This is a genomic window from Virgisporangium aliadipatigenens (assembly GCF_016863615.1).
Classification (GTDB): domain Bacteria; phylum Actinomycetota; class Actinomycetes; order Mycobacteriales; family Micromonosporaceae; genus Virgisporangium; species Virgisporangium aliadipatigenens.
The window spans coordinates 56,229-167,593 of sequence record NZ_BOPF01000012.1 but is presented as its reverse complement, the minus strand read 5'-3'; the positions used below and the strand labels follow the sequence as shown (position 1 = coordinate 167,593).

General features: G+C 72.1%; 113 protein-coding genes and 1 pseudogene (2 of these 114 cut by a window edge). 48 read left to right on the top strand and 66 right to left on the bottom strand.

Annotated features, from left to right (window positions below):
* On the bottom strand, positions 1-645 hold the 5' portion of the coding sequence (locus Val02_RS18105; protein WP_203900265.1) for a siderophore-interacting protein. 69 nt of this gene lie to the left of the window's left edge; only the first 645 of its 714 coding nucleotides appear in the window; its start codon is at positions 643-645; its stop codon lies beyond the left edge, outside the window.
* Positions 646-701: 56 nt separating this feature from the next.
* Here Val02_RS18105 and Val02_RS18100 point away from each other — a divergent pair, with 56 nt between their 5' ends.
* From Val02_RS18100 to Val02_RS18065, 8 genes are all read left to right on the top strand, one after another.
* A complete protein-coding gene (locus tag Val02_RS18100; protein WP_373317910.1) occupies positions 702-2,201 on the top strand; it encodes a pyridoxal phosphate-dependent decarboxylase family protein in 1,500 nt (499 codons plus the stop codon).
* Complete coding sequence (locus Val02_RS18095; protein ID WP_203900264.1) at positions 2,188-3,516, top strand: lysine N(6)-hydroxylase/L-ornithine N(5)-oxygenase family protein; 1,329 nt, start codon at positions 2,188-2,190, stop codon at positions 3,514-3,516. Before Val02_RS18100 ends, Val02_RS18095 begins: the two co-directional genes overlap by 14 nt.
* Positions 3,513-4,040 carry a GNAT family N-acetyltransferase gene (locus tag Val02_RS18090; RefSeq protein ID WP_203900263.1) on the top strand — a complete coding sequence of 176 codons (528 nt, stop codon included), beginning with the start codon at positions 3,513-3,515 and terminating at the stop codon, positions 4,038-4,040. Before Val02_RS18095 ends, Val02_RS18090 begins: the two co-directional genes overlap by 4 nt.
* Entirely contained in the window at positions 4,037-5,785 is a 1,749-nt protein-coding gene (locus tag Val02_RS18085) for an IucA/IucC family protein (protein ID WP_203900262.1), read from the top strand. The genes Val02_RS18090 and Val02_RS18085 overlap by 4 nt, the downstream gene beginning before the upstream one ends.
* Before the next feature lie 115 nt (positions 5,786-5,900).
* Positions 5,901-8,381 (top strand): GNAT family N-acetyltransferase, encoded by a 2,481-nt coding sequence (locus Val02_RS18080; protein ID WP_203900261.1) that lies wholly within the window; start codon positions 5,901-5,903, stop codon positions 8,379-8,381.
* A gap of 142 nt (positions 8,382-8,523) precedes the next feature.
* Positions 8,524-9,765, top strand: a complete 1,242-nt coding sequence (locus Val02_RS18075) for a cytochrome P450 (protein ID WP_203900260.1) — start codon at positions 8,524-8,526, stop codon at positions 9,763-9,765.
* Positions 9,765-11,372 carry a hypothetical protein gene (locus Val02_RS18070; protein ID WP_203900259.1) on the top strand — a complete coding sequence of 536 codons (1,608 nt, stop codon included), beginning with the start codon at positions 9,765-9,767 and terminating at the stop codon, positions 11,370-11,372. The genes Val02_RS18075 and Val02_RS18070 overlap by 1 nt, the downstream gene beginning before the upstream one ends.
* A 98-nt stretch (positions 11,373-11,470) precedes the next feature.
* A complete protein-coding gene (locus Val02_RS18065) occupies positions 11,471-12,193 on the top strand; it encodes a HEAT repeat domain-containing protein (protein ID WP_203900258.1) in 723 nt (240 codons plus the stop codon).
* 102 nt (positions 12,194-12,295) lie between these two features.
* Here Val02_RS18065 and Val02_RS18060 read toward each other — a convergent pair whose 3' ends face one another.
* Positions 12,296-12,604, bottom strand: a complete 309-nt coding sequence (locus Val02_RS18060) for a hypothetical protein (protein ID WP_203900257.1) — start codon at positions 12,602-12,604, stop codon at positions 12,296-12,298.
* Here Val02_RS18060 and Val02_RS18055 point away from each other — a divergent pair.
* Together Val02_RS18055 and Val02_RS18050 are read left to right on the top strand one after the other, a co-directional pair.
* Positions 12,582-12,932, top strand: coding sequence for a cellulose binding domain-containing protein (locus Val02_RS18055; protein ID WP_203900256.1), 351 nt, complete (start codon positions 12,582-12,584; stop codon positions 12,930-12,932). The two genes, Val02_RS18060 and Val02_RS18055, sit on opposite strands and share 23 nt — an antisense overlap.
* 64 nt (positions 12,933-12,996) lie before the next feature.
* The gene (locus tag Val02_RS18050; protein ID WP_203900255.1) at positions 12,997-13,827 is read left to right on the top strand and encodes a patatin-like phospholipase family protein; all 831 of its coding nucleotides are present in this window, start codon (positions 12,997-12,999) and stop codon (positions 13,825-13,827) included.
* Positions 13,828-13,884: 57 nt separating this feature from the next.
* Here the strand turns inward: Val02_RS18050 and Val02_RS18045 are convergent, their stop codons facing one another.
* From Val02_RS18045 to Val02_RS18035, 3 genes are read right to left on the bottom strand one after another with little or no spacing between them, the layout of a single operon-like run.
* Positions 13,885-14,655, bottom strand: a complete 771-nt coding sequence (locus Val02_RS18045; protein WP_203900254.1) for an SDR family NAD(P)-dependent oxidoreductase — start codon at positions 14,653-14,655, stop codon at positions 13,885-13,887.
* Positions 14,655-15,071, bottom strand: a complete 417-nt coding sequence (locus Val02_RS18040; protein WP_203900253.1) for an OsmC family protein — start codon at positions 15,069-15,071, stop codon at positions 14,655-14,657. The genes Val02_RS18045 and Val02_RS18040 overlap by 1 nt, the downstream gene beginning before the upstream one ends.
* 9 nt (positions 15,072-15,080) lie before the next feature.
* Complete coding sequence (locus tag Val02_RS18035; RefSeq protein WP_203900252.1) at positions 15,081-16,178, bottom strand: FAD-dependent oxidoreductase; 1,098 nt, start codon at positions 16,176-16,178, stop codon at positions 15,081-15,083.
* A 100-nt stretch (positions 16,179-16,278) separates the two neighbouring features.
* Between Val02_RS18035 and Val02_RS18030 the strand changes: the two genes are divergently transcribed.
* Genes Val02_RS18030 through Val02_RS18020 form a run of 3 tightly spaced genes read left to right on the top strand, consistent with a single transcriptional unit; the run spans position 16,279 to position 17,937 of the window.
* On the top strand, positions 16,279-16,857 hold the full coding sequence (locus Val02_RS18030) for a TetR/AcrR family transcriptional regulator (protein ID WP_203900251.1): 579 nt from the start codon (positions 16,279-16,281) through the stop codon (positions 16,855-16,857).
* Between the two features lie 46 nt (positions 16,858-16,903).
* Entirely contained in the window at positions 16,904-17,422 is a 519-nt protein-coding gene (locus tag Val02_RS18025; RefSeq protein ID WP_203900250.1) for an RNA polymerase sigma factor, read from the top strand.
* Positions 17,419-17,937, top strand: coding sequence for a hypothetical protein (locus tag Val02_RS18020; RefSeq protein ID WP_203900249.1), 519 nt, complete (start codon positions 17,419-17,421; stop codon positions 17,935-17,937). The genes Val02_RS18025 and Val02_RS18020 overlap by 4 nt, the downstream gene beginning before the upstream one ends.
* A 70-nt stretch (positions 17,938-18,007) precedes the next feature.
* On the opposite strand, the gene Val02_RS18015 is transcribed toward Val02_RS18020, so the two are convergent.
* Positions 18,008-18,361 (bottom strand): tetratricopeptide repeat protein, encoded by a 354-nt coding sequence (locus Val02_RS18015; RefSeq protein WP_203900405.1) that lies wholly within the window; start codon positions 18,359-18,361, stop codon positions 18,008-18,010.
* A gap of 209 nt (positions 18,362-18,570) precedes the next feature.
* On the opposite strand from Val02_RS18015, the gene Val02_RS18010 reads away from it, so the two are divergent.
* Complete coding sequence (locus Val02_RS18010; RefSeq protein ID WP_203900248.1) at positions 18,571-19,107, top strand: hypothetical protein; 537 nt, start codon at positions 18,571-18,573, stop codon at positions 19,105-19,107.
* Positions 19,108-19,177: 70 nt separating this feature from the next.
* Here Val02_RS18010 and Val02_RS18005 read toward each other — a convergent pair whose 3' ends face one another.
* From Val02_RS18005 to Val02_RS17995, 3 genes are all read right to left on the bottom strand, one after another.
* Entirely contained in the window at positions 19,178-19,762 is a 585-nt protein-coding gene (locus Val02_RS18005; protein WP_203900247.1) for a CE1759 family FMN reductase, read from the bottom strand.
* A complete protein-coding gene (locus tag Val02_RS18000) occupies positions 19,759-20,811 on the bottom strand; it encodes an LLM class flavin-dependent oxidoreductase (RefSeq protein WP_203900246.1) in 1,053 nt (350 codons plus the stop codon). The genes Val02_RS18005 and Val02_RS18000 overlap by 4 nt, the downstream gene beginning before the upstream one ends.
* A gap of 122 nt (positions 20,812-20,933) precedes the next feature.
* Positions 20,934-21,980: an acyl-CoA dehydrogenase family protein gene (locus Val02_RS17995; RefSeq protein ID WP_203900245.1), complete on the bottom strand. Its 1,047-nt coding sequence runs from the start codon at positions 21,978-21,980 to the stop codon at positions 20,934-20,936.
* Between the two features lie 79 nt (positions 21,981-22,059).
* On the opposite strand from Val02_RS17995, the gene Val02_RS17990 reads away from it, so the two are divergent.
* Positions 22,060-23,034, top strand: a complete 975-nt coding sequence (locus tag Val02_RS17990) for an AraC family transcriptional regulator (protein WP_203900244.1) — start codon at positions 22,060-22,062, stop codon at positions 23,032-23,034.
* Here the strand turns inward: Val02_RS17990 and Val02_RS17985 are convergent.
* Both Val02_RS17985 and Val02_RS17980 read right to left on the bottom strand, forming a co-directional pair.
* Entirely contained in the window at positions 22,951-23,976 is a 1,026-nt protein-coding gene (locus Val02_RS17985; RefSeq protein WP_203900243.1) for an MEDS domain-containing protein, read from the bottom strand. The genes Val02_RS17990 and Val02_RS17985 overlap by 84 nt on opposite strands.
* A 16-nt stretch (positions 23,977-23,992) precedes the next feature.
* A complete protein-coding gene (locus Val02_RS17980) occupies positions 23,993-24,964 on the bottom strand; it encodes an STAS domain-containing protein (RefSeq protein ID WP_239153152.1) in 972 nt (323 codons plus the stop codon).
* A gap of 233 nt (positions 24,965-25,197) precedes the next feature.
* Here Val02_RS17980 and Val02_RS17975 point away from each other — a divergent pair, with 233 nt between their 5' ends.
* Positions 25,198-27,273, top strand: coding sequence for a DNA gyrase/topoisomerase IV subunit B (locus tag Val02_RS17975; protein WP_203900241.1), 2,076 nt, complete (start codon positions 25,198-25,200; stop codon positions 27,271-27,273).
* A gap of 17 nt (positions 27,274-27,290) precedes the next feature.
* Complete coding sequence (locus Val02_RS17970; protein WP_203900240.1) at positions 27,291-29,768, top strand: DNA gyrase/topoisomerase IV subunit A; 2,478 nt, start codon at positions 27,291-27,293, stop codon at positions 29,766-29,768.
* 81 nt (positions 29,769-29,849) lie between these two features.
* On the opposite strand, the gene Val02_RS17965 is transcribed toward Val02_RS17970, so the two are convergent.
* From Val02_RS17965 to Val02_RS17960, 3 genes are read right to left on the bottom strand one after another with little or no spacing between them, the layout of a single operon-like run.
* On the bottom strand, positions 29,850-30,443 hold the full coding sequence (locus Val02_RS17965; RefSeq protein ID WP_203900239.1) for an NAD(P)-dependent oxidoreductase: 594 nt from the start codon (positions 30,441-30,443) through the stop codon (positions 29,850-29,852).
* Positions 30,443-30,565, bottom strand: a complete 123-nt coding sequence (locus Val02_RS48225; RefSeq protein WP_275415584.1) for a hypothetical protein — start codon at positions 30,563-30,565, stop codon at positions 30,443-30,445. Before Val02_RS48225 ends, Val02_RS17965 begins: the two co-directional genes overlap by 1 nt.
* Positions 30,565-31,332 carry an inositol monophosphatase family protein gene (locus tag Val02_RS17960; RefSeq protein ID WP_203900238.1) on the bottom strand — a complete coding sequence of 256 codons (768 nt, stop codon included), beginning with the start codon at positions 31,330-31,332 and terminating at the stop codon, positions 30,565-30,567. Before Val02_RS17960 ends, Val02_RS48225 begins: the two co-directional genes overlap by 1 nt.
* Positions 31,333-31,398: 66 nt before the next feature.
* On the opposite strand from Val02_RS17960, the gene Val02_RS17955 reads away from it, so the two are divergent.
* Genes Val02_RS17955 through Val02_RS17945 form a run of 3 tightly spaced genes read left to right on the top strand, consistent with a single transcriptional unit; the run spans position 31,399 to position 33,535 of the window.
* The gene (locus Val02_RS17955; protein ID WP_203900237.1) at positions 31,399-32,283 is read left to right on the top strand and encodes a LysR family transcriptional regulator; all 885 of its coding nucleotides are present in this window, start codon (positions 31,399-31,401) and stop codon (positions 32,281-32,283) included.
* Complete coding sequence (locus Val02_RS17950; protein ID WP_203900236.1) at positions 32,280-33,152, top strand: LLM class flavin-dependent oxidoreductase; 873 nt, start codon at positions 32,280-32,282, stop codon at positions 33,150-33,152. Before Val02_RS17955 ends, Val02_RS17950 begins: the two co-directional genes overlap by 4 nt.
* The gene (locus Val02_RS17945) at positions 33,041-33,535 is read left to right on the top strand and encodes a LexA family protein (RefSeq protein ID WP_203900404.1); all 495 of its coding nucleotides are present in this window, start codon (positions 33,041-33,043) and stop codon (positions 33,533-33,535) included. Before Val02_RS17950 ends, Val02_RS17945 begins: the two co-directional genes overlap by 112 nt.
* 1 nt (position 33,536) lies before the next feature.
* On the opposite strand, the gene Val02_RS17940 is transcribed toward Val02_RS17945, so the two are convergent.
* Entirely contained in the window at positions 33,537-34,487 is a 951-nt protein-coding gene (locus Val02_RS17940) for an alpha/beta hydrolase (RefSeq protein ID WP_203900235.1), read from the bottom strand.
* 46 nt (positions 34,488-34,533) lie between these two features.
* Positions 34,534-35,475, bottom strand: a complete 942-nt coding sequence (locus tag Val02_RS17935; protein ID WP_203900234.1) for an NADP-dependent oxidoreductase — start codon at positions 35,473-35,475, stop codon at positions 34,534-34,536.
* A 105-nt stretch (positions 35,476-35,580) separates the two neighbouring features.
* Here Val02_RS17935 and Val02_RS17930 point away from each other — a divergent pair, with 105 nt between their 5' ends.
* The gene (locus tag Val02_RS17930; RefSeq protein WP_203900233.1) at positions 35,581-36,087 is read left to right on the top strand and encodes a MarR family winged helix-turn-helix transcriptional regulator; all 507 of its coding nucleotides are present in this window, start codon (positions 35,581-35,583) and stop codon (positions 36,085-36,087) included.
* 61 nt (positions 36,088-36,148) lie between these two features.
* On the top strand, positions 36,149-36,613 hold the full coding sequence (locus tag Val02_RS17925) for a hypothetical protein (protein ID WP_203900232.1): 465 nt from the start codon (positions 36,149-36,151) through the stop codon (positions 36,611-36,613).
* Between the two features lie 29 nt (positions 36,614-36,642).
* Here Val02_RS17925 and Val02_RS17920 read toward each other — a convergent pair whose 3' ends face one another.
* Complete coding sequence (locus Val02_RS17920) at positions 36,643-36,999, bottom strand: VOC family protein (protein WP_203900231.1); 357 nt, start codon at positions 36,997-36,999, stop codon at positions 36,643-36,645.
* 228 nt (positions 37,000-37,227) lie between these two features.
* On the opposite strand from Val02_RS17920, the gene Val02_RS17915 reads away from it, so the two are divergent.
* Positions 37,228-38,466 (top strand): cellulose binding domain-containing protein, encoded by a 1,239-nt coding sequence (locus tag Val02_RS17915; protein ID WP_203900230.1) that lies wholly within the window; start codon positions 37,228-37,230, stop codon positions 38,464-38,466.
* A 72-nt stretch (positions 38,467-38,538) separates the two neighbouring features.
* Here Val02_RS17915 and Val02_RS17910 read toward each other — a convergent pair whose 3' ends face one another.
* The gene (locus Val02_RS17910; RefSeq protein WP_239153121.1) at positions 38,539-39,030 is read right to left on the bottom strand and encodes a MarR family winged helix-turn-helix transcriptional regulator; all 492 of its coding nucleotides are present in this window, start codon (positions 39,028-39,030) and stop codon (positions 38,539-38,541) included.
* Positions 39,031-39,135: 105 nt separating this feature from the next.
* On the opposite strand from Val02_RS17910, the gene Val02_RS17905 reads away from it, so the two are divergent.
* Positions 39,136-39,609, top strand: a complete 474-nt coding sequence (locus Val02_RS17905; protein ID WP_203900228.1) for a cupin domain-containing protein — start codon at positions 39,136-39,138, stop codon at positions 39,607-39,609.
* 170 nt (positions 39,610-39,779) lie between these two features.
* On the opposite strand, the gene Val02_RS17900 is transcribed toward Val02_RS17905, so the two are convergent.
* From Val02_RS17900 to Val02_RS17870, 7 genes are all read right to left on the bottom strand, one after another.
* Positions 39,780-40,628 (bottom strand): hypothetical protein, encoded by an 849-nt coding sequence (locus Val02_RS17900; protein WP_203900227.1) that lies wholly within the window; start codon positions 40,626-40,628, stop codon positions 39,780-39,782.
* Complete coding sequence (locus Val02_RS17895) at positions 40,616-41,533, bottom strand: YegS/Rv2252/BmrU family lipid kinase (RefSeq protein ID WP_203900226.1); 918 nt, start codon at positions 41,531-41,533, stop codon at positions 40,616-40,618. Before Val02_RS17895 ends, Val02_RS17900 begins: the two co-directional genes overlap by 13 nt.
* A 42-nt stretch (positions 41,534-41,575) precedes the next feature.
* Entirely contained in the window at positions 41,576-42,511 is a 936-nt protein-coding gene (tatC, locus tag Val02_RS17890; protein WP_203900403.1) for a twin-arginine translocase subunit TatC, read from the bottom strand.
* A gap of 66 nt (positions 42,512-42,577) precedes the next feature.
* A complete protein-coding gene (gene tatA / locus Val02_RS17885) occupies positions 42,578-42,835 on the bottom strand; it encodes a Sec-independent protein translocase subunit TatA (RefSeq protein WP_203900225.1) in 258 nt (85 codons plus the stop codon).
* Positions 42,836-42,906: 71 nt separating this feature from the next.
* Positions 42,907-43,155 carry a hypothetical protein gene (locus tag Val02_RS17880; protein ID WP_203900224.1) on the bottom strand — a complete coding sequence of 83 codons (249 nt, stop codon included), beginning with the start codon at positions 43,153-43,155 and terminating at the stop codon, positions 42,907-42,909.
* A 26-nt stretch (positions 43,156-43,181) separates the two neighbouring features.
* A complete protein-coding gene (locus tag Val02_RS17875; protein ID WP_203900223.1) occupies positions 43,182-44,123 on the bottom strand; it encodes a helix-turn-helix transcriptional regulator in 942 nt (313 codons plus the stop codon).
* A 91-nt stretch (positions 44,124-44,214) separates the two neighbouring features.
* The gene (locus Val02_RS17870) at positions 44,215-45,225 is read right to left on the bottom strand and encodes a helix-turn-helix transcriptional regulator (RefSeq protein WP_203900222.1); all 1,011 of its coding nucleotides are present in this window, start codon (positions 45,223-45,225) and stop codon (positions 44,215-44,217) included.
* 66 nt (positions 45,226-45,291) lie between these two features.
* On the opposite strand from Val02_RS17870, the gene Val02_RS17865 reads away from it, so the two are divergent.
* The gene (locus tag Val02_RS17865; RefSeq protein ID WP_203900221.1) at positions 45,292-46,341 is read left to right on the top strand and encodes a DUF3866 family protein; all 1,050 of its coding nucleotides are present in this window, start codon (positions 45,292-45,294) and stop codon (positions 46,339-46,341) included.
* Positions 46,342-46,469: 128 nt separating this feature from the next.
* Here Val02_RS17865 and Val02_RS17860 read toward each other — a convergent pair whose 3' ends face one another.
* From Val02_RS17860 to rfbA, 5 genes are read right to left on the bottom strand one after another with little or no spacing between them, the layout of a single operon-like run.
* Entirely contained in the window at positions 46,470-46,625 is a 156-nt protein-coding gene (locus Val02_RS17860) for a hypothetical protein (protein ID WP_203900220.1), read from the bottom strand.
* Positions 46,626-47,984 (bottom strand): Pup--protein ligase, encoded by a 1,359-nt coding sequence (pafA, locus tag Val02_RS17855; protein WP_203900219.1) that lies wholly within the window; start codon positions 47,982-47,984, stop codon positions 46,626-46,628.
* A gap of 38 nt (positions 47,985-48,022) precedes the next feature.
* Positions 48,023-48,637: a dTDP-4-dehydrorhamnose 3,5-epimerase family protein gene (locus Val02_RS17850; RefSeq protein ID WP_203900218.1), complete on the bottom strand. Its 615-nt coding sequence runs from the start codon at positions 48,635-48,637 to the stop codon at positions 48,023-48,025.
* Positions 48,634-49,248: a class I SAM-dependent methyltransferase gene (locus tag Val02_RS17845; protein ID WP_239153119.1), complete on the bottom strand. Its 615-nt coding sequence runs from the start codon at positions 49,246-49,248 to the stop codon at positions 48,634-48,636. Before Val02_RS17845 ends, Val02_RS17850 begins: the two co-directional genes overlap by 4 nt.
* Positions 49,245-50,132, bottom strand: coding sequence for a glucose-1-phosphate thymidylyltransferase RfbA (gene rfbA, locus Val02_RS17840; protein ID WP_203900216.1), 888 nt, complete (start codon positions 50,130-50,132; stop codon positions 49,245-49,247). The genes Val02_RS17845 and rfbA overlap by 4 nt, the downstream gene beginning before the upstream one ends.
* A gap of 125 nt (positions 50,133-50,257) precedes the next feature.
* Here rfbA and rfbB point away from each other — a divergent pair, with 125 nt between their 5' ends.
* From rfbB to Val02_RS17825, 3 genes are read left to right on the top strand one after another with little or no spacing between them, the layout of a single operon-like run.
* Positions 50,258-51,241, top strand: a complete 984-nt coding sequence (gene rfbB / locus Val02_RS17835) for a dTDP-glucose 4,6-dehydratase (RefSeq protein ID WP_203900215.1) — start codon at positions 50,258-50,260, stop codon at positions 51,239-51,241.
* A complete protein-coding gene (gene rfbD / locus Val02_RS17830) occupies positions 51,241-52,098 on the top strand; it encodes a dTDP-4-dehydrorhamnose reductase (RefSeq protein WP_203900214.1) in 858 nt (285 codons plus the stop codon). The genes rfbB and rfbD overlap by 1 nt, the downstream gene beginning before the upstream one ends.
* Before the next feature lie 20 nt (positions 52,099-52,118).
* On the top strand, positions 52,119-52,469 hold the full coding sequence (locus tag Val02_RS17825; protein WP_373317909.1) for a TFIIB-type zinc ribbon-containing protein: 351 nt from the start codon (positions 52,119-52,121) through the stop codon (positions 52,467-52,469).
* 3 nt (positions 52,470-52,472) lie between these two features.
* Here the strand turns inward: Val02_RS17825 and Val02_RS17820 are convergent, their stop codons facing one another.
* The 4 genes from Val02_RS17820 to Val02_RS17805 form a co-directional block, all read right to left on the bottom strand.
* Complete coding sequence (locus tag Val02_RS17820; RefSeq protein ID WP_239153117.1) at positions 52,473-53,738, bottom strand: vanadium-dependent haloperoxidase; 1,266 nt, start codon at positions 53,736-53,738, stop codon at positions 52,473-52,475.
* A gap of 131 nt (positions 53,739-53,869) precedes the next feature.
* Entirely contained in the window at positions 53,870-54,577 is a 708-nt protein-coding gene (locus tag Val02_RS17815) for a glycosyltransferase family 2 protein (protein ID WP_239153115.1), read from the bottom strand.
* Positions 54,574-54,924, bottom strand: a complete 351-nt coding sequence (locus tag Val02_RS17810) for a DUF2304 domain-containing protein (RefSeq protein WP_203900213.1) — start codon at positions 54,922-54,924, stop codon at positions 54,574-54,576. Before Val02_RS17810 ends, Val02_RS17815 begins: the two co-directional genes overlap by 4 nt.
* Entirely contained in the window at positions 54,921-56,402 is a 1,482-nt protein-coding gene (locus Val02_RS17805) for a DUF2142 domain-containing protein (protein ID WP_203900212.1), read from the bottom strand. The genes Val02_RS17810 and Val02_RS17805 overlap by 4 nt, the downstream gene beginning before the upstream one ends.
* Before the next feature lie 51 nt (positions 56,403-56,453).
* On the opposite strand from Val02_RS17805, the gene Val02_RS17800 reads away from it, so the two are divergent.
* From Val02_RS17800 to Val02_RS17790, 3 genes are read left to right on the top strand one after another with little or no spacing between them, the layout of a single operon-like run.
* Positions 56,454-58,103 carry a DUF2142 domain-containing protein gene (locus tag Val02_RS17800; protein WP_203900211.1) on the top strand — a complete coding sequence of 550 codons (1,650 nt, stop codon included), beginning with the start codon at positions 56,454-56,456 and terminating at the stop codon, positions 58,101-58,103.
* Complete coding sequence (locus Val02_RS17795) at positions 58,100-58,501, top strand: GtrA family protein (RefSeq protein WP_203900210.1); 402 nt, start codon at positions 58,100-58,102, stop codon at positions 58,499-58,501. The genes Val02_RS17800 and Val02_RS17795 overlap by 4 nt, the downstream gene beginning before the upstream one ends.
* A 13-nt stretch (positions 58,502-58,514) precedes the next feature.
* Entirely contained in the window at positions 58,515-59,528 is a 1,014-nt protein-coding gene (locus tag Val02_RS17790; RefSeq protein WP_203900209.1) for a glycosyltransferase family 2 protein, read from the top strand.
* 4 nt (positions 59,529-59,532) lie between these two features.
* Here the strand turns inward: Val02_RS17790 and Val02_RS17785 are convergent, their stop codons facing one another.
* The gene (locus tag Val02_RS17785; RefSeq protein WP_203900208.1) at positions 59,533-60,552 is read right to left on the bottom strand and encodes a medium chain dehydrogenase/reductase family protein; all 1,020 of its coding nucleotides are present in this window, start codon (positions 60,550-60,552) and stop codon (positions 59,533-59,535) included.
* An 81-nt stretch (positions 60,553-60,633) separates the two neighbouring features.
* Here Val02_RS17785 and Val02_RS17780 point away from each other — a divergent pair, with 81 nt between their 5' ends.
* Positions 60,634-61,272 (top strand): TetR/AcrR family transcriptional regulator, encoded by a 639-nt coding sequence (locus Val02_RS17780; RefSeq protein WP_239153113.1) that lies wholly within the window; start codon positions 60,634-60,636, stop codon positions 61,270-61,272.
* A gap of 21 nt (positions 61,273-61,293) precedes the next feature.
* On the opposite strand, the gene Val02_RS17775 is transcribed toward Val02_RS17780, so the two are convergent.
* The gene (locus Val02_RS17775) at positions 61,294-62,217 is read right to left on the bottom strand and encodes a LysR family transcriptional regulator (RefSeq protein ID WP_203900206.1); all 924 of its coding nucleotides are present in this window, start codon (positions 62,215-62,217) and stop codon (positions 61,294-61,296) included.
* Positions 62,218-62,246: 29 nt separating this feature from the next.
* Between Val02_RS17775 and Val02_RS17770 the strand changes: the two genes are divergently transcribed.
* Positions 62,247-63,215 carry a threonine ammonia-lyase gene (locus tag Val02_RS17770; RefSeq protein WP_203900205.1) on the top strand — a complete coding sequence of 323 codons (969 nt, stop codon included), beginning with the start codon at positions 62,247-62,249 and terminating at the stop codon, positions 63,213-63,215.
* A gap of 40 nt (positions 63,216-63,255) precedes the next feature.
* Here the strand turns inward: Val02_RS17770 and Val02_RS17765 are convergent, their stop codons facing one another.
* From Val02_RS17765 to Val02_RS17745, 5 genes are all read right to left on the bottom strand, one after another.
* The gene (locus Val02_RS17765; RefSeq protein WP_203900204.1) at positions 63,256-64,470 is read right to left on the bottom strand and encodes a bifunctional diguanylate cyclase/phosphodiesterase; all 1,215 of its coding nucleotides are present in this window, start codon (positions 64,468-64,470) and stop codon (positions 63,256-63,258) included.
* Between the two features lie 317 nt (positions 64,471-64,787).
* Positions 64,788-65,276, bottom strand: coding sequence for an ATP-binding cassette domain-containing protein (locus Val02_RS17760; protein ID WP_203900203.1), 489 nt, complete (start codon positions 65,274-65,276; stop codon positions 64,788-64,790).
* A 117-nt stretch (positions 65,277-65,393) separates the two neighbouring features.
* Complete coding sequence (locus Val02_RS17755; RefSeq protein ID WP_203900202.1) at positions 65,394-68,135, bottom strand: AfsR/SARP family transcriptional regulator; 2,742 nt, start codon at positions 68,133-68,135, stop codon at positions 65,394-65,396.
* Positions 68,136-68,265: 130 nt separating this feature from the next.
* Positions 68,266-69,741, bottom strand: a complete 1,476-nt coding sequence (locus Val02_RS17750; RefSeq protein WP_203900201.1) for a trypsin-like serine protease — start codon at positions 69,739-69,741, stop codon at positions 68,266-68,268.
* A gap of 79 nt (positions 69,742-69,820) precedes the next feature.
* A complete protein-coding gene (locus Val02_RS17745) occupies positions 69,821-70,504 on the bottom strand; it encodes a siderophore-interacting protein (protein ID WP_203900200.1) in 684 nt (227 codons plus the stop codon).
* A gap of 28 nt (positions 70,505-70,532) precedes the next feature.
* On the opposite strand from Val02_RS17745, the gene Val02_RS17740 reads away from it, so the two are divergent.
* Complete coding sequence (locus Val02_RS17740) at positions 70,533-70,934, top strand: MerR family transcriptional regulator (protein WP_203900199.1); 402 nt, start codon at positions 70,533-70,535, stop codon at positions 70,932-70,934.
* Between the two features lie 28 nt (positions 70,935-70,962).
* The gene (locus tag Val02_RS17735) at positions 70,963-71,397 is read left to right on the top strand and encodes an SUKH-3 domain-containing protein (protein WP_203900198.1); all 435 of its coding nucleotides are present in this window, start codon (positions 70,963-70,965) and stop codon (positions 71,395-71,397) included.
* On the opposite strand, the gene Val02_RS17730 is transcribed toward Val02_RS17735, so the two are convergent.
* Both Val02_RS17730 and Val02_RS17725 read right to left on the bottom strand, forming a co-directional pair.
* Positions 71,373-71,891 carry a flavoprotein gene (locus Val02_RS17730; protein WP_203900197.1) on the bottom strand — a complete coding sequence of 173 codons (519 nt, stop codon included), beginning with the start codon at positions 71,889-71,891 and terminating at the stop codon, positions 71,373-71,375. The two genes, Val02_RS17735 and Val02_RS17730, sit on opposite strands and share 25 nt — an antisense overlap.
* Positions 71,888-73,156 carry a helix-turn-helix domain-containing protein gene (locus Val02_RS17725; protein WP_203900196.1) on the bottom strand — a complete coding sequence of 423 codons (1,269 nt, stop codon included), beginning with the start codon at positions 73,154-73,156 and terminating at the stop codon, positions 71,888-71,890. The genes Val02_RS17730 and Val02_RS17725 overlap by 4 nt, the downstream gene beginning before the upstream one ends.
* Positions 73,157-73,285: 129 nt before the next feature.
* Between Val02_RS17725 and Val02_RS17720 the strand changes: the two genes are divergently transcribed.
* Positions 73,286-73,465, top strand: coding sequence for a hypothetical protein (locus Val02_RS17720; RefSeq protein ID WP_203900195.1), 180 nt, complete (start codon positions 73,286-73,288; stop codon positions 73,463-73,465).
* A gap of 42 nt (positions 73,466-73,507) precedes the next feature.
* Here the strand turns inward: Val02_RS17720 and Val02_RS17715 are convergent, their stop codons facing one another.
* Positions 73,508-74,224 carry a methyltransferase domain-containing protein gene (locus Val02_RS17715; protein ID WP_203900194.1) on the bottom strand — a complete coding sequence of 239 codons (717 nt, stop codon included), beginning with the start codon at positions 74,222-74,224 and terminating at the stop codon, positions 73,508-73,510.
* Positions 74,225-74,389: 165 nt separating this feature from the next.
* On the opposite strand from Val02_RS17715, the gene Val02_RS17710 reads away from it, so the two are divergent.
* Entirely contained in the window at positions 74,390-74,923 is a 534-nt protein-coding gene (locus Val02_RS17710; protein ID WP_239153111.1) for a mycothiol transferase, read from the top strand.
* Positions 74,920-75,510, top strand: a complete 591-nt coding sequence (locus tag Val02_RS17705; protein WP_203900193.1) for a GNAT family N-acetyltransferase — start codon at positions 74,920-74,922, stop codon at positions 75,508-75,510. The genes Val02_RS17710 and Val02_RS17705 overlap by 4 nt, the downstream gene beginning before the upstream one ends.
* On the opposite strand, the gene Val02_RS17700 is transcribed toward Val02_RS17705, so the two are convergent.
* From Val02_RS17700 to Val02_RS17675, 6 genes are all read right to left on the bottom strand, one after another.
* Positions 75,507-76,931, bottom strand: coding sequence for a methionine--tRNA ligase (locus Val02_RS17700; protein ID WP_203900192.1), 1,425 nt, complete (start codon positions 76,929-76,931; stop codon positions 75,507-75,509). The genes Val02_RS17705 and Val02_RS17700 overlap by 4 nt on opposite strands.
* Positions 76,932-77,099: 168 nt before the next feature.
* Positions 77,100-79,166: an alpha-galactosidase gene (locus Val02_RS17695; RefSeq protein WP_203900191.1), complete on the bottom strand. Its 2,067-nt coding sequence runs from the start codon at positions 79,164-79,166 to the stop codon at positions 77,100-77,102.
* Between the two features lie 57 nt (positions 79,167-79,223).
* Complete coding sequence (locus tag Val02_RS17690; RefSeq protein ID WP_203900190.1) at positions 79,224-79,676, bottom strand: hypothetical protein; 453 nt, start codon at positions 79,674-79,676, stop codon at positions 79,224-79,226.
* Positions 79,646-79,807 carry a hypothetical protein gene (locus Val02_RS17685; RefSeq protein WP_203900189.1) on the bottom strand — a complete coding sequence of 54 codons (162 nt, stop codon included), beginning with the start codon at positions 79,805-79,807 and terminating at the stop codon, positions 79,646-79,648. Before Val02_RS17685 ends, Val02_RS17690 begins: the two co-directional genes overlap by 31 nt.
* 112 nt (positions 79,808-79,919) lie before the next feature.
* Positions 79,920-80,609, bottom strand: coding sequence for an aspartate/glutamate racemase family protein (locus Val02_RS17680; protein WP_239153109.1), 690 nt, complete (start codon positions 80,607-80,609; stop codon positions 79,920-79,922).
* A gap of 19 nt (positions 80,610-80,628) precedes the next feature.
* The gene (locus Val02_RS17675; protein WP_203900187.1) at positions 80,629-82,158 is read right to left on the bottom strand and encodes an NCS1 family nucleobase:cation symporter-1; all 1,530 of its coding nucleotides are present in this window, start codon (positions 82,156-82,158) and stop codon (positions 80,629-80,631) included.
* A 164-nt stretch (positions 82,159-82,322) separates the two neighbouring features.
* Between Val02_RS17675 and Val02_RS17670 the strand changes: the two genes are divergently transcribed.
* Positions 82,323-82,925, top strand: a complete 603-nt coding sequence (locus tag Val02_RS17670) for a hypothetical protein (protein ID WP_203900186.1) — start codon at positions 82,323-82,325, stop codon at positions 82,923-82,925.
* A gap of 27 nt (positions 82,926-82,952) precedes the next feature.
* On the opposite strand, the gene helR is transcribed toward Val02_RS17670, so the two are convergent.
* From helR to Val02_RS17630, 8 genes are all read right to left on the bottom strand, one after another.
* A complete protein-coding gene (gene helR, locus Val02_RS17665) occupies positions 82,953-85,076 on the bottom strand; it encodes an RNA polymerase recycling motor ATPase HelR (RefSeq protein WP_275415587.1) in 2,124 nt (707 codons plus the stop codon).
* A complete protein-coding gene (locus Val02_RS17660; RefSeq protein WP_203900185.1) occupies positions 85,073-86,278 on the bottom strand; it encodes a glycosyltransferase in 1,206 nt (401 codons plus the stop codon). Before Val02_RS17660 ends, helR begins: the two co-directional genes overlap by 4 nt.
* A 125-nt stretch (positions 86,279-86,403) precedes the next feature.
* Positions 86,404-87,120 carry a GntR family transcriptional regulator gene (locus Val02_RS17655; RefSeq protein ID WP_203900184.1) on the bottom strand — a complete coding sequence of 239 codons (717 nt, stop codon included), beginning with the start codon at positions 87,118-87,120 and terminating at the stop codon, positions 86,404-86,406.
* Between the two features lie 24 nt (positions 87,121-87,144).
* Positions 87,145-87,807 carry an alpha/beta fold hydrolase gene (locus tag Val02_RS17650; protein WP_203900183.1) on the bottom strand — a complete coding sequence of 221 codons (663 nt, stop codon included), beginning with the start codon at positions 87,805-87,807 and terminating at the stop codon, positions 87,145-87,147.
* A gap of 1 nt (position 87,808) precedes the next feature.
* Complete coding sequence (locus Val02_RS17645) at positions 87,809-89,050, bottom strand: glycosyltransferase family 2 protein (RefSeq protein WP_203900182.1); 1,242 nt, start codon at positions 89,048-89,050, stop codon at positions 87,809-87,811.
* 136 nt (positions 89,051-89,186) lie between these two features.
* The gene (locus Val02_RS17640; RefSeq protein ID WP_203900181.1) at positions 89,187-90,575 is read right to left on the bottom strand and encodes a hypothetical protein; all 1,389 of its coding nucleotides are present in this window, start codon (positions 90,573-90,575) and stop codon (positions 89,187-89,189) included.
* Between the two features lie 11 nt (positions 90,576-90,586).
* On the bottom strand, positions 90,587-92,062 hold the full coding sequence (locus Val02_RS17635; RefSeq protein WP_203900180.1) for a hypothetical protein: 1,476 nt from the start codon (positions 92,060-92,062) through the stop codon (positions 90,587-90,589).
* 32 nt (positions 92,063-92,094) lie between these two features.
* Entirely contained in the window at positions 92,095-93,927 is a 1,833-nt protein-coding gene (locus Val02_RS17630; protein ID WP_203900179.1) for a hypothetical protein, read from the bottom strand.
* Between the two features lie 210 nt (positions 93,928-94,137).
* On the opposite strand from Val02_RS17630, the gene Val02_RS17625 reads away from it, so the two are divergent.
* Complete coding sequence (locus Val02_RS17625; protein WP_203900178.1) at positions 94,138-96,102, top strand: hypothetical protein; 1,965 nt, start codon at positions 94,138-94,140, stop codon at positions 96,100-96,102.
* 306 nt (positions 96,103-96,408) lie between these two features.
* On the opposite strand, the pseudogene prcA reads toward Val02_RS17625, so the two are convergent.
* The 4 genes and pseudogenes from prcA to dop all read right to left on the bottom strand — a co-directional run.
* A pseudogene (gene prcA / locus Val02_RS17620) lies at positions 96,409-97,170 on the bottom strand (proteasome subunit alpha); the annotation flags it as partial.
* Between the two features lie 42 nt (positions 97,171-97,212).
* Positions 97,213-98,052 carry a proteasome subunit beta gene (gene prcB / locus Val02_RS17615; protein WP_203900176.1) on the bottom strand — a complete coding sequence of 280 codons (840 nt, stop codon included), beginning with the start codon at positions 98,050-98,052 and terminating at the stop codon, positions 97,213-97,215.
* A gap of 104 nt (positions 98,053-98,156) precedes the next feature.
* Positions 98,157-98,375 (bottom strand): ubiquitin-like protein Pup, encoded by a 219-nt coding sequence (locus Val02_RS17610; protein WP_203900175.1) that lies wholly within the window; start codon positions 98,373-98,375, stop codon positions 98,157-98,159.
* Between the two features lie 76 nt (positions 98,376-98,451).
* Positions 98,452-99,969, bottom strand: coding sequence for a depupylase/deamidase Dop (gene dop, locus Val02_RS17605; protein WP_373317908.1), 1,518 nt, complete (start codon positions 99,967-99,969; stop codon positions 98,452-98,454).
* A gap of 163 nt (positions 99,970-100,132) precedes the next feature.
* On the opposite strand from dop, the gene Val02_RS17600 reads away from it, so the two are divergent.
* A complete protein-coding gene (locus Val02_RS17600) occupies positions 100,133-101,047 on the top strand; it encodes an ABC transporter permease (protein WP_203900174.1) in 915 nt (304 codons plus the stop codon).
* Between the two features lie 6 nt (positions 101,048-101,053).
* A complete protein-coding gene (locus tag Val02_RS17595; RefSeq protein WP_203900173.1) occupies positions 101,054-102,274 on the top strand; it encodes a hypothetical protein in 1,221 nt (406 codons plus the stop codon).
* 28 nt (positions 102,275-102,302) lie between these two features.
* Here the strand turns inward: Val02_RS17595 and arc are convergent, their stop codons facing one another.
* Complete coding sequence (arc, locus tag Val02_RS17590; protein ID WP_203900172.1) at positions 102,303-104,084, bottom strand: proteasome ATPase; 1,782 nt, start codon at positions 104,082-104,084, stop codon at positions 102,303-102,305.
* Positions 104,085-104,225: 141 nt separating this feature from the next.
* On the opposite strand from arc, the gene Val02_RS17585 reads away from it, so the two are divergent.
* Entirely contained in the window at positions 104,226-104,522 is a 297-nt protein-coding gene (locus Val02_RS17585) for a ferredoxin (protein ID WP_203900171.1), read from the top strand.
* Positions 104,523-104,536: 14 nt separating this feature from the next.
* Here the strand turns inward: Val02_RS17585 and Val02_RS17580 are convergent, their stop codons facing one another.
* The 3 genes from Val02_RS17580 to Val02_RS17570 are packed head-to-tail and all read right to left on the bottom strand — an operon-like array spanning position 104,537 to position 107,273.
* Entirely contained in the window at positions 104,537-105,124 is a 588-nt protein-coding gene (locus Val02_RS17580; RefSeq protein ID WP_203900170.1) for a hypothetical protein, read from the bottom strand.
* A complete protein-coding gene (locus tag Val02_RS17575) occupies positions 105,121-106,056 on the bottom strand; it encodes a tRNA (adenine-N1)-methyltransferase (protein ID WP_203900169.1) in 936 nt (311 codons plus the stop codon). Before Val02_RS17575 ends, Val02_RS17580 begins: the two co-directional genes overlap by 4 nt.
* Positions 106,057-106,094: 38 nt before the next feature.
* On the bottom strand, positions 106,095-107,273 hold the full coding sequence (locus tag Val02_RS17570) for a M50 family metallopeptidase (RefSeq protein ID WP_203900168.1): 1,179 nt from the start codon (positions 107,271-107,273) through the stop codon (positions 106,095-106,097).
* Between the two features lie 85 nt (positions 107,274-107,358).
* Between Val02_RS17570 and Val02_RS17565 the strand changes: the two genes are divergently transcribed.
* The 5 genes from Val02_RS17565 to Val02_RS17545 form a co-directional block, all read left to right on the top strand.
* Positions 107,359-108,276 carry a RecB family exonuclease gene (locus Val02_RS17565; protein WP_203900167.1) on the top strand — a complete coding sequence of 306 codons (918 nt, stop codon included), beginning with the start codon at positions 107,359-107,361 and terminating at the stop codon, positions 108,274-108,276.
* 80 nt (positions 108,277-108,356) lie between these two features.
* Complete coding sequence (locus Val02_RS17560; protein ID WP_203900166.1) at positions 108,357-109,568, top strand: sensor histidine kinase; 1,212 nt, start codon at positions 108,357-108,359, stop codon at positions 109,566-109,568.
* Positions 109,565-110,239 carry a response regulator gene (locus tag Val02_RS17555; RefSeq protein ID WP_203900165.1) on the top strand — a complete coding sequence of 225 codons (675 nt, stop codon included), beginning with the start codon at positions 109,565-109,567 and terminating at the stop codon, positions 110,237-110,239. The genes Val02_RS17560 and Val02_RS17555 overlap by 4 nt, the downstream gene beginning before the upstream one ends.
* A 102-nt stretch (positions 110,240-110,341) precedes the next feature.
* Complete coding sequence (locus Val02_RS17550; protein WP_239153108.1) at positions 110,342-111,124, top strand: ABC transporter ATP-binding protein; 783 nt, start codon at positions 110,342-110,344, stop codon at positions 111,122-111,124.
* Positions 111,121-111,365: the 5' portion of an ABC transporter permease gene (locus tag Val02_RS17545; RefSeq protein WP_203900164.1), read on the top strand. Its footprint extends 2,311 nt past the window's final position; only the first 245 of its 2,556 coding nucleotides appear in the window; it begins with the start codon at positions 111,121-111,123; the stop codon falls past the right edge of the window. The genes Val02_RS17550 and Val02_RS17545 overlap by 4 nt, the downstream gene beginning before the upstream one ends.

Here is a 111,365-nt window from a genome sequence, read left to right as displayed (position 1 = left end):
CTTGGCGATCGCCCGGGTGCTGCGCGCCTCCACGCAGGCCCAGTACAACGCGTCCGGCGCCGCGGTGGACAGCGCACCGCAGACGGTGTCCACCAGGTGCTGGCCGCCGTCGCGCCGGGGCACCCAGGTGACGGCGTGGTGCGGCCGGGCGCGCAGCGGCAGGTCCTTCTCGCCGTCGTGCTGGTACTCCAGCCACACCGTCGCCGGCGTCTGCGGGGCGGTGTCGAAGAGGCTGTTGAGCGCGGGCACGGACGCGGCGTCGCCGACGAGGTACAGGTGGGTCGGCGCGGGATCCGGCATGGTGAACCCGGTGCCCTGCAGGGTGGCCTCGATGACGTCGCCGGGCCGGGCGGTGCGGACCCAGCGCGCCGCGCAGCCGTCGTGCATGGCGAACTCGAGCGAGAACTGGCCGGTGGCCGGGTCGGGGTCGACGAGCGTGTAGGCCCGCTGATGGGCCTTGCCGTCGTTGTCGAACCACAGCCGGAGCCACATGGTGGGATGTATGTCACAGGCCCGTAACAACCCGCCACCATCAACGCGTATCCGCAGGTAGTGGTCATTGACGACGGTGTGCTCGAGCACCGTCAGGCGGAAGTCCCGCCCCCCGAAAGCCCTGAGAACAAGGCCCTCCCAGTTTCGTTTCACGCGCCCTCCCACTAGCCTCCACCTTGTTAGGTAAGGCTACCTTTAGTGGAGGCGGCGTGTTTGAGGGGTCCTCGTCCCCGCACCTGTTCGGACGGTCCACGGTGGACGGTTACCTGTCAGGTGTGGGCCAGGCGGCCGCCGCGCTCGGCGAGCGGATCCGTTCCGTGCGTCAGCCGTTCTCCGGCGCGACGCTGCCACAGCTGCAGGCCATGGTCAACGACATCGATCTCGACGCACCCCTGGGCGACACCGCCGCCGCCCTCCGGGAAGTCGCCGACCTGTACCTGGATCACGCGATCTGGTTCCACGAGCCGACCTACGTGGCGCACCTGAACTGCCCCGTGGCGCTCCCCGCGCTCAGCGCCGAGGTGCTGCTCGCGGCGGTCAACTCCTCCGTGGACACGTACGACCAGAGCACCACCGCCACCCTCATCGAACGCCGGCTGATCGACTGGACCGCCGCGCGGATCGGGTTCGGGGCCGGGGCCGACGGGGTCTTCACCAGCGGCGGCACCCAGTCCAACCTGCACGGGCTGCTGCTCGCCCGCGAGGAGGCCATCGACACGGCCACCGACGGGATCGCCGACGCGCGCACCGAGGCCCTGGCGAAGCTGCGGATCCTCGCCACGACCGAGAGCCACTTCAGCGTCGGCAAGTCGGCCGGCCTGCTCGGGCTCGCCGCCGACGCGGTCGTGCCGGTCGCCACCGACGGCACCGGCCGGATGGACCCCGCCGCGCTGGCCCGCGCGATCGACGACGTTCGCGCGTCGGGACTCGTCGCGATGGCCGTCGTCGCCACCGCCGGCACCACCGACCTCGGCTGCATCGACCCGCTGGAGCCGATCGGCGAACTCTGCACGCGCCGCGGCGTCTGGCTGCACGTCGACGCCGCGTACGGCTGCGGGCTGCTCATCTCGCCGACCCGCCGGCACCTCATCGACGGCATCGAACGGGCCGACTCGGTCACGGTCGACTACCACAAGAGCTTCTTCCAGCCGGTGAGCTGCAGCGCGATCGTCGTGCGCCGCGGGGCGACGATGCGCCGCGTCTCCGTGCACGCCGACTACCTCAACCCGAAGACGGCCGCGTTCCCGAACCAGGTCGACAAGAGCCTGCAGACGACGCGCCGGTTCGACGCACTGAAGCTGTGGATGACGTTGCGCAGCATGGGCGCCGACGAACTCGGGCGGATGTTCGACGCCGTCATGGACCTCGCCGTCGAGGCCCATGGGATGCTCGCCGACGATCCCGACTTCGAGGTCGCCGCCGCGCCCACGCTGAGCACGGTGCTGTTCCGGTACCGGCCGGAGTGGCTGGACGCCGCCAGCTGCGACCGGCTCATGCCGATGCTGCGCGGGCGGCTGTTCGCGCGCGGTGCCGCGATCGTCGCCGGGACCACGCTCGGCGGCCACCACTGGCTCAAGTTCACGCTGCTCAATCCGAACACCACCACCGCGCACCTGGCCCTCGTGCTGGACCTCATCCGCGAGGCCGGCATCGAGATCCTGGACGCCGAGTGGGACCACCCGGAGGTGCCGGCCGATGCGAACGTATGACTTCGTCGGCATCGGGGTGGGGCCGTTCAACCTCGGCCTCGCGTGCCTCACCGAGCCGGTCGCCGACCTCGACGGCGTCTTCCTGGAGCAGCGCGACGAGTTCGCGTGGCACCCCGGGCTGATGATCGACGGGGTCACGATCCAGGTGCCGTTCCTGGCCGACCTGGTCACCATGGCCGACCCCACGTCGCGCTTCTCGTTCCTGAACTACCTGAAGCAGACCGGCCGGCTGTACCGGTTCTACATCCGGGAGAGCTTCTACCCGCTGCGCGCGGAGTACGACGCCTACTGCCGCTGGGCCGCGCAGCAGCTGTCCAGCATCCGCTTCGGCACCCGGGTCGAACGGGTCGAGCACGACGCCGCCCGCGACGAGTACGTCGTGCACGCGGTGCGCGCCGGCACACCCGAGACGTACCGCGCCCGGCGGATCGTGCTCGGCATCGGCACGGCGCCGTTCCTGCCGCCGGCGGCGCGGGGCCTCGCCGGCCCGGCCATCCACAGCGCGGACTACCTGTCGCACAAGGAAAACCTCCAGGCGCTCGACTCGGTCACCGTCGTCGGGAGCGGGCAGAGCGCCGCCGAGGTGTATCTCGATCTGTTGAACGACATCGACAGCGCCGGCTACCACCTGAGCTGGATCACCCGTTCCCCCCGGTTCTTCCCGATGGAGTACACGAAGCTCACGCTCGAGATGACCTCGCCGGACTACGTGCGCTACTTCCACGCGCTGCCGGCCGAACGCCGCGACCGGCTCAACCGCGAGCAGCGCAACCTGTACAAGGGCATCAGCGGCGACCTGGTCGACACCATCTACGACACGCTGTACCAGAAGGACCTCGCCGGCCCGGTGCCGACGACGCTGCTGACCAACACCGAGGTCGACTCGGTCACCTGGGATCCGGCGGACCGCCGCTACACGCTGGCGCTGCGCCACGACGAACAGGGCACCACGTCGCGCACCACCGCGCACGGCCTGGTCTTCGCGACCGGCTACCGCCCCCGCACGCCGGACTTCCTGGACCCGGTGCGCGACCGGATCCGCTGGGACGCCGCCGGCCGCTACGACGTGTCCGAGGGCTACGCGGTCGACGTCACCGGCGCCGGCATCTTCGTGCAGAACGCCGAGGAGCACACGCACACGCTCACCGCCCCGGACCTCGGCTGGGGGCCGTACCGCAACTCGGTGATCATCGCCGGGATGCTGGGCCGCGAGGTGTACCCGATCGAACGCTCGATCGCCTTCCAGCACTTCGGTGCGCTGCCGCCGGCCTCGGCGGAGGCGTCCACAGTGGACGACCGGGTGGCGGCGCGATGAGGTTCACCATCGAACCGGTCGACCTCGACCGGCACGACAAGCTGCTGCACGCCTGGATCACGCATCCGCGTTCGGTGTGGTGGGGCATGCCGGACGCCGACGTGGCCGCGGTGCGGGCCGAGTACGCGCGCATCGACGCCGACCCGCACCACCACGCCTGGATCGGCAGCCTCGACGGGTTGCCGGTTTTCCTCACCGAGACCTACGAACCGGCGCACAGCGAACTGGCCGCGCACTACGACGTGCTCCCCGGCGACGTGGGCATGCACGTGCTCGTCGCCCCGCCGGACGGCCCGCCCCGGCACGGGCTCACGTCGGCCGTCATGCGCGCCGTGATGCGCTTCATCTTCGAGGACCCGAAGGCCGAACGGGTCGTCGTCGAGCCGGACATCCGCAACGAGGCCATCGCGCGCAAGAACGCGGAGGTCGGCTTCGTGGTCGACCGCCCCGTACAGCTGCACGACAAGGTCGCCCGACTCTCCTTCTGCACCCGCGCCGACTTCGCCGCAAAGGACCGCCCGTGACACCGCCGGCCCATCTCAGTCCCGACGCCATCGAGGTCGCGCACCGGCACCTGGTGTGCAAGGCGATCGCGGAGTTCACCCACGAGCGACTGATCGCACCGGTCGCCGACGGCGACGGCTACCGGCTCGACACCGACGGCGGGCGGGTGGTGTACCGCTTCCGCGCCGCGCGTTACGCGTTGGAGCACTGGGTGCTGGACCCGGCGTCCGTCGTGCGCGAGGTCGACGGTTCGCCCACGGCCCTGGACGCTCTCGATCTGGTGGTCGAACTCCGTGCGACGCTCGGCATCCCGGAAAAGCTCATCGGAACCTACCTGGAGGAGATCAGCGCCACGCTCGCCGGTTCGGCGTGGAAGCACACGCATCAGCGGCAGTCCACTGTGGACCTGGTGGACGCCGACTTCCAGACGATCGAGGCCGGGATGACCGAGGGGCATCCGCTGTTCGTGGCGAACAACGGTCGGATCGGCTTCGGGCTCGCCGACCACGAGGCGTACGCGCCGGAGGCCGGCCGTCCCGTGCGGCTGGTGTGGCTCGCCGTGCGGCGGGACCTGAGCGACTTCACCGCCGGCGCGGGCGTCGACGAGCACACCCACTACGCCGCCGAACTCGGCACCGACGCGCTCGCCCGCTGGGCCGAGGACCTGCGGGCGCTGGACCTCGACCCGGCCGCGTACCGGTACCTGCCGGTGCACCCGTGGCAGTACGAGCACAAGGTGCTGGTGACGTTCGCGGCCGACGTGGCGCGCCGGGCGATCGTGCCGCTCGGCGAGGGCCCGGACCGCTACCGAGCGCAGCAGTCGATCCGCACGTTCTTCAACCTGGACCACCCCGAACGCCACTACGTGAAGACCGCGCTCTCCATCCAGAACATGGGCTTCATGCGCGGCCTCTCGCCGGCGTACATGCGCGCCACCCCGCCGATCAACGACTGGGTCGCCGACCTCGTGCGCGGCGACAGCACCCTGCGCGAGTGCGGCTTCGACGTGCTGCGCGAACTGGCCTCGGTCGGCTACACCGGCGACGCCTACCATCGCAGCAAGGCCCCGGTGTCGGCGTTCAACCGGATGCTGGCCGCGCTGTGGCGGGAGAGCCCGGTCCCGCGCACGGCCGGCGGGGAACGCCTCGCCACGATGGCGAGCCTGCTGCACCGGGACCGCTCCGGAGCCCACCTGGCGACCGCGCTCATCAGGGCCTCCGGCCTGCCGGCCGACCGCTGGGTCGCCATGTACCTGCGCGCCTACCTGCGCCCGGTGCTGCACTGCCTGCTCGCGCACGACGTGGCGTTCATGCCGCACGGGGAGAACCTCATCCTGGTGCTCTCCGGGCACGTGCCGGTGCGGGCGTTCATGAAGGACATCGGCGAGGAGGTGGTGGCGTTCCACGACCGGCCGCTGCCGGAGTCGGTGGCGCGCATCCGCATGCCGGTCGACGACGACTTCCGGGTGCTCGCCATCTTCACCGACGTGTTCGACGGGTTCCTGCGCTTCCTCGCCGGGATCCTCGACGGCGACGGCGTGCTGCCGGAGGCGGAGTTCTGGCGGCTCGTCGGCGAGTGTGTGCGCGAGCACGGGAACGACCACCCGGAGCTGCGCGACCGGCTGGACTTCTTCCGGCCCACGTTCCGCCACTCGTGCCTCAACCGGTTGCAGCTGCGCAACACCCTGCAGATGGTGGACCTGACGGATCAGGCCGGTTCGCTCATCTACGCCGGCGACATCGACAACCCGCTGGCCAAGCAATGAGCACGTGGCGGGGCGGCGCGGCGCCGCCTGGACCGAGGAGCGCAGGGAGCGCAGCGACCGGAGTGACGAGGGAAGGCGGTGCCTCAGGCGCCGCACCGACACTGTGCGGGGAGCAATGAGCACGGACATCCGGCGGGACGTCAACGGGATCCCGTACCTGTGGGGCGACACCGCCGACGAGCTGGCCTTCGCGCAGGGGCACAACGCGGCGACCGACCGCGCCTGGCAGATCGAGGTCGAACGGTGGCGCTCCGAGGGGGCGCTCGCCGCGCGGCTCGGGGCCGGCGAGGTCGCCTGGGACCGGTTCGCCCGGCGCGCGCGCCTCGACGACACCGCACGCCGCTGCTACGAACGCCTCGACGCCGACACGCGCCGCTGGATCGCGTCCTATGTGGACGGTGTGAACGCGGGACTGCGCGAGGCGGATGCGCCGGAGTTCGCGGCGACCGGCAGCGCACCCGGGACCTGGCGGCCGTGGACGCCGCTCGGCGTCTTCCTGGTGCAGCACATCCTGTTCGGGACGTTCACGCAGAAGCTGTGGCGCGCGCACGTGGGCACCACGCTGGGGACGGAGGCGGTCGCGCTCTTCCACGGCGAGCCGCCGGCCGGCTCGGGCAGCAACGCGTGGGTCGCCGGCGAGCGGCCGTATCTCGCCGGTGACCCGCACCGGGTGCTCGAACTGCCCGGGGTCTACCAGCAGGTCGGCCTGGCCTGTCCAGAGTTCGACGTGGTGGGGTTCGCCTTTCCCGGGGTCCCGGGAGTGCCGCACTTCGGGCACGCCGGCTCGGTGGCGTGGTCCATCACCAACGCGATGGCCGACTACCAGGACCTCTACGTCGAGGAGATCGTCGACGGGCGGGCCCGCGGCGCGTCCGGCTGGGAGCCGGTGACCGTCCACAGTGAACTTATCCAGGTGCGCGACGGCGATCCGGTGCCGGTCGAGATCGTGCAGACCGCGCGCGGGCCGGTCATCGACACCGGTCTCAGCCTGCGCACGCCGTGCCGGGTCGAGGAACGCCTCGGCTTCGAGGCCCTGCTCCCCCTGCTGCGCGCCAGGACGGCCGGCGATGTGCTCGCCGCGCTGGAGCACTGGGTCGAACCGGTCAACAGCGTGCTCGTCGTCGACTCCGCCGGCGCCGCGCACTGGCGGGTGGCCGGCCTGGTCCCGGAACGCGACGACGCCAACCGCCGCACCCCCGTGCCCGCCTGGGCGCAGCGCCACGCGTGGCGGGGATACGCGCCCACGCCCGGCGGTGCGGTCGAGCACATCCGCGTCAACGCCAACGACGCGCGGCCGGGCGACACCGCCGACCTGGGGGTCGACTTCGCCGCCCCGCACCGCGCCCGCCGCATCCGCGAACTCCTGGACGCGGGCGCCGAACCAACCGCCGTGCACACCGACACCCTCCTGGACACCACCGTCCTCAGTGGACTGTTGCGCCGGTTGCCCGCCTCGCCGACCCGCGACCGGCTGCTCGCCTGGGACGGGCAGCTGCGCGCCGACAGTGTCGAGGCGGGCGCGTACGCCTTGTGGCGCAACGCCTTCGCGCGGCGCGTCGCATCCCACTCCGCATTGGTGCCGCTGCGGGCCGCGAAGTCGTTCGACCGGGTCTTCGATCCGTGGCTGCATCCGGGAGTGCGGGTCGGCCTCGCGCTCGACGGCGTCGTCGCCAATGCCCATGTCCTGCCCGCGCTCGCGAAGGACCTGGAGGAGCTCGCCGCGGCCGCCCTCGACGAGGTGACGGAGGCGGGTGAGTGGGGTGCGACGCACGTGTTGGCGCCGGTGCGCACGCCGCACGACGCCCCCGGGCTGCCGCACCCGGTGCCGGTCTCCGGCGACGAGGCCTGCGTCCTGTCGACCACCAGCGTGCCCGGCGTCTCCGACGCCTGCTGGCGCGGCCCGGTGGCCCGCTACGTGTGGCGCCTCGACGGCACGCCCAGCGAGTGGGTGGTGCCCTTCGGCGCCTCCGGCCGTCCCGACGACCCGCACTTCGCCGACCAGACTCCACTGTGGACGGCCGGCGAGCTGCTGCCCGTGGTGCGGCCGTGGACGGTGACGTACGAGGAACGGGTCGCCGGGCTCGGCACCTTCCGCCTCGAACCCCTTGTGTCGCAACTGCATCTGGACCTGGTGTACGGCTGGGTCACGCAGCCGCGCGCGGAGTTCTGGGGCATGACGGAGCACACCCGCGAGTACGTCGGCGAGATCTACGACTACATCGCCGACCTGCCCTCGCACCACGCCTACCTGATGCGGGTCGACGGGCGGCCGGTCGGCATCTTCCAGACGTACGAACCGGAGCACGACCCGGTCGGCGAGGTGTATCCGGTGCGGGACGGCGACTTCGGCATCCACCTGTTCCTCGCGCCGCCGGAGGGCGCACCGGTCGCGGGCTTCACCGGTGCGCTCACCGGCGCGCTGCACCGGTTCGTCTTCGCGGTGCCGTCGCGGCGGCGGATCGTCATCGAGCCGGACGTGCGCAACGAACGCGCGCTGCGCCGGTGGCGCCGCAGCGGCTACGAGTTCGGCGAGCAGGTCGACGTGAACGGCAAACGCGCCCAACTCGCCTTCTTCGACCGTCCCGACACCGCCTAGGGAATAGTTCGCGCGGCGCTACTGAACGCTTGCACGGCGCGGCCGGTCATCGACCGGGCCTCCCACGCGACCGGGTGGCGTTCGGGAAGCTGGCCGTGACGGTCCGTTGACCTGGCGTGTGCGCCCGGCTGATGATGGCGGCATGACCGTCATCGACTTTGATCTATCGGATAGGGCGTTCTGGGCGCTCCCCCACGATCAGCGCGAACGCGCCTTCCGGCAGCTGCGCGCACTTGACGCGCCGGTCTTCTACGAGGAGCCGGAGGTGCCGTTCGCGCCGAAGGGGCCGGGGTACTACGCGCTGGTGCACCACGCCGACGTCGTGGCGGCCAGCCGCAACCCGAAGGTGTTCGCCTCCGGCCGGGGCGGGGCGATCAGCGTCCCGGACCTGCCGGAGGACTTCGCCGAGTACTTCGGTTCGATGATCAATATGGACGACCCGCGGCACGCCCGGCTGCGGCGGATCGTCAACCGGGCGTTCACGCCGGCGACCGTCGCCCAGCTGACCGGCAACGTGCGCACCGTCGCCGAGCAGATCACCGAGGAACTGCTCGCCGCCGGGCCGGGCGGCGACTTCGTGACGACGGCCGCCGCCCGCCTCCCGTTGAAAATCATCTGCGACCTGATGGGGCTGCCCGAGTCGGAGTACGGGTTCGTGCTCGAGCACTCCAACACGATCCTGGGCGGCTTCGACCCCGAGTACGGCAGCGCCGACCTGGCCGAGACCGGCATGATGCTGCTCAACGCCGGCATGCAGCTGCAGCAGCTCGTCCAGGACATCGCGGTGCGCCGCGAGCGGGCGCCCACCGACGACCTGACCAGCGCCCTGGTGCACGCCAACGTCGACGGCGAACGCCTCACCCTGCAGGAACTCGGCTCCTTCTTCATCCTGCTGCTCGTCGCCGGCAACGAGACCACGCGCCACTCGATCACGGCCGGGCTGCGCCTGCTCACCGTCAACCCCGACCAGCGCGCGCTGCTCACCTCCGACCTCGACACCCTGGCCCCGGGCGCCGTCGAGGAGATCGTGCGGGTCACCTCGCCGGTCATCTTCATGCGCCGCAAGCTGACCCAGGATCACGAGCTGAACGGCCAGCAGTACCGCGAGGGCGACAAGGTGGTGCTCTTCTACAACTCCGCCAACGTCGACGAGGCGGTCTTCACCGACCCGTACCGGTTCGACATCACCCGCAGCCCCAATCCGCACCTCGGGTTCGGCGCGGCCGGCCCGCACTTCTGCCTCGGCGCCCACCTGGCCCGGCTGGAGATCACCGAGATGCTGTGCGTCCTGCTGCGGCGCATCCCGACCATCGAGGGCGGCGAGCCGGTGTACCTGTACTCCAACTTCATCAACGGCGTGAAGCACATGCCGTACACGTTCTGATGGGGACTCCACTGTGGACGGTGGGTGCGGTGGCGCTCGCACTCGTCGCGCCCGTCCCCGCGATCGCCGCGCCGTCGACTCCCCGGGACTTCGTCGTGTACGGGTTCAGCCAGTCCGACGTGGGCGACGAGGACCCGCAGGTGTACACGCTCAAACCGGACGTGACCATCCGCGCGATCGGCAAGTGGTCGACGGCCGGCGACGAGGCGGCCGACTACAACTTCGCGCAGATTCCCCGCTACCACGCCCAGGGAACGACCTTCATGGGCAGCGGCACCGCCAGCGTCATCTTCCCGCGCGACTTCGCCACGGAGGCGATCTACGACGACATGTCCACCAGGGACGCCGAGAACGTGCCCGTGCCGCACGACGAGTTCGGCTTCGGGGAGCCCGTGCGGCGCGGCAACCTGTTCAACCCCGCCTACCGCGAACACCTCCTCGCCTGGGCGCGGATCCAGATCGACGGCGGCGTCGACGGCATCAACCTCGACGAGGTGAACGGCGGCTTCAGCGGCGGCCAGAAGTACGGGTTCAACGGCAACGAGGGCTTCGACGACTACACGCTCGCCGACTTCAACCGCTACCTGCTGGCGAAGTATCCGGCGTTCACGCCCGCCGACTGGCAGGCCCGCTTCGGCATGACCGGGCCGAACGTCCCGCGCCCCGACGTGCCGTTCGACTACCGCGCCTATCTGCGGGCCGGCGGCTGGCAGACCGACCCGCTCAACGCCGCGAACCCGCTCGCCGCCGAGTGGGGCCGCGTCGTGCCGAACCGGTTGTACGCCGGCGACACGACGTTCACGGGCACGTACGTCCGCCGGTACTGGAAGGAACTGGTGGACCGCCTGCGCGGATACGCGGCCTCCCGGGGCAGGCGCCTCCTGATCAGCTCCAACGGCCTGTGGCCGTACGTCGACTTCAACAGCGTCGGCATGTACCCGTGGAACCCGGACGAGCAGACGCCGGACTGGAAGGGCGCCGACTACGTGCCGGTGCGCGACGGCCATCTCAACGGCGCCAAGTCGCTGGGCCCGAACTACCGCTATCTCAAGGAACGCAGCCGCGAGATCGCCGGCGACGTGCCGGTGGCGGTCTTCATCGACTGGCCCAACGAGATGATGACGAACTACCTGAACCTGCCGCCCGGCGAGCAACGGGACTACTGGCGGATCTTCGGCGCGGAGGCGTACGCGAACGGCCTCTTCCCGGCGTTCCACCTCAAGGACACCGTGGGCAGCCCGACCGCGCAGGAACAGGGGATGCTGGGCTTCCTGACCCGCTACAGCGGCTTCTACCGCGCGCACGCGGACCTGTTCCGCGGCAACAGCCACGCCCCGCAGGCGGTGCGCGTCGACACCCCGAAGATCGCGGCGACCCTGCTGCACAACCGGCACGGCCGCACGATCCACCTGGTCAACCACCGCTACGCCGGCGCACCGGTCCCGTGGTCGAACGTCGTCGTCTCCGCGGCGCTGCCGTCCTGCCCGCGCGCGGTGCGGGTGTTCTCCCCCGACGGTCCGCGCCGCGCGACGACCACGTGCCGCAACGGCCGCCTCACGGTGACCGTCGACCGTCTGGAGGCCTATGACGTGATCGCCCTCCGCTGACGTCCATAGTGGACGGTCTCGCGCGGCGGCCCGGAGGGAGGGGAGGATGGTAAATATCGCTGGTCCGGGCCTGGCGTGGTCCGGCAGACTTCGCGGTCGTGGATGCGGAGATCGCGCGGCTGATCGGGCTGTTGGACGACGACTCGACGGCGGTCGCCGAGGACGCGAAGGCCGCTTTGATCTCGATAGGGCCCGAGGTGGTCCAGCCGCTGGCCGCTGCTGTGCCGTCGTTGGAGCGGTTCGGGCAGTTGTCCGCGATCGAGGCTTTCGAGCATCTCGGCGGCGTCGCGGCCGGACCGGTTCTGATCGATTTGCTCAGCAGCGAGCACGACACGGTGCGGGAATGGTCGGCGTTGGCGATCGAGCAGCTCGGTGTTCGCGGCGCCGTCCCGGCTTTGCAGGCGGCCTACCGGCGACTGCGGCTCGGCGACGGCCGGCTCGACGACGGTGAAGCGGTGGCGCTCCGGCGCGTTCTGACCCAGTTGGGGGCGCGACAGGAAGTCATGCCGCCGTTGACGGCGTCGTTACGCGTGTCGGACCGTGCCCTGGATCGCCTTTGGCCGGTGGGTCCACTGACTGACCTCGTCAACGACCTTGCCGACCACGGGCAGGCCGTCCTGTACTTCATGCTGTTCTCGGTGACCGATCGCGGAACCTTCTGGCAGGGCCACGAGTCGCTGGGTCAAGAGCTCGACCGGCGCGCGCCGTGGTCGGAGTTCGTCGAGGCGGCTCGGGAGAACGCGCTTCTGGAGGCGGCGTTCGTGCCTGCGCAACCCCACCTGTTCGTGGACCTGGAATGGATCGACGAGTCGGACCGATGAGCGAACGCGCACCCCGTCCGGTACGTCCGGTCTGAAGCCGGGGACACCCGACCGGGGGGACATCCGTTCCGTCGAAGGTTTGTGGTGGCGCCATGCAAATCGCTAGGCTGACGCGGCGATGACGAGGATCTTCCCCCAGGCGGGCCACTGGATGCCATGGGTGCCCACCGGTGTGGGCATCGGCATCCTGGCATCGATACTCATCACTACGCTGGTGCGGCCCCCCGCACCGGCGACACCCAACGCCGCCCGGATGCCACCGGCTCCTCCCGTGGCGATGGTCTCCGAGTCCCCCTCCCCGAGCCCGTCGGCCGCGCCGCAGTCGCCGTCCCCGTCGCCCTCGCCGAGCAGCGCCCGGCCGAGCACCGGCTCCCCGAGCCCCTCCCGGATGGGTGCGTGGTCCGTCGACACGCCGGACGTGCGGGGTACCTACCGGGTGGTGCAGTCGTTCCGGGACGGGTTCATCGGCGAGATCCTGATCAAGAACACCGCCGGGTCGGACCGGGCGTGGACCGTGCGGTTGGACTTCCCGGCCGGCGTGGGCGAGCTGCGCAACCAGTGGCTCGAAGGGCAGCCGCAGCCGGTGTTCACCCAGGTCGACGGCGAGTTCGTGTGGCGTTCCACGGTCGACGTGCGGCCGGGGTCCACCGTGTCGTTGCGGTTCCAGTTCGGGCGGGTCAACGCCGCCCCGGTGCCGTCGGTGTGCACGGTCAACGACGCGCCCTGCGCGTTCCCGTAGGCTTCCCGGGTCGCCGGGTGCGTGGGTCCGTGCCGCGCCCGTCCCGATCAGGAAGGCGGCATGAGTGGTGAACGCTCTCGTGCTCGGCGCCGGCGGCATCACCGGCATCGCCTGGCAACTCGGTGTCCTCGTCGGCCTGCGCGCGGAAGGGGTCGATCTGACCACCGCCGACCTGTTCGTCGGCACCTCCGCCGGGGCCGTCACCGGTGCGCTGGTCGCCGGCGGGCACACCCCCGAGGAGGCGGCCCGGATCGAGGCCCGGCTCGGCGCCGACGACCCGCCGTTCCGGCCCGACTGGGCGCGGGGCGCTCAGGCGTTCGCGCTGCTCAACGACGCGACCCTGGACGCCGGGGCGATCCGCGCGGCGGTCGGCGGACTGGCCCTGGCGGCGGACGTCGTCGGCGAGGAGGAGTACGTCGCGTCGCTGGCGCGGCGGATCCCGACGACCGACTGGCCGTCCCGGCTACGCGTCACCGCCGTGAACGCCACCACCGGCGAGCCGGTCGTGTGGGACGCCGGTTCGCGGGTCCCGCTGCAGCGCGCGGTGGCGGCCAGCTGCGCCGTCCCCTGCGTCTTCCCGCCGGTGACGGTCAACGGCGGCCGCTTCATGGACGGCGGCGTGCGTTCCGGCGTGAACGCCGACCTGGCGCACGGCGCCGCCCGCGTGGTGATCCTGGCGCCGCTGGCCCCGGTGCGCACGCGCGCCGTCCCGGAGGAGGAGATCGCCGCCCTGCGCGCCACCGCGCGGGTGACCCTGGTGGCCCCCGACGCGCCGACCCTGCGGGCGTTGGGCCCGAACGTCCTCGACCCGTCCCGCTGGGAGCCCGCCGTAGCGGCCGGCACCGCCCAGGGCGCCCGCCTGGCGGCGTCGGTCGCGTCGACCTGGGCCTCATGATCGATACTTCCTACGGAAAGCTGTTCCTGGAACGCGGTTCTCCGTAGTAGATCGCGATCAGGTCGGCAGGGCGACGCCGGTGAGGCGTTCGCACTCGGCGAGCAGGGCGTCCTGGATCGCGTGTTCGCGGGCGGCCGGGTTCGGCTCGAGGACCCGGCGGCGCTTGAGGTAGCGGCCGGTCCGCACCGCCTCGGGGTCGTCGCTGGTGGCCAGCCACACCTGCGTCTCGGCGCCCTCGGGCAGTTCGTCGGTGGCGCCCGGGCCGCCCAGGCGGGTTTTGATCCACCCGGGGTCCACGACGTTGGTGATCACCTCGGGCCACCGCCGCGCGACCGCGAAGGCGAGCACCACGTCGTACATCTTCGAGTCGCTGTACGCCCGCATCCCGTGCCACGGCTTGCGCGCGAACTGCATGTCGTCCAGGTCGACCACGCCGTCGGACTCCAACCCGGAGGTGAGGTACACCAGCCGCGCCGGGCGCGGGAGCAACGCCGTCAGCAGGTAGGGCGCGACGACGTTCACCTGGAAGATCTGCTCCATGCCGTCGACCGTGAGGTGGCGCGCGGGCCGACCGCTGATACCCGCGTTGTGGATCACCACGTCGTAGCCGCCGGCCTTGACGGCGGCCTCGGCCAGCGCGGTGGTCCCCGCGAGCGAGGCGAGTTCGCCGGTCACGACGGGGCCGATTCCGGGCAGGGCGGCGCGCAGGTCGTCCGCGCGCGACTCGTTACGGGCGTGCCCCACCACCTCGTGGCCGAGCGCGATCAGCTGGGCGGCGGTCTCTCGCCCGATCCCGTCGGCCGAACCGGTCACGAGAACCCGCGCCATCAAACGCTCCGCACCTGGGTGTCGGCGAGGCGGACCGGGGTGCCGCCGCGCAGCGAGTTCGGGATCTCGGCGATGGCGTCGACATGCGCCACCAGGGCCCGCAGCTCCTCCTCCGAACCCTCGCCGTCGACCTCCACGCGGTACGCGATTCCGGTCGAGACGGCCGGGTCACCGGCGTAGCCGCCGTCCACCTTCACCACCACGCGCCGGATCGTCAGCCCCCGCGCGGCCGCCTCGCGGAACAGGTCGTTGGAGACGCAGCCGGCGACCGCCAGGTGCAGCAGCTGCCCGCCGTTGAACCCGTGCCCGCCGCCGCCCGCCTCGACCGGCCGGTCCACGACGACCGTGTGCGGGCCGGCCGTGCCGAGCGCGGTCACGGCCCCGTCGACGTTGCGCACCTCCACCTCGAACCCCATGGCGACACCTTAGTCACCGGGCGCGTCACCGGAGATCAGATGTTCGGCGGCGCCCTCGGCCATCCGCGCGATCTCCTCGGAACGGGCGAACATCACCTTCTCGTAGGCGCGCACGGCCTCCCCGACGGTGGTCGACGCGGTGAGCGCGAGCGCCAGTTCGCAGGCGTCGAGCATGGCCAGGTTGACGCCCACGCCCACCGGCGGCATGAGGTGTGCGGCGTCGCCGAGGAGGGTCACGCTCGGCACGTGTTCCCAGGCGTGCGGCACGGGCAGGGCGAAGATGGGCCGCTCGATGTAGGGGCCGTCGTTGTCGGTGAGCATCCGGCGCAGTTCCGGCGCCCAGCCCTCGAACGCCGCCAGCAGCCGCGCCCGGATGCCGGCCGTGTCCCCGGCGGTCAGGCCGGCGGCGGTGATCCAGTCGAGCGGCAGCCGCTGCATGACGTACACCCGGATGTGGTCGCCGCTGTTGCGCTGGGCGAAGACTCCGCGGTCCCCGTCGGCGGCCGCGGCGCTGCCCGGTCCGACCAGCGCCGCGAGCTCCGGATGGCGCCGGGAGACCTCGTCGAACCTCGCCTCGAGGAAGCTCACCCCGGTGTAGCGCGGCGTCGCGGCCGAAACCGCCGGACGCACCCGGGAGAACGCGCCGTCGGCGCCGATCACCAGGTCGGTGTCGACCGTCGCGCCGTCGGCGAAGTGCAGCCGGCGGGGGCCGTCGGCCGGCCCGTCGACCCCCGTCAGCGACGCGCCCCAGCGCACCGTTCCCGGACGCAGGGAACCGAGCAGAAGGCCGCGCAGTTGTCCGCGGTCGATCTCGGGCTTGACGCGTTCGCCCTCGGCGGGAACGTGCCGGAAGAAGAGCCGCCCGGTCGGGTCGAGCTGCCGCATCTCCTGCCCCTCCGGGCGGGCCAGCTCCCAGAACTCCTCGATCAGGCCCGCCTCGCGCAGTGCGAGCTGCCCGTCGTCCTCACGCAGGTCCAGCGAACCACCCTGATCGCGCTCGTCCGGCCCCGGGTCGCGGTCGTACACGGTGACCGCGATGCCGTGCTGTTGCAGGATGCGCGCGCAGGTGAGCCCGCCCGGGCCCGCTCCGATGACGCTGATCCTCATGTCTGCCTCCCGTTGTCGATGCCTACAGAAAAGCAGAACGAATACAAAAGTGCAACGAGTCAACTTTGTGTACGAGGCCACTAACGGATACGCTCCACCCATGACCCAGCCCGCCGTCGGCCGACGCGAACGCAAGAAGGCCGCCACCCGGCAGGCGATCGCCGACGCGGCGCTGCGCCTCTTCCTGGCGCACGGCTACGACCGGGTGAGCGTGCGCGACATCGCCGACGCCGCCGACGTCTCCACGACCACGCTGTTCAAGCACTTTCCCGGCAAGGAAGCGCTCGTGTTCGACCGGGACGACGAGCGGGAGGCGGGACTCGTGGCGGCCGTCCGGGAACGCCCACCGGGCACCGACGTCCTCGACGCGCTGCGCGCGCACGTCCACGCGACGTGGCTTCCGCTCGTCACCGACCCACGATTGGCGGGGTTCACCGAACTGGTGAACAACACCCCCGCGCTGCGGGAGTACTCCGCGCGGATGTGGCGCCGGCGCAGCGACGCGCTCAGTGCGGCGATCGCCGAGGAGTTCGGGGTGCCGCGGGACCACCTCGCATGCGTCGCGCTGGCGCGCTTCGTGCTGGAGATCCCGGCGCTGACGCGCGACCGGCCCGATCCGGCGGCCGCGGTGGACGAGATCTTCGACATCCTCACGAACGGATGGCGCCCACCCGTGTAATGCCCGGGCCCCTTCGAGCCGTCTAACGGCATGGAGGGAGAACCGTATGGATGACACCGACGAACGGCTCGAACGGCTGTTCCGCGCGCACGCGGACGGTCTGTTCAGGTACGTCGCGCACCGCATCGGCGTCGAGGAGGCCGGTGACGTCGTCGGCGACACGTTCGTCGTGGCGTGGCGCAAGCTGGATCGGATCCCGTCCGGCGACGAACGGGCCTGGCTCTACGGTGTGGCGCGCCGGGAGACGCTGAGCCGGGTGCGCAAGCGGGCCCGCGGCGACGCGCTGTACCAGCGCCTGCTGAACGCGGGGCCGCAGGACGGTGCGGACATCGCCGACGGCGTCCTCGCGCGGCTGGAGTTGTGGCGGGCGCTCGCGGAACTCGGCCCGGCCGACCGCGACATCCTGCTCACCACGTTGTGGACCGAGTTGACCCCGGCCGAGGCGGCGCGGGTGCTCGGATGTTCGCGGCCCACGTATGCCGTGAAGCTGCACCGCGCGCGGCGTCGGCTGGCCCGCGCGCTGGAGGAACGGGACATGTCACCGGTGCTGGAGAGTGTGCGATGAACGTTGACGAAATGGTCCGGCGGGCCGCCCCGGCGCGGGTCGACGGGTGGGCGGAATCCGCGCAGGGGCGCACCGTCCTGGCCGGGGTGCGCATGCGTTCCGTGCCGCGGAAGAGCCGGACGGTGCGCCGGATCGTCGGGGCCGTGGCCGTGACCGGTGCGCTCGTCGGCGCGAGCGCGGCGGCGTGGGGCGTGTTCGGCGAGGAGCCGCCGAAGGGCTGGCACAACCCGACCGGTGGCGTCGCGTGCGCCGACAAACTGGGCCAGCCGCGCGGCCTGTACATCCTGCAGCCGAGCGACGCGAACGCCATCGACCAGTGCCGCGACTGGTGGCGGACCGAACGGCGCACCGAGCCGCCGGAGCCGCTGTTCGGATGTGTGATCGTCATGGACGACAACGACGGCGGCGCGCTGATCGTGGTGCCCGGTGCGCCGTTCAAGAACGCCGCCGACGCCTGCCGCGAGGCCGGCATGTACGCGGCCCCGCCGGAGGCGATCGCCAACCCGGGCCGCTAGAAGCGCCGGGCGGTCGGCGCGGAGCGTTCCGCCGCCGACCGCCCCTGTGTGCGGCTGGGCGTGATCGCCGTCATGCCCGGCGGGCGACCCGGTCGACGGCCTCCTGGTACTCCGGTCGAACGGCCATCGCGTTGGCGATGCGCAGGTGGGTCAGCGCCTCGGCGGCGCGGTTCTGGCGTTCGAGGGTGCGGCCGAGCACGTGGTGCGTGTAGTGGTCGCTGGGGTCCCGCTCGACGAGGATGCGCAGCTGCGCCTCGGCCTTGCTCAGCTGGGCGGCGCCGAAGTACGCCAGCGCGAGTTGGAGGCGCACGTCGGAGTTGCCCGGCTCGGCCGTGGCGATCGGCTCCAGGATCCGCGCCGCCTCCACGGGGTCGCCGGCCTCCATGAACAGGGCCGCACGCCGGTACTCCTCGATCAGCTCCATGACCGACCGCAACACCGGCCACCCGCACCGCTATTCCGCACAGGTAGGGAACCCCCGAGAAGAGCGCGCGGATCCGTGCACGGCCCCCCGGACGGGGTCACGATGGACAGGTCACCTCGATGGCACACATTGGGGAAAAAACATCTTCAATCGCCTTATAACGTGGTGGGCACAACAGCACGACATACAGCCACGAAGGGGATATAGACATGAGCGACGACTACGAGGTCAACGTCGACGTGGACGGCGACGGCCAGTGGGACGCCAACACCACGGAGCCGGACGGCCAGGGTGGATACAACATCTACGTCGACCGGAACCACGACGGTGACCCGGACTTCATGGGCAACGACGAGGACGGCGACGGCCTGATCGACTCGGCCCAGTACGACGGCAACTTCGACGGCTACTTCGAGGCGCAGACCACCGACACCAACGGCGACGGCTGGCAGGACCGCACCGAGTACGACACGAACGCCGACGGCGAGACCGACCACGCCTCCGCCGACACCAACCACGACGGCGCCACCGACCGCGACGTCTACGACCTCAACCTCAACGGCACGCCGGACGCCTGGACGGCCGACCGTGACTTCGACGGCAACGTCGACCTCGAGGCGCACGACCGCGACGAGGACGGCGACGCCGAGGACGTGCGCGCCGACAACGACGGCGACGGGTTCTTCGAGACCCGCGGCCAGCAGGCGCAGGCCGCGGCCGGCTCCGACCCGTTCGTCGCCAACTAGACCGAATCCCTCTCACAGACCGCGCCCGGTGCCCGTCCCCCGTACGGGCACCGGGCGCGCGTCGTCAGCCTTACCCGCCGGCGAGCAGCTGGTCGAACGGCACGAACCCGTGGTCCGGCGCGACGGCCGGCCGGGGGCTGCGGGCCACCAGGCCGGCGAACTCCTCCCCGGCGCGCCGGATCCGCTCCGCCAGGTCCTCGCTCGCCCAGTCGTCGGAGGCGGCGAAGACGGCCGTGGGCGTGACGAGCGCCCGCAGGTAGGAGAAGAGCGGCCGCATGGCGTGTTCGAGCACGAGCGAGTGCCGCGCCGTGCCGGCGGTGGCGCCCATCAGGACCGGCCTGCCGGCGAGCGCCTCCCGGTCCAGCACGTCGAAGAACGTCTTGAACAGGCCGCTGTAGGAGGCGGAGAAGACCGGCGTCACGGCGATCAGCCCGTCGGCGTTCTGCACGGTGTCGATGGCCGCACGAAGGGACGTTCCCGGGAAGCCGGTAACAAGGTGATCGGCCAGATCGCGAGCGTGCCCGCGCAGCTCGACCACCTCCGACGTCGCCCCCGGGCCCAGCGCCGCGACGGCCGCGGCGGCCAGGCGGTCGGCGAGCATCCGGGTGGACGACGGCACGGACAGGCCCGCGCTCACCACGGCGATCCGCGTCATGACTGCTCCACCCGGGGATGTGTCGGCGCGGGGCGGCCGCCCGACATCTCCTTGCGCAGCACCGGAACGACCTCCTCGCCCAGCATGTCCAACTGCTCCAGCACGGTCTTGAGCGGCAGCCCCGCGTGGTCGATGAGGAACAGCTGCCGCTGGTAGTCGCCCACGTAGTCGCGGAACGACAGCGTCCGGTCGATCACCTGCTGCGGGCTGCCGACGGTCAGCGGCGTCTCCCGGCTGAACTCCTCCAGCGACGGCCCGTTGCCGTAGACCGGTGCCTTGTCGAAGTAGGGCCGGAACTCCTTCACCGCGTCCTGGCTGTTGCGGCGCATGAACACGTGCCCGCCGAGGCCGACGATCGCCTCCTCGGGGGTGCCGTGCTCGTAGTGCGCGAAGCGTTCCCGGTACAGGGCAACCATGCGCTGCGTGTGCTCCTTCGGCCAGAAGATGTTGTTGTGGAAGAACCCGTCGCCGTAGTAGGCCGCCTGTTCGGCGATCTCGGGGCTGCGGATCGAGCCGTGCCACACGAACGGCGGCACCCCGTCCAGCGGCCGCGGCGTCGAGGTGAACGACTGCAGCGGCGTGCGGAAGCGGCCCTTCCAGTCGACGTTCTCCTCGCGCCACAGCCGGTGCAGCAGGGCGTAGTTCTCCACGGCGAGCGGGATGCCCATGCGGATGTCCTGCCCGAACCAGGGGTACACCGGGCCGGTGTTGCCGCGCCCGAGCATGAGGTCGACGCGGCCCTTCGCGAGGTGCTGGAGCATCGCGTAGTCCTCGGCGATCTTCACCGGGTCGTTGGTGGTGATCAGCGTGGTGGCCGTCGAGAGGATCAGGCGCTGCGTCTGTGCCGCGATGTAGCCGAGCGTGGTGGTCGGTGAGGAGGAGAAGAACGGCGGGTTGTGGTGCTCGCCCAGGGCGAACACGTCCAACCCGACCTCTTCGGCCTTCTTGGCGATCGTGACGACCGCGTCGATGCGTTCCGCCTCGCTCGGCGTGCGCCCGGTCGTGGGGTCGGTGGTGATGTCGCTGACCGAGAAGACGCCAAACTGCATGATGCTCGCCGCCGTTCGTGAAGGATGCGTCGGTTTTCCCTCCCCACAAGGTACATGACGCATCATTTATTCCGGCCGACCCCGGTGCGGCGGCCGGCCCTGGTGCGGGCCGGCCGGGCCGCTCAACCGGCCAGGGCGCCGCCGTAGTTCTCGATCGCCAGATAGCCGCGCATGTGCGGGTGCCGGCTGGCGACCGCCACGTCCCGCCAGTAGCGCTGCATCGGGCTCGAGGTCGCGAAGCCGCTCGCGCCGTACAGGTCCAGCATCAGCTCCATCGCCGCGCGGCAGTCCTTCGCGGCGTCGGCCAGGTCCGCGCGCAGCCGCGCCTGATCGGCCTGCGACACGTCGCCTTCGTCGCACTCGCGCGCGATCGCCAGCATCGTGCGTTCGGCGCGGTCGGTCAGCAGCGCCGCCTCGGCCAGCCACTGCCGCGCCCCCGGCGACTCCCCCATCCGCGTGTACGACGTCATGTACGGCTTGCGATCGGAGGCGAACATCGCCCGCACCACGTCCAACCCGCCGCGCGTGGCGCCCACGACCGGCCCGAGCGCGAGCAGCCCGTAGTACGCCAGCAGCGCCGGCGGCGGGGGCGTGGCCGCGGCGACCCGGTCCGCCGGCACGAGGACGTTCTCGGCGACCAGCGTCTGGCTGCCGGTGCCGCGCATCCCGGCGACCTGCCAGGTGCGCTCCACCGTCAGTTCACTCAGCGGGAACGCCGCGACGTGGAAGACGCCGTCGATCATCAGGGCGAGCATCGCCCAGGAGGCGTCCTCGCAGCCGGAGACGTTGGCCCAGCGGCCGTTCACCCGCACGGCGCCGTCCGGGGTCCGTTCGCCGACGCCGCCCGGCGTCCCCGAACCGCAGGCGATCGCGTCCGGATCCGCGAAGAAGCCGCGCGGCGCCGCCTCCCCGTACACGGTGTGCACGAACGTCTTCGCGGTGGCGGACGTGCCGGCGATCCACGCCGTCGAGGGACACGCCCGGCCGATCTCGGCGAGGAGCCGCACGGTCCCGACGGTGTCGATGCCCGGGCCCCCGTGCGCCACGGGAGTGCCGAGGGCGAACCCGCCCCGGGCGCGTACCGCCTCGAGGCTCTCGGCGGTCGGACGGTCCTGCTGCTCGGTCTTCTCCGCGTTGGCGAGAAGGATGTCGTGGAAGCTCACGAACATCGACTCAACCAATGGGGCATCCCCCAGGACCATGCCGCAGCGGCCCGGCTCCATACGCGTACGGCCTAGCATCGATCGGATGGACATCCTCAGCGACGTGCTCGCGACGGTTCGCGGCGGTGTGGGGGGCGCCCGGCGGATCAGGGAATCCGGAGCGTGGGGCATGCGCTACCCGTCGTTCGCCGGGCTCGGGTTCCACATCGTGCTCGGCGGCACGGGCTGGCTCATCACGCGCGGTGGCGCCCCCGTGGCGCTGCATCCCGGCGACGTCGTCCTCGCCCCCGCGGGCACCGAGCACGGGCTCAGCCACGCGCCGTGCGCCCTGATGTCGCTGCCGGTCGGCACCATGGGCGACTTCCCGCCGGACCCCGGTCCGTCGGACTTCGACTTCATCTGCGGGGCCTACCGTCTCCAGCGCGGTCAGGTGCATCAATCTCTGCGGGAACTCCCGGAGGTCGTCGCGCTCTCGCCCGACTACGCGCGCCATCCCGAGCTGCGTTCCCTGGTCGGGCTGCTCGACGCCGACGTGGCCGGCCGCGGACCCGGCGCCGCGGTGACCCGCACGGCGCTGCTCGACCTGATGATCGTTCACCTGCTGCGCCAGTGGCGGGAGCAGCACGCCGGCGCCGAATGGCCGGTGATCGCCGACCCCGGCATCGCGGCCGCGCTGCGGGCGATCCACGACGGGCCGGACAAGCCGTGGACCGTGCAGCAGCTGTGCGTGATCGCCGGCATGTCGCGCACGGCGTTCAACCGGCGCTTCGCCGAACTGGTCGGCAAGCCGCCGATGACGTACCTGATCGGCTGGCGGCTCTCCTGCGGGGCACAACTGCTGCGCGACACCCAGGCACCGCTCGCCGCCATCGCCCGCCGGGTCGGCTACTCGACGGAGTTCGCGTTCGCGAGCGCGTTCCGGCGGGAGTACGGGCTGGCCCCGGGCCGGTTCCGGCAGGACGTCCGGGCCGCCGAACTAGCGGCCACCGCGAAACCGGTGCGCGTGGGCGACCCGGGCCCGGGCGGTCTCCGCGCGGGCGAGCGCACCGTGGGTCTGTAGCGCCCGTTCGGGGCCGACGCCGGTGGCCAGCCGCACCGTGAACCGCCCGCCGCTCGGCCACCCGTCGAGCTCGTCGCAGGCCTGCCGGGCCAGCCACAGACCGGCCCGGGTACGCACGTCGTCCGGTTCGACCGAGAAACCGGCAAGGGGATCGACGAAGCCCGCGCCGCGGTCGGTGACCCGGCACTCGACGCGGGTCGGCGTCACCCATACCGCGACCTCGACCGGCGGCACCCCGTGCACGCACGCGTTGGCGAGCACCTCGTTGACGGCGGCGACGAAATCGGTACGGACCAACGTCGGCAGCGGACGCAGCGCCGCCGCGAGCCGCGCCCGGACCGCGGCGACGTCCGACAGCGCGACGACAGCGGACTCCCGGAACACGGGCCGGACGGCCGGAACGGGTCGGTGCACCGGCCGGTGCAGGGCGGCCACGACCCCCGCCGGATCCCGGAACGCCGGATTGTCGACCGGCCCGCGCGGGGTGAGCAGCCGCGGATGGGTCCGCAGCAGGAGATCGAGCAGCGGCTCGGGCGTGTCCCGGCGCGGATAGGCACACACCGTCGACAGCGGAACCCGCGCCAGGCTCAGCGAACAGGCCGCCTCGTACCGCACCGCCTCGTACCGCTCGTCCGGGGTGCCACCGTGATCGGGTTCGGCGACGTACCAGACCCGGCCACCGGCGACGGCGTGTTCCCGGGCCAACCGCCGCTGCGCCGCGAGCGCCACCACCGGCCGCAGGCGCACGACCGGCCGGGGCAGCGACAGCGGCGCACGCGGCCCGTCCGACACCTCCGCCAGCGCCTCCTCGTGCCGCTCCCGACACGCCAGAACGACCAGGTCGTCGTCGCCCGCCTCCCGACCGAGCACGGCCCCGAGCGCCGCGGCCAACTGGTCGCCGTCGTCGTACAGCAGCAGGTCATGGCGGTGCGCGCCGCTCATCGCACCGGGTCACCCTTCACCGCTGCCCCGTCCGGGCGAGGGCGCGGGCCGCGCACCAGGCGACCCGTTCACCGTCGCCGCGCCGGGGCCGCACCACCCGGTAGTGGAACGTCAACACACCCAGCAGCGCCCCGGCCTGGTCGCGCAGCGGATAGGCGTGCACCGCACGGGAACCGGCCGCGAGCAGCACGTCCCGGTTGGCCTTCCCGGCGAAGATCGGACTGCGCGCGATGTCGTCGACCAGCACCGCCTCGCCGGCGGCCGCGGCGACCGCGGCGGCCGTGGGCCGGCCCAACCCCAGCAGGCGCAACGTCTCCGTGGAGAACCCGCGATGCCGCACGACGCGCAGCCCGGCCGTCTCCGGATCCACCAGGTAGAGCACGCTCGCGTCGGCCGCCCCGACCACGGTGGCCGTCACCATGATCGCGTCGAGCACCGTCGACCGGTCGGCCACCCCCAGGAACTCCTCGCCGCACAGCGCCTGCGGGTCGACGCGCAGGCGCTGACGCAGTTCCGCCAGCAGAACCTTGCGGGTCGAACGGACCTCGGCGTCGACGACCTGCTGCTGGACCCGCGCGACGATCCGGGCCTGCTCCCCCGCCACCCGGTGCCGGTCCTCGACCGCCCGCACCCGGTCGTCCGGGGTGCCCACATCGACCGGGACGAACAGCTGATGCCCCGCACCGGCCGCCTCGACCGCCCGCCGCACCACCCCGTCCACGCCGGTCACCCGCAACCGGCGGCCGGTGTCCAGGGCCGACTGGCGGGCCCGCAACAGCAACCACACCGTGCCCGCGTCCATGCCCCCCACCGCCCGAAGATCCACGACGATCTCGCCCGGAGCATCGGGCCCCCGCTCGGCCAGCGCCGCCTCCAGCGCCACGCGCACGGCCTCGTGCGCCGCCGCGTCGAACTCCCCCGCGAACACCAGAGTGCCCGGCCGATCGCCGGACGCGATCCGGTAACGGTCGAAGGTGTCGGGCGGCACGGACAACGAATGATCCACAATGACTGCCGGCAAAGCCGGGTTACCGAGGTCAGGACGGCGACGAGAAGTATCGACCAGGCTACGCGGCCCGGGCGCCGACCGGGTGGGATCCCCGCCGCCGGGCGACGAACCCGGTGAATCTCGACACGGCGGCGTGGCACCTCCGAGGAGTTGTCATACCTCCCGGTTAGGGTGGCCGGGCGCTACGTCCGCCGGATCTGGAGTATGTCGAGTTGACCGCACAGCCTGAGACCCTCTTCGGGGGAGACGAGTACGGGGCAGACGACCTCACCCACCTTGAGGGACTCGACGCCGTCCGGAAGCGACCCGGCATGTACATCGGGTCCACCGACAGCCGTGGCGTCGGCCACCTCGTCAACGAGATCGTGGACAACTCCACGGACGAGGGGGTGGCCGGACACGCCACCCACGTCGAGGTGACCCTGCATCCCGACGGCTCCGTCCAGGTGGACGACGACGGGCGCGGCATCCCCACCGACATCAACGCCCGTTCCGGCCTGTCCGGCGTCGAGCTGGTGCTGACCCGGCTGCACGCCGGCGGCAAGTTCGGCGGCTCGGGGTACAAGACCTCCGGCGGCCTGCACGGCGTCGGCGCCTCCGCCGTCAACGCGCTCTCCCTGCGCTTCGACGTCACGGTCAGCCGCGGCGGCAAGGTGCACCGGATGTCGTTCCGCAACGGCGTCCCCGGCGTCTTCGACGGCGACGGGCCCGACGCGCCGTTCACGCCCGAGCCGGGGCTGCACGTCGTCGGGCGGATGAAGCGCGGCGCCTCCACCGGCACGTCGATCCGCTACTGGTACGACGCCCGCTACTTCGAGGCCGGCGCCTCCCTCGACGTCGAGGCGGTGCGCGCCAAGCTGCGCAACACCGCGTTCCTCGTCCCCGGGGTCACCTACGTGCTGCGCACGCCCGACGAGGACGGCAAGCTGCGGGCGGAGACGTTCGTATACCCGCACGGGCTGCTCGACATGGTCGACTTTCTCGCGCCCGCCGGCGAGAAGCCGGTCTGCGGCACCCTGACCATCACCGGCGAGGGCACCTACAAGGAAAACGCCGCCGACGAGAACGGCGTCATGCGCGCCAACGTCGAACGCCGCGCCGAGGTCGAGATCGCCCTGCGCTGGGGCACCGGCTACGAGCGCACCGTCGAGTGCTTCACCAACACCATCCGCAACCAGCACGGCGGCACACACCGCCGCGGCTTCGAACGCGCCGCCGTCCGCGCGATCGGCGACGCCATCCGCAACACCCGCGGGCTGCTGCGCCCCAAGGAGGACCCGCCCACCGTCGAGGACGTGCTCGAGGGGATGACCGCCGTCCTGCACGTGCGCATCCCGGAGCCGCAGTTCACCTCGCAGACCAAGGACGAGCTGTCCACGGCGGCGATCACCAAGGTGACGCAGGGCGTCGTCGAGAAGGCGCTGCGCGCGTGGGTCGACGACCGCAAGACCCGCACCGAGGCGCGCACCGTCCTCACGAAGATCGTCGAGGCGTCGCGGGTCCGGCTCACGCAGAAGCAGCAGAAGGACGCCGCGCGGCGCAAGACGGCGCTCGAGGGTGCGTCGATGCCGCCGAAGCTGGTCGACTGTCGGTCGACGGGGGTGGCGCGCAGCGAGCTGTTCATCGTGGAGGGCGACTCCGCCCTCGGCTCGGCCCGAATGGCGAGGGTTGCGGAGTATCAGGCGCTTCTTCCGATTCGGGGCAAGATCCTCAATGTGCAGAAGGCCAACCTCGCCGACACCCTGAAGAACGCCGAGGTCGCCTCGATCGTGCAGGTGCTCGGCGCCGGGACGGGGCGGACGTTCGAGCCGGAGTCGTTGCGCTACGGGCGAGTGATCATCATGGCCGACGCCGACGTCGACGGTGCGCACATCCGCACGCTGCTGATCACCCTGTTCGCGAAGTACATGCGGCCGGTGATCGAGCTGGGCCGGCTGTACGCGGCCATGCCGCCGCTGCACAAGGTGATGACGAAGGGGCGCAACGCCGAGACCATCTTCACGTTCACCCAGGTGGAGATGGAGCAGACGGTGGCGCGCCTGGAGCGGGCCGGCCGTCAGGTGGTGACGCCGGTGCCGCGGTTCAAGGGTCTCGGCGAGATGGACGCCGACGAGCTGTGGGAGACGACGATGAACCCGGCGACCCGTTCGGTCCGGCGGATCACCATGCAGGACGTGGACGCCGCCGAACGTGCGCTGGACCTGCTGATGGGCGAGAAGGTGGAGCCGCGCCGGCAGTGGCTGGTCGAGTCGGCCAAGCGGGTCGACCGTGACGCGATCGACGCCTGAGCGGAAGGGGATCTGACATGGCGCGCAAGACTGTCAAGACCAAGGTCGATCTCGCGGCGTTCGACCGCGCGGGTGCCAACGTCGTCGACAACCCGCTCACCACGGAGATCGAGGACTCGTACCTGGAGTACGCGTTCTCGGTGATCTACTCGCGGGCCCTCCCGGACGCGCGGGACGGGTTGAAGCCGGTGCACCGCCGGATCCTGTACTCGATGTACGAGCAGGGGTACCGCCCGGACCGGCCGTACGTGAAGTCGGCGCGCGTCACCGGTGACGTGATGGGTAAGTACCACCCGCACGGCAACACGGCGATCTACGACGCGATGGTGCGGCTGGCGCAGGACTTCTCGCTCAATGTGCCGTTGATCGACGGGCACGGCAACTTCGGTTCGCCGGACGACGGGCCGGCCGCCGAGCGGTACACCGAGTCGCGGTTGTCGACGGCGGCGATGCAGCTGGTCAACGAGCTGGGCGAGGGGACGGTCGACTTCCGGCCCAACTACGACGGGTCGTTGCAGGAGCCGAGCGTGCTGCCGGCGGCGTTCCCCAATCTGCTGGTCAACGGGACCTCGGGCATCGCGGTCGGCATGGCGACCAACATGATCCCGCACAACCTCGGTGAGGTGGTCGCGGCGGCGCGGTGGCTGATCCGCCATCCGACGGCGACGCTGGACAAGCTGATGGAGTTCGTGCCGGGGCCGGACCTGCCGACGGGTGGGTCACTGCTGGGCTTGGACGAGGTGCGCCGGGCGTACGAGACGGGCCGTGGTGTGGTGCGGATGCGCGCCAAGGCGACGACCGGGCCGCTGGAGGGCAGCCGGGGGCGTCAGGCGATCACGGTCACCGAGCTGCCGTACGGCATCGGCGCGGAGAAGGTGATCGAGAAGATCACGGACGAGGTCAACCGGACGAAGCGGCTGACCGGGATCGCCGACGTGAAGGACCTGACCGACCGGGAGAACGGCATCCGGCTGGTCATCGAGTGCAAGGTGGGCGTCAATCCGCAGGCGTTGCTGGCGGATCTGTACCGGTTGACGCCGCTGGAGCAGTCGTTCGGGGTCAACAATCTGGTGCTGGTGGACGGTCAGCCGCAGACGCTGGGGTTGAAGGCGCTGCTGGAGGTGTTCCTGGCGCACCGGTACGAGGTGGTGACGCGGCGCAGCCGGTTCCGGCGGCAGAAGCGGCTGGATCGGCTGCACCTGGTCGAGGGCCTGCTGATCGCGCTGCTGGACATCGACAAGGTGGTGCGCCTGATCCGGGCCAGCGACAACGCGCAGGCGGCGAAGGACTCGCTGATGGCGGAGTTCGGGCTGTCGGACATCCAGGCGACGTACATCCTGGACACGCCGCTGCGGCGGTTGACGAAGTTCGACCGGCTGGAGCTGGAGGCGGAGCAGTCGCGGCTGCAGTCGGAGATCGCGGAGCTGTCGCGGATCCTCGACGACGAGAACGTCCTGCGCAAGGTCGTGTCGGACGAGCTGGCGGCGGTGGCGAAGGAGTTCGCGGCGCCGCGGCGCACGACGCTGATCGACGGTGACCTCAAGGAGGTGCTGGCGGCGTCGGCGCCGGCCGGGCCGCTGGAGGTGGCCGACGACCCGTGCCAGGTGATCCTGTCGGCGACGGGCCTGCTGGCGCGCACGGCGGCGGAGTCGGAGGAGTCGGTCGAGGGGCGTCGGCGCAACGGTCGGGACCGCCACGACGCGGTGCGGGCGCTGGTGCACACGACGGCGCGCGGGCAGGTGTTGCTGGTGACGAGCGCCGGTCGGGCGTTCAAGACGGATGTGCTGTCGCTGCCGGTGCTGCCGGAGCGTTCGGGCACGGTGTCGTTGCGGGGCGGCATGTCGACGTCGGAGCTGGTGCCGTTGCGGCCGGGCGAGCGGGTGGTGACGCTGGCGCCGCTGGGCGAGAGCGCGTCGCCGGGGCTGGCGTTGGGCACCCGGCAGGGCGTGGTGAAGGTGTGTGCCCCGGACTGGCCGGTGCGGTCGGACGAGTTCGAGGTGATCGCGCTGCGCGAGGGCGACGAGGTCGTCGGCGGCACGTGGTTGGCCGACGGGTCGGAGTCGTTGACGTTCGTGTCGTCGGACGCGTCGCTGCTGCGGTTCCCGGCGAAGTTGGTGCGCCCGCAGGGTTTGCGCGGTGGCGGCATGGCGGGCATCAACCTGTATCCCGGGGCGGAGGTGCTCTTCTTCGGGGCGGTGGCGACGGATGATCCGCAGCACGGTGAGCCGATGGTGGTGACGTCGACCGGCGGCGGGACGAAGGTGACGCCGTTCGCGGAGTATCCGGCTAAGGGCCGGGCGACGGGCGGGGTGCGGGCGCAGCGGTTCCTCAAGGGGGAAGCGCGGCTGACGATCGCCTGGGTGGGGCCGCGTCCGGTGGGGGCCACGAGCAAGGGCGAGCCGATGGAGCTGCCGGAGGTGGATCAGCGGCGGGACGGTTCGGGCGCGTCGGTGCAGGGGCCGGAGATCGTGGGGCACCTGATCGAGCACGGCTGACGGTTCGCGCTTACCTGTATATCGGCGATGCGGCGGTCCCCCCTCACGTACGGGGCCGCCGCGCCGAGCCGTCCGGTCAGGTCACCGTTGCACCGGGAGGACGACCATTCCGGGGAACCGGGGCCGCACCGCCTCGTCGACCATCGCCGCCGCGACCGTCGCCCGGCTGACCGACGCCGGGAACATCCGCGACGGCGCCTCGGCGAGGGTCAGCGTGCGGCGCGCGGGAGCGACGGGTCCGTTGCCCAGCATCCCGGCGTGGAAGACGGTCCCGCCGAACGCGATGATCGTCGAGTCGGCGTTCTCCTTGTCCGGCAACTCCTTGCGCATGGCCGTCTTCATCAGTGCCCGGGTGACGATGCCGCCGGCGCGCGCCGACTGACCGGTGCCGACGGCGCCGAGCCAGATGATGCGCGGCACGCCCGAGGCGACGGCCGCACGGGCGCCGGCGGTGAGCGTGCCGGGGCCGCCGCCGAGCCCGGAGAGCAGCACGTCGCAGTCCTTGACGGCGCGGGCGATCGAGTCGGGGTCGTGCACGTCGACGGCGGCCGCCTCGACCCCGGTGACCCGCGCGGGGTCCCGGACCAGGGCGACGACGTCGAGGCCGCGTTCCAGCGCCGTCGTGACCAGCAGCTGTCCGGTGGCGCCGGTGGCGCCGAGCACCGCGATCCTCATCACGCCACCTCCCGCCGGACGGCGAGCATTTCCGCGTGCACGCCCGGCACCCACGGCTGCCCGCGCAGGTCGGTCACCACCCCGCCGACCTTGTGGACGGCGGTCGTGATCTCGCGTTGCATCAGTGCCGCCCGTTCAGGACGTCGAGCGCGGCGTCGTGCAGGCCGGGCGCCGCCGCCAGGTAGCCGTCGCTGGTGATCTCCCAGGGCTTGCCCTCGAGGTCGGTGACGAGCACGCCGGCTTCCTTCGCGATCAGCAGCGGACCGATGTGCGCGCGGACGTTGTGGAACTGCCAGTGCGCGTCCATCCGTCCGGCGGCCACCAGGGCGACCTGGTAGGTGGCCGGTAGGGAGACGCCCACGGTGAGGGCGTTGCGCAGCATGGCGGCGACGGAGTTGCCGATGAGGTCCGGATAGGTGGGGTCGTCGGTCGGCATGGCCTGTCCGGTGCTGACCCGCGCGACGGCGAGGTCGGTCTTCCGGGAGGCGTGGATCGGGTGTCCGTTGAGGAACGCGCCGCCGCCGGCCGACGCCGTGTACATCTCGTCGAGGACGGGCGCGTGCAGGACCGCGAGTTCGGGGCGGCCGTCGCGCACGAGGCTCACGCCGACGTTCCAGTCGGACATGCCGTGGATCGGGTTGATGTTGCCGCCGACCGGGTCGACGTACCAGCGGTCGCCGGCGGGCACCGGACCGCTGCCGTGCTCGTCGTCGTCCCAGACGGAGCCGGGCAGGAGGTCCAGCAGCGCGGGCTTGAGGACGTTGCGCACGAGGGTGTCGTTGGTGTCCAGGGCGGTGCGGAGCTGGTCGAAGTTCTCCGGCGGGTCGCCGGCCGAGATCTGGGCTCCGGCCCGCTGCACCGCCGCGGTGACCTGATCGATGAGTGACATGCCTCAAGGCTCTATCGGTTCAACGATTAAGTCCAATGCACTCTTGTTAGGTTAGGATTTACCGCGATGCAACTAGATCTCAACCTCCTCACCGCCCTGCACGCCCTCCTCGAGGAGGGCAGCGTCATGGGCGCCGCCGACCGCCTGCGCCTGTCCTCACCCGCCGTCAGCCGCACCCTGGGCCGCATCCGCCGGTTGACCGGCGACGACATCCTGGTGCGCACCGGCCGCACGATGACGCCCACGCCGTACGCGCTCGCCGTTCGGGAGCAGGTCGCCGAGCTGGTGCGCCAGGCCAGCGCCGTGCTGGCACCGAGCCGCGAGCTGGACCTCGCCGCGCTCGATCGCACCTTCACGCTGCAGTGCCACGACGCCGTCGCCATGACCCTCGCCCCGCCGCTGCTGCGGGCGGTCGCCGACGCGGCGCCGGGCGTGCGGCTGCGGTTCCTGGCGGAGTCCAGTGTGGACACCGACGACCTGCGGCACGGCCGCGTCGACCTGGAGATCGGGGCCGATCCGCCGGCGCTGCCGGAGTTCGGCTCCGCGACCGTCGGGCACGACCGGCTCGTGGTCGTCCGGCGGGACCCGGGCCGACTCGACCTCGAGGGGTACGCCGCGCGGCAGCACATCCTGATCTCCCGGCGCGGCCGGCTCAGCGACCCGGTCGACACGCTGCTCGCCGAGCGCGGGCTGCACCGCCGGGTCGTCGCGTCGGTCGGCACCACCGCCGCCGCGCTGCACACCGTCAGCGCCGGCGACTTCCTGCTGACCGCGCCGGAGCTGATGTGCCGGCCGCTGGTGGCGGCGTTCGGGCTGCACACCACGCCGCTTCCGCTGCCGGTGCCGGCGGCGCCGCTCGTCTGCGTCTGGCACCAGCGCTACGACACGGACGCCGCGCACGCCTGGCTCCGCGAGCTGGTGCGCGTGGAGATCGCTAGCCTTTGCTCATGACCACACTGGGCGCCGTCTTCCTTCCGTACCTGCCGCCGGAGCGGCTCCGTTCCATCGTGGAAAAGGCCGAGGAGTGCGGCCTCGAGGAGCTGTGGCTCTGGGAGGACTGCTTCCGCGAGAGCGGCATCGCGACGGCCGCGGCGGCGCTCGCCTGGAGCGACACGCTGCGGGTCGGCGTCGGCCTGCTGCCGGTGCCGCTGCGCAACGTCGCCGCGACCGCGATGGAGATCGCCACCCTCGAACGGCTCTTCCCCGGCCGCGTGCGCATCGCCGTCGGGCACGGCGCGCAGGACTGGATGCACCAGGTCAACGCCCGTGTCGAGTCGCCGTTGACGCTGCTGCGCGAGTACCTCGACGCGCTGCGGGCGCTGCTGCGCGGCGAGACCGTCAGCACCGAGGGGCGTTACGTCACGCTGCGCAACGTCACGCTGGACTGGCCGCCGGAGCGGGCGCCGGAGATCCTCGCCGGCGCGATCGGGCCGCGTTCCATGCGGTTGGTGGGTGGATCGGCCGACGGGGCGGTCGTCGTCGCGGGCACCTCACCCGCCGCGCTCACCGAGGCGATCTCTCTGTTGAACGAGGGTGCGCACGCCGCCTCCCGCCCCGAGCCGGTGCCGGTGGTCCTGTACGTGCACGCGGCCACCGGCCCGACCGCCGACGAGCGCATGGAGGGCGAACGGGAGCGCTGGGGCTACGAGTCCACTGTGGACAGGGTGGTGACCGGCGACGCGAAGGCGATCGCGGCGGCGGTGCGCACCTGGGCGGCGGCCGGCGCGCAGACGGTGATCCTGCAGCCGACCCCGGACGAACCGGATCTCGAGGGCTTCATCGAGATGGTCGCGCGCGACATCCGCCCCCTGGTCGACTGATCGGGCGTGCCGTTAGATCACCTGTTCTAACGGCACGCTATGGTGCCGGTGTGACGATCCCGGCCGACCAGGACCCCGACGACGAGCTCGCGCTGCCGGAGGCCCTGGTCGGCCACGGCACCCTGTTCGCGCTGACGGTCCGCGGCGACTCGATGATCGGCGCGGCCATCCGCGACGGCGACATCGTCGTGGTGCGCCGGCAGCAGACCGCCGACAGCGGGGACATCGTCGCGGCGCTGGTCGACGGCGAGACGACCGTGGCCGGCTATCGGGTGCGCGACGGGCGGGCCGAACTCGTTCCCCGGAATCCCGCCTATGACGCGATCCCGGGTGAGGGCGCCGAGATCCTCGGCAAGGTCGTCTCCGTGGTCCGTCGGATCTGACTCAGATCGAGCGCAGCACGCGGATGCGGTCGGCGACGGCCCGGCGCGCGACGTCGGAGTCGAACGCGATCGAGTCGAACTCGTGCGGCACACCGGGATGCAGGTGGAACTCCACCGGCACGCCGGCGCGGCTGAGCTTCGCGGCGTAGGCGATGTCCTCGTCGCGGAACGCGTCGATCTGGCCGACCTCGATGTAGGCCGGCGGCAGGCCGGCGGCGTCCTCGAGCCGGGCCGGAGCGGCCGTCGCCGGAACGTCGGGTCCGCCGGCCGCGTCGCCGAGCAGCGCCGGCCACGCGGTGCGGCTGTCGTCGTAGGACCACAGCGCGAACGGCGCGACATGCGGGTCCGGCGTCATGTTGCGATCGTCGAGCATCGGCATGATCAGGATCTGCCGGGCGATCCGGGGGCCGCCGCGGTCGCGGGCCAGGATCGACAGCCCCGCCGCCAGGCCACCACCGGCGCTGTCACCCATCACGCCGATCCGGTCGGGGTCGACGCCCAGTTCGGCGGCGTGCTCGTGCAGCCAGCGCAGCGCGGCGTAGCCGTCCTCCAGCGGCGTCGGGAACGGGTGCTCCGGCGCGCGGCGGTACTCGACGGAGAGCATCGGCACGCCGCTGCCGGAGACGTAGCGGGCGACCGGCCCGTCGAACAGGTCGATGTGCCCGAAGATGTACCCGCCGCCGTGGAAGAACAGCGCGGCCGGGCCCGGTGCCGCGCCGTCCTTCGCGTACCAGCGCAGCGTGATCCGTTCGCCGTCGGCGGCCGTCGCGAAGAACTCGCGCGTCGTCACGTCGTCGGGGACGGGCTGGGCGGTTCCGGCGGCGCCGATGATCGGCTCCCACATGGCGCGGCGGCCCGCGATGTCGCCCACGGCCGGCGGGGTGACGGCGGCCATCCCCGCGGCCATCGGCGCCATCGCCGCGGCGAACTCCGGATCCAGGCTGAACGACATGGCCTCTTCCTCAAACTCGGCGGGAACGACAACTCGGTGGGAACGACTAGGACTCGGTGGAAACGACGACGACGACCTTGCCGGAGAGGCCGGCCGCGTTCGCGTGCACCGCGGGCAGCTCGGCGAGCGGCACCCGCTGCGCCACCTCGACCCGCAGCTCGCCGCTGCCGACCAGGGTGGCCAGGTGGGCCAGCTGCTCGGCGTCGCTGCGGACGAACAGGTCGACGCCGCGCACGCCGCGTCCCTCGTCGCTGGGCGCCGGCATCCACACGGTCGTGTTGACCAGGACACCGCCGGGGCGAACGAGCCCGACCAGCGCGGCCAGCACCGCCGGGTCGACCGGCGCGAGGTTGAGCACGAGGTCGACCGGCTCGGTCACCGCGGTCAGCACGTCGGCGGCGGTGTGGTCGACGACCTCGTCGGCGCCGGCGGCCCTGACCCGCGCGAGGCTGCGGGGACTGGCCGTCGCGACCACGTGCGCGCCGCTGAGCTTCGCCAGCTGCACGGCGTAGCCGCCGACCGCCCCGCCCGCGCCGTTGACCAGCACGCGCTGGCCGGCCTTCAGCCCACCGTGGTCGAACAGCGCCTGCCACGCGGTGAGGCCCACCAGCGGCAGCGCGGCGGCGTCCGCCAGCGGGAGGCCCTTCGGCGCCGGCGCGAGGATGCCGGCCGGCGCGATGACGTACTCCGCGGAGGCGCCGGTCCCCGTCATCGGCAGGAACCCGATGACCTCGTCGCCGACCGCGACCCCGGCCACGCCCTCACCGAGCGCGTCCACCGTGCCGGCGACGTCGAGTCCGGGCGTGTGCGGCAGCGTCACCGGGATGGGGCCCTGCATGAAGCCGGCGCGGATGTTGCCGTCGACGCCGTTGAACGACGTCGCGGCGACGCGGATCCGGACCTCGCCGGCGCCGGGGACGGGCAACTCCACGTCCTCGTAGCGGAGCACGTCCGGATCGCCGTACTGGTGGAAACGCACTGCCTTCATCGGGGCCTCGCTTCGGTAGGCTGCGCTTGAACCGCAGATGCTTCGAACTCGAAGCACGATGATCACGCTAGCGATGCTTCGAATTCGAAACAAGGGACCTGAGCCATGTCACACGCGCCGGAGTCGGTCGACCCCGTGCAGCTCGGCGCCTATTTCGCCCTCATCGAGGTGACCAGCCTGCTGCGGCACGCCATCGAGCAGCAGTTGCGCGAGGACGGCTCGATCAGCTTCGTGCAGTTCCAGATCCTGGCCCGGCTCGACCGCTGGTCGCCCGACGGCAGCCGCGGCATGACCGACCTGGCCGACAGCATCGTGTTCAGCCGCAGCGGCCTCACCTACCAGGCGGGCCTGCTCGAGAAGGCGGGTCTGGTCACCCGCACCCCCACCCCCGGCGACGAACGCGCCACCACGGTCACCATCACCGACGCCGGGCGGGCGCTGCTCGCCAAGGTCTTCCCCGGACACACCGAGGTGGTCACCCGGATGCTCTTCGACCCGCTCCCCCGCGCCGACGCGCAGACCCTCGCCGCGCTGCTGACGCCGGTGCGCGACCACATGCGCGCGACGCCGCCCCGTTCGGCGGCGCCGCGACGCCGCAAGAAGTCCCCCTGATTCGTGTCATCGAACGCCCGCGCCGGCCGGAACGTCGATCGCCGTCGCTACCGTTTCCGGCATGCGAAGATCGTTCGTCGCCGCCCTGGCACTGGCCGCCGTCGCCGTGCTCGGAAGCGGTTGCGCCACCACGGATCCCGGTGACGGCCGCGACGTCGGCGCGCGCACGCTCACGAACGACGAACTGCAGAAGTACGCCAAGGTGCGGCTCACCGCCGGCACCGTGGTCGAATCGACGCGCTACCAGGCCGGCATCGACTACCACCTGACCGCCAAGCTGCGCGTCCCGGCGGCCGAACTGCCCGCGTTCCTGACCGGCAGCGGCTTCACCGCACCGGCCGCCGGCACCCGCGCGGTGACCAACGGCGACCGCACCGGCGACGCCGCGTGGAAGCCCGACGGCGCGACGGACGTGGCCGGGCTCGACCAGACCGCCGCGCCCGTGGAGGCGGTGTACCGCAAGGTGCTCGTCGACAACGACCGGCCGGCCGAGCCGGTGGTGTACCTGGTGGCGTTCACGACGTGAGCGCAGCCCGCCGGCCCCGCTGAGCGGGGTCAGTTCACGCAGAGGCAGAACGGGTGGCCGGCCGGGTCCAGGAACACCCGGAACGACGTGCCCGGCTGGTGCGCGTGGCGGGTCGCGCCGAGGGCGAGCACGGCCGCCTCGCCGGTGTTGAGGTCGTCGACGATGACGTCGAGGTGCACCTGCTGCGGCACCCGCTGATCCGGCCACTGCGGCGGCGTGTAGTCGTCCACCTTCTGGAACGAGATGCAGTTGCCGTTGTCCGCGCGGATGTCGGCCCAGTCGTCGGACGACTCGACCTTCCAGTCCAGCAGTTCCCCGTAGAAGCGGGCGAGCGCGGCCGGATCCGGGCAGTCGATCACGAAGCTGGGGAAACGTGCGATAGCCATGCCCCGGATCGTAGGACCGGTTCCGGACGATCGACGTCCGGATCGCGGGGCTGCAAGGTTTCATCCACGCGACATCTTCCCGACCGGCGCTGACCTGCGCGGAGAACGCATCGACGGGCATCGAGCGGCCGTGCGCCGGTCCCCGGATCCGGCGGGTGCTGCCATTCTCGGGACCGGAGCGGGCCGGAGCGGGCCGGACCGGACCCCTGGGAACGAACGGGAGCGTCGATGCGCACAGCACACCTGCGGCGGACACGGTTGGTCGGCGCGCTCGCCGTCGGGTTGGCGTTCGCCGGTGCGGCCTTCGTCGCCGTGACGGCCCCGCGGGCCAGCGCCGCGACCGGCTGCACGGTCACCTACCAGCCGAACGCCTGGACCAACGGCTTCACCGCCAACGTCCGCCTGAGCGGCGGCGACCAGGCCCTCAGCGGCTGGACGCTCACCTGGACGTACCCGGGCGACGCGAAGGTGACCAACGCCTGGAACGCCACCGTCACCCAGTCCGGCACCGCCGTGACGGCCCGCGACGCCGGCTGGAACGGCACCGTGCCGGCGAACGGGACGGCCGAGTTCGGCGTGCAGGGCACGTACACCGGCACGCTCGGCGCGCCGACCGGCTTCACGCTCAACGGCGTCGCCTGCAACGGCGGCGGCACCTCGTCCCCGACGCCGTCCCAGGGAGGAAGCCCGAGCCCGTCCCAGGGAGGAAGCTTGAGCCCCTCTCCGAGCAGCCCGAGCCCCTCTCAGAGCGGTAGCCCACGCCCGTCCGGCCCCGTCGGCTGCAACGGCGCCGCCCTCTGCGACGGCTTCGAGACCCAGACCGGCACCACGCCCTCGGGCGGCTGGACCATGTCGTTCCCCAACTGCTCCGGCACCGGAACGGCCACAGTGGACACCGGCATCGCCCGCAGCGGCACGAAGTCGTTGCGCGTCAACGGCGGCGGCGGATACTGCAACCACGTGTTCGTGCAGTCCACTGTGGACCTGTCGCGGGTCGGCAGCGTCCGGTACACGCGCTTCTACGTGCGCCACACGACGGCGCTGCCGGCGACGCACACGACGTTCGCCGCGATGCGGGACAGCGCCGACGGCAACAAGGACCTGCGCATGGGCGGCCAGAACGGCGCCCTGCAGTGGAACCGCGAGTCCGACGACGCGACGCTGCCCGAACAGAGCCCGACCGGCGTCTCCCTGAGCAAACCGTTGCCCACCAACGCCTGGAACTGCGTCGAGTACACAGTGGACGGTGCCGCCGGCACGCTGCGCACCTGGCTGAACGGCACCGAGGTGACCGGCCTCGTCGTCGACGGCGTGCCCACGCACGACGTGGACAGCCAGTGGCTGGCCCGGGGCAACTGGCGGCCGGCGCTCACCGACCTGCGGCTGGGCTGGGAGAGCTACGGCAGCGACGCCGACACGCTGTGGTTCGACGACGTGGTGGTGGGCACGTCCCGGGTGGGCTGCTGACCTAGGCCGTGTGTCGAAGCGGCTGGCCGGCCTGCGGCGGACTCAGCTCGACCGACCACTTCGACACACGGCCTAGCGGGCCCTGCGACGGATGGGTCGCCGGTCGTCCTCGTGATCGGCGATCGCCTCCAGGGCCCGCGTCAGCGCCGGCAGGTCCACCCCGTCGAGGTTCTCCAGGACGATGCGCCGCACGCTCTGCAGGTGCGCCGGCCAGGCCTCCCGGAGGCGTTCGAAGCCGGCGTCGGTGAGCACCGCCTCCTGACCCCGCCCGTCGGCACCGGAACGCGCGCGGGTCACCATGTCCTGGCGGGCCAGCCGTTCGACGAGCCGGGTGAGGCCGCTGAGCGTGATCGGCACCCGCGCGGCCAGTTCGGCCATCCGCATCGAACGCCCCGGCGCCTCCGACAGCGTCATCAGCACCGTGTACTCCGACAGCGTCAGGTTGCGCCGCTGCAGCAGGTCCGCGTCCATGAGCCGGGGCAGCACGAGCACCACCCGCGCGAGGGCCCGCCACACGGCCTCCTCATCGGCCTCCAGCGGCTGGTCGAGCGGCTTTCCCGGCACGCACGACACCATACGCGGACGGTCCGCCGCGGCGGCACACACCTCGAAGTACTGGTATATCAACCACTTGTAACTTGTTTGTACAAGCACTTACGGTGTCGAGTCATGAGCTTCGAAATCCTGCACGTTCCCGCCGGCGAGGGCCTGACCAAGTGGGTCTCCGGCGACATCTACACGATGAAGGCCACCGCCAAGGACACCAACGGCGCGTTCGCGTTCATCGAGGCGATCGTGCCGCCCGACAGCGGGCCGATCGCACACGCGCACACCGCCGAGGACGAGGCGTTCTACCTGCTCGACGGCGCGCTGGAGTTCCTCGACGGGGACCGCACCTTCGTCGCCGAGGCCGGCTCGTTCCTGTTCATCCCGCGCGGGCGCCGGCACCGGTTCAAGAACATCTCCAACACGCCCGCCCGCACGCTGTTCATGTTCACGCCGGGCGGCCCCGAGGCGCTCTTCGTCGAGGGCGGCGACGAGCCGGTACCGGGTCAGCAGCCGGTCGTGTGGGACATGGACCGCGCCGCCCAGGTCGCCGACATCATCGAACGCACCGGCCTCGTCGTCCTTCCCGAAGTCTGACAAAGATCTCTATCTACGCGCGTCCGCCGGGGGCACGACCGTACGCTCCCGCGCGCACCGCTCCGGGCCGGTCCGCTTCGCGTGACCGGCCGCTCCGCTGCCGGCTCCGCGCCCAGCCACCCACCTCACCGCCGTACCGCCGCAGGCCGGCGTGATCCACGAGACAGGACCTAGTCGCGGTCGGTGCCGGTCAGGACGAAGGCGATCCCCGTCGTCGGGTCCTCCAGGACCAGGCGCAGGTGGTACATCACGTCCTCGGGCCGGCGCCAGGTGACGCAGCGCAGGCGTTCGACGAACGCGTCGACGGCGTCGCGGGCTCCGGCCGACGCGGCCAGTGCCCGCCACAGCGCGATCCGGGCGAGCGCGTGACCGGTACCGCGTCCGGCGGCCCGCTCACCCGTCGCCACCTGCACCAGATGCGGGTAGGCGTCAGCGAACCAGGCCGTCGTGCCCCTGCGGACAGGACCCCGCACCGCGTGCGCCCGGACCACCGGCGACAGCCCGTCCAGCAGCGCCACGGCCGCGTGCTCCACGGGCGGGCGTCCGGTCGCCGGCGAGACCGACGGCGGGACCAGGGGCCCGGGAAAGGCCCACATCGTCGCGCCGGTGCAGCCGTTGCGGTCGTAGGACCACATGTCCCGCTCCGGGTCCCAGCGGGCCGCCTCCCACTCCCGCAGGCGCAGCGGCGGATCGGCGTCGTCGGCGTCCTCGGCGGAGAGGTCCTCGCCGCGCAGCACGCGGGTCTGCGCGACGAGCCGCCGCACGCCGGGATCGCTCAGGTGCGGGGCGAGCGCGCACCACTCGTTCCGGCTCGCGACGACGTCCCACAGCGGCCCGATGTGCCCCCGACCGTCCGGGAAGAGCTCCGCGGCGGCCACTGCGAACGGCGGCGGTGCCTCCAGCGCCACCACGTGCGCCACGTGCCGCCGCTCCCCCGCCGCACCGGCCGGATCCGCGGCGAAGGCCAGCAGGTCGTCCCACCGGCCGTCGTCCGCGAGGACGTTCGTCAGGTGGTACACGGGCCGGAATCCAGCAGGTTCAACGCCGCGGGAACGGCCAGAATGCGCACCGGCAGCGCCGCCACCCGCTCGCCGTCGGCGTAGGTGGTGATGCCCTCCGCCGCCAGTTCCACCTCCCTCGCCCGGAACACGTGCACGAGCGGATGCGTGACGTGCGCACCCGTGGCGAGCCGGGGCTTGAGGCGGGTCAACGTCCAGCGCGACATCGGATCGGCGAGCACCACGTCGAGCAGCCCGTCCGTGGGGTCGGCGTCGGGGCAGATCCGCATCCCGCCGCCGTAGCTGCTCGTGTTGCCGACGGCGACCAGCACCGCGGGGAGTTCGTGCACGACGCCGTCGAGCGTGATCGTGTAGCGGCGCGGGCGGAGCCGGACCAGTTCGGCGAAGATCGCGATGTCGTAGCGGCTCGGGCCCCGCGGGAACCGCATGCGGTTGGCCCGCTCGTTGACGATCGAGTCGAACCCGGCCCCGAGCACCGCCCCGAACCAGGTCACCGCCCCGTCGGCGGCCGTCAGCCGGGCCAGGTCGACGGCGCGCGTGCGCCCCTCGGCGAGTGCGCGCGCGGCACCCTCGGCCGCCCGCACCGGGTCGGCTGGGAGCCCGAGCGCCTCGGCGAAGTCGTTTCCGGAGCCCGCCGGCACGACCCCGAACGGCAGTCCGGTACCGGCGACCGCCTGCAGCCCCAGGTGGACGGTGCCGTCCCCGCCGGCGACCACCAGCGCCGCGACCCCGTCCCGAACGGCCGTCCCGACGGCGGCCAGCGCGGCGGCCCGGTCGGCGGCCGACATGATCCGCACGGGACGGCCGGCGGACGAGAGCGCCACGGCGATCGCACGCAACAGCCCCGCGTGGCGCCCCCGCGCCGCGGTCGGGTTGGCCAACAGAGCGATCGGGGCGTCCGGCACGGCAGCAGGCTACCGGCCGACGCCCCGATGCGGGCGCACCCGTCAGGTGATGTCGTCGTATCGACGTTCGAGCGGCGTCGGCGCGGCGACCGGCTCCACGGGTGGCAGCGGAGCGGCGACGGCCACGGGCTCGGCGGCGAGCGATTCGGCACCGTCCGCCGGTTCGAACGACAGGGGAGAGATCTCGTCGTCGGACAGGTTGCCGAACGACTCGCCCGACTTGCGCGCACGCCGCTTGTCGTTGAGCGCGGCGAGCCCGCAGGCCCCGAAATAGAGCGCGGAGAGCGCGAGCGCCAGGAACGTCATCCCGAACGGGTCGGCGGTCGGCGTCGCCACGGCCGCGAACAGGAAGAACAGGAAGACGATGACCCGCCACCAGCTCAGCAGCTTCTTGGCACTGACCACCCCGGCCACGTTGAGCAGCAGGATCGCCAACGGGAACTCGAACGCCACCCCGAACAGCAGCATCAGCCCGGTGATGAAGTCGATGTACCCGGTCAGCTCCAGCGTCGAGGCGGTGTCGTCCGGCGCGAAGCTCAGCAGCAGCGCGAGGCCCTGCGCGACCACGACGTAGGCCAGCAGCGCACCGAGGGCGAACAGCGGCGCCGCCGCACCGGCGAAGGCGTACGCCCAGCGCCGCTCGTGCCGGTGCAACCCCGGCGCGATGAACGCCCACAGCTGGTACAGCCAGATCGGGCCGGCCACGATCAGGCCGATCCACATCGAGACCTGCAGCCGCACCTGGAGACCGGCGCCGGCCTTGAGCTGGATCAGGTGGCCGTCGCAGGTCCAGTCGGCGGGCGGCGTGCCGCCGTTCTTGTCGATCGCGATCTCGCGGACCGCCGCGCAGAACGGGTCGGTGAGCAGGTTGAGCACGAAGTCCGACAGGAACCAGCCCAGGATCATGCCCGCCACGACGCCGAGCACCGCCTTGAACAGCCGGTCACGCAGCTCGCGCAGATGCTCCATGAGAGTCATGGAGCCGTCGGCGGCCCGTTCGAACTCCTCCCGACGCCGCCGACGGACGGGAAGCAAGCCCATCGGTCAGCGGTCGCGGGCGCGGTCGATGGGGTCGACCACCGGCGGGGGCGACGGCCGCTCGTCCGCCGTCAGCGGGGCGTGACCGCGCTGGGCCTCGGCCTTGGCCGCCACGTCGTCGTCGCGCAGGCCCGCGGTCTCCGCCTTGATGATCCGCAGGGACCGGCCGAGGGAACGCGCCGCGTCGGGCAGCCGCTTGGCACCGAAGAGCAGAATGAGCACCACCACCAGGACGATGATGTGCCAGGGCTTGAGTGCGCTCATACGAGTCACCTTCACAGATCGGGTTGTCGGCGCCCATCCTACGGCGGCCCGGGAGCAGGCCGGTAGACGCCTCAGTCGTCCTTCGCGGCCGTTCGCCGCTCAACCGCCGCGGCGATGGTCTCCAGTTGCTCCTGCATCGCCTCGGTCTGGCGCTGCAGCTCGGCGATCGGCTCCTCCAACTGCTTGGCCTGGTCGGCGCGCACCAGCAGGGCCCGCTGCGCGTAGCCGAACTCCCGCAGCCCGCCCAACAGCCGCGCGGCGGCATACACCAGGATGAACAGCGCGAGAGCGATCACGCCGACCGAGAGCCACAACGTCACCGTACGACCCTATCCGAGGTCACCCGCTACGGCGCGACGTAGGCGTCCAGCGCGGCGCGTGCCTCTCCGCCGACCACCGCCACCAGGTCCGGCGGCGACAGCACCGTCACCCCGGCCCCGAGGCCGAGCACCAGCCGCCGTGCCCAGCCCAGGTCGGCGACCCGCATCGTGACGACCCAGCGGTCGGCGTCGCGGTGCACCTCCTCGCACGGGTAGTACTCGGTGATCCAGCGCGCGGAACGGTCCACCCGCAGCCGCACCAGGGGCAGGTCGGGCGTGGGGGTGAAGACGCTGTCGCGCACCTCCGCGGAACGGGCCTGCGGCGGGGGCGCCGCCGGTTCGGCCAGCTCCTCGTAGGCGTCGATCCGGTCGATCCGGAACATCCGCACCGCCTCGGCGCGGCGGCACCACGCCTCCATGTACGACTTGCCGCTCATGACCAGCACGCGCATGGGGTCGACGACGCGTTCGGTGATCTCGTCGCGGCTCGCCGTGTAGTACGTGATGCGCAGGGCCCGCCGCCGCTGTACCACCTTGCGGAACTCCTCCAGCCGGTCGGCGTTGCCCGCCATGCGCACCGCCACGGGGGCCTCCGCGAACTCGCCCGCGGCGTTCTCCAGCTTGGCCAGCGCGCGTTCGATGGCGTCGCGTTCGCCCACGCCGGGGGTCTCGGCGAGCATCCGCAGCGCCACGATCAGGGCCAGCGCCTCGTCCTGGTTGAGCCGCAGCGGCCGGTCCATGCCGGCGTCGTAGGTGATCGTCACCCGGTCGCCGTCGAACGCCATGTCGATCAGGTCGCCCGGGCCGTATCCGGGCAGGCCGCAGACCCAGAGGAGTTCGAGGTCCTCGCGCAGCTGACGGTCGGTCACGTCCAGGTCGGCCGCCGCCTCGTCGACGCTGATCCCCGGTCTGGCCAGCAGATAGGGAACGAGCGTGAGCAGCCGCCCCACCCGATCGGTCGAAGTCACGCCGGCACCTCCCTCCGGTCGGCGCCGCCGCGACCGTCCGAGGAGGACAGCGCCCCATGGTGACCGGCCCCTCCGCTACGCTCCGGACCGGTCACGCCGGCACGCCCTCGGGGCGCACGGCCGGCTCGGTCGCCGGGTGCTGGGCGGCGATCTCCCGCAGCCGCCCGATCACGCACTCGCGCACCTCGGGCGGGTCCAGCACGACCACGTCGGCGCCGTAGCCCACCAGCCACGCCGCGAACTGGTCCACGTCGGCGTAGCCGAGCACCATCCGGTCGCCGTCCGGCCCGGCGACGATCTCCTGCGCCCAGCGCCGGATCCCGTCCGCCCGCCCCGGCCGCACCAGCACGCTCGCCTGCTTGGTCCGCTCGACCGGGCCGGACCAGCGGGCGACGTGATCGATGAGGTCCACGTCCCGCGGCGGCTCGTAGGCGCCCGGGCGGCCGATCCGGCGCACCCCGCCGACGATGCGCGACAGCCGGAAACAGCGGGTCGCACCGCGGTCGAGGTCGTGCCCCACGACGTACCAGCGGCCCCGCCAGCACACCACGCCCCAGGGCTGCAGCTTGCGGGTGGCCGCCGCGTCGGCCTCCGGCGTCCGGTAGCCGAACGTCACCGCCTGCCCCGCCCGCACCGCCGAGGTCAGCGGCTCGAACGCCGGATCCACGGTCACCACGGGCTCGACCCCGAGCGTCGTCGTCGGATCGACCTCGACACCGGCGGCGCGCAGCTTCGTCAGCCCGGACGACGCGGCGGCGGCCAGGCCGGCGTTGCGCCACAGCCGCGCGGCGATCCCGATCGCGGCCGCCTCCTCGGGCTCCAGGTGGATGTCGGGCAGCGCGTACTCGCGCCGCGCGATGCGGTAGCCGGGCTCCGTGTCGAACACGCTCGCCGTGCCGGTCTCCAGGGGAACGCCCAGGTCACGCAGCTCGGCCTTGTCCCGTTCGAACTTGCGCTGGAACGCGTCGTGCTCGCGCGGATCCTCGGGATCGTGCTCGTACCCGGGCACGGTCAGCGCGATCTGCGCGGCGGTCAGGAACCGACGCGTGGCCAGGAGGCAGATCACGAGGTTGACCAGCCGTTCGGTGCGACTGCGCGACACGCCCACGACCGTAGCAGCGCCCTCCCGCGAAATGTCGGCGGTGGCGCACCCGTTAGCGTGACCGTCGTGATTCGGTGGCGCAACGGTACCGTCCTGTCACGACGTCGTCACTGGCGCGGCGCCGTGGAACTCGATGTGCGTGTCGGCGAGGACACGCTGCGTGCGCTCGCCTATCCCGCTCTGGTCGGCGAACCGGAGCCCGGCGACCGCGTGCTGCTCAACGTCAACGCGCTCGCCATGGGCCTCGGCACCGGCGGCTACGCCCTCGTCGTGGCGCTCCCCGACCGGCTGCCACCGGATCCGCCGCCCGCGCCCGGACACGCCGTGAAAGCCCGGTACACCCCGTTGCAGGCGGTGGTGCTGGCGGCCGACGAGGAGGCCTCCCCGCTGCGGGAGACCCTGGCGGCCGCGCACGACCTGGCCGGCATGCCGGTCGTCACGGCGGACCTGCACTCCGCGCTGCCCGCCGTGCTGGCCGGCGTTCTGGCCGACCGGCCAACGGCCCGCGTCGCCTACGTGATGACCGACGGCGGCGCACTGCCCGCCTGGTTCTCCAGGACGCTTGACGCCCTGGCGGGGCTGCTCGCCGGCGTGGTGACGGTGGGTCAGGCGTTCGGCGGGGACCTGGAGGCGACCAACCTGCACGGCGGGCTGTTGGCGGCCCGGCACGGCCTGGCGGCGGACGTGGCGATCGTCGCCCAGGGCCCCGGCAACCTCGGAACGGGCACCGAGTGGGGCTTCTCCGGAGTCGCCTGCGGCGAGGCCGTCAACGCCGCGGCCGTGCTCGGCGGCCGGCCGGTCGGCTCCCTGCGCATCTCCGACGCCGACCCCCGGCCCAGGCACCGCGGCATCTCGCACCACAGCCTCACGGCCTACGGCCGCGTCGCACTGGCCCCGGCCGACCTCGTCATCCCCGCCGACGCCGGCCCCGAGGTGCGCGCGGCCCTGTCCCGCCTCAGCCGGCACACTGTGGTGGAGGTGGATCCCGTCGGCCTGGACGCCGCGCTGCGCGCCCTGCCGGTGAAGCTGTCCACGATGGGCCGCGACCTGGACGCCGACTACGCCTACTTCGTGGCCGCCGCCGCCGCCGGCCGCCACGCCGCCGCCCTCAAGTAGTGGGGCGTTACGCAGGCCAAAACGCGTCTTTGACATGCGTAACGCCCCAGTACTTGGGGACGCGGGCGTGGAGCGCAGCGACCCGGCGGGAGCAGCGGTAGTGCCCCCGACGGACCGTCGCAAAAACCCTAAGAAAAAATGATCACCGCGGCCCAGGCGCCCACGAACGCCACCAGGACCACCGCCAACACCCAGGTGGGCACCTTGTGCCCGCCTTCGCGGTTGCGACGGACCTCCTCCACGATCTTGTCCCGACGGCGCAGCAACCACCCCGGCTTGGGCAACTACATGCTCGCGATCAGCCGGTCGACCCGCTCGTCGTAGGCCCGGAACGGGTCCTTGCAGAGCACGGTCCGCTGCGCCTGGTCGTTGAGCTTGAGGTGCACCCAGTCGACGGTGAAGTCGCGGCGCCGCTCCTGGGCGTGCCGGATGAACTCGCCGCGCAGCCGCGCCCGGGTGGTCTGCGGCGGGGTCTCCTTCGCCTCGAAGATCTCGATGTCGGAGGCGACCCGGTCGATCTTGTTCTTGCGTTCGAGCAGGCCGTAGAGGCCGCGGCCGCGGCGCAGGTCGTGGTAGGCGAGGTCCATCTGGGCGATCCGCGGGTGCGACAGCGGCAGGTCGTGCTTGCGCTGGTAGCCCTCGATGACGCGGAGCTTGGTGACCCAGTCGATCTCGCGGTCGACGGAGGTCAGATCGCCGGACTCGACCGCGGCCAGCACCCGGCCCCACAGGTCCAGCACGCGCTTGGTGACCTGGTCGGCCCCGCGGCGCTCGCAGAACTCCATCGCCTTGGCGTAGTACTCCTGCTGGATCTCCAGCGCGGAGGCCTCCTTGCCGCTGGCCAGGCGCACCTTGCGGCGGCCGGTGACGTCGTGGCTGACCTCCCGGATCGCGCGGATGGGATTTTCCAGCGTGAGGTCGCGCATCGCGACGCCGGCCTCGATCATGCGCAGCACGATGTCGGCGCTGCCGACCTTGAGGAGGGTGGTGACCTCGTTCATGTTGGAGTCGCCGACGATGACGTGCAGCCGGCGGTAGCGCTCCGCGTCCGCGTGCGGCTCGTCGCGCGTGTTGATGATCGGGCGGGAACGGGTCGTCGCCGACGACACGCCCTCCCAGATGTGCTCGGCCCGCTGGGACAGGCAGTAGACCGCGCCGCGCGGGGTGCTGAGCACCTTGCCCGCGCCGCAGATCAACTGCCGCGTGACCAGGAACGGAATGAGAATGTCGGCCAGCCGCCCGAACTCCCCGTGGCGGGACACGAGGTAGTTCTCGTGGCAGCCGTAGGAGTTGCCGGCGGAGTCGGTGTTGTTCTTGAACAGGTAGATCTCGCCGGCGATCCCCTCGTCGTGCAGCCGCTTCTCCGCGTCGACGAGCAGCCCCTCGAGGATCCGCTCACCGGCACGGTCGTGCACCACGAGGTCCGCGACGTTGTCGCACTCCGGCGTCGCGTACTCCGGATGGGAGCCCACGTCGAGGTAGAGCCGGGCCCCGTTACGAAGGAAGACGTTGCTCGAACGCCCCCACGACACCACTCGACGGAACAGGTAACGCGCCACCTCGTCCGGCGACAGCCGCCGCTGCCCCCGGTAGGTGCACGTCACCCCGTACTCGGTCTCAAGGCCGAAAATGCGCCGGTCCATGACCGAACATTAGCCGTAACGAGACTTCGATGGCCGGTTCAACTACGGGTGTTTTCCGCTTCTCGCAAAGAATCCACGTACGCGCGGCAGGTTTCGACCTCCGGAAGCAGCCCGTCGGCGCCCATTTGCGCGAACGACGGCGCCGCCGCGTCCCGCGCCGAGAGCACCGGATCGGTGGCCGGCCAGGCGATGGCGAGGTCCGGGTCGAGGGGGTGCACGGCGCGTTCACGCTGCGGGTTGTACGTCGTCGAGCAGAGGTACGTGAGCGTCGCGTCGTCGGTCAGCGCGCAGAAGCCGTGACCCAGCCCCTCGCCGATGTACACCGCGCGGCGGTCGGTGTCGTCGAGCCGCACACCCTCCCACCGCCCGAACGTCGGCGATCCGACCCGCAGGTCCACGATCACGTCGAGGACGGCGCCCCGGGGGCAGAAGATGTACTTCCCCTGCCCGGGCGGCACGTCCGCGAAGTGGATGCCGCGCACCACGCCCGCCGCCGACACGGAGACGTTGGCCTGGGCGAGGTCGAGCCGGTGGCCCACGGCGTCGGCGAGCAGGTCCCCGCGGTACCACTCGGCGAACAGCCCACGCGGGTCGCCGTGCAGCACGGGAGTGACCTCGTACGCGCCCTCGATCGACAGCGGCCGGATCTTCACGGCTTGCGCGCCACGGTCACGAACTCGTTGTACGTGAAGACCTTGCCGGCCGCCCGCGGGAACGGGAACGAGTACTGCTTGTCGACCGTGAGCCCCAGGTCGGTGGCCATCTTCGCGACCTCCGGGTGGCCGCAGAAGCGCACGTGCGTGGCGTCGGTCTTGTAGCCGCGTTCCTGCGGGGTGATGAAGACGACCCGACCGCCGTGCTTGAGATAGGGCAGGTACATGCCCACGATCTCCTTGGCCTGCTCCTCCGGCGCGTGCTCGACGACGTGCGCGACCAGGATCGAGTCGAACCGGCCCTCGACCGCGTACTCGGAGGCGAGAAAGTCGTCGATGGTGAACGCCGTGAAGCCGGCCGCCCGCGCCTCCGCGATCGAGGCGGCGTTGTGGTCGACGCCGACGCCGTTGCCGTCGAGGTGACCGAGGTTGCGGCCGAGCCCGCAGCCGACGTCGAGGGTGAAGCCGAGGTCGAGGCGGCGCACGTTCCACCGGTAGGGGGCCTGCACGTTGAGCGCCTTTTTCCAGCCGGCTCCGGTGACCCGCTGCAACCGTTGGGTGTAGTCGGCGCCCTCGGTGGTGGGGCCGGGGGTGGACGACGCGTCAGTCACGAAAGCTCCTCGGTCGAGGCAGACCATTCCAAGAGGTTCAACAGGTAGTCACCGTAGCCGCTCTTGCGCAGCGGCTCCGCGAGGGTCCGCAGCTGATCGTCGGAAAGCCGACCGGCGCGCCAGGCGGCCTCCTCGATACAGCCGATCTTGAAGCTCTGGCGTTCCTCGATCACGCGCACGAACTCCGCCGCCTGCACCAGCGACGCGAACGTGCCGGTGTCCAGCCAGGCCGTCCCGCGGTCCAGGACGGTCACGTGCAGCCGGTCCTGCTGCAGGTAGGCGTCGTTGACGGCGGTGATCTCCAGTTCGCCGCGGGCGCTGGGCTTGAGACCGCGGGCGATCTCCACCACCCCCGAGTCGTAGAAGTACAGGCCCGGGACCGCATAGCGCGATCGCGGGCGTTCCGGCTTCTCCTCGATCGAGACGACTTTGCCGGAACCGTCGAACTCCACCACGCCGTAGCTCTGCGGATCGGCGACCGGGTAGGCGAAGACCCGCCCACCCGACGGATCGGCGTGTTCACGTAACGTGTCGCCGAGGCCGACGCCGTAGAAGATGTTGTCGCCCAGGATGAGCGCGACCGACTCGTCGCCGATGAAGTCCGCGCCGATGATGAAGGCCTGCGCGATGCCGTCCGGGCGTTCCTGGGCGGCGTACTCGATGCGCAGGCCGAGCTCGCTCCCGTCGCCCAGCAGCCGGCGGAACTGCGGCTGGTCGTCCGGCGTGGTGATCACGAGGATCTCGTGCACCCCGGCATTGATGAGCGTCGACAGCGGGTAGTAGACCATCGGCTTGTCGAAGACCGGCATCAGCTGCTTCGATACCGCCCGGGTGATGGGCCACAGACGCGACCCGGTGCCCCCGGCGAGAAGGATCCCACGCACCCGGGGAGCCTAGCCGCTCACGGGGTCGGCCGCGCAGACCGTCCCCGGTTGTCCGAACGGTGCCCGGGCCTCGACCGGCCGTACCGCGCGGTCGCGTACCGCCGCTGCACTAGACTCCCCGCCTTGTGAGAATCCTCGTCACCGGCGGCGCCGGGTTCATCGGCTCGCAGTACGTCCGCACGCTGCTCACGGGTGGCTACCCGGGCTACGCGGGCAGCCGCGTGACGGTGCTGGACAAGCTGACCTACTCGGGCAACCGCGCCAACCTGGATCCGGTCGCCGCGGACCCGGCCCTGACGTTCGTCGAGGGCGACATCTGCGACGCCGCCCTGGTGGACGAGCTGATGCCCGGCCACGACGCGGTCGTGCACTTCGCCGCCGAGACCCACGTGGACCGCTCGATCCGGGGCGCGTCGGAGTTCGTCACCACCAACGTCCTGGGCACCCAGACGCTGCTCGACGCCGCCCTGCGCGCCGGCGTGGGCCGCTTCCTGCACGTCTCCACCGACGAGGTGTACGGCTCCATCGCCGAGGGGTCGTGGACCGAGGACTGGCCCCTCGCGCCGAACTCCCCCTACGCGGCCGCGAAGGCCGGTTCGGACCTCCTGGCGCTCGCGTACCACCGCACGCACAAGCTGGACGTGGTGGTCACCCGCTGTTCGAACAACTACGGGCCCTACCAGTTCCCCGAAAAGGTCATCCCGCTCTTCGTCACCAACCTCCTGGACGGCGGGACGGTCCCCCTCTACGGCGACGGCGGCAACATCCGCGACTGGCTGCACGTCGCCGACCACTGCGTCGGCATCCAGCTGGCGCTGGAGAAGGGCCGCTCCGGCGAGGTCTACCACATCGGCGGCGGCGCCGAGCTGACCAACCGGGAGCTGACCGAGGAGCTGCTGCGGGCCACCGGGCGCGACTGGTCCGCCGTGCGCATGGTCGAGGACCGCAAGGGGCACGACCGTCGCTACTCGCTCTCCATCGACAAGATTTCGGACGAACTGGGATACGCGCCCGCGGTCGGCTTCGCCGAGGGGATCGCCGCGACGGTCGCCTGGTACCGGGACAACCGTTCCTGGTGGGAACCGCTGAAGGCGAAGGCCGCGCTCTGATGTCCTGGTTGGTCACGGGGGCCGGCGGGCAGCTCGGCACCGACATGTGCGCAGTGCTGGACGACGCCGGGGTCAAGTACACCGCGCTGCGCCGCGCCGACCTCGACATCACCGACCCGGAGGCGGTCCGGAACGCCGTCGCCGGCCACGAGATCGTTCTCAACGCCGCCGCGTGGACCGATGTCGACGGCGCCGAGGCCGACGAGGCGGCCGCCACGGCGGTGAACGGCGACGGCGTGCGCCACCTGGCCGCCGCCTGCGCCGCCGCGGACGCGCGCCTGCTGCACATCTCGACCGACTACGTCTTCCCCGGCGACGCCACCGCCCCGTACACCGAGGACGCCCCGACCGGTCCGATCAACGCCTACGGCCGCAGCAAGCTCGCCGGCGAGCGGGCCGTGCTCGAGTTGCACCCGCGTGAGGGCTTCGTGATCCGCACGGCCTGGCTGTACGGCGCGCACGGCCCCAACTTCGTGCGCACCATGCTGCGCCTGGCGGCCGAACGGGAGTTCGTCGACGTGGTGGACGACCAGCGCGGCCAGCCGACCTGGTCGTACATGCTGGCGACGTGGCTGTACCACCTCGGGACCTCGGGCGACGCCGGGCCCGGTGTCTACCACGGCACGTGCACCGGCGAGACGACCTGGTACGGGCTGGCCCGGGCGGTCTTCGCGGGCGCCGGCCTGGATCCCGAACGGGTGCGCCCGACCACGAGCGCCGCCTATGTGCGCCCGGCACCGCGCCCGTCCTACTCGGTGCTGCGGGACACCCGCTATCGCGGCGCGGGCATCGCACCGATGCCGCCCTGGGACGTCGCGCTCGAAAAGGCCCTTCCGGCTCTGCTCGCGGCTCGCTGAGCGCGACTACTCTGTCGAACGTGAGCCAGCCTTACATGGGGCCCCAGATGCCCTACAACAGCATGCAGTGCCCGCGGTGCCGGGCACCGATGCGTTCGTATCCGCGCAGCGGCGTGCAGATCGAGCGCTGCGACCAGTGCCGCGGCATCTTCCTCGACGAGGGCGAGCTGGAGACGCTCCAGCGCAACGAGATGGCGCAGTGGCAGGGCGGAGCGCCGCCGCCGGGCTACGGCGGTTACGGCCCGCAGGGTGGCTACCCGCCCCCCGGCGGCTACAACCAGCAGTACAACCCGTACGGCGGCGGCGCGGTGTGGCAGTCGACCGATCCCAACAACCCGCCGCCCGGGGCGGACCCGTACGGCGGGCGTTGAGGCCTAACGCTTGGTGAAGTAGCGGGCAGTGATGTGCTTGCTGACGGCGGTACCCAGCTTCGCGCCCTGCACGTCGGCGGAGCGGAAGTGGATGCCGCCCCAGACGCGGGCCGAGACCAGTTCGTCCAGCGCCTGGGAGAAGCTGCCGAAGTGTCGGGTCGTCCCGGACGCGATGCTGTACGCGTGGAACGCCACGCGATCACGGCCGAAGAAGAACCTGTAGGTCGTCATCTGTGCCGCGGTGGCGCAGGCGTGTCCGGACGGATGATCCGGGAACGGCGGCGTCACCAGGAGCGGCGTCCATTCGGGATCGGCCTCGGTGCGCGGGTTGCCGTCGGTGCCGGCCTCCCGGACGGCGGTGACCGGGCGCCAGAAGCCCCACCGCCGCTTGTCGTCGTAGCAGGCGATCGACTGGTCGGCGGTGACGGTGTCGGTCAGCGCGAACAGGCGCGCCGTCTGCAGGACGTCCAGCCGCTGCGTCTCGGCGAGCTGGCGTTTGATCTCCCACAGGGTCACGTTGCGGTCGTGCCACCAGATCGCGGCCTCGGTCTGGTCCTGGGTGCGCACCGTGCTGTTCGCCGAACCGACCTGCTTGACCTCGTTGAAGTCGCGGGCATAGGCGCGGCTGGTGAGGGCGGGCGGGCCATCGGTGCGGAACATCGCGGCGTTCGGCACCAGGAACGGCCGGGCCGATCCGATCCACGCGCCGGTCGAGGCGAACGTGGGCGGCGTGGGCCGCCACTGCCCCGGCTCGGTGCCGAGGCGCCATTGCTCGTTCCCCTCGAACCCGTCGTCGCGCCGCGCGGCGATCATGGCGTCGGCCGTCCGGGAACCGATCTCGACGCCACCGCGCTTGGCGGGCCCGTCCGGGACGGCGGCGAGATCCTGGTCGTACTGCGCGCGCAGGCGTTCGGCCTGGGCCGGGAAGATGTCGTCCAGCACCCGGTAGGCCGCGGTGGCGACGGCCGCGTCGGTCGACTCCCGCCCGGTCGCCCGCGGCGCGACGAGGAGCGGCTTGTACGGCGTGCCGGCGATGGCGTTGACGGCGTCGTAGACGGCGCCGCTGACCATGGCGAAGCTGCGCCCCTGGAACCAGGGCAACTGCTGACCGATGTCCCAGACCGCGGTCTGGGTGTTGAGGTCCCACCGGATCACCGCGTTGGTGGTGGCGGCCGGCTCGGTCGGTGCGGCCCGCACGGCGGATGCCATGGCCATCGGCGACAGCGCCGCGAGAAGGACGGCGATGCTCACCGTCGTCTGACGTTTCATGGAGCCCCCTTCAGATCGATCCGCTGTATTGATCAGCATGATCGGCTGGAGGCGACCGTAATTCTTGATCCTTAGCGCAGTATTAATCTGCATGATCGGCCGGAAACGACCACAGCGCGGTGCGGAACGGGTCAGACGTCGCGTTTGCGGAGCAGTGCCATCACGATGACCAGCACCGCGCGGCCCAGGTACACCGTGGACTTGAACGGGTTGGCGCTCGCCACGCCACCGGCCCGCGGCCGCATCGTGACCGGCACCTGCACCACCCGGTAGCCGCCCCGCGCCACGTGCGCGAGCGTGTCGATCGTGTCGCCGAGGTACTCCACCGGATACCACGTCGCGTACACGTCGATCAGCGGGCGGGCGACCACCCGCAGCCCGGAGGTCGTGTCGGTCAGCTTGTGCTTGGCCACCCGGCTCAGCACCCCGGACAGCAGCGACATCGCCCACCGGCGCGGCCCGCGGGCCTGGTAGTCGCCCTCGCCGGCGAAGCGCGCACCGATCACCAGGTCGGCCGAGTCCAGGGCGGCCACCAGCGCCGGCACGTAGCGCGGGTCGTGCTGCCCGTCGGAGTCGAACTGCACCGCCACGTCGTAGCCGTGTTCGCGGGCGTACTTGTAGCCGAGTCGACGGGCCCCGCCGACACCGAGGTTGTACGGGAGCTTCGCCACCTTCGCGCCGGCCTCGGCGGCCAGTTGCGCCGTCTTGTCCGTGGAACCGTCGTCGACCACGAGGATGTCGACCGTCGGCAGCACCTCGCGGATCTCCCCGATGACGTTGCCGATCGAGTCGGCCTCGTTCCACGCGGGGAGGATCATCAGGATCCGCTGCGTCGTCACCGTTCGACCTGGCCCTTCTCGTCGAGCCGGGTGCGGATCAACGCGATCTCCTCGGCCAGCGTGCGGGTCTCCTCCTCGAGCCGGCTCATCTCCCAGCTCAGGTGGATGCAGACCAGCAGCAGGAAGACGAAGCCGCCGAAGAGGGCGAGGCTCACGCCGGAGGCGACGCCGAGGGCGTGCGCGATCGGGTCGGAGATCCGGGGGAACAGCGCCAGCGGCACGACGGCCACCAGCACCACGATCCACAGGGCCGCGTACTTCTCCCGGATCTGCCGGCGACGCAGCAGCTCCAGAATGAACAGAAGGATCACCACGCCGACGGCGGCGGTGAAGACGGTGAGGCTCATCGTTGGGGAATCGTAGTCACCGTCCCGGGGGTACCGTCACCCCCGGTCGGTCGCCACATCAGGCCGAGCAGCGCGAGCACCCCACAAACCCCCAAAATCACTGGTGGGAACGTCCCGAGCGGCGGCTCCCAGTCCCCGCCGAACGGGTTCACGTGCGGCGGGTCGGCCAGCCCGGCCTGCCACCGGCCCATCCCCAGGAAAAGGGTGAGCAGGTGCACGGGGAGCAGTACGCCGGCCGCGGTGCGCACCAGTGCGCGCGCATGGTCGTCGACGGGCGACATGACCGACACGGCGAGCAACGGCAGCCCGACGAGCGTCGGCATCATGTAACGGCCCTGGCTGATGAACCCCAGCTTCTGCACGCTGGTCGCCACGAGCACCGAGGTCACTCCCATCGTGACGACGAAGAGCCCGACCGTGCGCACCCGGTGCGCCCGGTCCCCGGCGAGAAACCCGGCCAGCAGCAGGTAGCCGAGCACCATCCACCAGGCCAGGTACGCCAGCGCGGGCAGCTTCAGCTCCAGCCAGCCCAGTTGGCCGACCATCTCCTGGAAGAGGCGTTCCCAGCGCTCGAAGAAGTCCATCCGCATCGCGGTGGGCACGTCGACGTCGATCCCGGAACCGGCCGCGCCGAGCTGGTTGGTCTTCTGGCGCACGATCCACACGGTGTGCAGCAGGGCCGCCACCGCCGTCACGGCGAGCCACCAGCGCAGCGGGCGCCGCTTCCACAGTTCCCGCAGAGGGAAGCGGGGGAAGGCGACCAGCGCGACCGCCACCGCGAGCCAGAAGGGCCCGAGCGCCCGGAGGCTCGCCAGGGTGACCGCCGAGATCCCCGCCGTGTGGACGAACAGCGGGTCGACGCGGCCCAGGCGCAGCAGCGGGATCAGCGCGGCGAACAACGCGATCCCGGCGGCGATCTCCGGGGCGGTCGGGTTGAGCGCCCCGCCGAACATCGCCACCAGCGGCGTGAACCCGACCAGGACGGCGGCCGCCCCGATCCGGCTCCACCGGGCCGCGCACGCGAACGCCAGCGCCACGAACCCGGCCACCGCCGCCCCGCTCAGCAGCCGGGCCAGCAGCAGGCCGGTCCAGTCCGGCCACAGCGCCAGCGGCCAGCCCACCGCCACGTAGTAGCCCGGGTGGTAGCGCGCGGCGCGGGTGGCGACCCAGATCTTCGTCTCGTTGCCGCCGATGTCCTTCGCGCAGGCGGCGGAGACCCGGTTGAGCTTCCAGCAGTTGTTGCGCACCAGGCTGTCCGGGACCCGGGTGAGGCCGCCGGTGCCGTCGATCGCCGGCTCGGGGCGCGGGGCGATCTGTCCGCCCATGATGCCGGCGGCCCGATAGATGTGCTGCTGCTCGTCGGGCGTGCCGTCGTAGGGGGCGGCGAGCGCCCAGGCGGCATTGAGCAGGAAGCACCCCACGAACGCGACGAGCCACGCCCGCCCGAGGAGTGCGACGAACCGGCGACGGACGGGCACGAGGCAAGACCATAGCGGAGCACGGATTCGCCATCGGTAGGATGCCGACCTGTGTCTTCAGCCTTCCGTGGGAAGGTCGCCTCGAGCGGCCGGCGCCACGCCTCGTTGATCGCCGTCTTCCTGGGCTTCTTCCTCTTCGGGTCGGCGTGGGCGTTCGCGGCGCCGTTCGACGGTTCGCCGGACGAGGCGGAGCACATCATCCGCGCCGCCGGTGTCGTGCGCGGCCAGGTCGCCCCGCCGCCGGAGGACGCCGCGAACGGCATCGGCGCGTTCCAGACCGTGCCGAAGAGCCTGCAGCGGGCGTGCTGGCTGAAGGGCGAGCCGACGCTGTCCGCCAAGAACCGGGCGTGCTGGCCGTCGAACGACGAGACCGAGGTGCGCACCGCCAGCCGCGCGGGCCGGTACAACCCGGTGTACTACGCGATCGTCGGGTGGCCGCTGACGTTCGCGCCGACGATGAAGGGCGTGCTGCTGTCCCGGCTCATGAGCGTGGGGCTGGTGGCGTTGGGGCTGACGCTCGCCGTGCACGCCGCGCGGCTGTGGTCCCGACACAGAGTGATGCTCGGCGGCATCCTGCTGGTGGCCACGCCCACCGCGATGAACCTCGCCGGGTCGATCAACCCGTCGGCGCCGGAGATCGCCGGCGGGATCCTCGCGTTCGCGGCGCTGGTGCCGTTGCTCGACCCCGAGCGCGAACCGTCGCCGCTCATGGTGCACCTGGCCGGCATCGGCGCGTTGATGCTGGTGATCCCGCGCGCGCTCGGCCCGGCGTGGCTCGCGATGGGCGTCGGCATCCTGCTCGTGCCGAACACCTGGGCGCACGTCAAGCGGCTGCTGGCGATGACCGCGATGCGGATCTGGATCGGCGTGCTCGCCGTCGTCTCGATCGCCTCCGGCCTCTGGACGGTGATCCAGGAGACCGGGGAGCCGGGGGTGTTCATCCCCGTCGACTCCAAGCTGTCCCGGCTGGACGCCGTCCAGTACGTGCTGCTGGTGCGCACGAACGACTACCTCGAGGGGATGTTCCGGGCGCTGTCCGGCGGGGAGATCAACGCGTGGCGGCCCGTGGTCACGCTGTGGCTCATGGCGATCGGGCTGACGGTGATGGGCGCGTTCGTGTTCGGGCGGTGGGTCGACCGGTGGCGGATGGGCGCGACGCTCGCCGCGCTGTGGGCGTTCACCTCGTACGGCGAGATCACCACCGCCAACGAGCTGCGCTTCCCCACCCAGGGGCGGTACCTGCTGCCGGTCTTCGCGCTTGTGGTGTTCCTCGCCGGGGAGGTGCTGGCGCGCACCGGCACCGTGGACGCGCTGCGGGCCCGGGCGATGACGCGCTTCTTCGCGTTCCTGACCGCGGGCATCCACTACGTGATGCTGTGCACCGCGATGACGCGCTGGCAGGCGGGCCTGTCCGGGGACTGGCTGCGGCCGCGGATGAGTCCGCTGTCCGGGGACTGGCATCCGGGTTTCGGGTCGCTGAACGTGCTGATCCTCGCGGCGGTGGGGCTGGCGGTGCTGATCGCGGGCTTCTGGATGGCGAGCGCGCTGCCGGTCGCGGCGGCCCCGACGTCGGGCGACCCGGCGCCGGCCGAGCCCGCCGGGGTCGATTCCGCGCCGACCGTCGAGGATGCGCCCGCCGCCGGCGAGCCGGCCGCCGAGGCCCGCGCCGTGCCGACGCCCGAGCCCGCGGTACAGGCGTGACGCAGGCCCCGACCCGGCTGACGGCGCTGTACACCAACAGCGCCGTCCGGTACCTCGTCATCGGTGGCGCCAGCGCCGGCCTCGACGCCGGGCTGCTGTGGCTGCTGCACGGCGTGTTCGGCGCCTACCTGCCGGTGGCCACGTTCGTCGCCGTGGCCACCGCCTTTTTCTTCAACTTCGCGTTGAACCGGATGTGGTCGTTCGGCAGCACCGCCCCGGTGGGTGCGCAGTTCGCGAAGTATCTCGCCCTGGGCGTGCTCAACTGGCTCGCCAACGTCGCCGGTGTGACCGGCCTCGTCGCCCTGGGCATGCACTATCTCGTCGCCAAGGTGCTCGTGGTGGCCGTGGTGACGGTGCTCAACTATGTCGTGTACAAGGCCTGGGTGTTCCGTTCGTGAAGGAGTCGGAGGCGTGACGTTGCCGAAGGTCAGTGCGATCGTGCTGGCGTGGAAGGCGGAGCCCTTCCTCGTCCGCTGCGTCGAGGCGCTGCTGGCGTCGGAGAAGGTCGAGGTCGAGGTCGTTCTCGTCGACAACGGCTGCACCACCGACGACGTGCGGAACCTGTCGGCGACCCCCGGGGTGGTCGTCGCCGGCACCGGCGTCAACCAGGGCTTCTCCGGCGGCTGCAACGTCGGCGTCGCGGCGTCGTCGGGCGACTACGTGGCGCTGATCAACAGCGACCTGGTCGTGGAGCCGCACACCCTGGCCCGGCTCGTGGAGGAGCTGGAGAAGCCGGGCATCGGCATCGCCGCCGGTGCCGTGCGGCTGGCCGAGGACCCGTCGCTGCTCAACTCGCTGGGCAACCGGGTGCACGTGCTCGGCATCTCGTGGGTGGGCGGGTTCAAGGAGAAGGAGACCCGTACGCAGCCCACCGAGACGGCCGGCGCGATGGGCGCCTGCGCGGTGCTGACCCGGGAGCACTGGGACCGGCTGGGCGGGTTCGACCCGCACTACTTCGCCTACTTCGAGGACGCCGACATCTCGCTGCGTACGTGGCGGCTGGGCCTCAAGGTGGTCAACGTGCCCGACGCGACGGCGGTGCACCGCTACGAGTTCTCCCGGAACTCCTTCAAGTACTACCTGGTCGAGCGGAACCGGCTGCTGTTCATCGGCACCCTGTGGGGCTGGCGGGCACTGCTGCTGCTCTCCCCCGCGCTGCTCGCCCTCGAACTGGGGATGGTGCTGCTCGCCGCGAAGCAGGGCTGGCTGCCGGACAAGGTGCGCGGCTGGACCTGGCTGTGGGCGCACCGCAAGCACATCCTGGACCGCCGGCACCGGCTCCAGCAGGAGAAGACCGTCCGCGACCGGGAGTGGATGCGCGTGCTGACCCCGGTGATCGAGACGCCGCTGGTCGAGGTCCCCGCGCGCGGCTTGGTCAACAAGCTGGTGAGCGCGTACTGGGCCGTGGTGCGCCGCCTGGTCTGAGCGTTCACGGGACCAGCACCACCTTGCCGGCCACGGTGCGGGACTCGGCCAGGCGCATCGCCTCGGCCACCCGCGCCAGCGGGATGCGCGCCGCGACCTGGGCCGTGATGCGCTTGTCGGCCATCGCGCGCAGGACCTGCGTGAGGTCCTCGCGCACCAGCGCCCGGTGCTTCGACTTCGCCAGGGCGCGGCCGGCCCAGAGGTTGTAGAAGTAGGCGCGCTTGCCGTTGGGCAGGGCGTTCCAGGTCCAGATCTTCGGCATCATCCGGAGGAAGGCCGCGTTCTTGTTGCCGGTGTCGTTCTTGCTGGTGGCGGTGCCGTAGCCGACCATGACGCCGCCGGGGGCGAGCAGCCGCCAGGACTCGCTCATACTGTCCGGGCCCAGGTGGTCGAAGACCGCGTCGACGCCGCCGGGGGCCAGCCGGCGCACCTGCGCCGGCACGTCGCCGTTGTAGTCGACCGGGATCGCGCCCAACTCCCGCAGCCGGTCGTGGTGGCGCGGCGACGCCGTCCCGATCACGGTGATCCCGGCGATGCGCGCGAGCTGGACGAGGGTGGAGCCGACGCCGCCGTTGGCGCCGTGGACGAGGATCGTCGCGCCGGCCCGGACCCGTGCCGTGCGGTGCAGCATCTGCCACGCGGTGATGCCGTTGACCACCACCGTCTCCGCCTCCACAGGATCCAGTTCCGTGGGAACCGGCACCAGGTCGGCGGCGTCGAGGACGACATGGCTGGCCCACCCGCCGATCTTCGTGAGGGCCGCGACGCGCTGCCCCACCAGCCCGTGGTCGGTGCCCGGCCCGACCGCCTCGACGATGCCCACCAGGTCGTACCCGGGCACGAACGGGAATGCCGGCTGGTCGTAGTACCGCCCGAGCCGCATCTGCTGCTCGGCGAAGGACAACCCGGTCGCCTCCATGCGCACCAGCGCCTGCCCGTCGGCCGGCACGGGCAGCTCGACCTCGCGCACCTGCAGGCCCTCGGGCTCGACGACACCGGGCAGGACGATCTCGATCCGGTTCATTGTTAGCTCCTATCGCATTGGTTAGAACCTCTAACGCAAGTATTATGTCCTCACGAACGCGATGTCAAGCGAGGGGTGCCGATGACGAGTCCACGGATGCGTTACCGCGAACAGGTGCGCGACGAGGTCAAGGAGCACGCCTGGGCACAGGTCGCCACCTCCGGCGCCAGCGCCCTCTCGCTGAACGCCATCGCCAAGCAGATGGGCATCAGCGGCCCCGCGCTCTACCGCTACTTCCGCAACCGCGACGAGCTGATCACCGAACTGGTCCTCGACGCCTACCGCGACCTCGCCGCCACGGCCCGCGCCGCCGCCACGCCGAAGGATCCGCGCGCCCGGCTCACCGCCGTCGCGGCCGCCATGCGCGCCTGGGCGCTCGAGGCACCGCACCGCTACCTGCTGATCTACGGCACGCCGGTGCCCGGCTACGCGGCGCCGCCGGAGGCCACCGAGGCCGCCCGGGACCTGATGAGCGTGCTGCTGGACGGCTTCACCGCGCTGCCGGACGGTTCACCGTCCACATTGAACAGCCACCTGGACAGGCATCGGGCGTGGTCACCCGACGAGACGGCCGCCGCGGCGGCGCTGCGCCGGGCGCTGGTCTTCTGGACCCGGCTGCACGGCGTGGTCAGCCTCGAGGTGGCCGGGCACTTCACCGGGATGGGCTTCGACCCGCAGCTGCTGTTCGCCGCCGAGGTGGCGGCCGCGATCGACGCCTGAGCGGGCCGCCGAACGCCCGGATCAGCCCGCCGGGGAGATGCGGCGGCGGGCGGCGATCCGGGTGACGTGCCGGCGCAGCAGGGCGAGCATGGCGTTCGTGGTCGGTGCGACGTCCGCCTCGCGGGTGACGGCCTGCACCTGCCGGGCCAGCCCGGCGGGCCGCGCCACGTCGAGGAACCGGATCCCGGCGGCCGGCCGCGCGACCAACGCGGGCACCAGGGCCACCCCGAGGCCGGCCGCCACCAGGGCGATCAGCAGGTCGTAGCTGTCCGCCCGGTGGGCCACGCGGGGCCGGAACCCGGCGCGTTCGCAGGCCAGTTCGGTGACGGCCTGGTATCCGTCGGCGGCGATCGTGGAGACCCACGGCGCGTCGGCGAACTGCTTCAGGCGCACCGTCGTGCCGGCCGGCGCCAACCGCACCGGTGCGGCCATCAGCAGCGGCTCGTCGTGCAGGGGCGTCTCGCGCAGCCCGCGCAGGTCCGGCATGCGCAGGTGGCCGTACCGGTGCGCCACGGCCAGGTCGATCTCCCCGGCGCGCAGGGCCGGCAGCGCGTGCTCCGGCTCCCGCTCCACGAACGCCAACTCCACGTCGGGATGCCGCCGGGCGAACGCCGCCACGGCCGGCACCACGAACTCCGCCGCCGTCGCGAAGGCCGACACCCGCAGCCGCCCGCCCCGCAGCCCCGCCACGTCCCGAACGGCCCGGTCGGCGGCGTCCAGCTCGGCGAGCACCCGTTCGGCGTGGGCGGCCAGGACCCGGCCGGCGTCGGTCAGCCGCACGCTGCGCGCCGAACGCTCCAGCAGCAGCACACCGGTTTCCCGCTCGAGGCGGCTCACCTGCTGGGACGCCGCGGCCGGCGTGCAGCCGACGAGGGCCGCGGCGCGCGCGATCGAACCGGTCCGCGCCACCTCGGCCAGCACGCGCAACCGTTCGGCGTTGAGCACAAGCGCAGCTTACGCTCAGGGCAAGAAGCATGGCCTGCTACCGATGCTGCGCCCGGCGCACGCTGAACGGCATGGTGGAGATCCCGACCCCGGCAGACCTGTCCGAGGCGTACGCGGCGGTGCGCGCCCAGCTGGCGCCCACGCCGCTGGTGCACTCGCGGGACGGGCTGTCGGTGAAACTGGAATGCTGGCAACCGACCGGCTCGTTCAAGGTGCGCGGCGCGATCGCGGCCCTGTCCGCGCTGCCGAAGCGGACCCCCGTCGTGACCGCCTCGACGGGCAACCACGCCCTCGCCGTCGCGTGGGCCGCCGAGCGGCTGGGCATCGAGGCGACCGTGGTGGTGCCGCAGACCGCCTCGCCGGCGAAGCTCACGGCGCTGGCGGCGCTGAACGGGCGGGTGGTGCGCCACGGCGCGGACTTCGACGCGGCCGAGTCCCACGCGCTGGACCTCGCCGCACGGGGTGCCACGTACGTGTCGCCGTACAACCACACCAGGGTCATCGCCGGCCAGTCGACGCTCGGGCGGGAGCTGGGCGAACAGGTCGAGGGGGCGTTCACGGTCGTGGTGCCGGTGGGCGGGGGCGGGCTCGCGAGCGGGCTCGCGCTCTGGGCCGCCGGCCGCGACGGCGTGCGCGTCATCGGCGTCGAGGCGGCCGCGTCCCGCGCGGTGTCGGCCGCGATGGCCGCCGGCACGACGGTCACCGTCCCGGTCGGACCCACGCTCGCCGACGCGCTCGCCGGCAACGTCGAACCGGGGTCGGTCACGCCGGGGATCCTCGCCGCGCAGGGGGTCCCGGTGCTCGGAGTCTCCGAAGAGGACATTCGAGGCGCGATGCGGTACCTGGTGCGGGTGCACGGGCTGGCCGTCGAGGGCGGTGGTGCGGTGGCCGTCGCGGCGGTGCTCAGCGGGGCCGTGGAGTCGACCGGGCCGGTCGTCGCCGTGGTCACCGGCCGCAACGTCGCCCTCCCGACGCTCGCACAGGTCCTGGGCGGCTGACCGCACCCGTGCGGCATCGCGGCGGTCGGGCGGGCGGCTGTCACACACCGCCGCCCCCGAGAACCTCCACCGCCGGGCGCGGCCGCCCGATCAGGTACCCCTGGCAGTAATCGACGCCCAGTTCCTCGACCACGCGCAGCGTCGCGGGGTCCTCGACGGACTCCGCCACGGCGCGCACGCCGAGCGCCCGGCACACCGAGACGACGGCCTCCACCATGGCGCGGTCGGCGCGGCTGTGCCCGAGCCCCACGACGAAGTCGCCGTCGATCTTCACCTGGTCCACGGGCAGGTACTTGAGATAGCGGAACGAGCCGTAGCCGGCGCCGAAGTCGTCCAGCGCCAGCCCGCAGCCGAGGCGGCGCAGCCGTCCCGCGGTGCGGCACGCCTCGGTGAAGTTGCCGATGAGGGCGATCTCGGTCAGTTCGAGGACGAGGCGGTCGGGGCGCACGCCGGAGCGGTCCAGGAGGTGGGTCACCGCCGCCAGCAGTCGGGGGTCGCCGAAGGAGCGTCCGGAGACGTTCACCTGGAGACAGGGGCCCTGGGGGAACGCCTCCAGCAGCCGCACCGCCCGCGCCACCGCCCACAGGTCGATGCGCAGCACCGCGTCGGCGCGTTCGGCGGTGTCCAGCAGCGCGCCGGGCGGCTGGGGGCAGCCGGTCAGTTCGTCGCGCACGCGCAGGAGCAGTTCGTATCGGTCGACCCGGCCGGTGGCCGTCTCCCGGATCGGCTGGGCGTGCAGGGTCAACCGTCCATCGTGGACGATCCCGTCGATCCAGCCGCGGCAGGCGAGGCGGCGGGTGACCACCGGTGCCGGTTCGAACCGGGTCACGACGGGCACATCTGAGGCGCGGGCCCGGCGCCAGCCCTCCGCCGCGTCGATCAGCAGGTCGTGGCCCTCGACGCCACCGCCCGCCGGGCAGCGCACGAGGCCGCCCCACGCCGTCGCGTCAGCCGGGAACGCGGTCTCGCGCACGGTCGCGACGAGCCGTTCGGCGATGCGGCGGGCGTCGCCCATCGCCGTGCCGCGCAGCAGGATCCCGATCTCGCCGGGTCCGGTCAGGCCGAACACCGGCCCCTCGCCGCAGTCCTCCCGCAACCGGTGCGCCACCGGCGGGATCAGGTCGGTCGGCTGGACGCGCAGCACGAGCAGGGCGCCGCCGCCGTCGTGCAGCGCGCGGTCGACCTCGTCGCCGAAGCGGCGCCGGCCGAACAGTCCGGTGGCCGGGTCCCGGTCGGCCGGGAGGAGTGTGTCCACTTAGGACGCCTCCGCCACGGCGCGCGCCAGGGTCATTCCGAGCACCCGTGGGTCGCTCACAGGTGGTAACTCTGTGTTCACGATCGTTCTCCGTCCAGCCCGTCCCGCTTCCCACTCTTCCGTGATTTCGGGACTCTCCGTGGTTCGGTCGGGCTGTCGTCTTTTTTCGTGGCGCGCGGCCAAATGCCGTTCGACAGGCGTGAATCGGATGATCGGCGGAGAGAAAGGGCTGGACGGCCTATCGGACTCACGTTTCGGAGAGTGACCTGCTTTGATCGGTGTGTAACTACGTTGTGTTACCAGTACACAGAGGCGTCTCAGGCGCCGTCGGCGAGGTTCACCACCCGGTCGGCCCGGCGGGCGACCAGCGGGTCGTGCGTGACGACCACGAGGGTCGTGCCGCCGCGGTGCAGTTCGTCCAGCAGGTCGAGGATCGTGCCGGCGTCGGCGTCCGCGAGGCCCTCCGTCGGCCCGTCGCACAGCAGCAGCCCCGGGCGCACCAGCAGGGCGCGGGCGATGGCGACGCGGCGGCGTTCGGCCTCGGAGAGATCCCGCGCCCGGGCCGCGTGCCGGTGCCGGTCGAGGCCCACGCGGTCGAGCGCCTCGGTCGCCTGCCAGGTCCGGGTCCGGCGCGGGGTTCCGTTGTGCAGCAGGGCGAGCGCGACGTTCTCGACCGCGGAGTGGTAGGGCAGCAGGGGGAACGTCCGGGGTCGCGGCTTCGCGCCGACCACCACCAGGTACTCGCCCTGCGACACGGCGAGCGGGGTGCCGTGCAGATCGACGACGTCAGGGGTCAGGGCGTTCACGGGCGGCCTCTTTCGGCTCTCGATCCGGTGGGCGGCCCCGGGGTGGCGGCCGTGTCGCCCACTGTCCGGGCCGCCGCTTGCCTTCTGTTTGCGTCGCCCTCGCGCCGGCCGGCCGGGTCAGGCGGCCCGGGTCAGGCGGTCGCGGACCTCGGCGGCCATCGGGTGGTCCAGGTCGTCCAGGATCTCCAGGGCGCTGCGCCAGGCGTCGCGAGCCGGGTCGTCGCTGCCCGTCTCGCGCAGGGTGTCGCCGAGTTCGACGAGGGAACGCGCCTCGTTGGGCCGATCCGCCGCCGCCCGGTACATCTCGACCGCGCGCCGGTAGCACGCGGGCGCCCGCGCCGGCCGCCCCGCCTGCCGGTACGTGAAGCCGAGGCTGTCCCAGGCGGTCGCCTCGCCGTGCCGGTTGCCGAGGCTGCGGTTGAGCGCGATCGCCAGCCGGCACGTCACGAACGCCGCCCCGTGGTCCCGCCGCTGCGCCAGCCCCCAGGCGACGTTGTTCAGCGCCCGGGCCTGTCCCACGCGATGGCCGGCCGCGCGGAACAGCTCCAGCGCCTCCTCGTCGTGCCTGAGCGCGTCGTCGAAGCGCCGCTGACGTTCCCGCGTGCGAGCCAGATTGATCTTCGCGTACGCCTGCCCGACCCGGTCGCCCAGCGCGCGGAACTCCTCGACCGCCCGCAGCAGGTGCGTCTGCGCCTCCTCGTCGAGCCCGAGCATGTCGTGCACGCGCCCGAGATTGCGGTGCGCGTCGGCCAGCGCCGGCCGGTCGTCGAGGCGTTCGGCGGCGCTGAGCGCCATCCGCTGCACGGCGCGCTGGTCGTGCCAGTGGCCGCGCAGGTTGAGGTAGTCGGTCAGGGTCCACGCCAGGCGCCAGGTCCGGGCGTGCAGGCCGCTCGTCGAGGCCTGCCGCACCGCGGCGATCAGCACGGCGTGCTCGGCGGTGAACCAGGCGAGCGCCGCCGCGTGCCCGTCGAACGTCTCCGCCGTGACGCCGTCGGCCGGGCGTTCGAGGGTGATCGCGTCGCGGGCCGGGTAGATGAGCCGGTCGGCGGCGTAGGCGCTGTGCGTGTAGTGGTCGAGCAGGCGGGCGACGGCGGCGTCCCGTTCGGCCTCGCTGTCCCGTCGGAACGCCTGCTCGAGCGCGTAGGCGCGCAGCAGGTCGTGGAACGCATGCCGGCCGTCGCGTTCGGCGAGCAGGTTCGCCTCCACCAGTTCGGCCAGGTGGGTGCGGGTCGCCGCGACGGTGTCGCCCGCCACGCTGGCGGCCGCCGGCGTGCTGATGTCGGCGCCGCGGTGCAGCCCCAGCAGCCGGAACACCCGTGCGGCCGGCGGGCTCAGCGCGCGGTACGAGCAGGCGAGCACCGTCCTGATGTCGATGGCGGTGTCGTTGTTGGCGAACGAGTCGAGCCCGCCGCCCAGTTCGGCGGCGATCGCGGCCAATGACAGCCGGGGCCGCACGGCGGCGCGCGCGGAGGCCACGGCCATCGCGAGCGGCAGCCGGGCGCAGCGCTCGACCAGTTCCGCCGCGGCGTCCGGCTCGGCGGCCACCCGTTCGGCGCCCAGCCGCTTGCGCAGCAGTTCGCTCGACTCGGCCGCGGTGAACAGCTCCAGCGCCACCGGATGCGCGCCGTCGACGGCCACCAGTCCCGGCAGGGCGTTGCGGCTGGTGACCAGAACGGTGCAGCCCGACGCGCCGGGGAGCAGCGGCCGCACCTGCCCGGCGTCGTGCACGTTGTCGAGCACCACCAGGACCCGCCGCCCGGCGAGGGTGCTGCGGTACAGGCCGGCCTGCGCGTCGATGTCGGCCGGCAGGCTCGCGGCCGGCACGCCGAGCGCGGTGAGCAGCCGCCGGACGGCCTCGCCCGCACCGAGCGCACCGCCGCCCGGGTCGAACCCGCGCAGGTTCAGGAAGAGCTGGCCGTCGGGGAAGCGGCCGGCGACCCGGTGCGCCCAGTGCACCGCGAACGTCGTCTTGCCGACGCCGGCCGTCCCGGACACGGCCACGAGCGCGCCGGTGTCCTCGTCGAGCAGCCGGTCCAGGCGGGCCAGTTCGTCCGCGCGGCCGGTGAAGCCGACGAGGTCGCGCGGGAGTTCGGCCGGGACCCGCCGCGCGGCGGGCCGGGGCGCGTCGGTGCCGTCGCGCAGGATCGCCCGGTGCAGGTCGCGCAGTTCGCTTCCGGGGTCGAGGCCGAGTTCGTCAGCGTAGACGCGGCGGAACGCGTCGTAGGCGTGCAACGCGTCGGCGGTCCGGCCGGCCCTGTGCAGGGCGCGCATGAGCTGGCCGGTGGCGCGTTCCTGCAGCGGGTGGGCCCGGACCAGTTCGGCCGCCTCGTCCAGCACGGCCGCCGGTTGGCCCAGGCGCAGCCGCGCGTCGATGCGGTCCTGCCGCGCCGCCAGCCACGACTCGTCGAGTCCCCGGCACAGTCGGGCCCGCGCGTCCTCCGGCAGCGCACCGGACATGGCCGGGCCGCGCCACAGTTCGATCGCCTCGGTCAGCAGGTCGATCCGCTTGTGGTCGTCGTCGATCTCGCGGGCCTGCGCGCACAGGTCGCGGAACCGGTGCAGGTCGACCCGTTCGGGCGCGGCGCGCAGCACGTAGCCGGCGCCGACGGTGGCCAGGGTGACGGCCGGGTCGGTGCCGGCGAGGGCCTGCCGCAGCCGCGAGACGTGCGCGAAGACCGTCGCGCGGGCGCCGGCCGGCGGGTCGCCGGGCCAGAGCACGTCGACGATCCGGTCGACCGTCACGACGCGGCCCAACTCCAGCAGGAGCAGCGCCAGGACACAGCGACGCTTGGGCGGGCCCAGCGGCAACGGCCGCTCCTCCGCCCACGCCTCCACCGAACCCAGCAAGCCGAACCGCACCGGGGCACAGCCTACGGATCGCTCGCGCGTCGGTGAAAGACAAGTGTCCGCAAAAGCACGGCCGTCACACATCCGTCCCGGTCGTCCGTGGCGCAAACCGTCCACTATGGACGTTCGACCGAACCGTCGCTCAGAGCACCGCGACGGCGGCCGCGATCTCGGCGGCGAACGGCGGCAGGTCCACCTGCAGGTCGACGCGACAGCCGGGCGCGGTCCGCGCGACGACGCCCACCTGCACCGCCCGCCCGTCGGTCGTGCGCGCGACGACGGGCGCGCCCACCTGGCCCGCGGCCACCCTGATCCGGCAGTCGGGCCGCCCGACGAACTCGGCGGGACCGAACGACGCGGTGCACAGGATCAGCGCGAAGTCGCGACGTTCGCCGTCGCCGATGCGCTCCGCGCAGGTGCGGTCGTCGACGACCAGCGTCTCGCCGGCGAGCAGGTGGCGGCGCGAACGGGCCCAACCGAAGACGGTCACCTTCTCACCGGCGGTCGCCGGGCCGGCGGCGATCGGCAGGGTGGGCTGCCGGATCGGCTCGGCCAGTTTGATCAGGCCCCACGCACCGGACGCCGGCCGGTACAGCTTCGCCGCCGGCACCTGCTGGGAGCCCTCCCGCTCGGGCGGCGGAATGCCGTCCGTCTCGCCGAAGATGACGGAGACGTCGGCCCTGTCGCCGGTCACGCACGAGGCCGACGTCAGCACGACGTCGGGCGCGTACAGCGAGCCCATGCAGGCGCCGTCGCCCGTCCACACCGTGCCGACCCACGGGTACCGGCCCGGTTCGGCGGCGGTGAACGGGTCCTCGGCGGAGCGGTCGAGCCGTGCGGCGGCCGCCCTGATGTTCGGCGCGTAATGTGTCAGGTCCGCGAAGACGGTGGGACTCGCGCACTCCTCCCCCGCGGCGCTGACGACGCCGACCTGGCGGTAGCTGCCGTCCGCGAGCCGCTTGACCAGCGGGCCGCCGGAGTCGCCGGAGCGGATTCGCGGGCCGCAGTTCGCTTCCGTGCCGCTGGAGAGCGTGCAGAGCTGCCGTTCGTTGGGGACGAAGTCCGTCCCGCGCGACGCGCACTCCTCGTCGGTGATCCCCGTGACCTCGCCCGAACGCAGGATCGGCGTGGCGCCCCACCCCATGATGGTCAGCGGGCCGGTGGTGTCGGCGGGATCGGTCGCGAGGGGCAGGGTGGGGCGGTCGACCCGTTCGGCGAGCTTGACGAGGGCCCAGTCGTGGCGCAGCAGTTCCAGCTCGCCGATTGGCCCGTTGCCGATCTCGTCCTCCAGGCCGACGTAGTGCCACCGGGTCGCCGGCACCACCTGCCGGCCGGCGCTGTCGGACGTCGAGCGGTCCAGCGCGCCGAACGTCACCGTCAGCTCCTCGGTGTTCTCGCCCAGCACGCAGTGCGATGCGGTGAGGACGAGGTCGGGCGCGTAGAGCGAAGCGCCGCAGGCGAAGGTCCCGTCGACGGCGAGCCACCCCAGCCAGGGGTACCTGTCCGTGCTGTCGACGGGATCGCCGCCCGAGACGGCGTTCGCGACGGGGATGGTGAGCAGGGCGGCTGCCAGTGCGGCTGCGGCAGCGAAGGCGACGGCAAGGCGTCGGCGTCTCATGAAATGGCCTCCGAGGTGTCGGTCACCCGGGAAACGTGTCGGCCGGCGGCGCCCGCTGTGCCCGTTCGGGCACGTGTCTCTAGTCCATTCCGCGGCGGCCCGGTGTCCAGAAGGGCTTGGAGACGAGCGCGGAGCGGGGCCAACCGCGTTCCCCCTGAAGATGCCTGCGAACGGCCTGGCAGGTCCGCGCCTCGCCGGCGATGTACGCGACCCCGGGCTCGTCCGGCAGATCCAGCGCCCGCAGCGCGGCGACGAGCGCGTCCGTCCCTTTAGGACAGACCCACTCCAGATCCCTTTCGCCGAACGACATCCGGTCGGACGGCGCGGCGACCTCGATGACGCCGTGCACCCGGGACGCGGCGGGAAGCGCCGCCAGCATCGCCCCGAACGCCGGACACGCCGTCTCGTCGCCGACGAACAGGTGGTACGCGGCCCCGTCGCGCGGCACCATCCGCCCCTCCGGCTTCATGAACGCCACCGGCTGACCGACCCGCGCCTCCCGCGCCCAGCGCGCCCCGGGACCGTCCTCGGGATGGTCGAGGACGCCCAAATCCAATCGGTCCCCGTCGACCTGCCAGACGGAGTAGGTGCGCAGGGACATGCCCTCGACCCGGACCCGTACGTGCTGGCCGGGCATCCAGTCGAGGCCGCGCACCGCCTCCCCGGCGAGGCTGACCCGGCGCATCCGCGGTGTCACCGGCGAGACGTCGGCGACGGTGGCCCGGACCAGGAAGCGGTCGACCACGTCCAAGAGCTTGCTCATGCCGTGCACGGTGCCGGTTAATGTGCACGTGAAGTCAACCGACACGCAGACGATCGGCGACCTCGCGGCCCGGTTCGGGCTGCCGACCCATGTGCTGCGGCACTGGGAGACGATGGGCCTGCTCGAACCGAAGCGTGACGGTGCCGGACGCCGGCGCTACGGTGACGCGGACCTGGAACAGGTGGCGATGATCCTGCTGGCCAAGGACGCGGGCTTCGCGCTGCGGGACATCCGGGCGCTGATGGAGACCGACGATCCGACGGACCGCACGGACATCCTCGAACGGCACGTGGCCGCCCTGACGGAACGCATCGCGCGGGCGACGGCGGCGAAGGAGCTCATCGAGGAGGGCATGAGGTGCCCGCTGCCGTTCGCCGAGTGCCCCGACGCGCGGGCGAAGGTCGCCGCGTACCTCCCACCCGCCAAGTGACCGGCCCGCAGCCGCTACATTCGCCCGCGTGAACGACCCGAAGACCCGCCGCGTTCTCGAGGCGGCGGGCTGGCACAGCGGCCGCACCGTCGACCTCGCCGCCTGGACGGCCGAACTGGTCGCCGACGGCTTCCCGCCGGTGCACACCGCGGCCCGCCGTTTCCTCGGCGAGTACGGCGGCCTCGCCGTCCACGACAGCGGCCCCGGCGTCACCAGCGCACGGGATCCCTTCAGCCTGGATCCGACCCGGTGCCTCGGCGAGGCCGACCGGTTCCGCGAGTGGAGCGCGTCCGCCGCTCGCGACATCGCACCGATCGGCGACCTGGACGGCGGACGCTACTGGCTCGGCATCGACGAACGAGCCGAGATCTACCTGGTCGAGACCTGGCTGGCGTCCTTCGGGCGGATGCCGCGGGCCCTGGACCACTTGGTGCTCGGCTACATGCCCACCGACCTCCCCTGAACGGCCGCCAGCGCCCGTTCCCACGGGAAGGCCACCGCGTCCCCGACGCCCGGCGGATGCGTCTCGAACAGCACCGTCACCCCCTCGGCCCGCAGCAGTTCCACGGCGCGACGGAACGGGAGCCGTCCCGCGAGGACACTGTTGACGAACGGCAGCAGCACGACCGGCACACCCCGCCCGATCGCCTCGGCGACGACGTTCAGCGCGTAGTTGTCGGCGATCCCGGCGGCCAGCTTGTTGACGGTGTTGAACGTCGCGGGCGCCACGATCACGGCATCCGGGATCGGGGAACGCGACGCCCCGAAGGCCCGGTACGCGCTCCGCACCGGCGAGCCCGCCAGGGCGGCCAGCGCACCGCCGTCGACGAAGTCGAGCGCCGCAGGCGTGACGACGACCCGGACCGTCCAGCCCGCCTCCCGGGCGAGCGCGACCAGCACACCGACCTGCGACGCCGGTCCTGCCGCGCACACGACCACGCACAGCAGCGGGCTCACCGCACCACCCCGACGGCCCGCGCGTACTCGTGCGCCCTCGGCCGCATCGACGCGGGGCAGCCCCGCCCGAGTCGTCGGATCAGCCGGTGCGTGGAGCGTCGGGCGCGCACCTCGTCCGGGGCGTGCCGTTCGGCCCCACGTACCGCGTCGAACGCCCGCTCCCACCGTCCCCAGTGGACATACGCACGCGCGGTGTCGACCAGGAGCGCCGCCCGGCGTTCCGGGAGCGGCAGCGCGGAGAGGTCGATGCCGGCGGCCTCCTCGACGGCGAGGCCGGCGTCGCCGATTTCCACCGCTACGGCCACCCGGTGGGCACGCACGTTCGTCGGCCCGAACGCCGTCCAGCGGGCATTACCGTCACGGCCGACTGCCCTGGCCGCTCCCGAGGCCTCGTCCAGCAGGTCTCCCGCGCGGTGCCGGTCACCTCGGTGGGCGCATGCGATCGCCGCGCGCAGCAGCAGCGCACCGCGCAGCGAATGCGTCGCCTCGTCGTGCGTGCCGGTGTCCCTTGTCAACCGGTCGGCCGCGTCGACGGCCACCGCGACGGCATTCTCGTGATAGCCGCCGGCGAACAGCGTGTGCACGACGGCCCGCGCGTTCGCCGCCACGACCACCGGATCCGCGCACTGCCGCGCGGCCGCCATCCCCCGGTCCGCCGCGACCGCCGCGAGCTGGGCGTCGTCGGTCTTGAGAAGCAGGCCGCTCGCCACCTGGTACGCCTCGGCGAGGAGCGCCTCCGCGCCGTCGCGGTGCGCGAGATCCTCAAGGACGGCGGGCAGGTGACGCAGCGCGACGCGGTACCGCCCCTGCTGATACAGGTGATGGATTCCGCCCACGCGCGCAGTGAGGGCCCCCAGGCTCTCCGGCCGTACGCCGGAGGGCGCTCCACCCAGTGCCGCCATCGGTGCGGCGGCCACGACGCGAAGCAACGCACGGCGGTCCACGTCCGGCGCCGCCACGTCGTCCGACCCGTCCACCGGCCCGCCGAAGGTGTCCGCATCGGGACGCGGTTCGGCACCCACCAAGGCCATCAGGCGTGCCAGCACGCCCCCGGTGCGCAGCGCGGCGTCGGCACGCCCCGCGAAGTCCGCGGTCGGGCGTCGTGCGGCCTTCTCCACCTTTCCTACGGTGGCGCCGCTGCTGTGCACCAGCGCACCGAGCGCGGTCTGGGAGAGACCCCGGTGCTCACGCCACCAGCGCAGCTCGGCACCGAAGAACTGTCGCGGCGATGCGTGCGGTGCCAGTGCCCTCGGCCGCTGTCCCATACCCGGAACCGTAGCCGCGCGACCCGGTCGCCGCCGTCCGATGCGGACAGCGCGCCTCGTCCGCGTGCGCCCTCTCGACACCGGACCCGACCGGCGCGATCGTCGGTCCATGACGACTCAGGACTGCCCGTGGTGGTGCAGCTCGCGATCGAGGTGGTGCAGGAGCCCGGCGCGGCCCGGCCGACGATCGTGTTGAGCCACTACTACTCGGGTGCGCTTCCCCGATTCACCAACCTCACGCTCCCGGAGATCCGCGCGCTGCACACCGCGACGGCGGCCGCGCTCGCGGTGGCGGAAAGGGCGCGCTGACGCCGGTGTCGTGCGGGACAGCGCGCTCGAGCGGCCGGTGGGCTAGTCCTTGCGGAGCAGGACGGCGTAGTCGTTCAGGGAGTAGAAGAGCTCGCCGTCGCGCGCCTGCCGCTCCAGATCCGCCAGCCACCCGTCCACCGACCCCTTGAGGGCGGGGTCGCGGCGCCCCTCCTGGGCGACCAGGTTCGCCGCCGTGTGCGCCGGGCCGCCCTCCTCGAAGGTCGTGTGGTGGCCGACCCAGGCGTACGTGCGCACGAGCGTCAACGGCGAACGCCGGGCCAGCCCGACCAGGCGCCGGCCGATCGTGCCGTCGGCGACCGTCATCCACGGCTGCACGGTGTCGCAGAAGCGGTGCACGAGGCTGCGGGTGAGCGCCAGGTCGGCGGAGGAGAAGACCAGCGTGTCGAAGTCGCTGTGCCCCAGCAGGAGATGGCCGCCGGGGGCGAGGATGCGCGCCGCCTCGGCCAGGAACGCCTGCGGGTCGGGCAGGGACTCGATGACGTTCTGGCTGAGCGCGGCGTCGACGGTGGCGTCGCCGAACGGCAGCCGCTCGTCGAGATTGGCGATGACGTGCCGGATGCGACGGTTGGCTCTGCCGCCGGGCTTCTGGTCCACGCCGACGAGCAGGCTGCTGTCCTCGACGCGGGCCGCGAGCGCCGCGAGCGTCAGCCCGCTTCCGCAGCCCAGGTCGACGACCGCGCCGCCGGGTCGCACGGGCAGCGCGGCGGCGAGATTCTGGTGACGCTGTGGGCCGAACATCGCGCCACCATATCGATCACCAACGCGGGTTCGGCACCTGGGCGACGCGTGGGTCCCGGCCGCCCGGCGGGCCGCGCCGCACATCCAGTGCTTCCATCAGTGTTCGGCGCGTTCGCTCGACCGAACCGGAAGCAGAACGTCCGCTACCGACCCTACGCTGCGGACATGGCCGAACCACTGGACACCATGCCGCCGCACCCGCCGCTCGAGCCGACCGAGGTCGAGATGGCGCTGTTCGGGCTGAACCGGGCCCGGGCGCAGTTCGCCTGGAAGGTGGGCGGGCTCGACGCCGCCGCGCTGCACCGGAGGTTTCCGCCGTCGGACATGACCCTCGCGCGGCTCATCAAGCACCTCGCGTGGGTGGAGGACTGGCGGACGGCGTCGTTCCTGACCGGGAAGCCGGTCGGCGCGCCGTGGGACACCGTCGCGCCCCTGCCCGACGACGACTGGTCCTGCGCGGACGGCGACTCCCCCGCCGAACTCTACGAGCTGTGGCGGGGCGCCGTGGCACGCTCCCGCGCGGCGTGGGACGCCGTGCTGGCCGACGGCGGACTCGACCAGGTGTCGCACTTCAAGACGCCGGTCAACCTGCGCTGGGTCATCGTCGACATGCACGAGGAGTACGCGCGGCACACCGGCCACGCCGACCTGTTCCGGGAGGCGATCGACGGCCTCGTCGGCGAGGACCCGCCGGCATGAACATCCGCATCGTCACCGCCGACCGGGTGCCGTGGGAGGACCTCGACGCCGTCTTCGGGCCGGGGAACCCGCACGGCAGCAACTGGGCGTCGAACAACTGCCGCTGCCAGCGCTTCAAGGTGCCGGGCTGGATGTGGCGCGACTCGACCCTGGCCGAACGCCTCGCCGCCCAGCGCGCGCAGGCCCGGGGCGGCAGCGGCCTCGTGGCCTACGTCGACGACGAACCGGCCGGCTGGGTCGCCGTCGAGCCGCGCGTCGCCTACCCGAAGCTGCTCACCACGAGGGCCCCGTGGACCGGCCGGAACGAGGACCGGCACGACCCCGACGTCTGGGCCGTCACGTGTTTCGTCGTGCGCAAGGGCTACCGCGGCCGGGGGCTCACGTATCGCCTGGCGGAGGCGGCCGCGGAACACGCGCGCGCGTGCGGGGCGAAGGCGGTCGAGGGCTACTCGATGCTGACCCGGCCGGGCAAGGTGATCACCTGGGGCGAGCTGCACGTGGGCGCCAAGCAGGTGTTCGAGGAGGCCGGGTTCCGGGAGGTGCACCAGCCGTCGGCGCGCCGGGTCGTCATGCGCAAGGACTTCTAACCACCCAGTCGGGGGAACGCGGGCGCCGCCGCGCCGGTGTCCAGTCGGTTGCGTAGGCGTTCGGCGCCCGCGGGGAGGAACGGCCCCAGCTCGTGCGTCACCGCCCGGCAGGCGTGCACCAGCGACCCCAGCACCTCGTCGAGGCGTCCGGCGTCGGTCAGCTCCCACGGGCGGGTGGCGTTGACGTAGCGGTTGGCGGCGTCGACGACCGTCCACAGTGCACCGGTCGCCGCGCGGAAGTCGAAGCGCCGCAACGCCTCGTCGACGCGGGCCGGGAGCTGCGCCGTCCCGAGTCCCGCGTCGGGTCCGCTCCGCGGGATCGCGCCGTCGCGGAGATGTCGCACGAGGCCGAGGGTGCGGCTGACGAGGTTGCCGATGCCGTTCGCGAGGTCGCGGTCGGCGCGCGCGACGAGGCGCCGCACGGTGAAGTCGGTGTCGCCGAGCGGTGCCACGTCGCGCAGGAGCCACCAGCGCACCGCGTCGACGCCGTAGCGGGCGACGAGTGCGGCCGGATCGACGGCGTTGCCGGCGCTCTTGGCGAGCTTGGCGCCGTCGACCGTCAGGTAGTCGTGCACGACGATCGTCGTCGGCAGCGGCTGCCCGGCCGACAGCAGCAGCGCCAGCCAGTACACGGCGTGGAAGCGCACGATGCCCTTGCCGATGACGTGCACCCGTTCGGTCGAGTCGACCCACCAGCGCCGGTAGGCGGCGTCGTCGGTGGCGTAGCCGAGGGCGGTGACGTAGTTGGCGAGCGCGTCCCACCAGACGTAGACCACCTGTCCCGGATCGTCCGGCACGGGCACGCCCCAGCCGTCGGAACGCGCCGCCGGGCGGGAGACGCTGACGTCGCTCAGTCCACTTCGGACGAACGCCAGAAGTTCGTTGCGTCGCGCGGCCGGCTCGACGCGCACCCGGCCCGACTCCAGGATGTCGAGCAGCGCGTCGGCGTGGCGGGACAGCCGGAAGAACCAGTTCTCCTCGGCGACGCGCTCGGTCGGCAGGCGGTGCTCCGCGCAGTGCGCCGCATCCGTGAACGCCTCGCAGCCGCCGCAGTACCGCCCGACATACCGCCGCCGGTACAGGTCGTGCGCGGTCTCCCGCCAGAGGCGGTGCACACCCGGCGCGTGCCGGTGATCCGTGCCGGTCGCGATGAAGTCGTCGAAGGACAGGTCCAGCGGACCCCGCAACGCGGCGAAGCGCGCACTGTTGCCGCCGACGAACGCCCGCACGTCGACCCCGGCCGCGCGGGCGGCGGCGACGTTCTTGAGCGCGTTGTCGTCGGTGCCGGTGAGGAAGCGCACGGGTTGCCCGCGCAGTCGCCGGTGTCGGGCGAGAACGTCCGCCTGCACCAGTTCCAACGCATGACCGAGATGCGGTGCGGCATTGACGTACGGGATGGCGGTGGTGACGTAGAAGCTCATGGTTCTCCCTTCGCCCGGGCGGTGCGAGGGGTGACGCGTCGACGGCCCCGCACACCGGCGGGACTCGATTCGATGGTGTCAGCGCACGACGAGGCCCCGCGGAAGGAGGCGCATCATCGACGTCATGCCCGACATGCTCGCACCCCCGCGCCGCGGCGGGCCACCGAGTTACGCGACGGCGCAGACCCGCAGGACCAGCGCCCGCTCGGGCGTGAGCAGCGGCGCGGCGATGCCGACCTCCGCCAGCACCCGGCCCGGCAGGGTGACGTCGCCGCGCTCCACCCACCCGGGCGGCGCCGCCTGAACGGTCCGCGGCGCGGCCCCGACGGCGAGCGGCCGCACGGTGTACGTGCGATCCGGGTCCAGTCCGGGGAACCGGATCGGCGCCGGCAGCGCGCTCGCCGAGGCGCGCATCGTCACGTAGGCGTACACGGCCTGCGTGCGATCCGCGGCGACGACGCCGTGCAGGAGGCGTTCGGGATCGTCGCCGCCGGGCAGGGCGGTGCGCACCACCGTGCCGGTGTGCAGGAGCGGGCGAAGCTCCTTGTACAGCGCGACCCACGCGGCGACGGCGCGGCGGTCGGAGTCATCGGCGGTCGTGAGGTCCCACTCGATGCCGGCGCCGCCGAAGAGCGCGGTCGCCAGCCGGAACCCCAGATCGGTGCGCCGCCCGGTGATGTGCGCGGTCGGGGCGCCCACGTGCGCACCGAGGTACTCCGGCGGCACGAGCACCCCGGTCCAGCGCTGGATGCGTTGGCGTTCCAGGGGATCGTTGGTGTCGGAGGTCCAGAACCGGTCGACGTGCTCCAGGATGCCGAGGTCGACGCGCGCACCGCCGGAGGCGCAGCTCTCGATCTCCACGTGCGGGTGCCGCGCGCGTAACGCGGCGAGCAGGCGGTAGAGGGCCGTCGTCTGCCGGTGCGAGACGCCCTCCAGCAGCAGATCGCGGTTCTGGTCCCACTTCAGGTACGCGATGGGGTATTCGCTCAGCAGCGCGTTCAGGCTGTCGAGGACGTACTGCCACGCGCCGGGCTCGGCGAGGTCGAGCACGCGCTGGTGGCGCCACGTGAGGGCGTCGGGCGGGCCGAGCAGCCAGTCGGGATGCGCGCGTGCGAGTGCCGAGTCCGGCGACACCATCTCGGGCTCGACCCAGAGGCCGAACTCCATGCCGCGCTCGCGGACGGCGTTCACCAGCGGGTGCAGGCCGTCGGGCCAGCGTTCGGGGTCGACGGTCCAGTCCCCCAGCGCGCGCCGGTCGTCGGTGCGGCCGGTGAACCAGCCGTCGTCGAGCACGAAGCGTTCGACCCCGACCTCGGCGGCGGCGTCGACGAGCGGGCGCAGCCGTTCCATGCTCTGGTCGAAGTACACGGCCTCCCAGGTGTTGAGCACCACCGGGCGCGGGATCGGCCGTTTGACCGCACGGATCTCGGCGTGGAACCGCGCCGACAGGCCGTCGATGCCGGAGTCCGACCAGCCGGCCACGGCCCACGGGCTCTCGTAGGACTCCCCCGGCCCGAGGACGATCTCGCCGGGGCCGAGCAGTTCGCCGCAGCCGAGCACCGCGCGGCCGAGCGGGCTGCGTTCGGCGAAGACCCGCTTGTCGCCGCTCCACGCGAGGTGCACCGCCCAGATCTCGCCGCTGTCGAAGCCGAAGCCGGGCGTGCCGAGCATCATGAGGTACGGGTCGTCGTGGCCGGGCCGGCCGTGCCGGGTCTCCCGCAGCCACACGCCGTCGCGCAGCGGCATCCGCTGCGGCCGCCGTTCGTAGGACCAGACGCCGCTGAAGTCCATCAGCTCGCGGGCGCGGTCCGGCACGGGCAGCAGCATGTCCACTGTGGACGGTGTGAACGGCGCGTCGCCGGTGTTGGTCAGCCGGTGCCGCAGGCGCAGCAGGCCCTGCGCGGTGAGTTCGATCGAGGTGTGCAGCACCAGCGGGCCGGAGCGGGACTCGGTCGTCACCGACACCGGCGACGGCCGGGAAACCAGAGCGAGGCGCCACGCCGACGCGCCGCCGACCGCGGGCCGGCCGGTCCAGCCCTGGTCCGGCCCGGCCAGCAGCGACAGCCGCAGCGGCAGGTCCATCGCGCTCGGCGGGACGGCCGGCACCAGAGCGTCCACAAGGGACACCGGGTCCACGTCGCCGAGGTCGCGTCCGAAGTGGACGATCGCCGGCGGGTGCGGCCCGCGGGCGTCCAGCACGAGGCCGGTGCCCGCGGACCGCAGCTGAATCAGCACATCACTATCCCTTCACGGGAACGCTCCGGCGCCTCGCTGAGCGTACCGCCGCCGCGTTCAGTAGGCGGGGATCTCGGGATCGGGGGCCGGCTGCGGGGGTGGGCCGGAGCGGAACGTGATGCCGTAGTGGGCGGCGGCGCGCCGGTACTTCCACAGCGCGAAGAGCGTCATCACCACGGCACCGCCGACCGGGGTGAGGAGCGACAGCGGCCCGGGCACGCCCGCGTCGGTGAAGTACTCGCCGAACAGCTGTCCGAGCGCCACGCCGGTCCAGGCGAGCAACGGCGTCACGAGCGGCCGCAGCAACGGGTTCCCGTCGACGGCGCGGTAGCCGTGGACCCACGCGTAGTACGGGATCGCGAAGGCGCACAGCGCCATCTGCACCCCGAGGTAGAACATCACCAGCGCCACCAACGGGTTCTGCCGCTTCGCGGCGTCCGGTGTGAACCCGAGCTTCGTCGCCAGGTAGAACGCCCCCATCAGCATCGGCAGGACGGCCAGGGCGGCCAACGGCCCGCGCCCATCGCCGACCACTGCCCGGCCCGGTCCCGCGAGGAGAGCACCATCACGGCCACGACGAGCAGGTACGCCGGCACGACGGTGTGCACGACCGCCTCGAGCGCGTCGCGGGATACACCCACTCCGCAGCCGGCAAGGTAGCGCCCCCTCGCCGATCTTGCAGTTGTGGCGGCCGCATACCACCGTGAAAACGGATGCGCCGGGCACCACAACTGCAAGATCGGCGCAGCGGGGTCAGCTCCCGTACGCGGACAGCAGGCCGGTGTAGCGCTTCGGCGGGGGCAGCGCGTACTCCCCGGACCAGGCGGTGCGCAGGCCGCAGCGGACCAGGCCCGCCACGGTGGAGACCGCGGCCGCCACCCCGTCCACGACCGGCGCGCCGATCCGCCGGGAGACGGCGGCGCACAGGTCGGCCATCCCGGCGCACCCGAGCACGATCACGTCGGACCGGTCGCGGGACAGCGCCTCCGCGGCCAGCGCGGTCACCCGGTCCACTGTGGACGGATCGCTTTCCAGGTCGAGGACCGGGATCTCGCAGGCGTGCACGCCCTTGCAGTGCGCGGCGAAGCCGTACCGGGCGGCCAGTTCCCACGCGCGGCCGGCGGTGCGCTCGAGCGTGGTCACCACGCTGAAGCCCCGCCCCAGGAACGACGCCGCGTGCATGGCCGCCTCGGCGATCCCGACGACCGGCCCCGATGCGATCTCGCGCGCCGCGTCGAGGCCCGGGTCGCCGAAGCACGCGATGACGTAGCCGTCGACCTGAAGACGTTCCCCCGAAAGAACCTCGGCCAGGATGCCCGGGACCGCGAGGGCCTCGTCATAGTGACTCTCGATCGACGCCGGGCCCATGGCGGGCGTGACCGCCTCCAGGCGGACGCCCGGACCGATCACGGCCCGGGCGCACTCCTCGATCGTGGCGGTCATCGCCGGCGTCGTGTTGGGGTTAATCACCCTGAGGAACACGGGAACCCCGCGCGAGCGCCAGATACACCACGAACCCGATGCCCATCCCGATGAACCACGAGTACTGGGCGGTGGTGTGCATGCCCGGCCCGTCGGTCCACAGCACCGGCACCATGGCGATCGCCGCGCCGAGCGCCGTCGCGACGATCGCGGGCGGGTTGTATCCGCGCTTGTACCAGTACCGGCCCGACGGGCTCATGGTGAACATGTCGTCGACCACCACGACCTGCTTCTTGATCAGGTAGTAGTCGGCGATGAGCACCCCGAACAGCGGCCCGATGAAGGCGCCCAGCGTCTCCAGCGTGTAGTGGATGACGTCGGGGTTGTTGTAAAGGTTCCACGGCGTGATGAGCACCGAGCCGACGGCCGCGATCATCCCGCCCATCCGCCAGCTGATCCGCTGCGGACTGACGTTGGAGAAGTCGAACGCGGGCGAGATGAAGTTCGCGACGATGTTGATGCCGATGGTGGCGATGCTGAACGTCAACGCCCCCAACACGATCGCGAACGTGCTGTCGATGCGGGCCACCGTGGCGACCGGGTCGGTGATGAGTTCGCCGAAGACCGGCACGGTCAACGAGGCGGTGATGACGGTCAGCAGCGAGAACGCCAGGAAGTTCACCGGCAGCCCGAGCAGGTTGCCGCGCTTGACCGCGCCGAAGGACTTTCCGTAGCGGGAGAAGTCCCCGAAGTTGAGCATCGGCCCGGAGAAGTACGACACCACCAGGGCGATCGCGCCGAGCATGATCGGCAGAGCGTCCATGCCCTTGTACTTGACCTCGCCGAGGTTCAGGTCGATCTCGCCGAAGCCGGCCTTCCAGATGAGATAGCCGCACAGCACGAACATGACGACGTACACCGCCGGCCCGCAGAAGTCGATGAACCGCCGGATCGACTCCATGCCGGTCCAGAAGACCGCGGCCTGCAACACCCACAGGACGGCGTACGAGCACCAGCCGAGCAGCGGCAGCCCGAGGAACCCCCACTGGTCCACGTCGGCGTACGGCGCCAGCGACGGGAAGAGCTTCAGCAGCACCACGTCCAGGGCGGCCGAGGCGAGGTAGGTCTGGATCCCGTACCACGCCACGGCGATCAGCCCACGGATCACCGCCGGAACGTTGGCCCCCAGCACCCCGAAGACCGGCCGGCACATGACCGGATACGGCACGCCCGTCACCTGACTGGGCTTGGCGACCAGGTTGCAGAAGAAGTAGACGATCGTGATGCCGACGACGAGCGAGACCAGCACCTGCCAGCTCGACAGCCCGAGCGCGAACAGGCTTCCGGCGGTGACGTACCCGCCGACGCTGTGCACGTCGGACATCCAGAACGCGAAGATGTTGTACGAGCCCCACGACTGCTTCGCCAGCGGGGCGAGATCCTCGTTGGTGAGGCGTGGGTCGTACTCCGGCTTGACCAGTCCGGTGCCGACCGGCATGCCGGCGGCCTCGACGAGGTCCTGCGGCCCGTCCACGGTGACGGGCGTCGATGGTGTGACTGTGTCGGCCATGCCCACTCCCCTCGTAACGCTGGGGCAGACGTTAGGGACGGGCTGTTTCCGAACGGTTTTGCGAACGATATATCTTCCGCCGGGACCCCTCCGATCGACGGTTGCCTAATCTGGCGCCCAGCCGACGACATCCGTAGGAGGCAACGGGGGAAAGGAAAGCGTCAATGATCGGAAAACGCGTCGTCACAGCGGCGTTGGCGGTGTCCGTGGCCGTCGGGCTGGGCCTGCTCAACGCCCCGGCCGCGACCGCCGCACCCGCCGGCAAGCGGGTCGAACGGGGCATGGTCATCACCGGGTTCGACGAGGGCGTCGCCCACCGCAACGGCTACAAGATCGTCACCTATCCCGACGGGACCAAGCAGTCGGTGCCGATCGACGGCAGGTCGGCGAAGCGGAAGGGCCCGGTGCTCAAGGTGCAGCGGGCGGCCCGGCAGAACAACGACCGAAACGAGGTCTGGGGCAACTGCGGCAAGTCCTGGATCGCCCTGAGCAAGGTGCGGCGCTGGACGGTCTCGGTCGCCAGCGGCTTCACCAACGCCCCCTACCCGGCCGTCGCCTGGAGCTGGAACGTCCAGCTCGCCGACAGCGTCGGCACCCGGGTGGAGAGCTACGAGAGTGTGATCGGGCTGCGGGACTACGCGACCCGCGGCTGGTTCAACATCCGGCAGGTCAACCGGAGTTACGCCTTCATCCAGTCCGGTGTCGTGGTGCTCGTCAACGGCTACGTCTGCCATCCGGGCCGGCCCGACGTGTCGGTTCGGACCTGACATACGCGCACCCTTCCCGCCCGGCCGTCACGGTCGGGCGGGATCCGTCAGGATCACCAGCCGCCGCGTCGCCCGGGTCATCGCGACGTACCGGTCGACCGCCGCCCACCGCTGCGGATCGACCAGGACCACCAGGTCGAACTCGAGCCCCTTCGCGAGCACCGGCGTCAGCGACCGGACCCGCTCGCGTGCCACGAACGACGGCAGGCCGATGACGCACGCGGTGCCCTCGGTGTGCGCGGCGAGGACGGTCTCGAGTTCGGCCACCGCGCCGTGGTAGACGGGGATGCCGCTGCTGCGGATCGACGTCGGCACGTTCGCGTCCGGGACGGCGGCCCGGATCACCGGCGCGGCCTCGTCCATGACCTCCGCCGGCGTGCGGTAGTTGACGGTCAGCGAGGCCTCGTGGATCCGGTCGATCCCGATGCGGGCGAGGCGTTCGCGCCACGACTCGGTGAACCCGTGCCGGGCCTGCGCGCGATCGCCCACGATGGTGAGGCTCCCGGACGGGCAGCGCAGCAGCACCATCTGCCACTGCGCGTCGGTCAGTTCCTGCGCCTCGTCCACGACCACGTGCGCGAACGGCCCCGCCAGCACGTCCGCCTCCGCCTCCGGCAGCACCGTCTCGTCGACCAGGACCTCCCGCAGGTCCTGCTGCACCAGCATCCGCATCAGCCCCTCGCCGTCGTCGTACGCGTGCGAGGCGATGAGGTCGTCGACGACCTCGTCCATCCGTTCGCGCTGCACGGCTACGGCCGCGTCGTGCGCCCGCCTGCGCCGGGAGGCCTCCGGATCGCCGAGCCGCTGCCGGGCGGCGTCCAGGAACGGCAGGTCCGCCACGGTCCACGCGTGCGGATTCTCCTTGCGCTGCAAGGCCTTGATCTCGTCCACGCGCAGCCAGGGCGCGCACCGGCGCAGGTACGCCGGCACCGACCAGAGGTCGCCGACGACATCGGGCGCCGTCAGCAGCGGCCACGCCCGGTTGAACGCCGCACGCAGTTCCCGGTTCCGCTCGAAGGCCTTGCGCAGCAGGCGTTCCGGCTCGTCGCCGTCGTACTTGTCGGCGAGGATGGTGAGGAGTTCGTCCCAGACGCGGTCGCGCGCCTCGTTGTGCGGCGTGCCGGGATCCACCGCTGCGAACGCCTCCGCCCAGTCCTGCGGGCCCAGCCACACGTCGGACTCGTGCGTGGCGACCCGCATGCCCGTCGTCGGCGGTTCCTCGTAGAAACGCACCGCGGTCTCGACGCAGCGCACGAGGTCCGCGGACGCCTTGAGCCGCGCCACCTCCGGGTCCGTCTCCTCCGCCGCGGTCGCCCCCTCCGGGACGAGGTCGCGCAGCGTGCAGGTGCGCACCCCCTCCTCCCCGAGACTCGGGAGAACGTCACCGACGTAGGCCAGATACGGCTCGTGCGGCCCCACGAAGAGGACGGCGCCCTGCCGGTGCCCGAGGCGGGGGTCGGCGTAGAGCAGGTAAGCGGTGCGGTGCAGCGCCACGACGGTCTTTCCCGTGCCGGGCCCGCCGTCGACCACGAGCGCACCCGCGGAGCCGGCCCGCACGATGGCGTCCTGGTCGGCCTGGATGGTGCCGAGCACGTCGCGCATCTGAGCCGAACGGCTCGCACCCAGCGTCGCGATGAACGCCGACTGGTCGTCGAGAGCCGCGTTCGCGTCGAACCCGTCCGGGGTGAACACCTCGTCCCAGTAGTCGTTGATCCGGCCCTGGTTCCAGCGGTAGCGGCGGCGGCTGGTGAGCCCCATCGGGTTGGCGTGGGTCGCCCCGAAGAACGGCTCCGCGGCGGGCGAACGCCAGTCGACGAGCAGCTGCCGCCCGGCGCCGTCGGTGAGGCCCAGGCGGCCGACGTAGACCGTTCCCTCGGCGCTGACCATCCGGCCCAGGCACATGTCCAGCCCGAACCGCCGCAGCGTGCCCAGCCGCGCGCTGAGCCGCCGGATCTCGTCGTCCCGGTCGATCGCCTGGCGGCCCTTGCCACCGGCCGCTTTGCGGGCGGCGTCGAGGCGTTCGGAGAGTTCGGCGATCGCCCGCGCGAGGCTCTGCCCGACGGCCGCGAAATGCGCCTCGTCGGCCGTGATCATGGCCGGGTCGGCCTTCACCGCGAGCCGCTCGGGCAGCTCGAACACGCTCGTGTTCAACGGGTGCACGCGGACAGCTCCTTCGCGGCGACGTCGGTCCCGTCGGTGCGGATCGTGGGCGCCACCTCGGCCGCCCGGGCCTTCGTGCCCGGCGCCAGCGCGATCTCCAGCGCGGCCGTCAGGGAGTCCACGCTCGGCACCGGACCCTCGTGGGCCGCGCCGATCCCCAGGGCCGCCACCCGGGCGGCGAAGTACGGCTGGTCCCCCATCAGCGGCACCACGACCTGCGGCGCACCGGCCCGGGCGGCGGTGTGCGTGGTGCCCGCGCCGCCGTGGTGCACCGCGGCGGCGACCCGGCGGAAGAGCGCCTGCTGGTTGATCTCGCCGACGCTCAGGCAGTCGTCCCCGTCGACCAGCGGCGCCAACCCGGACCAGCCGCGCGACAGGATCACCCGGCGGCCGTGCGCCCGGGCCGACGCGACCGCGACCCGCGCGAACTCCTCCGGCGCGCGCTGGCTGCCGAAGGTCATGAACACCGGCGCCTCCCCCGCGTCGAGGAACGCCTCCACCTCGGCCGGCAGGGGGCGTTCGTCCGGCAGGATCCAGGCGCCGGTCTGCACGACGTCGACCTCGGCCGGGGTGATCCAGGGGGCGAGCACCGGGTCGGCCGCCACCCACGTGTGGCCGGTCAGGATGTGCCCGCGCACGTCGTCCACCGGCGCCAGGCCGAACTTCGTCCGGCTCGCGTTGAGCGCCCCGCCGAAGATCTCGTGGTATCCCTGGCGGGCCAGCGCGTCCTGTTCGGCACGGTCGGTCACGCCGGCCGGGAACGGCCGCCCCGGCGCCGGCCACACCGGGAAGTGCGGCGACGGCACGAAGATCGGGCAGTAGTTCACCCACACGAACGGGATGCCGAGCTTCTCCGCGATCGACCGACCGGCCGCGACCGCCGGGATGATCCCCGAGGCCAGCAGCGCGTCACAGCCAACGGCTGCCGGCAGCACCTGCTCGAACCACGCCTCGGTCACCTCGGCCGCGCGCCGCGGGATGTCGGCGAGCGACGGCGGCTTCGCCCCGTGCACCAGGTCCCGCACCGACGGCCCGACCGGCACCAGCGGCACGTCCGCCTCGGCCAGGCGGTCCGCGCAGTCCGGCGGCGCGGCGATCCGCGCGTCGTGCCCGAGCGCGCGTAGGTGCGCGGCGAGACCGGCGAGCGGTTCGACGCCACCGCGGGAGTCCATCGTCGTCAGAAGTACACGCATTGCGCAAATCTCCCCGAATCAGGCCGTTCCCGGTTCCGGTGGACGATTCTGCGCCATGACCAGGGTCTTGCCGCAAGCCCCGGGGTGCGGTATACGTTAAAAGTGGCCGGAGAACCGGCCTTTCTTTATGCCTCGGGTTCGGCGAACAATCCGGTGTCCTTCGGCAGCCGCGCCACGTAGCCCTGCAGCCGATGGTGGTGCTCCGCGCACACCCGCAGCAACGCCTCACCGTCGCGCGCCGTGAACGCCGCCAGCATCCGCGCGTGGTCGCCGTGCAGCAGCTCCCGTTCGGCCCCGTCCAGGTAGGACATCGGCTGCAGCGGCTCGGTCAGGTTCCACGCGGTGTCGAGCATGTGCAGCAGCCGGCCCATCCGGCAGGGGCGCAGCAGCGCCAGGTGGAACCGGCGGCTCTCCCGGTGGTGCGCCCGCCGGTCCCCCGCGACGACGGCCCGTTCGAGGGTGGCGTGGGCGGCGCGGGCGCGTTCGTCGTCGGAGGCGTCGGCCAGCGCCACGGCGACCCGCAGGGCGGCCGTCTCCAGCGCCTCGCGCACCAGGTAGATCTCGCCGAACTCCTGCGCGGTCAGCCGCGCCACCTGATACCCGAGGTGCGGCCGGTGGTCCACCAGCCCCTCGCCGATGAGCGTCATCAGCGCCTCGCGCACCGGGATCCGGCTCACCCCGAACGCCGCCGCCACGCCGTCCACCGGGATCGGCGACCCGGGCGGCACCTCGCCGTCGAGGATGCAGGCGCGCAGCTCGTCCAGGATCACCACCGGCGCCCGCCCCGCCGTCCGTCCGGCCAGCCGCGCCAGCAGCGCCGACCTGCGACGGGAGCCCTGCATGACCGGCAGCCTATGACGGGACTGTTAGGGATTCATTTCCTGGACGACCAGCGCCAACGCGTCGGCGACCTGGTCCGGATGGGTCAGCATGGCCAGGTGATGGGTCGGCAGTTCGACCACCGGCAGCCCCGCCGCGCGGGCGGCCTCCGCCGGTTCCCGGTAGCCGTCGCTGAGCAGCAGGTAACCGCCCGGGCCGGTCCACGCCTGCGGGTCGGTGCGCTCGGTGAAGTACCGCCACGGCAGCCGGGGCAGGTCGGTCACGAAACCCGCGCGCACCGCCGGGTCGGGCAGCAGCGAGTCGAGCGTGCCGGCCGGGAACCACTCGTGCCACGGGGGCAGCCGACCGTCGTCGCGGACGAGGGCGCGCAGGTGCTCCACCAGTTCCCGCGGAGCCGAGTCCAGCCACGAACCACCCGGATAGGGCAGCAGCGAGTCCGCGTAGACGACGGCCCGGGCCTGCGTCTGTCGCGCGATCGCCGGGAGCAGCGGTCCGGCGCCGCTGTGGCCGACCAGGACCGCACCGCGGTCGGGGACGAGGTCGGCGATCGCCGGCAGGATCGACCCCTCGACCGAGAGCGCCGGGGTCAGGTCGGGAACGGAGACCTCATGACCCCGGAGCGCGAGCCGGGCCGCGACCTGCTTCCAGGTCGACGGCCCGACGAGCGGAGAGTGCAGAAGTACCAGCAAATCAGACCGGCGCGAGCTCGTCGTCGGCGTCGACGGCCTCGCTGACGGCGTGCAGGCGGGTGCTGCGCAGGGTCAGCAGGCTGGAGAAGAAGCCGGCGAAGATCCCGATCGTGCCGAGCGACATCGAGGTGGCCGACAGCAGCACCACGCGGATCGTCGGGTCGCCCGGCGGCAGGCCGCCGAAGCCGCCGGTCCCCCACTTGGTCACCGCCACGACCGTGCCGATCAGGCCGAGCAGGATCAGGCTGAGCCCGACGGCCACGCAGCGCTCCAGGCGCAGGATCCGCGTCCAGCGGGCCACGTGGTCGGTCCGCACGATGCCCTCGTGCCAGCCGTAGATCTCGGCGAAGCCGCCGAAGAGGACCAGCTGCGCGCCGACGATCAGGGCCAACGTCGCATAGATCATCGCGTTGACGTCCAGGCCGATCGACCCCAGCTTGATCTGGGTGAACGTCAACACGAGCGTGCCGACCAGCCCGATCCCCGACAGGGCCAGCCCCGGCCACACGAGGGTCTTGCGCGGCGCGAAGACCAGCAGGAAGCGCAGGTGCCGCCAACCGTCGCGCCACGTGCGCAGGTGCGGCGGGCGGCTGCGGCCGTCCGGCTGGAGCGTGGTGGGCACCTCGACCAGCGAGTAGCCGGCGAGCGCGGCGCGCACGACCAGCTCGGAGGCGAACTCCATGCCCGGCATGCACAGGCCCAGCGCCTGGATGCGCTCCTTGTTGAAGCCGCGGATGCCGCAGTGGAAGTCGCGGACCTCCTTGAGGCCGAACAGCACCCGGCCGAGCCAGGAGAGCACCGGGTTGCCCAGGTACTTGTGCAGCGGCGGCATGGCCTTCGGCGCGATCCCGCCCTTGAAGCGGTTGCCCATGACGACGTCGTGCCCCTCGCGGAGCCGCTCGATGAACGGCCCGAGCTTCGTCAGGTCGTACGAGTCGTCGGAGTCGGCCATGATCACGTATTCGCCGCGGGCGGCGTCGATGCCGGCCATGATCGCGCCGCCGTAGCCGCGGATCGGGGCGTTGACGACGCGCGCGCCGTTGTCGACCGCGATCTGCTGCGAACCGTCGGTCGAGCCGTTGTCGCTGACCAGGACCTCGCCGTTGACCCCCAGGTCGGCGAGGCACTTGACCGCCTTCTGCACACACACGGCCAACGTCTCGGCCTCGTTGAGGCACGGCAGCACCACCGTGACCTCGACGGGTCCCGGCTTCTCGCCGGGGAAGATCGCTTCAGACGACATCGGAAGTCCTAACGGGGAATTCACGGGGGTATATGCGGGCACGCTGCGTGACACCACGCGCCCCGGCGTCACGTTCTGCGAAACCTTACCGTGGACCGCCGGGACGCTGTATAAGACCCACGACCGTTTGGCGCCCTCAACGAACCTTTTCGCAGGGCAGCATCAACCAGGGGTACCAGATCCGCCCGCCGTAGCGGGCCTCCACCGAGCGCGCGTCGGGGCGTGCCGCACACTCGGCACGGGCCCGCTCGACCGTGACGCTCCAGGACTCCACGTAGTTACGCGGCTGCACGACCCGGTAGTGCGCCGCGCAGGTGGCGACGACCAGGGCGGTGTACAGCGCGACCGGCAGCCAGCCCCTCACGCTCGCGCCCTCGCGCGGCCGCAGCAGGGCGACGAGCGCCACGATGATCATCGGCGCGGAGGCCATCAGATAGCGCTCGGTGTCCTGCAGCAGGTGATCCGGCACCAGATAGGAGTCGGTCGGGTAGCCCATCCCCATCATCGCCAGGCACAGCACGGCGGCGCTGTTGACCGTCGCGAACAGCGCCAGCCCCCAGGCCGGTCGGGTGAACCTGCGGGCCGCCAGCACGATCGCCGCCGCGATGACCGCGTACACGATCACCATCCGGACGGCGTGCAGCGCCGGGTCGCGCGGCGAGCGCATCCAGCTCTCCCCCAGGACCGCCGCCGGCACCCCCCACAGCAGCCACTCCAGGAACGCCCACAGCGGGTCGATCCGCGTGGTCGACAGCCCTTCCCGGCTGTTCACGCCGGAGACCAGCGACAGGCCCTGCACCAGCGTCGTCAGCAGCACCGCCCCGGCCAGGAGGTACGACCAGCGGTCCCGGCGCAGCCACGCCCGCGCCAGCGCCAGCGGCACGAACGCCAGGATCAGGATCGTGGTCATGCCGGTGAGCACCACGATCCCGCCGGCGGCGAGGCGCGTCCACCGCCCGGTGGGCACGTACATCAGCGCCCAGAACGTCGTGTACATCGCCGCGAACTGCAGCGTCGCGATGTTGTTCGGGGTGAGGATGCCGGCCACGTTGCCCAGCACCAGCGGCAGCGCCACGACGAACCGCAGCCACGGCCGCTCGAGGTGCGCGCCGCTCGCGACGTACACGAACAGCGCGAACAGGCACGTGACCAGCGCCGCCAGCGTCGACATGACGGCCGGCGCCCACCCGATCGGCAGCACGGTGGGCAACTCGGCGATCATCCGCGGCAGCAGCACGAAGTACCCGTTGAGCCCCTTGAGGAGCGTCCGGTCCGTGGTCGAGTTCAGCGCGTCGTTGAGGAAGTGGTTGCCGTCCTCGGCCCAGATCGAGTCGAACGCCCCGTGCCCCTGGGTGCGCAGCAGGCTCAGCACGGTGCCGGCCGCCACGAGCACGACCGCCACGACGGCGCCCCGCCAGGTGACCCGGACCGCCGGCCCCGCCGGGAAGACGGCCTCGGACCAGCGGCCGCGCCGGTCCCGCCGGGCCTCCCCATCAGCCGACCGGATCACGGCAGCCACGCTCACTCGAATCTCCCTCAGTCCCGCAGGCGGTCACACGGGATGACGACCTGCGGCCACTTGTTGCCCCACATGGTGCTGCCGGCGCCGATCGTGACCGTCTTCTGCGCGGTCGCCTTGCACGTCGCGGTGGCCGCCCGGACCTCCTTGCGCCACGGCTGGCTGTACGAACGCGGGTTGTCGTGCCGGAAGTTCACCGCGCACACGACGACCAGCAGCGTCACGTAGGCCACCACCGGCCAGACGTTCGCCGGCCACTTGGCGGGGTCGAACCCGGGATCGCCGTCCGGGCGCAGCAGCGCCACCACGGTCACGGTCAGCAGCAGCATGGCCGGCACCAGGTACCGGTCGGTCCAGATCAGCGCCTTCTCGTCGACGAGGTACGAGTCGGTGTCGTAGCCCATCGCCATGATCTCCAGCGCGAAGATCCCGAACGCGTGCGCCGCGGCCACCGCCGCCAGCACCCACGCGGGCTTCGTCACCCGGCGCACGGCCAGGTACACCACCAGCCCGATCACGACCCACGCCAGCAGCACCAGAACGGCGTGCTCGGCCGGGCGTTCGTGCGGGTTGACCCAATTGCCGTTCTGGTGGTTGACCGGGGGTTCCAGCCACTTCTGGCCGAGCACCGAGTACGGCAGCCCGTACACGACGAACTCCAGCAGCGCCCACGCCGGGTCCGGCCGCGGGTGCGAGATGCCGGCGCGCGACGCCGCCCCGGACACCAGCCCGCCGACCTGCACCGCGAGGCCGATCACCAGCCCCCCGAGCAGCCAGAACGCCTGCCGCCCGCGCGTCGCCACGGCCCGGAAGATCGCCAGCGGCAGCAGCGCCACGACCAGGATCGTGGTGAGCGCCGACAGCACCGCGAACGCCACCCCGAAGATCCGCCCGGCGCGGGTGGTCGGCACCCACAGCAGCAGCCAGAAGAGCGCGTACAGCAGCAGGAACTGCTGGGTCACGATCGTGTGCGGCGTGAACAGGGCACCGACCGGCGTCACCACCACCGGGGCGGCGATCACCAGGCGCAGCACCGGGCTCGGCACGTGCGCGCGGCTGACCACGTAGACGAGCAGCGCGATACCGGCCGCGCACGCCGCCGCGATCGCCGACAGGGCCACCGCCGACAGCGAGATCGGCGCGATCGCGGCCACCTCGCCGAGCAGCCGCGGCACGGTGATGTAGTAGCCGTTGAGCGGGGTCGTGACCGCCGTCCAGAACGGCTCGTTGAGCGCGTCGGTCAGCAGGATCGAACCGTCCTCGGCCCAGACGGTGTTCAGCGCGCCGGGGCCGCGGGCCCGGTTCACGCCGACGATCGTGCCGACCGCGACGGCGGCCAGCGCGAGCACCACGGCGCGCCAGGTGACCGGCCGCGACGGCGCGGTCAGGAAGAGTCGTTCGGCGACGAGCGCGACCGGTGAACGGTGCGACTCCTGCGGCGACTCCTCCGGGGTGTCCGGTTCCACGGCATCCGGCTCCACGGCTATCGACAACGGGGACTCCTACAGGCGGGGGGTGGTTCTGGCTATGAGCCGTTGCCCTTCGAGATCCCGCCCGAGAGGCGCGGGTCGCCGGGGCGCAGCCAGAGCGCCCACTCATGGTTCGGGTCGTAGACCACCTGCACCCAGCCGAGGGCTTGCCCGTTCCAGTCGTCCTTGTTGCGGCTGCGCCACGGGCCGATGACCACGGTCGCGTCCGCCGGCGGCAGCTCACCCGCCCGGTGGTCGAACTCGGTGATGCCCTCCCAGTAGACCTCGCGCTGGTGGTTGAGCCGGGCGCCGAGCGACACCCACTGGGAGGTGGCGATCTTGTCCGCCGGACCGATCTTCAGATCCTGCTTCAACAGCGGCGCCGTGGCGTACTGGAAACGCGACATCGGCCGGATGGTCTTGAGGTTGGTGACCTCCATGGCGGCGACGTTGAGCGCCAGCACGCCGACCAGAGCCAGTGCGATGTTGCGCGAACGCGCCTTGCCGACCAGGGCCGCGAAGACGCACAGCAGCACCATCGAGATCACGGTCACCTGCGCCACGGCCAGGTGGCTGAAGGTGTAGGTCAGGAACGACACCTCGGGGGTGTCGAAGCGTTCGAAGTACTCGCGGCCGCTCATCCGGGCCAGCACCAGGAAGCCGGTCACGCCCACCAGCAGCGTCGTGTGCCAGATCAGCCGCCGGGCGCGACGCCCGTCGGCACCGATCAGCGCCGTGCCCGCGAGCATGACGAAGACCGGCATGAGGAACGCGATGTAGCGGAAGTACACGTGATTGCTGACCCGGCCGTCCGGCGGCAGCGCCATCGCCGAGCTGAACGAGATCAGCACGACCGTCACCAGCGCCGTCGCGAGGGTGACCCGCTGCGCGAACGGGCTCTTCACCGGGTCGACCCCGCGCCAGCGGGCCCAGGCCACCACGAAGCCCACGCCGGCCAGCCCGTACGTCGCCACGGTGGCGTACCAGTACTGCCCGACGGCGTCGCAGAGCGTCTGCACCAGCTTGCTGGCGTCGGTGAGGCGTTCGACGAACCGGCCGCCGGGCTCGACCCCGCCGCGCAGCACGGAGTCGGCGGTCAGCGACTGCACGAAGGTGTCCACCCGGGTCACCGCGAACGCCGTCACCAGCGCCGCGGCGGCCACCTTCCAGCGCAGCCGCTGCATAAGGATGATCACGACGACGACCCCGACGAACACGCCGAGCATGACCAGCCCGCGAACGTGCACCGTGTACGCGTAGCCGACCACGGCCCCGGCCCCGAGCGCGGCGGCCGCGCGGCTGCGCGTCGTGCGGCCGGCGAGCCAGCCGTGGATCAGCAGCAGCCAGGCCAGCCCGATCGGCGCGAACAGCACGTCGGTGAGCGTGAACTCCGAGTAGTACGCCACGGCCGGCAGCGCCGCCGCGACGAACGCCAGCCCGAACGCCACCCACCGCTTCGCCTCGAGCACGCGCCGGCCGAAGAGGTACGCGAGCGGGAAGCAGATCGCGTTGAGCACGGCGCCGATGATCTGCGCCGCGTCGTACACCTTGAACGGGTCCTGCGTGAAGTTGTAGATCGGCGACAGGATCAGCGGGTATCCCATCCGCCGGAACGCCGCCGTGTCGTTGCCCAGCCCGCCCGGGCCGCCCGCGATGGCCCGCGCCGAGAGCAGGTAGCGGTCCTCGTCGGCGTGCGCGATCGGGGTCGTGACCGACTGCGTCAGCCAGATCCGCCACGCCGCGTGCGCCAGGAACCCGAGCACGACCGCGACGACGATCACCCAGCGCCGGCCGCCCGACTCCTCGGCGCGTGGCGGGGTGTCGGTGTCCGGCTCGACCGGCCCGGTGGCGTCGGTCGGCTCGGTCACGGCAGCCGCACTGGTACCCACGTTGACTCGGCCTCCATGGTGTGTGACGTCGCCCTCCGGTATGTCCGGGGCGGTGACGGACGGAGATGTTACCCGAGCCCCGGAGTGGTTCCCGGGCGCCGGGCGCACGATCGGCGCCGATGCCGTCATGTGATCTGTGTACGATCGCGGCCGATGCCGACGCCTGCGACCGCCGATCAGCCCACACCTGGAGTCCTACCGTCCGGTGGGGTGCCGGCGACGGGTCGGTTGCCGCGCCCGGCACGGCTCGCGGCGGCGTTCGCGGCGGCGTGGATCGGGCCGCTGCTGACCCATCTGGTCAAGCTCGACTTCTTACTGCCCGTAATCGTGCTGGCACTCCTGATGGCCGTCCAGCGGGGCGTGGCGGGCGTGCTCGACCGGCTCGTGCTGGCGCTGGGGCAGGCGTTCGGGGCGCTCTGCGTGGCCGGGCTGCTCTTCTCCGTCTGGCCGTGGGGGCTGCACCCGGTGCCGATCGCCGGCGTCGCGTTGAGCGTTCTGGTGGCGCTGGTGGCCGTGACCCGCCCGGCGTGGCGGACGATCTACCGGCCGGGCGCGCGCGACCTGCTCGCCGGGGCCGCCGCACTGGGGGTCGCCGGGGCGGCCGCGGTGCCGTTCGCGCTGCGCGACCTGGGCGGTCGCATCGGGATCATCGCCGCCGGCGAGGACATGGCCCGGCACATCGTGCTGACGGACATCATCGGACAGGCCGGCGGGTACGCGTTCCTGCACCGGGACGTCGCCGACCGCTTCCTCTCCGCCGACGTCGCCTCCGGGATCAGCAACTATCCGCAGGGCACGTATCTCACCTACGCCGTCCTGGACCGGTTCGTGCGCTCGTCCGACCGCAACACCGACGCGATCACGCAGGCGAGCCACGTGCTGTGGCTGTACGTGGCGACGTTCGCGTTCCTGGGGCTGGCGGTGCTGTGGGCGGTGCGGCGGGTCGCCGGTCCGGGCGCCACGCCGCTGCGCCTGGCGCCGGTGCTGGCCGTCGCGGCGGCCTGGGTGTACTGCGCCGACCCGGTGGCCGTCTTCGTGCGCGGCTATCCCAACCAGCTGATGGGCATGGCGCTCGCGGCCATCCTGACGGGCCTGGTCGTGCGGCCGCTGACGCACCGGGGCGCGCAGGGGATCACGGTCGCGCTGCTGGTCGTCGGGGTGTCGTTCAGCTACCACCTGTTCCTGCCGTACGCCGGCGTCGCCGCGCTGGTGTGGGCGTTGCGCACCGGGGCCTGGCGGCATCCCGGGGTCGTCGCCGCCGGGGTCGTCGCGGCGCCGTTCACCCTGATCACCCCGATCCTCAACCTGAACGCCGCCACGGCCGAGCACCTCGGCACGGCCGGCACGGCGCTCCCGGTCGACCGGCCGCTGACGGCGCTGCTCGTCCTGCTGGCGCTGATGGCGACCACGGCGCGGCGGGGGCTGCGCTCGCCGGCGTTCCTGCGCGGACTCATGGCGCTCGGCGCCGCGCTGACCGTCGCGCTGGGCCTCGCCGTCGTGCAGTTGGTGACGGTCGGCTCGACGGTCTACTACTTCGAGAAGACCCTGCACCTGGCGATCATCGTGGCGCTGGTGCTGCTCGGCGGCCTCGTACGGCTGGTGCCGCGGCGAACGGTGCCGGCGCTGGCCTGCGCGGTGCCGCTGCTGCTGGTGATCGCGGCGACCGGCGGTCAGTGGCACACCCGGCCGGGTGCGACGGGACTGCGGCTGCTCGCCGGCATCGACCGGGGTTCCCCGGCGGGCGGCAGCGACGCGGTGTACCTCGCGCGGCAGCACCCGCGCAGCGGCGAGGCCGTGACGGTCGACCTGATGAGCACCCCGTACCGGAACTGGCTCGGCACGCTCTACGCCTCGTCGCTGACCCGCAACTACCGCTACGGGCACGCCTGGTACGCGTTCCTCAACCCGGCCAACCCGCCGAAGACGCTCGACGACCTGGATGCCATCGTGGCGCAGAGCCCGGTGCCGGTGCGCTTCTACGTGGCGAACGCCAAGGCGAGCATGCTGGTCCTCGACCCGGCCCGGCCGGCCCGCGAGAGCGACAAGCCCGGCGGCGACCCGGTGCAGTTCGGCGCGGCGGGCGCGCTGACGAACATCGAGGCGGCGGAGTACCTGGCGGCCCGCTACCCGGGCAAGGTCCAGGTCATCCACGGCAAGCCGCCCGAGCGGGTCTGATCCCCGGGCGCGCGCATCCCGCAGCGACGCGGTCGGCGGCCCGGCTCCGGCGCGGCCCGGGTCGACGGCTCCGGCGAGCCGCCGGAGGCCGTCGAGCCGCCGTCGAAAGACTCCGAGCCCCACCGGCGGCGGCCGGCAGGGCTCGGGAGCGTGCGGGCGTCAGCTCTCGCTGGGCTTGTCGTCCCCGGAGGAGTCGTCGTCCGCGTCGATCTCGTCGAGCACGGCGTCGACGGCCGCGGAGTCGTCCTTCGCGGCGGCCCCGCCCACCCCCGACTCGGCGGGCGGCAGCGGGTCGTCCTTCTTCGCCGGCGCCGGCGAAACCGGCACGTCGGCCGGCGTCTCCGCGGCGGCGGCGGCCGCGTCGGTCTTCCCGCCGTTGAGCAGCGCCGTCAGCGCCGCCCCGGTGATCCGGCGGAACGTGCGCCCCGGCCGCCGCCGGTCCAGCACGGCGACCTCGAGCTGCGTGGCCGGGATGTCCCGCGCGTTGCCGCCGTCGCCGCCGACGCTGCCCAGCGCCTCGATCGCGACGGCCAGCGCCTCGGCGAGGCTCAGGTCGGGCCGGTGCTTGTCCTTGACGACCGTCGCTACGGCCTCGGACTGCCCGCCGATGACCAGGCGGCCCGGCTCGGTCTGCACCGTCCCGTCGAACGTCAACCGGTACAGCTCGTCGCTGTCCGGCGACGCGCCGACCTCGGCCACGCAGATCTCCACCTCGAACGGCTTCGGCTGCTCCGTGAAGATCGAACCGAGCGTCTGCGCGTAGGCGTTGGCGAGCGCACGCCCGGTGACGTCACGCCGGTCGTACGAGTAGCCGCGCAGGTCGGCGAGGCGGACGCCGGCCGTGCGCAGGTTTTCGAACTCGTTGTACCGGCCGACGGCGGCGAAGCCGATCCGGTCGTAGATCTCGCTCACCTTGTGCAGGGCGGTCGACAGGTTCTCCGCGACGAACAGGACCCCGCCCTCGTAGCTCATCACCACGGCACTGCGGCCGCGGCCGATGTTCTTGCGGGCGTACTCCGCCCGGTCGCGCATGATCTGCTCGGGCGACGCGTAGAACTGCATTGCCACCGGTGGGCTCTCCTTTACGGCCTCAGTGAGCTGGGAAGCGAATCAGCCGACGGGGTTGTCGCGGCGCGCCTCGACCTCGGCGCGGGCGATCTCGGCGACCTGCTCGTCCGGCACCCGCTGCGAGCCCTCGGCGGTCGCGGTCCAGACGATCGGGTACAGGTTGCGGATCAGGTCCGGCCCGCCGGTGGCGGTGTCGTCGTCCGCGGCGTCGTACAGCGCACCCACGGCGCGCGAAACGGCGTCGTCGACCGACAGCCCCGGCCGGTACGTCTTCTTGAGGGCCGAACGCGCGAAGATCGAGCCGGAGCCGAGCGCGTCGTACCCGGTCTCCTCGTAGACGCCGCCCGCGACGTCGAAGCTGAAGATCCGGCCGGCCTTCGCCGGATCCGTGGCGTGCAGGTCGAACCCGGCGAACAGCGGGATGGCGGCGAGCCCCTGGAGGGCGGCACCGAGGTTGTTGCGCACCATCGTCGCGAGCCGGTTGGCCTTGCCGTCGATCGACAGCATGGCGCCCTCGATCTTCTCGTAGTGCTCCAGCTCCACCTGGAACAGCCGGATCAGCTCGAGGCCGATACCGGCGGTGCCGGCCATGCCGACCAGCGAGTACGCGTCGGCGGCGTACACCTTCTCGATGTCCCGCTGGGCGATGAGGTTGCCCATGGTGGCCCGACGGTCGCCGGCGAGCACCACGCCGCCCTCGCACGTGATGCCCACGATCGTGGTGGCGTGCGCGGTGACGTCGGCGTTGTAGCCGGCGGGCAACGGACGGCGGCCGGGCAGGAGCTGCGGCGCGGCGACATTGAGGAACTCGACGAACGACGAACTGCCCGGCGTGGTGAACACGGCCGGGAGACGGCCGAATGATTCCGTACCCGCTGCCACTTAGCTCCCTTTCAGTTGATCTCGCCAGGGCACCACCTTACGCCGCATACCCCGACGCCATGACGAGCGTGATCGAGGTGTTGCGGACGACTACGCCACAGGGGTCACTGACCGCCCTTTTGCACGTACCCCCGGACGAACTCCTCGGCGTTTTCCTCGAGCACCGAGTCGATCTCGTCGAGCAGGTCGTCGACGTCCTCGCTCAGCTTCTCGTGGCGCTCCGCCACCTCCGGGTTGGCCTCGGCGGGGGGAGCCGCGTCGACTTCCTCTTCCCGCTTGCTCTTGCCGGACTGGGACTGCCCGCCGGTGTCACGTGTCGCCATGCTCGCCGCCTCTCGCAAACTGTTGTGGCTAAACCTATCTCGCCGGTACGACAGTTATCGCCCTGCACCGGGCGGATCATCCGGAGGTCAGCGCCTCCAACAGGTCCTTGGCGCTCACACACCGGTCGAACAGCGCGCCGACGTGCCGCTTCGTGCCGCGTTCGGGCTCCATCATCGGAACCCGCACGAGTGACTCGCGGCCGACGTCGAAGATGACCGAGTCCCAGCTGGCGGCCACCACCTCGGCGGCGTACTGGGCCAGGCAGCGGCCCCGGAAGTAGGCGCGGGTGTCCTCGGGCGGCTCCACCATCGCCCGGCGCACCTCCTCGTCGGTGAACAGCGTCTCCATCGCCCCACGGGCCACCAGCCGGTGGTAGAGCCCCTTCTCCGGCCGCACGTCGGAGTACTGCAGGTCGACGAGCTGGAGCTTGTGCGAGGCCCAGCCGAGGTTCTCCCGCTCGCGGTAGCCCTCCAGGAGGCGCAGCTTGGCGACCCAGTCGAGTTCCCGCGCACAGAGCATGGGATCGCGGCCGAGGCGGTCCAGCACGCTCTCCCAGCGGTCGAGGACCTCGGCGGTGATCGGGTCGACGTCGGAGCCCATCCGGTCCTCGACGAACGCCCGCGCCCGCTCGAGGTAGGCCCACTGGATGTCGAGGGCGGTGAGCCGCCGGCCGTCGCGCATCCGGATGCGGTGGGTCAGCGTCGGGTCGTGGCTGACGGCCTTGAGCTCGGCGACCGGGTCGGCGATGCCGAGGTCGGACGGCAGCACCTTCTCCTCGATCATGCTGAGCACGAGCGCGGTGGTGCCGACCTTGAGGTAGGTGGAGATCTCCGAGAGGTTGGCGTCGCCGATGATCACGTGCAGCCGCCGGTACTTGTCGGCGTCGGCGTGCGGCTCGTCGCGGGTGTTGATGATCGGCCGCTTGAGCGTGGTCTCCAGGCCGACCTCGACCTCGAAGAAGTCCGCGCGCTGGGAGATCTGGAACCCGGCGGTGGAGCCGTCCTGCCCGATGCCGACCCGGCCGGCGCCGGTCACGATCTGCCGGGACACGAAGAACGGCGTCAGATGGCTGACGATCTCCGCGAACGCGGTCTGCCGCTTCATCAGGTAGTTCTCGTGGGCGCCGTAGCTGACGCCCTTGTTGTCGGCGTTGTTCTTGTACAGGTGGATCGGCTGGGTGCCGGGGATGGTGGCCGCGCGGCGGGCGGCCTCGGCCATGACCCGCTCCCCCGCCTTGTCCCACAGCACCAGGTCGCGCGGGTTGGTCACCTCGGGCGTGGAGTACTCGGGGTGCGCGTGGTCGACGTAGAGGCGGGCGCCGTTGGTCAGTATCACGTTGGCCAGGCCGAGATCCTCGTCGGCGAGCGCCTCCGCCGGGTCGTAGAGCGCGCCGGAGTACGTGAACCCGCGGGCGTCGCGCAGCGGCGACTCCTCCTCGTAGTCCCATCGCGCCCGGCCGCCCTTGGTCAGCTCGGGCCGGGCCCCGTAGGCGTTGACCACCTGGGACGAGGTGACCATGGGGTTGGCCGAGGAGTTGCCCGGGACCGAGATGCCGTACTCGACCTCGGAGCCCATCACGCGCCGCACAGTCATACCTTCGCCTCATTCGCCGGTGCCGCCGCTTCCGTTGCACCACGAGCCTAGACGCTGCGCCGACCGGACGGCCGCACGCGGTGACTCCTTCCTCGCCATCCGGCGAAGCGGGTGCCGCCCGGCGGGGGCGATCCGCGGCGGCGGTGGATGGAAGTATGTGCCCATGCCGCCGCCCCGTCTGCGTCCCTACCTACTGTGGGAGGCGGTTCTGCTGGTGGGTGTTCTCGTCGCGGTGCCGCTCGCCGCGGGGTCGGACGAGGACGCGCCGTGGCTGCTCGCGGGCGACATCGCGCTGGTGGGCTTCCTGGCGGGGGCGTTCGCGCTGTCGTTGCGCACGGGCACGCCCAATCTGGCCGTCGGCGGGCTGGCCGCCACGGGCGGCGTATTGACCGCGGGCCTGGCGGAGGTCGGCCTGACCGCCCTGGTCGGGGTGCTCATCTTCGGTGCCGTCGCGGGGCTTTCGATGGTCGCGCTCGTGGTGCCGCTGCGCCTGCCGGCGTGGGCCGTGTCGACGGCGGCGCTGGCGCTGCTGCTGCCGCTCGCGGCCGCCTTCTCCGACGGGCGGATCGTCGGCCTCGGCGGTGACGGGGCCCTGCCGGGCGTGGGGGTGGTGCTGCTGGTGACGTTCGGGCTCGGGTCGGTGGGCGTGGCGCTGTGGTGGCAGCGCGCGGGCAGCGGCGGGCGGTGGACCCTCGACGGGCCGGACGCCCGGCTGCGGCCGGCGATGGTGGGCCTGCTCGCGACGAGCGTCGTCGCGACGGTCGGCGGCGCGCTGATCGCCTTCTGGCAGGGGGCCGCCACGCCGGGCCAGCCGCCGCAGGTGACGCTGGCGGTGGCGGCCGCGCTGCTCGGGGGCACCGGCGTGCGGGGCCGGCTCGCCGGGGTCGCCGGCACGGCGTTGGCGACGGCGCTGGTGGTGAGCCTGCATCGCTGGGTGGAGGCGGAGACGTATCCGCCGGCGGCCAACCTCGTAGTCGGGCTGCTGGCGGCGGTGGGCCTGATCGCCGGGGCGGTTCTGTCCAGATTTACGACTAATGCGAGAAACGCTCCGGAGAGGCCGAAAGCGCCGGTAACGTAACGTTTCGTGATCAGGTCGGCGGTCGCCTCCCGCACCGCCGGCACCGACCCGAACGGCGCCGGGCACTGGCGACTGTGGCTGCCGCCGCTGGCCGCGTACCTGCTGAGCCATCTGATCCAGGCCGTCGCCGAGTACCGCTCCGGCTTCGCGTACTTCACCGTCGACGGGCGGGCCCGGTTCGACAGTCAGCTCTATCTGGAGATCGCCGAGCACGGCTACACCCTGGTCCGCTGCGGCGACATCGGACTCGGCCACGAGACCGGCCCCGACTCGTGGTGCGGCACCGCCGGCTGGTTCCCGCTGTACCCGGCGCTCATCCGGGTCGTGGCGACGCTGAGCCCGTTCGACCTGCCGCAGGCGGCTCTGGTCGTGACCGAGGCCGCGACCGTGGCGATGTTCGGGCTGTTCTGGTGGCTGCTGCTGCGGCTGCCGGGCGGCGGTCCGGTCACCCGGGGCGCGCTGCTGGTCGCGCTCGCGGCGATGCCGGCCGCGACCTACTTCCACGCCGTCTTCCCGATGTCGGTCGCCGTCGCCGCCGCGCTGGCCCACGTCGCGCTGCTGCACGCGGGCCGCCCGCTCGCCGCGGGCCTCGTCGGCGCCGTCGCCGCCGCGGCCTACCCGATCGGCGGCGGCATCGTCGTGATCGGTCTCGTTCTCGCGGGAACGGCGCCCGCCCGCAACGCCCGCACCCTGCTGGCCGGCGCCCTGCCGGCCCTGGGCACGCTGGGTGTCTTCGCCACGCACGCCGTCACGGTGGGCCGCTGGGACGCCTACTTCCTGGTCCAGGACCGCTACCGGGCCAGGGGCGACGGCAGCGATCCCGGGCACAACCTGCTCACGCTGCTGCGGGACGCCCCGCCGGTGCCCTACTCGCCGGACCCCGCCCCCGCGCACCAGATCGAACGGTGGCAGCAGGTCGCGCCGGCCGAGATGGCGTTCGCCCTGGCGTTGACCCTGCTCGTGACGGCCGTGGCGGTCCTGCCGGTGCTGCGGCGCCGGCGGCCCGACCCGCTGGACGCCGGCCTCGCGCTGTACACGCTGGCGATCTTCGTCACCCCGCTGCTGATCGGTACGCAGATCTCGCAGTACCGGGCGCACCTGCTGCTGGCGCCGGGCCTGCTGGTGCTGCGCCGCCTGCCGGCCGTGGCCGGGTGCGGGCTGGCGCTGGTGATGCTTCCGCTGTCGTACGTGATGGGAACGATGTTCGGCCCGCGCATCCTCTTCTGAGAGAACGCGCGGGCCGAAGGAAAGCGGACTACAGGTACTGGCCGGTGTTGGACGCGGTCTCGATGGACCGGCCCGCCTCCGCGCCCTTGCCACCGGAGACGAGCGTGCGGATGTAGACGATCCGCTCGCCCTTCTTGCCGGAGATCCGGGCCCAGTCGTCGGGGTTGGTGGTGTTGGGCAGGTCCTCGTTCTCCCGGAACTCGTCGACGCAGGAGTCGAGGAGGTGCTGCAGGCGCAGCCCCTTCTGCTGGGACGAGAGGAAGTCCTTGATGGCCATCTTCTTCGCCCGGTCGACGATGTTCTGGATCATGGCGCCGGAGTTGAAGTCCTTGAAGTACAGGACCTCCTTGTCACCGTTGGCGTAGGTGACCTCCAGGAAGCGGTTCTCCTCCGTCTCGGAGTACATCCGCAGCACCGTGGCCTGGATCATCGCCGCCACGCACGCCTCACGGGAGCCGCCGTGCTCGCTGACGTCGTCGTCGTGCAGCGGCAGGCCGGTGAGGATGTACTTGGAGAAGATGTCCTTCGCCGCCTCGGCGTCCGGCCGCTCGATCTTGATCTTCACGTCCAGGCGGCCCGGCCGCAGGATCGCGGGGTCGATCATGTCCTCGCGGTTGGAGGCGCCGATCACGATGACGTTTTCCAGGCCCTCGACGCCGTCGATCTCCGACAGCAGCTGAGGAACGATCGTGTTCTCCACGTCGGAGGAGACACCGGAGCCGCGGGTGCGGAACACCGAGTCCATCTCGTCGAAGAACACGATGACCGGAGTGCCCTCGCCGGCCTTCTCGCGCGCCCGCTGGAAGATCAGCCGGATGTGCCGCTCGGTCTCGCCGACGTACTTGTTGAGCAGCTCGGGGCCCTTGATGTTGAGGAAGAAGCTGGTCGCCTTCTCCTCACCACGCCGCTCGGCGATCTTCTTGGCCAACGAGTTGGCCACCGCCTTGGCGATCAGGGTCTTGCCGCACCCGGGCGGGCCGTAGAGCAGGATGCCCTTCGGCGGCCGCAGGTGGTGCTCCCGGAAGAGGTCGGAGTGCAGGAACGGCAGCTCGACCGCGTCGCGGATCGCCTCGATCTGCTTGTCGAGGCCACCGATGTCGTGGTAGTCGACGTCGGGAACCTCTTCGAGGACGAGCTCCTCGACCTCGCTCTTGGGGATCCGCTCGTAGGCGTACGCCGAACGCGGCTCCACCATCAGCGAGTCCCCGGCGCGCAACGGCACCTCGGCGAGCGACTCGGCGAGGAAGACGATGCGCTCCTCGTCGGCATGCGAGATGACCAGCGCCCGGTCGTGGCGCTCGCCCTCCGGAACCTCGAGCAGCTCCTTCAGCATGACGACCTCGCCGACCCGCTCGAAGCCGAACGCGTCGACCACGTTGAGCGCGTCGTTGAGGAGCACTTCCTGGCCGCGCTGCAGGTCGTCGACCTCCAGCGCCGGAGACACCGCCACCCGCAGCTTGCGGCCTCCGGTGAACACGTCGACGGTGCCGTCTTCGTGCTTGGACAGGAAAACTCCGTAACCGCTCGGTGGCTGAGCCAGCCGGTCAACCTCTTCTTTGAGGGTGACGATCTGGGCCCGCGCCTCCTTGAGCGTGGCCACCAGCCGCTCGTTGTTCTCCGTCAGCCTGGACAGCTGCGCCTGCGCGGCCGCCAAGCGCTCTTCGAGCTGGCGTACATGACGCGGGCTCTCGGTCAGCTTGCGCCGAACGAGGGCCAGCTCCTCCTGCAGGTACGCGACCTGGGTGGCGAGGTCATGTGCATCCCTCTCCCACCGTGCGGCGCGCGCATCTGCGTCGTCGCTACGTGCCACGTCCCACCTCCCCGGGGGCTAAACGTCGTGTACTAACACTAGCGGCTGATCGCCTTCGTCGGTCGAACGCATCGCCCATGGTTCGTGCGCGATTCGGCCTCGGGTACCGTCGAATTGGTTGACAGCGAGGGGAGTCGAGCCGTGGACGAGGCGCTACGGGTGGCCGTGGACCAGGATCTGTGCACGGGTGACGGCCTGTGCGTGCAGTACGCGCCCGATGTCTTCGAGTTCGACATCGACGGCCTGGCCTACGTCAAGGACAGCACGGGTGAGCTGCAAATGGCTCCCGGCAAGCGGGTCGATGTCCCGACACACCTGCGGCTGGACGTGATCGACGCGGCGCGGGACTGCCCCGGCGAGTGCATCCACGTGACGCGCGCCTCGGACGACGTCCCGGTGGCCGGCCCGCTGGCGGAGAGCGACCCCGCGGCCGCCTGACCGGCCCGCGTGATTTAGATCATCGGACGACCCACCAGGGACGAGACCAACCGCGCGAATTCCTCCAAACGGGCGATCTGGCCGGCGCCGCCGTCGTCGAGCGTCTTGCCGAAGCGCAGCGCGTCGTGGCGCACCGTCTGCGTCGCGGACTCCTCGGAGCCGCCGTTCGGGCCGACGCTGGTCTCGTCGATCGAACTGAGCAGCAGGTACACGTCCACGCTGTCCACGCGCGGGTGCCCGGTGGCGGTGCGGGTCAGCCGGCGCCGGCAGCCCACCTCGGTCACCGCCGAGAGGGCCACCACGCGCAGCGACGAGGACATCGAGCCGGGTGGGCCGTCGCCGGGCGGCAGGTCCTCGCCGTGCCACAGCACGAGCCGGGTGCCGTCGCAGACGACCACCTCCTGCCACACGCCGTTGACCTCGTTGACGAAGCGTTCCAGCGTGAACGCGATCACCGTGCTGCCGCGCAGCACCCCGGCGAGCGCGTCGAGGGCGATGTCCGGATCGCGTAGGTAGGCGCGCGCGGCGGAGTCCAGGTCCTGGTACGGCGACCAGTCCGGGAAGACCGCCGGCATCTCCCCGCCGAAGCCCGAACGGGTCATAGGTCCCCCGATTCCTCCGCCGCCCCTTCGGTCGCCGCTCGTGTGGCGGCGAGGGCCCGCTTGACCGCGTACGCCTCCGCGCCCTTGCTGGGCTTGCGCCGCCGTGGCGGGGCGGTGACGCCCGGGGCCAGTCGACGCGCCGTCACCAGGAACGCCGTGTGCGCGATCATCCGGTGGTCCGGCCGCACGGCCAGCCCGTCGGCGTGCCAGTCGCGCACCAGCGACTCCCAGGCCCGCGGCTCGGTGAAGCAGCCGCGCTCGCGCAGGGCCTCGACCAGTTCGGACAGCTGGGGGGTCGTGGCGACGTAGCCGATGAAGACGCCGCCGGGCACGAGTGCGCGCTCGACGAGGTCCAACTGCTCCCAGGGCGTGAGCATGTCTAGGATTATCCGGTCAAATTCGCGCTCCGTGCAGGTTCCCACGTCATCCACGGTGAGGAACCAGTTGGGCGGGACGTCCCCGGCGAACGCGGCCACGTTCTTCTTGGCGATCTCGGCGAAGTCGGCGCGCTGCTCGAACGAGTGCAGCTGTCCCGTCGGCCCCACGGCGCGCAGCAGCCAGCAGCTCAGCGCCCCGGAACCGGCACCGGCCTCGAGCACCTTGGCGCCCGGGAAGACGTCGCCCATGGCCACGATCTGGGCGGCGTCCTTCGGGTAGATCACCTGGGCGCCGCGCGGCATGCCGAGCACGTAGTCGGCGAGCAGCGGCCGCAGCGCCAGGTAGGCGGTGCCGCCGGCCGAGGTGACCACACTGCCGTCGGGCAGCCCGATGAGGGTGTCGTGCGGGATGGCGCCCCGGTGGGTGTGGAACTCCTTACCCGGCTCCAGGACGATCGTGTGCAGTCGGCCCTTGGGGTCGGTCAGCTGCACGCGCTCGCCCGGCCGGAACGGCCCCCGCCGTCCGCCGGAGACGGCCGGCGGCTCGACATCCATCAGGGACACGTTCGACTCGGCGCTGCTCACTGACCTGATCACCCACTCTTGCCTGGTTTCGGGGCACCGGGTTCGAGGACCCGGGCGAGATCCGCGACGCGCAGGATCCCCACCACATCCTCACCTGCCGTCACGAGGTACTCCCCCACGGGGTCCGCCTGGACCGCCTTCAGCACGTCGGAGCCGCGCGTTCCGGCCGGCAGCGTCCGCGCCGGGTCCAGGCCGCGGGCCACGTCGTCCACCGCCACCCAGTCCCGCCTTTCCGGGGGAACGGCGTCGGCGGCGGCCTCGTGCACCACGGCGCGCACCCGGTCGTCCGGCCCCACCACGACCAGCGCGGCGCCCGGCGCACCGTCCGCGGCGGCGCGGCGTTCGGCCTCGGCGAGTGCGGTACCGGACGGGACCCGGTACAGCGGACGGGCCAGCCGGTCGACGTCGACCAGGTGCAGCCGTCGCCCGGCCCGGCCGAGGCGCACCGCGCCGGTGGCCCCGAACCAGATCGACCCGGCGACGATCACCGTGAAGACTATCCCGATGAGCGACAGGGCCGACACCTGGTAGAGCGCCCAGCCGCCGACCACGCACCCGCCGGCGAGAACCTGCCCGGCCCGGCCGGCGACCTCCCGGCCCCGGTGCGGGTCGCCGGTGCCGGCCCAGATCAGCGCGTGCAGGGCGCGACCGCCGTCCAGCGGCAGCCCGGGCAGCGCGTTGAACACCGTGATGATGGCGTTGCTGACCGCCACCTGCACGAGGAACTGCCCGGCGAGCGTGTCCCGGGGAACGGCCGCCGCGGCGGCCCCGGCCGCGAGCGTGAGCAGCAGCGACGCGGCCGGCCCGGCGAGGGAGACCAGCGCCTCGACCCGCGGGCGGGGCGCGTCGCCCTCCATCTCGGTGTAGCCGCCGAGCAGTTCGAGGGTGATGGCCCGCACGCCGATGCCGAGGCGGCGGCCGGCCAGGGCGTGCCCCAGCTCGTGCAGCAGCACCGACAGCACCAGGCTCCCCACGAACGCCAGCCCGAGCGCGTACCCACCGGCGGCCGGCAGGTCCGGCCGGTCGGCCCGCAGGCTCTCGCCGTACACGAACGTCACCGCGAACGCCAGCAGCAGCCACGAGGGGCTCAGGTACAGCGGAAAGCCCAGGACGTGCCCCAGCCGGACACCGCGGCGCCCGAGCAGCGCGGCGCCCCGACGAGGTGAACGGCGCTCGCGCTGAGACATCCCGTCGAATGCTACGGGCAACGCAACGACACTCGTGGGTGGTGCGCCCGACGGTTTCGTCGTACCCCTCGCCTAGCCTCGTGGCATGACGGTTGACGCATCACCCGCCGCGGCAAGGGAAGAGCAGCACCGCGGGCCCTCGCTGTCCCCGTCGCGGGCCGCGGACTTCAAGTCCTGCCCACTGCTGTACCGGTTCCGCTCGATCGACCGGCTGCCGGAGCGGCCCAATGCCGACGCGGTGCGCGGCACGCTGGTGCACGCGGTGCTGGAGCGGCTGTTCGACCTGCCGGCGGCCGAGCGCACCCCGGAGTCCGCGGCCGCGCTGGTGGCGCCGAGCTGGGCGGCGCTGCGGGAGGAGCGGGTCGAGGTGGGCGAGCTGTTCGCCGGTGGTGACGCCGCGGGCGAGCTGTCCGAGGAGGAGTTCATCGCGGGGGCCACCGAGCTGCTCGGCGGCTACTTCGCCGTGGAGGACCCGCGGCGGCTGGAGCCCGCCGAGCGGGAGATCCTGGTCGAGACGACGCTCGGCGACGGGCTGCTGCTGCGCGGGATCGTCGACCGGCTCGACGTGGCGCCCGACGGCGCGATCCGGGTCGTGGACTACAAGAGCGGCGGGGCGCCGCGGGAGGCGTTCGAGGCGCGGGCGCTGTTCCAGCTGAAGTTCTACGCGCTGGTGCTGTGGCGTACCCGCGGGGTGGTGCCCCGGGTGCTGCGGCTGCTGTACCTCAAGGACGAGGAGGCCTGCGACTACACGCCGGACAGCGAGGAGCTGGAGCGGTTCGAGCGGACGCTGGTGGCGCTCTGGGACGCGATCGAGCGGGCCACCCGGGCGAAGGACTTCCGGCCCCGGCCGAGCAAGCTGTGCGGTTGGTGCAGCCACCAGGCGCTGTGCCCCGAGTTCGGCGGCACGCCGCCACCGTTCCCGGCAGTGCCCCACGATTCGCTGCCGCAAGGCGTCGGCGAAAAGGTATTGACAGGTGGGGACGAGCCTGTAGCGGCGGGATGAGCTCACCTCGTCCTCGGGGATGAGACGGAATCACCGTCGCCGACGATCGACAGGCCGTGGCGGCAGATAGCGTCGTTTTCATGACACCGGCCGAGCCCCGCGAGGTACGTGGTGCCGTGCTGCGCCACGATCTGCTGCTCGCCGCCGGGATCGCCGCCGTCGAGCTGGTCCTGCTGGTGATCAATCCGGTGTCGGCGGTCACGGGAGGCCGCGGCCTGCTGATCGCGATCGGATGGCTCGCGATCGTCTACGCGGTGCTGCCGTGGCGGCGGCTGTACCCGTGGTTCGTCGTCAACGTGGTCGCGCTGCACACGCTCGTCGCCTCGTTCGACCCGGCGACGCTGCCGGGCTCCGCCGTGGGCGTGATGCTCGTGACGTACACCGTCGCCTCGCGCCGGCAGCTGTCCGCGGCGGTGACCGCGACGCTGGCGATCTGGGTGCCCGCGACGCTCGTCATGGTGGTGACCGGCGGGCCGGAACTGCCCAACGTCAACATGCCCGTCGCGTACTCGGCGATCGGCAACCTGATGGTGGCGTTGATCGTGTTCTTCGTGGGGCGCACCGTCCACATCAGACGCGCCTACGTCGCCGCGCTGGAGGACCGGGCCACCACCGCCGAGGCCAACCAGCGCACCCTCGCCGAGCAGGCCGTCGCCGAGGAACGCCGCCGCATCGCCCGCGAGCTGCACGACGTCGTGGCGCACCATGTGAGCGTGATGAGCGTGCTGGCCACCGGTACGCGGCGGACGATGCGACGCGATCCCGCCGCCGCCGACGAGGCGCTGACCACGATCGAGGAGACCGGGCGGGTGGCGCTGCGCGAGATGCGCAGGCTGCTGACCGTGCTGCGCACCGAGGCGGAGCCGGCCGGGGAGCTGGAGCCGCAGCCCGGGCTGCCGGGCCTGTCGGCGCTGTGCGAGCAGATCCGCGAGGCGGGCCTGCCGGTCGGCCTGACCGTCGCCGGCGAGCCCGGGCCGCTGGATCCGGGCGTGGCGCTGACCGTCTACCGGATCGTCCAGGAGGCGCTGACCAACGCGCTCAAGCACGCCGGCCCGGCCGCCACGGCCGAGGTGCGGCTGAACTTCACGCCCAAGGAGCTCACGATCGAGATCAGCGACAACGGCCGGGGCCCGCATCCGTCCGGCGACGACCACATCGGGCACGGCCTGCTCGGCATGCGCGAACGGATCAGCCTCTACGGCGGCACGTTGCGCACCGGTCCCCGGCCGGGTGGCGGTTACCGGGTGTCGGTGTGCATTCCGATGGACAACGTAGGAGCGTCCCACTCATGACTGACGCCAAGCCGATCCGGATCCTCCTCGCGGATGATCAGCCGCTGCTGCGCACCGGGTTCAAGATGGTGCTCGGGGCCGAACCCGATCTGGACATCGTCGGCGAGGCCGGCAACGGTGCCGAGGCCGTCGACCTGGCCCGGCGGCTGCTGCCGGACGTGGTGCTGATGGACATCCGCATGCCCCGGCTGGACGGCGTCGGGGCGACCCGGGCCATCGTCGAGGCGAAGCTGCCGGTGCGGGTGCTGATCCTGACGACGTTCGACCTGGATGAGTACGTGGTGGGGGCGCTCAGGGCGGGGGCCAGCGGTTTCCTCGCCAAAGACGTTCCCGCGGATGATCTGGTGGCCTCGATCCGGACGGTCGCAGCGGGCGACGCGGTGGTCGCGCCCCGGATCCTGAAGCGGCTGCTCGGAAAGTTCGCGTCGGTGCTGCCGGACCCGACCGCGGACGCCCCGAAGGGCCTGGACGCGCTGACCGAACGCGAGCGGGAGGTGCTGAGCCAACTGGCCCGGGGCCTGTCCAACGCGGAGATCGCCAAGGAACTGTCGGTCAGCGAGACCACCGTGAAGACACACGTGGGGCACGTGTTGACCAAGTTGGGACTGCGGGATCGCGTGCAGGCCGTGGTCCTCGCGTATGAGACCGGTCTCGTACGCCCCGGGCAGTGACTCCACCCGGCGGCGGAGCCGGGAATCGGCGCCGAGTACGACGGATGGAGCCTTCCGGCCGCTTAGCGTGAACGGGACTCAAGGACAACGGGAGGACAGACAGTGACCGGGACTATCGAGGCGACGGGGACCGCCGCCCGCACGGTGGACGTCTGGAAGGTGTACGGCAGCGGCGAGGCGCAGGTCATCGCCCTGCGGTCGGTCAGTGTCGAACTGGGCAAGGGCAAGTTCACGGCGATCATGGGTCCCTCGGGGTCCGGCAAGTCGACGCTGATGCACTGCCTGGCCGGGCTGGACTCGGTCACCCGCGGTGAGGTGTTCATCGGGGACACGCGGTTGACCGGCATGAACGACAAGAAGCTCACCGAGCTGCGGCGCACCAAGGTCGGGTTCATCTTCCAGCAGTTCAACCTGCTGCCGACGCTGACCGCGGAGGAGAACATCACGCTTCCGCTGTCGATCGCCGGCCGCAAGCCGGACAAGGCCTGGTTCGACACGGTGATCGACACCGTCGGGCTGCGGGACCGGTTGAAGCACCGCCCGACGCAGCTCTCCGGCGGTCAGCAGCAGCGCGTGGCCTGCGCCCGCGCGCTGGTCGCCCGCCCGGAGGTCATCTTCGCCGACGAGCCCACCGGCAACCTCGACTCCAAGTCGGGCGCCGAGGTGCTGGGCTTCCTGCGCAACAGCGTGCGGGAGTTCGGGCAGACGATCGTGATGGTGACGCACGACCCGGTCGCGGCGAGCTACGCCGACCGCGTGATCTTCCTGGCCGACGGGGCCGTGGTCAGCGAGCTGTTCGAGCCGACCGCCGACACCGTGCTCGACAAGCTCAAGAACATCGAGGTCAACGCGCCGTCGCTGACGAAGGCGGAGGCCCAGCAATGATCAAGGCGACGCTGAAGAGCCTGCTGGCGCGAAAGCTGCGGCTGCTGCTCTCCGGCCTGGCGGTCGTCCTCGCGGTCACGTTCATCTCCGGGTCGTTCGTGCTCACCGACACGCTCGGGCGCTCGTTCGACAAGCTGTTCGAGACGGTCTACGAGAACACCGACATCCAGGTCACCACGAAGCCGCCGATCGAGGGCGACGCCGGGTTCGCCCTGCCGACGAGTATCAGATCCGAGGACAT

What these genes read in the sequence shown, in the direction of transcription:
- Val02_RS18095 (WP_203900264.1), top strand. Translation starts at nt 2,188, where the DNA reads ATGCGAACGTATGACTTCGTCGGCATCGGGGTGGGGCCGTTCAACCTC.
- Val02_RS18090 (WP_203900263.1), top strand. Translation starts at nt 3,513, where the DNA reads ATGAGGTTCACCATCGAACCGGTCGACCTCGACCGGCACGACAAGCTG.
- Val02_RS18080 (WP_203900261.1), top strand. Translation starts at nt 5,901, where the DNA reads ATGAGCACGGACATCCGGCGGGACGTCAACGGGATCCCGTACCTGTGG.
- Val02_RS18075 (WP_203900260.1), top strand. Translation starts at nt 8,524, where the DNA reads ATGACCGTCATCGACTTTGATCTATCGGATAGGGCGTTCTGGGCGCTC.
- Val02_RS18070 (WP_203900259.1), top strand. Translation starts at nt 9,765, where the DNA reads ATGGGGACTCCACTGTGGACGGTGGGTGCGGTGGCGCTCGCACTCGTC.
- Val02_RS18055 (WP_203900256.1), top strand. Translation starts at nt 12,582, where the DNA reads ATGGGTGCGTGGTCCGTCGACACGCCGGACGTGCGGGGTACCTACCGG.
- Val02_RS18045 (WP_203900254.1), bottom strand. Translation starts at nt 14,655, where the DNA reads ATGGCGCGGGTTCTCGTGACCGGTTCGGCCGACGGGATCGGGCGAGAG.
- Val02_RS18040 (WP_203900253.1), bottom strand. Translation starts at nt 15,071, where the DNA reads ATGGGGTTCGAGGTGGAGGTGCGCAACGTCGACGGGGCCGTGACCGCG.
- Val02_RS18035 (WP_203900252.1), bottom strand. Translation starts at nt 16,178, where the DNA reads ATGAGGATCAGCGTCATCGGAGCGGGCCCGGGCGGGCTCACCTGCGCG.
- Val02_RS18030 (WP_203900251.1), top strand. Translation starts at nt 16,279, where the DNA reads ATGACCCAGCCCGCCGTCGGCCGACGCGAACGCAAGAAGGCCGCCACC.
- Val02_RS18025 (WP_203900250.1), top strand. Translation starts at nt 16,904, where the DNA reads ATGGATGACACCGACGAACGGCTCGAACGGCTGTTCCGCGCGCACGCG.
- Val02_RS18020 (WP_203900249.1), top strand. Translation starts at nt 17,419, where the DNA reads ATGAACGTTGACGAAATGGTCCGGCGGGCCGCCCCGGCGCGGGTCGAC.
- Val02_RS18015 (WP_203900405.1), bottom strand. Translation starts at nt 18,361, where the DNA reads ATGGAGCTGATCGAGGAGTACCGGCGTGCGGCCCTGTTCATGGAGGCC.
- Val02_RS18010 (WP_203900248.1), top strand. Translation starts at nt 18,571, where the DNA reads ATGAGCGACGACTACGAGGTCAACGTCGACGTGGACGGCGACGGCCAG.
- Val02_RS18005 (WP_203900247.1), bottom strand. Translation starts at nt 19,762, where the DNA reads ATGACGCGGATCGCCGTGGTGAGCGCGGGCCTGTCCGTGCCGTCGTCC.
- Val02_RS18000 (WP_203900246.1), bottom strand. Translation starts at nt 20,811, where the DNA reads ATGCAGTTTGGCGTCTTCTCGGTCAGCGACATCACCACCGACCCCACG.
- Val02_RS17995 (WP_203900245.1), bottom strand. Translation starts at nt 21,980, where the DNA reads ATGTTCGTGAGCTTCCACGACATCCTTCTCGCCAACGCGGAGAAGACC.
- Val02_RS17990 (WP_203900244.1), top strand. Translation starts at nt 22,060, where the DNA reads ATGGACATCCTCAGCGACGTGCTCGCGACGGTTCGCGGCGGTGTGGGG.
- Val02_RS17985 (WP_203900243.1), bottom strand. Translation starts at nt 23,976, where the DNA reads ATGAGCGGCGCGCACCGCCATGACCTGCTGCTGTACGACGACGGCGAC.
- Val02_RS17970 (WP_203900240.1), top strand. Translation starts at nt 27,291, where the DNA reads ATGGCGCGCAAGACTGTCAAGACCAAGGTCGATCTCGCGGCGTTCGAC.
- Val02_RS17965 (WP_203900239.1), bottom strand. Translation starts at nt 30,443, where the DNA reads ATGAGGATCGCGGTGCTCGGCGCCACCGGCGCCACCGGACAGCTGCTG.
- Val02_RS48225 (WP_275415584.1), bottom strand. Translation starts at nt 30,565, where the DNA reads ATGCAACGCGAGATCACGACCGCCGTCCACAAGGTCGGCGGGGTGGTG.
- Val02_RS17960 (WP_203900238.1), bottom strand. Translation starts at nt 31,332, where the DNA reads ATGTCACTCATCGATCAGGTCACCGCGGCGGTGCAGCGGGCCGGAGCC.
- Val02_RS17955 (WP_203900237.1), top strand. Translation starts at nt 31,399, where the DNA reads ATGCAACTAGATCTCAACCTCCTCACCGCCCTGCACGCCCTCCTCGAG.
- Val02_RS17950 (WP_203900236.1), top strand. Translation starts at nt 32,280, where the DNA reads ATGACCACACTGGGCGCCGTCTTCCTTCCGTACCTGCCGCCGGAGCGG.
- Val02_RS17940 (WP_203900235.1), bottom strand. Translation starts at nt 34,487, where the DNA reads ATGTCGTTCAGCCTGGATCCGGAGTTCGCCGCGGCGATGGCGCCGATG.
- Val02_RS17935 (WP_203900234.1), bottom strand. Translation starts at nt 35,475, where the DNA reads ATGAAGGCAGTGCGTTTCCACCAGTACGGCGATCCGGACGTGCTCCGC.
- Val02_RS17930 (WP_203900233.1), top strand. Translation starts at nt 35,581, where the DNA reads ATGTCACACGCGCCGGAGTCGGTCGACCCCGTGCAGCTCGGCGCCTAT.
- Val02_RS17925 (WP_203900232.1), top strand. Translation starts at nt 36,149, where the DNA reads ATGCGAAGATCGTTCGTCGCCGCCCTGGCACTGGCCGCCGTCGCCGTG.
- Val02_RS17920 (WP_203900231.1), bottom strand. Translation starts at nt 36,999, where the DNA reads ATGGCTATCGCACGTTTCCCCAGCTTCGTGATCGACTGCCCGGATCCG.
- Val02_RS17915 (WP_203900230.1), top strand. Translation starts at nt 37,228, where the DNA reads ATGCGCACAGCACACCTGCGGCGGACACGGTTGGTCGGCGCGCTCGCC.
- Val02_RS17905 (WP_203900228.1), top strand. Translation starts at nt 39,136, where the DNA reads ATGAGCTTCGAAATCCTGCACGTTCCCGCCGGCGAGGGCCTGACCAAG.
- tatC (WP_203900403.1), bottom strand. Translation starts at nt 42,511, where the DNA reads ATGACTCTCATGGAGCATCTGCGCGAGCTGCGTGACCGGCTGTTCAAG.
- tatA (WP_203900225.1), bottom strand. Translation starts at nt 42,835, where the DNA reads ATGAGCGCACTCAAGCCCTGGCACATCATCGTCCTGGTGGTGGTGCTC.
- pafA (WP_203900219.1), bottom strand. Translation starts at nt 47,984, where the DNA reads ATGGACCGGCGCATTTTCGGCCTTGAGACCGAGTACGGGGTGACGTGC.
- rfbD (WP_203900214.1), top strand. Translation starts at nt 51,241, where the DNA reads ATGTCCTGGTTGGTCACGGGGGCCGGCGGGCAGCTCGGCACCGACATG.
- Val02_RS17820 (WP_239153117.1), bottom strand. Translation starts at nt 53,738, where the DNA reads ATGAAACGTCAGACGACGGTGAGCATCGCCGTCCTTCTCGCGGCGCTG.
- Val02_RS17810 (WP_203900213.1), bottom strand. Translation starts at nt 54,924, where the DNA reads ATGAGCCTCACCGTCTTCACCGCCGCCGTCGGCGTGGTGATCCTTCTG.
- Val02_RS17785 (WP_203900208.1), bottom strand. Translation starts at nt 60,552, where the DNA reads ATGAACCGGATCGAGATCGTCCTGCCCGGTGTCGTCGAGCCCGAGGGC.
- Val02_RS17780 (WP_239153113.1), top strand. Translation starts at nt 60,634, where the DNA reads ATGACGAGTCCACGGATGCGTTACCGCGAACAGGTGCGCGACGAGGTC.
- Val02_RS17770 (WP_203900205.1), top strand. Translation starts at nt 62,247, where the DNA reads ATGGCCTGCTACCGATGCTGCGCCCGGCGCACGCTGAACGGCATGGTG.
- Val02_RS17750 (WP_203900201.1), bottom strand. Translation starts at nt 69,741, where the DNA reads ATGAGACGCCGACGCCTTGCCGTCGCCTTCGCTGCCGCAGCCGCACTG.
- Val02_RS17745 (WP_203900200.1), bottom strand. Translation starts at nt 70,504, where the DNA reads ATGAGCAAGCTCTTGGACGTGGTCGACCGCTTCCTGGTCCGGGCCACC.
- Val02_RS17725 (WP_203900196.1), bottom strand. Translation starts at nt 73,156, where the DNA reads ATGGGACAGCGGCCGAGGGCACTGGCACCGCACGCATCGCCGCGACAG.
- Val02_RS17715 (WP_203900194.1), bottom strand. Translation starts at nt 74,224, where the DNA reads ATGTTCGGCCCACAGCGTCACCAGAATCTCGCCGCCGCGCTGCCCGTG.
- Val02_RS17710 (WP_239153111.1), top strand. Translation starts at nt 74,390, where the DNA reads ATGGCCGAACCACTGGACACCATGCCGCCGCACCCGCCGCTCGAGCCG.
- Val02_RS17705 (WP_203900193.1), top strand. Translation starts at nt 74,920, where the DNA reads ATGAACATCCGCATCGTCACCGCCGACCGGGTGCCGTGGGAGGACCTC.
- Val02_RS17700 (WP_203900192.1), bottom strand. Translation starts at nt 76,931, where the DNA reads ATGAGCTTCTACGTCACCACCGCCATCCCGTACGTCAATGCCGCACCG.
- Val02_RS17680 (WP_239153109.1), bottom strand. Translation starts at nt 80,609, where the DNA reads ATGACCGCCACGATCGAGGAGTGCGCCCGGGCCGTGATCGGTCCGGGC.
- Val02_RS17675 (WP_203900187.1), bottom strand. Translation starts at nt 82,158, where the DNA reads ATGGCCGACACAGTCACACCATCGACGCCCGTCACCGTGGACGGGCCG.
- Val02_RS17670 (WP_203900186.1), top strand. Translation starts at nt 82,323, where the DNA reads ATGATCGGAAAACGCGTCGTCACAGCGGCGTTGGCGGTGTCCGTGGCC.
- Val02_RS17660 (WP_203900185.1), bottom strand. Translation starts at nt 86,278, where the DNA reads ATGCGTGTACTTCTGACGACGATGGACTCCCGCGGTGGCGTCGAACCG.
- Val02_RS17655 (WP_203900184.1), bottom strand. Translation starts at nt 87,120, where the DNA reads ATGCAGGGCTCCCGTCGCAGGTCGGCGCTGCTGGCGCGGCTGGCCGGA.
- Val02_RS17645 (WP_203900182.1), bottom strand. Translation starts at nt 89,050, where the DNA reads ATGTCGTCTGAAGCGATCTTCCCCGGCGAGAAGCCGGGACCCGTCGAG.
- Val02_RS17610 (WP_203900175.1), bottom strand. Translation starts at nt 98,375, where the DNA reads ATGGCGACACGTGACACCGGCGGGCAGTCCCAGTCCGGCAAGAGCAAG.
- dop (WP_373317908.1), bottom strand. Translation starts at nt 99,969, where the DNA reads ATGACTGTGCGGCGCGTGATGGGCTCCGAGGTCGAGTACGGCATCTCG.
- Val02_RS17600 (WP_203900174.1), top strand. Translation starts at nt 100,133, where the DNA reads ATGCCGCCGCCCCGTCTGCGTCCCTACCTACTGTGGGAGGCGGTTCTG.
- Val02_RS17580 (WP_203900170.1), bottom strand. Translation starts at nt 105,124, where the DNA reads ATGACCCGTTCGGGCTTCGGCGGGGAGATGCCGGCGGTCTTCCCGGAC.
- Val02_RS17575 (WP_203900169.1), bottom strand. Translation starts at nt 106,056, where the DNA reads ATGGATGTCGAGCCGCCGGCCGTCTCCGGCGGACGGCGGGGGCCGTTC.
- Val02_RS17570 (WP_203900168.1), bottom strand. Translation starts at nt 107,273, where the DNA reads ATGTCTCAGCGCGAGCGCCGTTCACCTCGTCGGGGCGCCGCGCTGCTC.
- Val02_RS17565 (WP_203900167.1), top strand. Translation starts at nt 107,359, where the DNA reads ATGACGGTTGACGCATCACCCGCCGCGGCAAGGGAAGAGCAGCACCGC.
- Val02_RS17560 (WP_203900166.1), top strand. Translation starts at nt 108,357, where the DNA reads ATGACACCGGCCGAGCCCCGCGAGGTACGTGGTGCCGTGCTGCGCCAC.
- Val02_RS17555 (WP_203900165.1), top strand. Translation starts at nt 109,565, where the DNA reads ATGACTGACGCCAAGCCGATCCGGATCCTCCTCGCGGATGATCAGCCG.